The organism is Comamonas sp. Z3, assembly GCF_008121565.1.
Classification (GTDB): domain Bacteria; phylum Pseudomonadota; class Gammaproteobacteria; order Burkholderiales; family Burkholderiaceae_C; genus Comamonas; species Comamonas brasiliensis.
Map to the genome: position 1 here is coordinate 680928 of NZ_VOQU01000002.1, position 112240 is coordinate 793167.

Consider the following 112240-nt stretch of genomic DNA (forward strand, 5'->3'; position numbering starts at 1 on the left):
GGGCTTCAGCGACGTGCAGGCGGCGGCCTTGCCCGAGACCTTTTTCACGGTCTGGAGCAATGTGTTTGACCGGGGCGCTCTGCAGCCCGGCGAAACCTTGCTGGTGCAGGGCGGCAGCAGCGGCATTGGCGTGACGGCGATTCAGCTGGCCAAGGCCTGGGGCGCGACGGTCATTGTCACGGCTGGCAGTGATGCCAAGTGCGATGACTGCCTCAAGCTCGGAGCCGATCACGCCATCAACTACAAGACCCGGGACTTTGCGGCAGAGGTGCAGCGCATCACGGCAGGCGAAGGCGTTAACGTCATCCTCGACATGGTTGCCGGCAGCTATGTGGCGCGCGAAGTCCAATGCCTGGCTCCTGATGGCCGCCTGGTCATCATTGCGGTGCAGGGCGGCGTCAAGGCCGAGTTCGATGCCGGCCTGGTGCTGCGCAAGCGACTGACCGTGACCGGCTCCACGCTGCGCCCGCGTTCAGTGGCCTTCAAGGCGGCGATCGCCGAGGCGCTCAAGCGCAATGTCTGGCCCCTGCTGGAGTCCGGCAAGGTGCGCCCAGCCATTTATCGTGAATTCGATGCTGCTGACGCAGCGCAGGCTCATGCGCTGATGGAATCCAGCCAGCACACCGGAAAAATCGTTTTGACTTGGGAAACATGAAGCAAAAACTCATTGTTGGCAACTGGAAGATGAACGGCAGCCTGGCTGCCAATGCCGCTTTGCTGCAGGCCATCAAGCAGGGCTTGCCTGCTGGAAACAAGGCGGGTGTGGCCGTGGCTGCTCCTGCGCCTTATCTGGCTCAGGTCCAGGCGGAACTTGCGGGTACTTCCATCGGTGTGGGCGCGCAGGACGTGTCCCAGCACGAGCAGGGTGCATTCACGGGCGAGGTTTCGGCCATCATGCTCAAGGAGTTCGGCGTGCGCTACGCGCTGGTCGGTCACTCCGAGCGTCGTCAGTATCATGGCGAGACTGATGCCGTGGTGGCTGCCAAAGCCCAGGCCGCGCTGGCCAAGGGCATTACGCCCATCGTCTGCGTGGGCGAGACCCTGGCGGAGCGTGAAGCCGGTCAGACAGAAGTCGTGGTCAAGCGTCAGCTGGCAGCCGTGATTCACCAGGTCGGTCCATGCGTGAGCGAGCTGGTGGTGGCCTATGAGCCTGTCTGGGCCATAGGCACTGGCAAGACCGCCTCGCCCGAGCAGGCCCAGCAGGTTCATGCCGTGCTGCGTGCGCAACTGGCTGCAGCCAGCGACAAGGCCGCTCGCGTGCCTGTGCTTTACGGCGGCAGCATGAATGCGGGCAATGCGGCGCAGTTGCTGGCTCAGGCCGATATTGACGGTGGCCTGATCGGTGGCGCGGCTCTCAAGGCCCCGGATTTCCTCACCATTATTGCGGCAGCGCAATAATTCGTCTGCGCCGCACTCCGGTGCGGTGCGCAATGATTCAGACTTTTAGGTTTTGATATGAACGTCTTTTCCAGCGTCATTCTCGCGGTCCAGATGCTGGCCGCTCTGGGCATGATCGGCCTCATCCTCATGCAGCACGGCAAGGGTGCCGATATGGGGGCTTCCTTTGGCAGCGGTTCGTCGGGCAGCCTGTTTGGCGCCTCGGGCAGTGCCAACTTCCTGTCGCGCTCCACGGCGGCTCTGGCCACGGTGTTCTTTGTGGCGACATTGGCACTGGCTTATCTGGGCAATGCCCGTCCGGTGAGCTCGGGCAGCGTGCTTGAGGGCGCTGCTGTGTCCGCTCCTGCGCCTGCTGGCGCTGTGCCACCTGCAACTACCGGTGATGCTGCCGTGCCTCCTGCTGCTCCTGCAGAGGGTGCCGCCCAGATCCCAACAAAATAATTTGAGAAAATCCTGAAGAACCCCGAAGAGTGGGGTTTTTCAGGCTAGAATCTAGGGATTGTCTGGGGATCAGAATCTTTGCAATGAAGGTTCCAGAGATTGCCGGACTTTGAGACGAAGCCGTCGTGGTGGAATTGGTAGACACGCTATCTTGAGGGGGTAGTGGCGAAAGCTGTGCGAGTTCGAGTCTCGCCGACGGCACCAACACATAACTAAAAACCTGCCCTGCTGATCAGGCAGTGATCGGTGAGGCATGTTTTCATAACAAGGCCCACTCGATGAACATCGATCAGTACCTTCCCGTTCTTCTGTTCATTCTTATCGGCATGGCTGTGGGTGTTGTACCCCTGGCTCTCGGCTACGTGCTTGGTCCCAATCGCCCTGATGCTGCCAAGAACTCTCCCTACGAATGCGGTTTCGAGGCGTTTGACGACGCTCGGATGAAATTTGATGTGCGCTATTACCTGGTTGCCATCCTGTTCATTCTGTTTGACTTGGAAATCGCATTTCTGCTGCCCTGGGCTGTCGCACTCAAAGATGTTGGCGGCGTGGGTTTTGTTGCTGTCCTGATTTTCCTGGCCATTCTGGTCGTGGGCTTTGCCTACGAGTGGAAAAAAGGCGCCCTGGATTGGGAATAAGCAGCTTTTCTGAGGAAACACGATGATCGAAGGCGTGATGAAGGAAGGCTTCGTCACCACCAGTTATGACACGGTGGTGAACTGGGCCAAGACAGGGTCGATCTGGCCCATGACATTTGGCCTGGCCTGCTGTGCGGTGGAGATGATGCACGCAGCTGCTGCCCGCTATGACATCGGTCGCTTCGGCTCCGAAGTGTTCCGTGCCAGCCCCCGCCACTCTGACCTGATGATTGTTGCCGGTACGCTGTGCAACAAGATGGCTCCCGCGATGCGCAAGGTCTATGACCAGATGTCCGAGCCGCGCTGGGTCATCTCCATGGGCTCCTGTGCCAATGGTGGTGGTTACTATCACTACAGCTACTCGGTGGTGCGCGGTTGCGATCGCATCGTTCCCGTCGACGTCTATGTGCCTGGTTGCCCTCCGACAGCGGAAGCGCTGATCTACGGCATCATCCAGCTGCAGCAGAAGATTCGTCGTACCCACACCATCGCTCGCGTTTAAAGGGCTGAGATGACTGCAATTGCTATTCACCCCGAAAAACTTCGGGATGTGGTTACGGCTGCCTTGGGTGACAAGGTGCGCTCTGTCACTCTGGCCTACGGCGAAGTGACGGTGGAAGTGTCTGCTGGCCAGTATCTGGACGTGATGCAGATCCTGCGCAACGCGCCGGACTGCCAGTTCGAGATGCTGCTGGATCTGTGCGGCGTGGACTACTCCACTTATGCGGAAGTCGGCAAGGACGGTCCACGTTTTGCCGTGGTGTCTCACCTGATGTCCCTGACGCTGAACCAGCGTCTGCGTGTGCGTGTGTACTGTGCCGATGACGATTTCCCCGTGGTGGCTTCGATCAATCCGATCTGGAATTCTGCCAACTGGTTCGAGCGCGAAGCGTTCGATCTGTTCGGTATCGTGTTCGAAGGTCATGAAGACCTGCGCCGCATCCTGACCGACTATGGCTTCATCGGCCATCCGTTTCGCAAGGATTTCCCCCTGTCCGGTCACGTGGAAATGCGCTACGACGCCGAACAGCAACGTGTGGTGTACCAGCCCGTCACGATCGAGCCGCGCGAAATCACGCCGCGCATCATTCGTGAAGAAAACTATGGCGGAGGCCTGCACTAAAGGCGCGCGTCGCCTTTGACGGAAGACCATGGCTGAAATCAAGAACTATTCCCTGAACTTTGGTCCGCAGCACCCGGCAGCGCACGGTGTGCTGCGTCTGGTGTTGGAGCTCGATGGCGAAGTGGTGCAGCGCGCCGACCCGCACATCGGCCTGCTGCACCGTGCGACCGAAAAGCTGGCCGAAAGCAAGACCTATATCCAGTCGCTGCCCTATATGGACCGCCTGGATTACTGCTCGATGATGAGCAACGAGCATGCTTACTGCCTGGCCATCGAAAAGCTGATGGGCATCGAAGTGCCCATCCGCGCCCAGTACATCCGCGTGATGTTCTCGGAAATCACCCGCATCATGAATCACCTGATGTGGCTGGGTTCCTCGGGCAACGATGCCGGCAGCTCGACCATCCTGATCTACAGCTTCCGCGAGCGTGAAGCGCTGATGGACATGTACGAAGCGGTGTCGGGTGCACGCATGCACGCGGCCTACTTCCGTCCCGGTGGTGTGTACCGCGATCTGCCGGACAGCATGCCTCAGTACAAGGCCAGCAAGGTGCGCAATGTGCGCTCCATGGAGGCCATGAACGAAGACCGCAAGGGTTCGATGCTGGACTTCATCGATGCTTTCACGCAGCGCTTCCCCAAGTGCGCGGACGAGTACGAAACCTTGCTGACCGACAACCGTATCTGGAAGCAGCGTAATGTCGGCATCGGCGTGGTGTCTGCAGAGCGCGCCATCAATCTGGGTCTGACCGGTCCCATGCTGCGCGCCTCGGGCCTGCCCTGGGACATGCGCAAGACCCAGCCCTACGAGGTCTACGACAAGCTGGACTTCGATATTCCGGTGGGTGCCACGGGCGACTGCTACGACCGCTATCTGGTTCGCATGGCCGAAATGCGCGAGTCCAACAAGATCATCAAGCAATGCGTGGACTGGCTGCGTGTCAATCCCGGCCCGGTGATCACGGACAATCACAAGGTTGCGCCCGCCAGCCGTGAAGCCATGAAGTCCAACATGGAAGAGCTGATTCACCACTTCAAGCTCTTTACCGAAGGCTTCAAGGTTCCCGAAGGCGAGGCTTACGCTTCCGTCGAGCATCCCAAGGGTGAGTTCGGCATTTATTTGATCAGCGATGGCGCCAACAAGCCCTATCGACTGAAGATTCGTCCACCAGGATTTGCGCACATGGCTGCTCTCGATGAACTGAGCCGTGGCCATATGCTGGCTGACGCCGTGATGGTGCTCAGTACCCTGGACATCGTGTTTGGAGACGTTGACCGATGATTACCGAAGCGACCAGAGAACGCTTTGCGCGTGAGGTGGCAAAGTATCCGGCTGACCAGAAACAGTCTGCCGTCATGGCTTGCCTGTCTATCGTGCAGCAGGAGCAGGGCTGGGTCAGCCAGGAAAGTGAGGCAGTGATTGCCGAAGTCCTGGGAATGGCCGAGATTGCGGTGCACGAAGTCACCACCTTCTACAACATGTACAACCAGCAACCCGTTGGCAAGTACAAGCTGAATGTCTGCACCAATCTGCCATGCCAGCTGCGCGACGGCTACAAGGCTTTGCACCACCTGGAGCACAAGCTGGGCATCAAGATGGGCGAGACCACCAAGGATGGCCTGTTCACGCTGCAGCAGTCCGAGTGCCTGGGCGCCTGCGCCGATTCGCCCGTGATGCTGGTCAATGACCGTTGCATGTGCAGCTTCATGAGCAACGAAAAGCTCGACGAGCTGGTCGACGGTCTGCGTGCAGCGGAGGGTAAGGCATGAGCACGATTCTGAACAATCCTGCCGCCAATGCCGTACTGGCCAAGTTCGCATCGACCGGCAACGAAACCTGCTTCCACGACCGTCACATCAACCCCCAGATCTATGCGGATCTGAACGGCAGCAACTGGTCCATCAAGGACTATGAAGCACGCGGCGGCTATCAGGCCCTGCGCAAGCTGCTGGGCAAGGATGGCGGCGAGGGTCTGACGCAGGATCAGGTCATCGCGACGCTCAAGGAATCCGGCCTGCGCGGCCGTGGCGGTGCGGGCTTCCCCACGGGGTTGAAGTGGAGCTTCATGCCCCGCCAGTTCCCCGGTCAGAAGCATCTGGTCTGCAACTCCGATGAGGGCGAACCCGGTACCTGCAAGGACCGCGACATCCTGATGTTCAACCCGCACATCGTGATCGAAGGCATGATCATTGCCGCTTTCGCGATGGGCATCAGCATCGGCTACAACTACATCCACGGTGAAATCTTCGAAGTCTATGATCGCTTCGAGGCAGCCCTGGAAGAAGCCCGCGCAGCCGGCTACCTGGGTGACAACATCCTGGGCAGCAGCTTCAGCTTTCAGCTGCATGCCCACCATGGCTTCGGCGCCTACATCTGCGGCGAGGAAACCGCGCTGCTGGAATCGCTGGAAGGCAAGAAGGGCCAGCCCCGCTTCAAGCCGCCGTTCCCCGCCAGCTTCGGTCTGTACGGCAAGCCCACGACCATCAACAACACCGAGACTTTCGCGGCCGTTCCCTGGATCATCCGCAACGGTGGCCAGGCCTACCTGGAGTGCGGCAAGCCCAATAACGGCGGCACCAAGATCTTCTCGGTCAGCGGCGACGTGAACCTGCCCGGCAACTACGAAGTTCCCATGGGCACGCCTTTCAGCAAGCTGCTGGAACTGGCGGGTGGTGTGCGCACCGGTCGCAAGCTCAAGGCGGTGATCCCCGGCGGCTCTTCGTCGCCCGTGCTGCCTGCCGACATCATCATGGACTGCACGATGGACTATGACTCCATCTCCAAGGCGGGCTCCATGCTGGGTTCGGGCGCCGTGATCGTGATGGATGATTCGCGCGACATGGTCGAGTGCCTGCTGCGTCTGTCGTACTTCTATTCGCACGAGTCCTGCGGCCAGTGCACGCCCTGCCGTGAAGGTACGGGCTGGCTGTGGCGCGTGGTGAACCGTATTCAGCACGGCGAAGGCCGTCCGGAAGATATCGAGCTGTTGGACTCGGTATCCGTGAACATCATGGGCCGCACCATCTGTGCGCTCGGCGACGCGGCAGCCATGCCGGTTCGCGCCATGATCAAGCACTTCCGCCACGAGTTCGAAGCGAAGATCCAGAACGCTTCCAAACAGGCTGCATGAGCGCCTGATCGCGAGACAAGCATATGGTTGAAATTGAACTGGACGGAAAAAAGGTCGAGGTGACGGAAGGCAGCATGGTCATGCATGCAGCCGAGAAGGCCGGCACCTACATTCCTCACTTCTGCTACCACAAGAAGCTATCCATTGCGGCCAACTGCCGCATGTGCCTTGTGGATGTGGAAAAGGCTCCCAAGCCCATGCCCGCCTGCGCCACGCCAGTGACGCAGGGCATGATCGTGCGCACCAAGAGCGAGAAGGCCATCAAGGCACAACAGTCGGTGATGGAGTTCCTGCTCATCAATCACCCGCTGGACTGCCCCATCTGCGACCAGGGCGGCGAATGCCAGCTCCAGGATCTGGCAGTGGGTTATGGCAGCAGCTCTTCGCGCTACGAAGAAGAAAAGCGTGTGGTCTTCCACAAGAACGTGGGCCCGCTGATTTCCATGGAGGAAATGAGCCGCTGTATTCACTGCACACGTTGCGTGCGCTTTGGCCAGGAAGTGGCCGGCGTCATGGAGCTGGGCATGATTCACCGCGGCGAGCATTCCGAGATCACCACCGTGGTGGGCGATAGCGTGGATTCCGAGCTGTCGGGCAATATGATCGACATCTGCCCCGTGGGCGCCTTGACCAGCAAGCCCTTCCGCTACAGCGCCCGTACCTGGGAACTGTCGCGCCGCAAGTCGGTGGCTCCGCACGACTCCACGGGTTCCAACCTGATTGTTCAGGTCAAGAACCACAAGGTCATGCGCGTTGTGCCCTTCGAGAACGAAGAAGTCAACGAATGCTGGATTGCCGACCGCGACCGCTTCTCCTATGAAGCGCTGAACAGCGACGAACGCCTCACCAAGCCCATGCTCAAGCAGGGCGGCGAGTGGAAGGAAGTCGACTGGCAGACCGCCCTCGAATATGTGGCCAACGGCCTACAGCAGATCAAGAGCAACCATGGCGCCAGCGCCATCGGTGCTCTGGTCAGCCCGCACAGCACGCTGGAAGAGCTGTTCCTGGCCGGCAAGCTGGTGCGCGGCATCGGCAGCGACAATATCGACTACCGTCTGCGCAATGCCGAGTTCGCAGCCCCGCAAGGCGTGCAGTGGCTGGGTCTGCCCATCGCTGCACTGAGCACTCTGCAGTCGGCTCTGATCGTGGGCTCCAACCTGCGCAAGGACCATCCGCTGTTCGCACAGCGCATCCGCCAGGCAGCCAAGAAGGGCTGCAAGGTTTTCGCCATCAACGATCGCGTCTATGACTGGGCCTTGCCCGTCAACGCCTCGGTGGTCGCAGCCGGCGACTGGGCTCAGGCTCTGGCCGATGTGGCCGCTGCCGTGGCCGAGGCCAAGGGTGTCTCGGCTCCCGTGGCTGGTCAGGTCCATGACGAAGCCAAGGCGATTGCCGCCGCCCTGCTGGCCGGCGAGCAAAAGGCCGTGCTGCTTGGCAATGCCGCGGCGCACCATGCTCAGGCTTCCGCACTGCTGGCTCTGGCCAACTGGGTTGCCGAGCAGACCGGCGCCGCCGTGGGCTATCTGACCGAGGCCGCCAACACCGTGGGCGCGCAATGGGTCAAGGCCATGCCTGCTGGCAACGGTCTGAATGCAGCTCAGATGATTGATGGTGGCCTGAAGGCTGCCATCTTGCTGAACAACGAGCCCGAGTTCGACAGCGCTGCCGGCAAGGCCGCCATCGCAGGTCTGAACAAGGCCGAGATGGTGGTGACTCTGAGCCCCTTCAAGGCCAACCTGGAATTCAGCGATGTGCTGTTGCCCATTGCTCCGTTCACGGAAACCTCGGGCAGCTTCGTCAACGCCGAAGGCCGTCTGCAGAGCTTCCATGCCGTGGTCAAGCCTCTGGCGGACACACGCCCCGCATGGAAGGTGCTGCGCGTGCTGGCCAACCTGATGGGTGTTCCGGGCGTGGACTATGAAACGTCGCAAGACGTGCTGGCTGAGGCCACTGGCGGCGCTGCCCAAGTGCCCGCCAATGTGCTGAGCAACGCGGCCCAGGCCGTGAGCGCAGTGCCTGCCGGCACTGAGACTGCGCCTGCAGTCGCCAGCATTTACCAGCTCGACAGCATCGTGCGCCGCGCTACGTCGCTGCAATTGACGGCTGACGCTCGTCAGGTTCGTGAGGGAGGCGCCGCATGATCGACGCATTGAAAGCCTGGGGCGCGGGCCTGTCCGCCGCTCCCTTCTGGACCGATGTGGCCTGGCCCGTCATCTGGATTCTGCTCGGCATCGTGGCCATCGTGGCTCCCCTGATGGGTGCCGTGGCCTACCTCACGCTGTGGGAACGCAAGCTGCTGGGTTTCATGCAAATCCGTCTGGGCCCCAACCGCGTGGGTCCTTCGGGTCTGCTGCAGCCTCTGGCTGACGGCCTGAAGCTGCTGACCAAGGAACTGATTCAGCCCACGGCTGCAGCCAAGGGCCTGTTCTATGTGGGCCCCGTCATGGCCATCATGCCGGCCCTGGCGGCCTGGGTGGTGATTCCCTTCGCTCCCGATGTGGCCCTGGCCAACGTGAACGCAGGCCTGCTGCTGCTGATGGCCATCACTTCCATTGAAGTCTATGGCGTGATCATTGCGGGCTGGGCTTCCAACTCCAAGTACGCGTTCCTGGGCGCACTGCGCGCCTCGGCTCAGATGGTGAGCTACGAAATCGCGCTGGGCTTCTGTTTCCTGGTGGTCATCATGGTCACGGGCAGCATGAATCTGTCGGCCATCGTGATGAGCCAGGGTCAAGGTCAGTTCGCATCCATGGGCATGAGCATCCTGTCCTGGAACTGGCTGCCTCTGCTGCCCATCTTCATCGTCTACCTGATCTCGGTCGTTGCCGAAACCAATCGTCACCCGTTTGACGTGGTCGAAGGCGAAGCCGAAATCGTGGCCGGTCACATGGTCGAGTACTCGGGCATGGGCTTTGCGGTCTTCTTCCTGGCCGAATACGCGAGCATGTGGCTGGTCTCCATCCTGGCCGTGATCATGTTCCTGGGCGGCTGGCTGCCTCCGTTCGACTTCCTGGGCTTCATCCCCGGTTGGATCTGGCTGGCGATCAAGACCTTCCTGGTGGTGTCGTGCTTCATCTGGATTCGCGCTACCTTCCCGCGCTTCCGTTATGACCAGATCATGCGTCTGGGTTGGAAGATCTTCATTCCCGTCACCCTGGTGTGGCTGGTGGTTGTGGGTGCTTGGCTGTACTCGCCCTGGAACATCTGGAAATAAGCGGAGTACGTATGTCTGCAGTAGCTGCAACACCTTTCTCCTTCAAGGATTTCCTCAAGAGCTTCATGCTCTGGGAACTGGCCAAGGGCATGGCCCTGACTGGCCGCTACACCTTCCGTCGCAAGATCACGGTGCAGTTCCCTGAGGAAAAAACACCTCAGTCGCCACGCTTCCGTGGTCTGCACGCCCTGCGCCGTTATGAAAACGGCGAAGAGCGCTGCATTGCCTGCAAGCTTTGCGAGGCCGTGTGCCCTGCCATGGCCATCACCATCGAGTCCGATGTGCGTGACGACGGCTCGCGCCGTACCACGCGCTACGACATCGATCTGACCAAGTGCATCTTCTGTGGCTTCTGCGAAGAAAGCTGCCCGGTGGACTCCATCGTGGAGACGCACATCTTCGAATACCACGGCGAAAAGCGCGGTGATCTCTACTTCACCAAGGACATGCTCCTGGCAGTGGGTGACCGTTATGAAGCCGAGATCGCTGCCAACAAGGCGGCAGATGCCAAGTACCGCTGAAGCGGCTCCTTGATCACTTGAAAAGATTCGATCCATGGACGCCAAAACTGGTTTTTTCTATCTGTTCTCGGTCGTGCTGCTGTTTGCAGCCTTCCGGGTTGTCACGGCCCGCAATCCTGTGCATGCCGTGCTCAATCTGATTCTGGCCTTCTCGCAAGCGGCTGCCATCTGGCTGCTGCTCAAGGCTGAATTCCTCGGCATCGCTCTGGTGCTGGTCTATCTGGGCGCTGTGATGGTGCTGTTCCTGTTCGTGGTGATGATGCTCGATATCCGTATCGACGCCATGCGCCGCGGCTTCTGGAAGCATTTTCCGTTCGCCGCCCTGATCGGTGTGCTGATCGCCTTTGAAATGGGCATGGTGCTGATGGGCGGCTTCGGCGACGTCGAAGACGCCAAGGCCGTTGGCACGACCATGGTCAATGCCGCCGGTCAGACCGTTCCTTACTCGAACACACAGGCTCTGGGCAAGCTGCTTTACACGGAATACCTGTATCCCGTGGAAATCGCAGCCGTGATCCTGCTGGTGGCCATGATTGCCGCAATTGCCCTGACGCTGCGCAAGCGCAAGGACAGCAAGGCCATGAATCCTGCAGATCAAATTCGTGTGCGCGCCTCCGACCGCATCAAGCTGGTCAAGGTCGACAGCACCAAGCCTGCACAAAAACCTGACGCTGAAGCCGCGGCTGCAGCGCCTGCTGTGGAGACAAAAGCATGACGCTGACTTTGGGCCACTTCCTGACGCTGGGTGCCATGCTGTTTGCACTCTCCGTGGTTGGCATCTTTCTGAACCGCAAGAACCTGATCGTCTTGCTCATGGCCATCGAGCTGATGCTGCTGGCCGTGAACATGAACTTTGTCGCGTTTTCCAGCTATCTGGGCGACATGCACGGCCAGGTGTTCGTGTTTTTCATCCTGACAGTGGCTGCTGCTGAATCGGCCATCGGTCTGGCGATCTTGGTGCTGCTGTTCCGTAACAAGACAAGCATCGATGCGGAAGATCTCAACGCCCTCAAGGGTTGAGTCCGCCGTAACTTGCAAGGTTCTCAAGAAATGAGTCAAACCCTTTCTGCATCCATGCTGCTTGCGGTGCCTTTGGCACCGCTGGTCGGCTCCGCGCTCGCGGGTATCTGGGGCACGGCCTTTGGCGGCAACAAGATTGGTCGCACCGGCAGCAGCTCCCTGACGATTCTGGGCGTGCTCGTGGCCTTCGTTCTGTCGGCCCTCACGTTCCAGGCTGTCGTGTTCGACGGCGCAACGTTCAACGAGACCATCTACACCTGGATGGTCGTCGGCGGTCTGAAGATGGAAGTCGGTTTCCTGATCGACTCCATCACGGTGATGATGATGTGCGTGGTGACCTTTGTGTCGCTGATGGTGCACATCTACACCATGGGCTACATGGAGGAAGACGACGGCTACAACCGTTTCTTCTCCTATATCTCGCTGTTCACCTTCTCCATGTTGATGCTCGTCATGAGCAACAACCTGCTGCAGCTGTTCTTCGGCTGGGAAGCCGTGGGTCTGGTGTCCTATCTGCTGATCGGCTTCTACTACAAGAAGCCCACGGCCATCTTCGCCAACATGAAGGCCTTCCTGGTCAACCGAGTGGGTGACTTCGGCTTCATTCTGGGCATTGGTCTGATCGCTGCCTACACCGGCACGCTGAACTATTCTGAAATCTTCGCCAAGCTGCCCGAGATCCAGAACACCCAGCTGCCCGGCACGGGCTGGCTGCTGGTGACCGTGACTGCCATCTGCCTGTTCATCGGCGCGATGGGCAAGTCGGCCCAGTTCCCGCTGCACGCCTGGCTGCCGGACTCCATGGAAGGCCCCACGCCTATCTCCGCGCTGATTCACGCGGCGACCATGGTGACGGCCGGCATCTTCATGGTGTCGCGCATGTCTCCCCTGTACGAGCTGTCGGACGTTGCGCTGAACTTCATCCTGGTGATCGGCTCCATCACGGCGCTGTTCATGGGTATCTTGGGCATCATCCAGAACGACATCAAGCGCGTGATTGCGTACTCCACGCTGTCCCAGCTGGGCTACATGACCATCGCTCTGGGCGTTTCGGCCTACTCGGTGTCCGTGTTCCACCTGATGACCCACGCCTTCTTCAAGGCGCTGCTGTTCCTCGGTGCCGGCTCCGTCATCATGGGCATGCACCACAACCAGGACATCCGCTGGATGGGCGGCGTGCGCAAGTACATGCCCATCACCTGGATCACCTTCCTGCTGGGTAACCTCGCGCTGATCGGCACGCCTTTCTTCTCGGGCTTCTACTCCAAGGACGCCATCATCGAGGCGGTTCACGCTTCCAACCTGCCTGCAGCCGGCTTTGCAAACTTTGCCGTGCTGGCCGGTGTGTTCATCACGGCTTTCTATTCCTTCCGCCTGTACTTCATCGTCTTCCACGGCAAGGAACGCTACGACCAGAACCCCGATGCGCACCATGATGACCACCATGGTCATGACGACCACGGCCACGGCCATGACGCCAAGCCCCATGAGTCGCCTCTGGTGGTGACCGGTCCCCTGATGTTGCTGGCCATTCCTTCGGTGGTCATCGGTGCGATTGCGCTGATGCCCATGCTGTTTGGCGACTTCTTCAAGGGCGTGATCCACGTCGATGGCTCCAAGCACGGCGCCATGGCCGAACTGGCCGAGCAGATTCACGGCTGGGTGCCGATGGCACTGCACGGCTTCACGGCTGCGCCGTTCTGGCTGGCCCTGGCCGGTGTGGTGGTGTCCTATGTGTTCTACATGGTCAAGCCCGAGATTCCTGCCGCCATCATGGCTTTCTCCAAGAAGATTGGTCTGTACCAGGTTCTGGAAGGCAAGTACGGCGTGGACTGGGTGTACGAGAACATCTTCGCCCGCGGCGCCCGTGCCTTCGGTACCTTCTTCTGGAAGGCCGGCGATCAGGCCATCATCGATGGCGCCATCGTCAACGGCTCCTGGAAGCTCATGGCCAAGTTCGGTCAGTGGGTGCGCGGCCTGCAAACAGGCTATCTCTATCACTACGCGTTGGTCATGCTGTTGGGTATCGTTGCCCTCATGACGTACTTCGTGTGGCTCAACAAGTAGTAGGGGAAAAACAAAAATGGGTTTGTTGAGTCTTTCTATCTGGGTGCCGATTGCTTTCGGCGCCCTCCTGCTGGCCTTCAGCAAAGAAGGGCAGGCCAACGCGGTGCGCTGGCTGGCCCTGATCGGTGCGCTGATCGGCTTCGCGGTGACCATTCCTCTGATCACCGGCTTCGACACCACGACTGCCAATATGCAGTTTGTGGAAAATGCACTCTGGATTGAGCGCTTCAACATCCACTACCACCTGGGCGTGGATGGCATCTCCATGTGGTTCGTGCCGCTGACGGCTTTCATCACCGTCATCGTGGTGATCGCCTCCTGGGCCAACATCACCGAGCGCGTGAACCAGTACATGGGCGCGTTCCTGATCCTGTCGGGTCTGATGATCGGTGTGTTCGCCGCCATGGACGGCATGCTGTTCTACGTGTTCTTCGAAGCCACCCTGATCCCGATGTATCTGATCATCGGTATCTGGGGCGGCCCGAACCGTATCTACGCGGCCTTCAAGTTCTTCCTGTACACCTTGATGGGCTCGCTGCTCACGCTGGTCGCGCTGATCTATCTGTACACCCAGTCGGGCGGCAGCTTCGAGATCCTGGACTGGCACAAGCTGCCCCTGTCCGGTACTGCACAGACGCTGATCTTCTTCGCCTTCTTCGCCGCTTTTGCCGTGAAGGTGCCCATGTTCCCGGTTCACACCTGGCTGCCCGACGTTCACGTCGAAGCGCCTACCGGCGGTTCCGCCGTGCTGGCCGCGATCATGCTGAAGCTCGGTGCCTATGGCTTCCTGCGCTTCTCGCTGCCCATCGCTCCCGATGCGGCGCATGAGTGGTCGGGCCTGATGATCACGCTGTCGCTGATTGCCGTGATCTATGTGGGTGTGGTGGCTCTGGTGCAAAAGGACATGAAGAAGCTGGTGGCTTATTCGTCCGTGGCGCACATGGGTTTCGTGACCCTGGGCTTCTTCATGTTCAACAGCCTGGGCATTGCCGGCGGCCTGGTGCAGATGATCGCCCACGGCTTCGTGTCCGGCGCGATGTTCCTGTGCATCGGCGTGCTGTACGACCGCGTTCACTCGCGTGAGATCGCCGCTTACGGCGGCGTGGTCAACACCATGCCCAAGTTCGCTGCCTTTGCCCTGCTGTTTGCCATGGCCAACTGCGGTCTGCCCGCCACTGCCGGCTTCGTCGGCGAGTGGATGGTGATCCTGGGCGCCGTGCAATACAACTTCTGGATTGGTCTGGGCGCTGCAACCGCCCTGATCTTCGGCGCTGCCTACACCCTGTGGATGTACAAGCGCGTGTACCTGGGTGACGTGGCCAATGACCATGTGGCTGAACTCAAGGACATCAACTGCCGCGAATTCCTGGTGCTGGGCGTGCTGGCTGCGGCTGTGCTGGTCATGGGTCTGTATCCCAAGCCCTTCACCGATGTGATGGATGTGTCTGTGGCAGAGCTCATCAAGCATGTGGCTGTGAGCAAGCTCAACTGACCAGACTGAAACGAGAGACACGAGATGATTGACAACATCAGCTGGCTGGCGATCTACCCGGAGATCACTCTCCTGGTCATGGCCTGCGTCATTGCCTTGGTGGACCTGGGCATCAATAGTGCCCGTCGCACCGGCACCTATGTTCTGACCATGCTCACCCTGCTTGTCGTAGCGGTGATGCAGGGCATGTACGCCGCAAGCGGCAATACCTTCTACGGCTGGGGCAACATGGTTGTCTCGGACGCCATGGGCAACTGGCTCAAGTGCTTTGCCACTATCGCCATGATGATCACCATGGTCTACGGTCGCCCCTATGCGGCCGAGCGCGACATGCTGCGTGGCGGTGAGTTCTTCACGCTGTCCATGCTGGCCCTGCTGGGCATGTTCATCATGATCAGCGGCAACAACTTCCTGGTTCTGTACCTGGGCCTGGAGCTGCTGACCCTGTCGAGCTATGCGCTGGTGGCTCTGCGCCGCGACCACACCGTGGCCGTCGAAGCCGCCATGAAGTACTTCGTGCTGGGTGCCATGGCTTCCGGTTTCCTGCTGTACGGCATGTCCATGCTCTACGGTGCCACCGGTTCGCTGGATATCGGTCAGGTCTTCAAGGCCATCAATTCCGGTGAAATCAAGCACCAGGTGCTGGTCTTCGGTCTGGTCTTCGTGGTCGCCGGTCTGGCCTTCAAGCTGGGCGTCGTTCCCTTCCACATGTGGGTGCCCGACGTCTACCAGGGGGCACCTACTGCCATCACCGCCCTGATCGGCGGCGCGCCCAAGCTGGCTGCCTTTGCCATGACCATCCGCCTGCTGGTGGACGGCCTGCTGCCCCTGGCCATCGACTGGCAGCAGATGCTGATGGTTCTGGCCGTCTGCTCGCTGCTCATCGGCAATCTGGCCGGTCTGCAGCAGACCAGCCTCAAGCGCATGCTGGCTTATTCGACGATTTCCCAGATGGGCTTTGTGCTGCTGGGCCTGATGTCGGGTGTGGTGGATGGCAAGGTCGATCCTGCCACCGTCGAAAACGCCTACAGCTCGGCGATGTTCTACATCGTGACCTATGTGCTGACCGCTCTGGCGTCCTTCGGCGTGATCCTGCTGCTGGCCCGTGAAGGCTTTGAAAGCGAAGAGATTGCCGATCTGGCAGGACTGAACCAGCGCAGCCCGCTGTACGCCGGCGTGATGGCCATCTGCCTGTTCTCCATGGCCGGTATTCCTCCGCTGGTCGGCTTCTACGCCAAGCTGTCCGTGCTGCAGGCCCTGGTCGCTTCGGGCAGCAGCCTGTACATCGGCCTGGCCGTGTTTGCCGTGATCATGTCGCTGATCGGCGCCTTCTATTACCTGCGCGTGGTCAAGGTCATGTACTTTGATGCTCCAATCACTGCTACCAGCGTGTCCGCTCCTCTGGATGTGCGCGTTGTGCTGACGATCAACGGTGCGCTGGTTCTGCTGCTGGGCATTCTGCCTGGCGGGCTGATGGCCTTGTGCGCTGACGCCGTTGTGCGTGCCCTGGCTTCCTGATAAGACGAACGTGATGAGGGCTTGATGCCCTCATCGCTTTTTCTAGGAATGGCTTTGTGTCTATAACCGCCTCTATCTGGCTCATCATCTTGGCTGCCCTTGTGGCAGCCAATTTGCCTTTTATCAACCAGCGTCTGGGCATTGTCGGCCCCGTCATGGCCGGTCGCAAACCGCTGTGGGTGCGCCTGCTGGAAATGATTGCCCTGTATCTGCTGGTGGGCGGCCTGGGCTTGCTGCTGGAGCGCCGCGCCGGCCAGATATCTCCCCAAGGCTGGGAGTTCTATGCCATCACTGCTACGCTGTTTCTGACGCTGGCATTTCCCGGCTTTGTTTATCGCTATCTGGTTCACCGCAAGGGTTGAGTGGCGCCATGAAAGTGCTTGATCTTCACTGCCCGGCAGGCCATGTCTTCGAAGGCTGGTTTGCTTCGGAAGATGATTTTCAGAATCAGCTGCAGCGCAAGCTGGTGCAATGCCCTGTTTGCGGCGACAGCGATGTGACCAAGCGCTTGAGTGCTCCCCGTCTCAATCTGGGCGCACAGCCGCCCAAAGCTGCCCAGGCTTCGCAACCGGCCCCTGCCGCAGCGCCGGTACTTCCTGCGGCCAGTCCCGAAATCAGCGCCGAGGCGCGCGCGCATCTTCAGTCCATGCAGGTAGCATGGATGCAGTGGTCGCGCAAGGTCGCTCAAAGCAGCGAGGATGTCGGCAAAAAATTTGCCGAAGAGGCGCGCCGCATTCACTACGGCGAAACCGAGGAACGCGCCATTCGCGGTCAGACCAGTGCCCGGGAGGCCATGGAGCTGATCGAAGAGGGCATTGGCGTCCTGCCCCTGGCCCTGCCCGAGTCGGCCAGCGGTGAAGGCGGAAGCGGCAGCCTGCAATAGGACAACCCTGCCTCCGATCGGAGGCCTGCGGCTTCAGTTCAGTTGCTGATAGACCGCGTTGGCCAGAGCCTGCAGGCGCTCGCGCGGCAGGGAAGCACTCAAGGCATAGCCTTGCCGGCCCTCTATCCAGTAAAAGCCATGGCTTGCGCCGTCGCTGCTCCACTGAAAGGAGGCAGGGGCGGAAGCGGCTGCCGTCTCGGGATCGAGCACCGAGACATACAGGGTGACGCGCTGGCCCGCCTGATCCTCGTACATGAACTGGGCGCGGGCCTGGCCGGTCTCTCCGGGCAGCAGCCGCCCGCCCATGAGATGAAAGCCCTGGGCTTCCAGCACCGGGGGCTTGAGCGCAACGCCCAGCCGCTTGGACAGCCACTGCACCAGATGCGCCTGCTGCTGCGCTGCTACCTCGACGGGGTGTCGCTGCTCGGGCACATAGACGGCATGGGCAGCCGCCGCCTCGCGCACAAAGCCTGGCAATTGAGCGGCCGTGTCGGCCGACAGCGAGCCGGATTTTTGCTGGCCTGCACCATAGCCCAGTCCCAGGCCCACGCTGAGCATGATGCCTGCGGCCAGCGCATGTGGCCAGTGCCACTGCAGCGCCGGCTTTTGCAGCGATCGCATGAGCTGGGGCGGGACCGGCTCTTCGAGCAATTGCGCATGCAGAGCCTGAAGGCCGGCGTTCTGGGCCTGAATGGCAGCCATGCGCGCTGCTTCTTCGGGGTGTTCGGCCAGCCATTGCGCCACGGCCGCAGCGGCATCGGGCTGCAGCTCTCCATCCACCCAGGCATGCAGCGTGGTTTCATCGGGGCGCTGGGGTGTCATTGCACTTTCCTTCATTTGACAGCCCTCAACACGGTCGTCACGGGTCTTTCTCCTTCCATGAGGCGCCTGAGCTGCTCGCGGGCGCGCGAGAGGCGCGACATCACCGTTCCCACGGGAACGCCCAGCATCTGCGCGGCTTCGCCATAGCTGAACTGCTCCATGCCGATCAGCAGCAATACCTCGCGGGCCTGCGGCGTGAGATGGGACAGGGCCCGCTCCAGATCCAGCTGCAGCGCCAGCCTGGGCATGGGGTCGTGGGGCGTGTCCTGGGCCTCGTCAAGCGCCACCATGCGATGCCGCGAGGACTGCTGCCACTGATTGGCGTAGAGGTTGTGCATCAAGGTCAGCAGCCAGCTGAGCAAGGCCTTTTGCACCTGCTCGGCCGAGGCGGCGACCGGCGGCTGCCACAGGGCCCACTTCTGGCAGGCGCGCTCCAGGGTGTCCTGGACCAGATCGTCTGCCTGCGCAGCATCGCCCGCCAGCGCGCGCGCATAGCGGCGCAGGCGGGGAATATGGACCAGGGCGGCGTCGACCTTCACTCAAGGCTTGGCGACATGCCAGCTATTGTTGAGGAAGCCGTCACCCGTCATGTCGCCGGGTTTGGCATCCTTGACCCAGTGATACAGGGGGCGGCCCTTGTAGGCCCATTGCTTGCTGCCGTCGTCGCGCATCACCACGGTCCAGTCGCCGATCGGCGCTGCATTCGCCGGTGCCATCAGAGGCGGCCAGTTGGTGGCGCAGCCGCCGTTGCAGACGCTTTTTCCGGAGCCTGCAGCATCCTTGTCAAAGACGTAGAGCGTCATCTGGGTCGGTCCTACCAGCACGCCATTGAGGGTGGTGGCAGGAGACTTGGCCGGGGCGGCCGGGCCGGTCGAGCAGGCCGCCAGCAGGGCGGCAGAAGCGAGCGTCAGCGAAGCGATGCGAAACATGAGGTCTCTCCTTGTGGTTGACCAGCAGTAAACAGTTCTGCACGGGGTTTTATTCCATGCGTTTTCACGCCGGAACTCAAGAGCAGCGCAGCCGGTTTTTCAGACACGCGCTTCTGCATCGATGAAAAAATATTTTGATAGCTGCTATCGCAAGTTCGCTATGTGTTTCAAAAATAAAACGATTTGAAACTCATATAAATAAAGCGCAAGAAGCTTCTGAATCAATAGCGCGATGGCTGATCTTTGTCGTCCTGGGTTTTTGAGGGCGACAAATAGCAAGCATATTTGCGCGCATTGGGCTAGTAACCCAGTTACTCCAGTGGGCATTGAGAAACTCAGGGTTTACGGCATCAGGGGCAATCTGGGGAGCGCTGTGCTGCGGGTGCATATTCCATTTCGTCTCATTAATATTGATAGCGCAATACATATAAGGGATAAGCTTTTTGCAGCTTCCGAGGTGGATGCTGACATCCTTTGGAGTGCCGCTGTCTCCTGTGCGACCGCTTTGCTGTCGGGATTCTGAAGTTTGTAATTACTCCTGCTTTGGATGCTTGTTTTACAAGGGATTAGGGAAAGCCTAAGTCTCGCCGGGCACCACTCCTAGGAGTTTCCCGCTGCGGCACTGCAGCATGAAAGACCAAGATGCCGCTCAGGCAGAGGAAGCACGGCAAGGTGCTGCCCTCTTTGTTTTGCAGCATTCAGGACTGATGGCCAGCGCATGAGCGACCTTATTCTCGAAACCAGGCAACTCACCAAAGAGTTCAAAGGCTTTACCGCGGTCAGCAAGGTGGATCTGGCCGTGCAGCGTGGCTCCATTCATGCGCTGATCGGGCCCAATGGCGCGGGCAAGACCACTTGCTTCAATCTGCTGACCAAGTTTCTGGAGCCCACTTCCGGGAGCATTCAGTTCAACGGGGCAGACATTACCCGCGAGGCGCCGGCACAGATTGCGCGACGCGGCGTGATTCGCTCGTTTCAGATTTCCGCCGTCTTCCCGCATTGCACCCTGCTGGAGAACGTGCGCATCGGCCTGCAGCGCAAGCTGGGCACGGCCTACCAGTTCTGGACCAGCGAAAAGACGCTCAATCAGCTCAATGACCGCGCCATGGAGTTGCTGACCGAAGTCGGTCTGCAGGACCTGGCCGATGAAGTGACCGTGAACCTGCCCTATGGACGCAAGCGTGCCCTGGAAATTGCGACCACGCTGGCCATGGAGCCCGAGCTGATGCTGCTGGACGAGCCCACTCAGGGCATGGGCCATGAAGACGTGGACCGCGTGACCCAGCTCATCAAGAAGGTCTCGGCCGGTCGCACCATCCTGATGGTGGAGCACAACATGAAGGTGATCGCCACCATCGCCGATCGCATCACCGTGCTGCAGCGCGGCGCGGTTCTGGCCGAAGGTCGCTATGAAGAGGTTTCCCGCAATCCGCAGGTGATGGAGGCCTATATGGGGACCACGGACGGGCAGCTTCAGGGGGCGCATTGAAGGCTCCCCCTGTGCCGCTCACGCGGCTTTCCCCTGAGGGGGACAACACCATCGCTGCGGGGCGGCCCTTGCTTGGTGTTTCTGACTTGGGTTCGTGCCAGTTTTGAGATCAGATGAACAATGAATAAGACAAGTACTCCGGCGCTGGAAATTTCGGGACTCAATGCCTGGTATGGCGAATCCCATGTGCTGCATGGCATGGATCTGGTGGTCAATCCCGGCGAGGTGGTGACCTTGCTGGGCCGCAATGGCGCGGGGCGCACTTCCACGCTGCGCGCCATCATGGGGCTGACCGGCTCGCGCAAGGGCTCGATCAGGATCAACGGCGTGGAAACCATTCACATGCCCACGCACAAGATCGCCCACCTGGGCGTGGGCTACTGCCCGGAGGAGCGCGGCATTTTCTCCAGCCTGTCCTGCGAAGAGAACCTGATGCTGCCGCCGCCGCTCAAGACCGGCGAGCCGGGGATGAGCATCGACGAGATCTACCAGATGTTCCCCAATCTCTATGAGCGCAGGAACAGCCAGGGCACACGCCTGTCGGGCGGCGAGCAGCAGATGCTGGCCGTGGCGCGCATTCTGCGCACGGGCGCGCGCCTGTTGCTGCTCGACGAGATTTCCGAAGGTCTGGCCCCCGTCATCGTCCAGACCCTGGCTCGCATGATCACCACGCTGCGCGAGAAAGGCTACACCGTGGTGATGGTGGAGCAGAACTTCCGCTTTGCCGCCCCGCTGGCCGACCGCTTCTATGTGGTCGAGCACGGCCATGTCGCCCTGCGCTTCGGAGCCAGCGAACTGGACGAGAAGATGTCCGTGCTCAACGAGCTGCTGGGCGTCTGAGCCTTCAAGCACCTCCCATTCGTTCACAACAGAGATCCAACCCGTGGAGATAAAGATGAAAGCACAACTGAGCGTTCTCTCTTGCATGCTGGCCGTGGCCGGTCTGTCCAGCCCCCTGGCCCAGGCCCAGGAAAAGGTGAAGATCGGTTTCGTCACCGATATGTCCAGCCTGTACGCCGACGTGGAGGGCAAGAACGGTGCGGTCGCCATGCAGATGGCGATCGACGACTTCGGCGGCAAGGCCCTGGGCCAGCCCATCGAGCTGGTCAGCGCAGACCATCAGAACAAGGCAGACATCGCTGCCTCCAAGGTGCGCGAATGGATTGATACGCAGGGTATCTCCATGGTCTTCAGCGGCACCAACTCCGGCACGGCACTGGCGGTTTCCCAGATCGCCAACGAGAAAAAGCGCGTTCACTTCAACAGCGGCGCGGGCTCTTCCGCGCTGACCAACGAGCAGTGCAACCCCTATACCGTGCACTACGCCTACGACACCGTCGCCCTGGCCAAGGGCACGGGCGGTGCCGTGGTGGATCGCGGCGGCAAGGACTGGTTTTTCCTGACTGCCGACTACGCATTCGGCCAGGCTCTGGAGGCCGACACCACCAAGGTCATCAACGCCAAGGGCGGCAAGGTGCTGGGCTCGGTCAAGCATCCGCTCAATGCCTCGGACTTCTCGTCCTTCCTGCTGCAGGCGCAAAGCTCCAAGGCCCATATCCTGGGTCTGGCCAATGCGGGCGGCGACACCATCAATGCCATCAAGGCTGCCAAGGAGTTCGGCATCAACAAGACCATGAAGACCGCCGGTCTGCTGGTCTTCCTGACCGACATCCACAGCCTGGGTCTGAAGAACACCGAAGGCCTGCTGCACACCACCAGCTGGTACTGGGACATGAACGACGAATCGCGCAAGTTCGCCAACAAGTTCTTCGCCAAGACCAAGCGCATGCCTACCGATGTGCAGGCCGCCGACTACTCGGCCGTGATGAATTATCTGAAGGCTGTCGAAGCGGTTAAGACCACCAATGCCGACAAGGTGATGGCCCACCTCAAGAGCACGCCCATCAACGATTTCTACGGCAAGGGCGTGATCCGTCCCGACGGCACGTTTGCCCACGACATGTATCTGGTCGAAGCCAAGAAGCCCAGCGAATCCACCAAGCCCTGGGACTACCTCAAGGTACTGACCAAGCTGCCTGCCGAGACGGTCTGGACGACCAAGGCCGAAACCAAGTGCGCGCTCTGGAAGTAATAGCACTACCGGTTTGATGCAGACCTCACCTTCACCAGCGTATCTCTCATGGAAATCTTCGGCGTTTCATTGCCCGGCCTGATGAGCCAGCTCCTTCTGGGGCTGGTCAACGGTTCGTTCTACGCAATTCTGAGTCTGGGCCTGGCCGTGATCTTCGGCCTGCTCAATGTCATCAACTTTGCGCATGGCGCCCTGTTCATGCTGGGGGCCATGTGCACCTGGATGGCCATGAGCTATTTCGGCATCAACTACTGGGTGATGCTGATCCTGTCGCCGGTGCTGGTGGGGATTCTGGGGGTGTTGATCGAGCGCTTTTTGCTGCGCTGGATCTACAAGCTCGATCATCTCTACGGCCTGCTGCTGACGCTGGGGCTGTCGCTGCTGATCGAGGGGGTGTTCCGCTCCGTGTATGGCGTCTCGGGCCTGGGCTATGACACGCCCGAGCTACTGGAAGGCGCGACCAATCTGGGCTTCATGATCCTGCCCAATTACCGTGCCTGGGTGGTCGTGGCTTCCATCGTGGTGTGCGTGGCAACCTGGTTCGTGATCGAGAAGACGCGCATCGGCGCCTATCTGCGTGCCGGCACCGAAAACCCGCGTCTGGTCGAGGCGTTCGGCGTCAACGTGCCCGTGATGATCACGCTGACCTATGCCTTCGGTGCCGCGCTGGCTGCCTTTGCAGGCGTGCTGGCCGCTCCGGTCTATCAGGTCACTCCGCTGATGGGGCAGAACCTCATCATCGTGGTGTTTGCCGTGGTGGTGATCGGCGGCATGGGCTCCATCATGGGCTCCATCCTCACCGGTCTGGCGCTGGGCGTCATCGAAGGACTGACCAAGGTTTTCTGGCCCGAGGCCTCGTCCACCGTCGTGTTTTTCATCATGGTCATTGTTTTGCTGATTCGCCCCGCTGGCTTGTTCGGTAAAGAAAAATAAGAGGGGCACGACATGAAATCCAAGACGCTTGTTCAACGCATTGCCCCCGTGGGCTACGGCCTGCTGCTGCTGGGCCTGATCGTCGCGCCCTTCCTCGGTGCCTATCCCGTTTTCGTCATGAAGCTGATGTGCTTTGCACTGTTCGCTTCAGCCTTCAATCTCTTGCTGGGCTATACGGGGCTGCTGTCCTTTGGTCATGCGGCTTTTCTGGGTGGCGCGGCCTATGTGGCGGGCTACAGCATCAAGGCCTGGGGCTTCACCCCCGAGATCGGCATGCTGCTGGGCACGCTGGTCGGCGCTCTGCTGGGCCTGATCTTCGGCTGGCTGGCCATTCGCCGCCAGGGCATTTATTTCTCCATGATCACGCTGGCGCTGGCGCAGATGCTGTTCTTTGTCGCGCTGCAGGCCAAGTTCACCGGCGGAGAGGACGGACTACAGGGCGTGCCGCGCGGCAAGTTGTTCGGCGTGATCGATCTGAGCAGCGATATGGTCATGTACTACGTGGCGCTGGTCATCGTGGTGGCGGCCTTTCTGCTCATCGTGCGCACCATCCACTCGCCGTTCGGCCAGGTGCTCAAGGCCATCAAGGAAAACGAGCCGCGCGCCATCTCGCTGGGCTATGACGTCAACCGCTTCAAGCTGCTGGCCTTTGTCATCTCTGCGGCCCTGACGGGTCTGGCCGGTTCCCTCAAGACCCTGGTGCTGGGCTTTGCCACCCTGTCCGATGTGCACTGGACCACCTCCGGGCATGTGATTCTGATGACGCTGATGGGTGGTCTGGGCACGCTGTCGGGCCCGCTGCTGGGTTCGGCCGTCGTCGTGGCGCTGGAAAACAAGATCGGCGAGGTCGGTACCTTTCTTGCGCACACCACGGGAGTGGAATGGTTTGGCACGCTGGGCGAGTCCGTCACCATCGTCACCGGCCTGATCTTCGTGCTGTGTGTGCTGCTGTTCCGCAAGGGCATCATGGGCGAGCTGATCGCCTGGCTGCAGCGTCGCAAATAAGGCGTTTCGCCCTCTCTCCAAAGGCCGCATCTGCGGCCTTTTTTGTTGCCCGGATTCCTGCGTGGAAATGGAAATTTCAGAGATTCCTGAAATTGCTGGTACACGTTTTCAAGCGATGGACTTTATTTCTCACAACAATGGACTTTTTTTCTCATTCAAGAAATGCCTAGCCGTCACCGGAGGCCGGTGCGCGCGCGGGCTCATACAGTTCGAGGTTCGATATGACACATCAGGAGCAGGCGCAGCCCTTGGCTGCGCGCATCTGGCTCTGGGTTCTGGGGGCGGCGCTGGCGCTTGCCGGCCTGTTCTTCTTGATAGGCGGTGGCAAGCTCATCAGCCTGGGCGGCAGCTGGTACTTCTTGCTCGCTGGGCTGGGGCTGCTGCTGTCCGGCCTGCAACTGATTCGCCGCCGGGTGAGCGGAGCATGGTTCTATCTGGCCACTTTTGCCGCCACCGTGCTGTGGGCGCTTGCCGAAGTGGGCCTGGATTACTGGAGCCTGATTTCGCGTCTGCTGGCCCTGACTTTTGCTGCGGTGGCGGTGCTGGCCAGCATGCCCTTGCTGCGCAAGGCAGGCGGGTCGGGCAAGGCCTCGGCCAGCAAGGCACCGTTTGCAGGCGCAGCGGTCCTGCTTCTGGCTGGCATGGCGGCCTTTGTGTCCATGTTCCAGATCCACCCCGAGGTACAGACCCAGTCTGCCGTGACCCGCAGGCCCGTGGATGCAGCCAGTGAGCAAAAGGACTGGAGCCATTACGGCAACAGCAGCAACAATGACCGCTTTGCCGCACTGGATCAGATCAACGCGGACAACGTGAACCGGTTGCAGGTGGCCTGGACTTTCCACACCGGCGATGTGCCCCAATCCACGGGTGCCGGTGCGGAGGACCAGACCACGCCGCTGCAGGTGGGCGACAAGGTGTTTGTCTGCACGCCCAGCAACAATGTGATCGCGCTTGACGCCGATACCGGCAAGCAGCTGTGGCGTCATGACACCAACTCCCATGTGGGCGGTGTGTGGGAGCGCTGCCGTGGCCTGGCCTACTTTGATGCGGATGCCGCGCTGGCCCAGCCCAGCGTGCCGGGATCGACTCCCGTGCAGGCGGTGAGCCTGCCGGCCGGTGCAGCCTGCAAGCGCCGCATTCTCATGAACACCATCGACGCACGCCTGTTTGCCATCAATGCAGACAACGGCGAGCTCTGTGACGAGTTCGGCGATCATGGCGTGGTCGACCTCAAGCAGGGCGTCGGCACTGTTTCCAATCCCGCGTTCTACACCCTGACATCGGCCCCCACGGTGGCCGGCACCACGGTGGTGGTTGGTGGTCGCGTGGCCGACAACGTGCAGGTGGACATGCCTGGTGGCGTGATCCGTGGCTTCGATGTGGTGAGCGGTGCGCAGCGCTGGGCGTTCGACTCCGGATCGGCCACGCCCAATGAAGTGCTCAAGCCCGGCCAGACCTACACCCGCTCCTCGGCCAATGTCTGGGCAGGCACGACCTACGACCCCGGCTCCAACACCGTCTACCTGCCCATGGGATCGCCTTCGGTGGACCTGTATGGCGCCACGCGTTCTGCTGCGGACCTGAAGTACGGCGCCTCCATCCTCGCGCTGGATGCCGCCACGGGCAAGGAAAAATGGGTGTACCAGACCGTGCACAACGATCTGTGGGACTTCGACATTCCCATGGCGCCAACGCTGATCGACTTCCCTCGGCAGGACGGCACAAGCACCCCCGCGCTGGTGGTCGGCACCAAGGCCGGTCAGATCTTTGTGCTGGACCGCCACAGCGGCCAGCCGCTGACCAAGGTGGAAGACATTGCCGTCAAGCCCGGTCATATTCCCGGCGAAAAATATGCTCCGACCCAGCCTCTTTCCGTGGGCATGCCGCAGATCGGCACCAAGACCCTGACCGAAGCCGATATGTGGGGCGCGACGCCGGTGGACCAACTGATCTGCCGCATCAAGTTCAGGTCCATGCGCTATGAAGGCCTGTTCACCGCGCCAGGCACCGATGTGTCGCTGAGCTTTCCGGGCTCGCTGGGCGGCATGAACTGGGGCGGTCTGTCGGCGGACCCCGGCAACAACCTGATCTTTGTGAACGACATGCGTCTGGGCCTGTGGGTGCAGATGATGCCCCAGCAGAAAAAGGACAAGCTGTCCGACGGCGGCGAGGCGCCGAACACCGGCATGGGCCAGGTGCCGCTGGGCGGCACTCCCTATGCGGTGATCAAGGACCGCTTCATGTCGCCGCTGGGTATCCCTTGCCAGAAACCCCCGTTCGGCACGCTGACAGCCATCGACATGAAGACTCAGCAAGTGGTCTGGCAGGTGCCTGTGGGCACGGTGCAGGATCAGGGTCCCATGGGCATCAAGATGCGCATGCCCATGCCGGTGGGCTTGCCCACGCTGGGTGGTACGCTGGCGACGCAAGGCGGCCTGGTGTTCTTTGCCGGCACGCAGGATTACTATCTGCGCGCCTGGGATAGCGCCACTGGCCGGGAAATCTGGAAGAGCCGTCTGCCTGTGGGCAGCCAGGGCGGCCCCATGACCTACAAGTCGCCCAGAACCGGCAAGCAATACGTGGTGATCTCGGCCGGCGGTGCCCGCCAGTCGCCCGACCGCGGTGACTATGTGATTGCCTACGCGCTGCCGGATAGCGGCAAATAAGCGCCGCAGGCATTGATCCGACCGGCCATGGCTCGCCAGAGCCATGGCTTTTTTCATCGCCGGGCCGCCCCAAGATGAACAGCGCCCCTCTCGGAGGGGCCGCGACCACACGCAGTGGGAAGCGTGGGGGGGCTTTTTTCATGTACGCTGGCGCGCTTGAGTCAATGGAGATGTGGTCGTGAGCGAGCAGCAAGGTCCTGAAAATTCACTGAGCCAGCAGCCTTCGGCAGACGAGGCCTCGGCCGACATGCGCCAGGCCCTGCTGGACGCGGGCAAGACCGAGTTTGCCAACTACGGCTATGACGGGGCTCGGCTGGAGCGCATTGCCGCCAGAGCGGGCTGCGCCAAGCGCATGCTGTACTACTACTTCGGTAACAAGAAGGATGTGTATCTCGCGGTCATAGAGCAGAGCTATTCGGATATCCGCGAGTCCGAGGAACTGCTCAATCTCGATGCGCTGGAGCCCTTGCAGGCGCTGCATGCTCTGGCGCGCAAGAGCTTCGAGTATCACGAGCAGAACCGGGAGTTCACGCGTCTGGTGCTGCAGGAGAATTTCCAGAGCGGAGAGATGCTGGGTCAGATCTCCAAGACCGAGCTGTTGCGCAAGGCGGCGCTGGAGCCGATCGAGCGCATCCTGCAGCGCGGCGTGGCGCAGGGCCTGTTCAGGGAGCAGCCGACCGCTGTCGATGTCCACTATCTGATTTCGGCCCTGTCCGGCTTCCGCGTGGATCATGCCGCGACCTGGCAGAGCCTGCTGCAGGTCGATCTGCTGGGCGAGAACTTGCGCGAGCGCCATCTGCAGCTGTTGCTCGATCAGCTCGGTGCTCTGGTGTGCAAGTCCCAGGTCCTAAAGCCGTAGCGCGTTCGCATAGCCTGTCATCTCCAGGTAGCCCTGGCCCGCGCGACGGCTTGTTCCATCGGCGCCTATGCGGCGCAGCTCGCACAGACCTTCCCAGTAAATGGCGCCGGTGCTGGCGCGGCTGTCCAGTTCCTGGTCGTCCACCAGGGCCTGAACTTCGAAACGGCCCGCCGGTGTCCGCACGCTCCAGGCCACGGGGTAGCTGGCCTTGCTGTGCGGGCTGTTCCAGTGGCGCAGCGGCTCGAACCGTACCTGATCGGCGCCAAAGATTTGCGCGCTCTGGTTCGGTGCGCGAAATGAGCCGCCTGCCCAGAGTGCCGATCCATTGCGTCGGCGCAGATGAAAGGCAGTGAGTGCGCTGCCGTCATCGAGATTCATGCCTATCCAGTCCCAGCCTTGGGCCTCTGGGTCCATGATGGCAGCGCTGCATTCATGGTCGAGCCAGGCGTGGTTGTGTGCGCTGGCTTGCACAGGCAGCGACTGGCCGGCCACGGTGATGGAGCCGCCGACCTTGAGCTGGGGCTGGCTGTAGTAATAGCTGGCCTGTTCCTCACGTGGGCCTTTGCGTGACAGACCGTTCAGGCCCTGCAGCAGCAATGGCTGCGTGCTGTCAAATTCAAGATCCAGCGTGAAGTCCTTGGTTGTCAGCAGCGCCTGGTAACGGCTGGCCTGCACGGCGTTTTGGCCTTGCACGGGGCGACGCTGGAGATACCAGTCGTTGATACGCACATCGGTATCGCTCTCGCTGGCTCCTGCCAGACCCAGGCCCGCGCGCGCCATGCGCTGATCGTGGAGCAGCTTGCGGCCCTCGACATCGCACAAGGCCGCATGGGCAAAGATCAGTTGCTTGGCTGCGAGTGTCGATTGCAGGCTTTGGGCAGCTTCGATGCGAGAGCGAAAGAAGGTCAGCTGAAAGCCCCAGGGCTTGCCGCCGGCCTGCAGTCGGCCGGTGATGTACCACCACTCGGTCTGGAGATCCGGGTGGCTGCCGAAGTCGCGCGGAAACTGCAGGGTCTTGAGTGGCAAAGCCATGCCTGGCAGAGGCAGGCCCAGAGCCGCCCAGCCCAGACCGGCCGCAGCCAGCGTCTGCAGGGACTGCCTGCGTGACAGGGCCAGCAGTGCCGGTTGTTGAGGCTGGGAGGGCGTGGGCTGATAAGGCATCGCCCATTGTCGCCCAGCCGATCAGCACAATGCCCTGATCCCGAGGTGCTGCTTTGCGCCGCCTCAGCCTATATCGACCAGGGGAACGATCACCATCCAGCTGACCCCGAAGCGGTCGGTCACCACGCCAAAACGACGCGCAAAAAACGTGGTGTCCAGCGCCATCTGTACCTTGCCGCCCTGGCCGATGGCGGCAAAGATGCGGTCGGCCTCATTCTCGCTGGGCGCGGTGATGGACAGAGAAAATCCCTTGAAGTCGGGCTTGCCGCCGTTCATGCCGTCAGATGCCATGATCTGCGTCTCGCCAATCTGGACATTGGCGTGCATGATTTTTTCGGGATCCATCTGGCCCGGGCCACAGCCTTGCTGTGTTGATGGCTCGGGCTGCGGCGGAGCATCCTTGTAGCGCATCAGCATGGTGACCTCGGCGCCCAGAGCGGCCTGGTAGAAATCCAGAGCCTCTTCGCAGCGGCCATCGAAAAAGAGATAGGGCTGGATTTGCATAAGAACTCCTCGCAGCGGTGAAGGTTTCATTGTGCGCTGCGCAATGGCGCAATCCTGTGAAAAACGCTGACGGGGGTGCAGGTATAGCTACCAGTCCTCCTTGACGGCCAGCACGGCGTCGGCACTGGCGGCGCGGCGCCCGGCCAGCCACGCGGTGATGACGCCGGCCAGTACCACGGCAGCGCCCAGCGCCAGCAGGCGCAGCAGGGGCAGGCGCAACTCCATGGTCCAGTGAAAGCTCTGCGGATTGACCACATGCACCAGGATCACTGCCACGCCCAGGCCCAGCAGCGTGCCGGCGATGGTGCCCAGCATGGTCCAGGCCAGTCCCTCGGCGGCGACCACGCTCAGCACATTGCGGCGCGTCAGGCCCAGATGGGCCAGCAGCCCGAATTCCTTGCGTCTGGCCAGCACCTGGGCACTGAAGCTGGCGGCAATGCCGAACAGGCCTATGCCTATGGCCACGGCCTGCAGCCAGTAGGTGACGGCAAAGCTGCGATCGAAAATGCGCAGGGAGCGCTCGCGCAGCGCCTGGCTGCTGACAAACTCCAGCGCCGGGGGGGACTGCCCCGGCGTGCCGAGGGCCTGCTCTATCGCCGCTTGCAGATCGGGGCCCGGGGTCTCCGGCCAGATGGCAATTTCGCTGATCTGCGCCGCATTGCCAGCTTTGCCCACCAGCGCCAGATAGTCCTGCCAGTCCAGGGCGACAGCACCGAACTGACGCACATAGTCGCGCCACACGGATGCTATGTAAAAGGAAGCTGCTGGCGCTTGATGGTCCTGAGTTTGAAGGCTGAAAGCCTTGGAGAGCAGCGGCCAGTTGTCACCGGGCTTCAGGCCATAGAGCTGGGCAACGGCTTCGCTGATGTGCACGGCTATGCCCGGGCGGGCCTGATGGAGCGGCCCCTGCACCCAGGGAAGCTGCATGGCCTGCTCACCTTGAAGCGGGCGAATCAGCAGGCTCAGGGCCGGGCGCTCGGGGCTGAGTACCAACTGGCTGCTGCGCATGGCCTGGGCACGCGCTATGCCGGGCAACCGTTCCAGGCGCTGCGCCGCGTCGGCGGGCAGCAGGGCAGCATCGACACGGCTGGAGCCGCCTGCGGCGCGTACATACAGGGGCGCGGGCAACACGGCATCCAGCCACTCCATCATGCTGCCTCGAAAGCTGGTGACCATCACCGTCAGGGCCACCGCCAGGCTCAGGCTGGCCACCACGCCGCCCACGGCCACGGTAGTGGCGTGGCGCATGCGCCGCGCGCGCTCCAGCGCCAGCATGGCCAGCGGCTGGCGCGAAAAGGCGTTGGGTACCAGTGCCAGTACCGCACCCAGCAGCCAGGGCAGGGCCGACATGCCGCCCAGCAACAGCAGGCCCACGGCCATATAGGCGGCCAGCGGGACACCTGCGACCGGCGGCATAAAGGCCAGCACCAGGCTGGCTGCGAGCAGTGTGACAGCGGGCCACAGACGCGGAGCGCTCTCGTGCGTGCTGCCCAGCCCCTTGAGCGTGGCCGCAGGTGGCAGATCCATGGCGGCACGTGCGGGCCACCAGGCGCCGGCCAGCGTGGCTGCAAGGCCCAGCAGACCGAAGATCAGCGCTGCCGCAGGACTCCAGTGCAGGGCGGGCTGCACGCCGGCGAAGAATCCGCCGCCCAGATCGCCGCCCAGCACCTGCAGCGCCAGCCAGGCCAGCGCCGTACCCAACGCAATACCGGCCAGGCTGCCCAGAGTCCCCAGCGCCAGCGCTTCCAGCAGCACCAGTGCCATGCGCTGGCGCGGCGTGGCTCCGAGTACGGCCAGCAGCGCGAACTGCGGCGCGCGCTGAGCCACGCTGAGCGCCAGTACCGAGAACACCAGGAACGCTCCCGTGAACAAGGCCACCAGCGCCAGCACCGTGAGGTTGACGCGGTAGGCGCGCGACATCTCGCCCACGCGCTGCTGATCGTCGCTGGGCTGCTGGATCAGTATCTGGTCTTGCCAGGCCGCCAATGCGTGCAGGGCGGCGCCTACCTGGCTGCGGCTGGCGCTGTCGGTCAGCAATAGGTCCAGCCGGTCGATGCGGTCAAACAGGCCGAGCTTCTGCTGTAGTGCGGCAATGTCCATGACTGCGACCGGTACGCCGCTGGCGGCGACCGTGCCCGCAATGCGCAACTGCTGGGCCTGGCCGTTGAGCAGCCATCGTATGGGGGCGTTGACGGCCTGCTCAGGACTCAGCCGCAGGGCCTGCAAGGCAGCGGCATTGAGAAACACGGCGTCGGGAGCAAACAGATCGAGACGGTCGCCCCCTTCAAACAAACGCGGCATCAGTGCCGGGGCGACAGGGGCGAGCTTGAGGGCATCGCTGCCGAGCACGCGCAAGCTCACGCCCTGAGCTGCCCCTTGCGTGCTGCGCGTCTGCGGGTCTGCGCTGCTGCCGGGCAGCAGCACCGTGGTTTCGACCCAGGGCACGGCGCTGGCGACGCCCGGGGTCTGAGCCACCTGGGGGTAGAGCGCCAGCGGCAGGCCGCCTTGCATGGCGTGCAGCTGCAGATCAGGCTGGCCGTTGACGCTGCGCACCGCCCTGGAGAATTCGTCCAGTGCGGACTGGTTGATCACATGGACGGCAAAGCCCAACGCCACGCCCAGCATGATGGCAATCAGCGCCGTGGCCGTACGCCAGGGGTGCTGGCGCAACTCCTGCCAGGAGAAGCTGGTCAGCAGCAGAAGAAGCGGGGAGCGTGAAGTCACAGGCCCAGGGAGGTTTGCTGGGAGGCGGATAGTTCGGCCTCCATGCCGCCTGCCGTCAGCCGCAGCACGCGATCGGCGCGCCTGGCCGCTTCTGCGGAATGGGTGACCAGCACCAGCGCTGTGCCGTTGTCGCGGGTTTGCTGCAGCAGCAAATCCATGATCTGCTGAGCAGTGGACGGGTCGAGATTGCCCGTAGGCTCATCGGCCAGCAGCAGAGGCGGTGAATGAACCAGGGCACGCGCAATGGCTACGCGCTGCAGCTGGCCGCCGCTGAGCTGCTGGGGCAGGCGCTGGCCCAGACCCGCGAGTCCCACGGCTTGCAGCACCTGCTGCACGCGCTGTTGACCCTGGTCGTCCATGCGGCCCAGCAGCATCAGCGGCAGGGCAATGTTCTGCCCCACATCGAGATGGGGCAGGACATGAAAGGCCTGGAACACAAAGCCCAGATGCGCGCGCCGCCAGATGGCGCGCCGGGCTTCATCGAGCGTGGACAGATCCGTGCCGCTGTGCAGAACCCGGCCTTGCTGCCAGCTGTCCAGCCCGGCCAGGCAGTTGAGAAAGGTGGACTTGCCCACGCCGGAGTTACCGACGATGGCGACAAATTCGCCGGCGGCGATCTCGCAGCTCACCTGCGCGAAGACCGTGGTCTGGGCCTCGCCCTCGCCATAGCGTTTGGCAAGGTCGCTGACCTGCAACAGCGGATGGGCGTGGGATGAGTCGGTGGCAGTCATGCAGCGATCTTAACGATGGACGCTGCTGCGGAAGGTCCTTAGCCTGCGGCCTGCTGTGCTGCGTCAATGGCTGCCAAGGCAGCATCCAGCAATTGCTGCTGGGCGCTGGGCGCATCGCAGGCAATGGCATGGCGCTGGGGCATGGAGCGCAACCAGGTGATCTGGCGCTTGGCCAGCTGGCGTGTGGAGGCGATGCCGCGCTCGCGCAGGCCTGCCATGTCCAGCGGTTTGCCGGGATCGGCCTCCAGCGCGTCCAGCACTTCCCAGGCCTGGCGATAGCCCACGCAGCGCATCGAGGGCAGGTCCAGATGCAGATCGCCGCGCGCGCGCAGGGTGCGCACCTCGTCGAGGAAGCCTTGCTCCAGCATCAGATCAAAGCGCAGCGCAATGCGCTGGTGCAGCCAGGCTCGCTCTGCAGGCTCCAGGGAGAAAAGCGTTGCAAGTCCCATTTGTTCGGCGGGGCCCGTCTTTTCCCTGGTCGTGTGAAAGCTTGAAAGCGGTTGGCCCGAGACATGCCAGACCTCGAGTGCGCGCTGGATGCGCTGGCTGTCGCCGGGGGCCAGGCGTGCTGCCGTGACGGGGTCCACCTGGGCCAGTCTTGCATGCATGGCGGGCCAGCCCAGCTCGGCGGCCTGCGCGTCCAGCATGGCGCGCACGTCGGGGTTGGCTGCGGGCATATCGTCGAGCCCGTCCGTCAGCGCCTTGAAATACAGCATGGTGCCGCCCACCAGCAGAGGTATGGCCTGGCGGGCGCGGATTTCATCGACCAGCTTCTGCGTGTCGCGCACGAACTCGGCCGCGCTGTAGGCCTGCAACGGATCGAGGATGTCGATGAGGTGATGGGGTACTGCAGCCAACTCGTCCCTCGTGGGCTTGGCCGTGCCGATGTCCATGCCTTTGTAGACCAGGGCCGAATCCACGCTGATGATCTCGGCCTTCTGACCGCGTTGCGCCAGCCGTTCGGTCAGTGCCAGCGCTGCCGCAGTCTTGCCCGAGGCAGTGGGGCCGGCAATGGCGATACAGGGCAGGGCGTGGGCAGCAGTCATGGGGCGAAATCCGTACAGGTCAAAGCACAAGAACCAATGACCGTCGGTCATTGGTTCTTGCTGGTTGTGAAGGATAACGCAGCCTGCCGCCTTGCGGCAGCGGCGGGGCTTAGTGCGCCCTGCCTAGCCCTGGCTCAGCCGTGTCGGCACATAGCGGTCGGCCTGAATATCGGGCGAGAGGCCGTGGCTGTAGCTTTCGGCGCTGATCGGCAGCAGTTGCTCGTTCCATTCCTCCCATTGCCTGCGCAGTCCGGCAAAGATTTCTGGCTGATGCTCCTTGAGGTTGGCGCGCTCGCGGGCGTCCTCCTCCACATTGAACAAGAACTCGTTGTCGTTGATCTTGAGGTATTTCCACGGGCCCTGGCGCACGGCACGCTGGGTCTGTGATTTGTAGCGCCAGAACAGGCTGCGCTCGGTATTGGCTGCAATGCCCTGCAGGATGGGCAGAATGTTCTGGCCGTCGCTGGGGAAGTCGGGGTGAGGTCTGGCGCCTGCTGCGGCCAGCAGCGTGGGCAGCCAGTCGAAGCTGGCGGTGACCTGTTCCTGGACCTGGGGCCGGATGCGGGCGCTCCAGCGCAGCAGCGTAGGTACGCGGATGCCGCCTTCCAGCAGCTCGGTCTTCTGGCCCGTGAAGGGCCAGGTCTTGGAAAAGCGCTCGCCGCCGTTGTCGCTGGTGAAGATGACGATGGTGTTGTCGGCCTGGCCGGTGTCATCGAGCGCCTGCAGCACCTGGCCCACGGCCTTGTCCAGGGCCTCGACGATCTCGCCGTATTTCTTCAGGCTGCCGCCGTCGTAGTGGAACAGATCCTTGATGCTGCGCGCGACATGCTCGTCACCGGGGCCTTCCCAGGGCCAGTGCGGTGCAGTGAAGTGCAGCGACAGGAAAAAAGGCTTGTCCTGGTCCTTGCGCTCATGCACATAGCGCGTTGCTTCATCGCCCAGGATGTAGGTGTAGTAGCCCGTGCGCTCCACGGGCTCGTTGCCTTGCCAGAGGTCGGGGCTGAACTGCTCGCCCACGCCGGGCTTGTGCGTGAAGTAGTCGATGGCACCGCTGTGGTTGCCGAAGAAATAGTCGTAGCCGCTGCGCTGCGGGCCGTAGGCGGGCGGCTTGCCCAGATGCCATTTGCCTATCAGTGCCGTGTCGTATCCGGCCTGCTTGAGCAGCGATGGCAGCGTGGGGTGATCGGCAGGCAGGCCGAGTTGTGCACCATGGCGGGCCAGCGGTTCTTCGAGCCCGGCCTGCAGCCGGTACTGATAGCGTCCGGTGATCAGCGCAATGCGTGTGGCCGAGCAGACTGCCGAGTTGGCATAGGCCTGATTGAAGCGCACGCCCTGGGACGCGAGGTGGTCCAGATGCGGGGTCTTGAAATCGGTGGCGCCATAGACGCCCAGGTCGGCCCAGCCCAGATCGTCGGCCAGGATGAAAACGATGTTCGGTGTGGTCATGCGTCGCTCAGCTCGCTTATTCGATGGCAAAGCCGGAGTTGGTGATCACGGGACGCCACTTGGCGACTTCGGCCACGCGCAACTGCTCCAGCGCCTGTGGCGTGCGTGGGTCGGGCTGCAGGGACAGCTCGGCCCATTTGGGCTGCAGCTTGGGGTCCAGCAACGCGTGGTTGACGGCGCGGTTGACGGTGGCAATGGCTTCGGGCGAAGTGCCTTTGCGTGCCCACAGGCTGTACCAGCCGCTGCCTGTGGCCTTGGGGTAGCCGGCTTCGGCAAAGGTCGGCACATCGGGCAGTTCGCGGCCGCGCTGGCTGCCGAAAGTGCCCAGAATGCGGACCTTGCCTTCCTTGTGCAGCGGCGCCAGCTCGCTGGTGGTCTGGATGGCGGAGGCCAGTTGGCCGCTGATCAGATCGGTCATCATGGCCGGGCCACCCTTGTAGGGCACATGCACGATGTTGACGCCGGCCGCTTCGCCCAGCAGCAGACCGAAGAAATGCGGCAGGCTGCCCACGGCGGGGCTGCCGAAGTTGGCCTTTTCGGGGTTGGCCTTGAGCCAGGCCACATATTCCTGAATATTGCGCGCCGGATGCCTGGCGGGGACGGCCAGCCCGAACTGGAAATGCGCGAGCAGACCCACGGGGGAGAAGTCGCGAGCAGGATCGTAGCCGGGCTTTTTGTAGACGATCTGCGAGAGCACCGGGGTGATCAGCGGTGCGATCAGATAGGTGCTGCCGTCGCTGGGGGCGTTGAGCAGGGTCTGTGCGGCAATCTGGCCGTTGGCGCCGGGCTTGTTGTCCACCACCACATAGTGGCTCTTGCCCAGCTGTGCGGCGATGCTTTCGGCCAGCACGCGTGCCAGCAGATCGATGCCACCGCCTGCGCCAAAGCCCACCAGAATGCGGCTGGCCTGAGGAACGGCGGAGAACTCGGCGGCCTTGGCCAGAGAGTTCAGGGAAAAGCCAGCAGAGCTGGCGGCGAGCAGCGATTGCTGCAGAAAGGAGCGGCGGGAATGCATGGCTGGAGATCACAAAAAGTGCGGCGCGTTGGCCAGTCCAGGCATTCTCGAAAAAACTCTATAAAAAGAAAAATAATAAAAATTGGTTTTTAAATAACCCAAACATCTTATTTCAAATCATGATTTGCTGATGCCAAAACGCTGTACCAGCGTCCATGCCGTGATGGCCGTGCAGGCTGACCAGAACCAGATGCCGAAGGCCAGCGGCATGGTGGAATCCGCATCCAGATTCAGTCCCAGCCAATGTCCCATGGCAAACGCCATGAGCATCATCACCAGGCCGTTGATGGCCGAGGCCGTACCCGCTGCCTGGGGAAAAGGCGCGATGGCATTGCTTTGTCCGCAGGGCATGTGTATGCCGTGGGCGATCTGGTAGAGACAGAAGGGCAGGGCATAGGCCCAGATGCTGCGCAGATCGGCCAGGGCCGCCAGGCCCATGATGGAGCCGGCCGTCAGCGACAGCACCCCCGCTACGGCCACGGCGCGCCGCACGCTCATGCTGCGCAGCAGACGGCGGCAGGCAAAGGTGCCTGCGACATAGCACAGCGCGTTGCCGCCCAGCATCAGTCCGTATTGCGTACGCTCCATATGCAGCACGTTGATGTAGGTGAACGAAGAGGCCGCCAGATTGGTGAACAGGCCTGCATAGCTGAAGCAGGTCAGCAGGTTGTAGGCCTGGAACATGGGGTTGCGCACAATGCGCGACCAGGTGCGCAGCAGATTGCCCGCTTGCAGCGCCTGCGGGTTGCGCTGGGGAATCGATTCCCTGAAGCGCAGCACCACCAGCAGCCAGGCCAGACAGCCCATGAAGGCCTGGGCCAACATGGTGGAGCGCCAGCCCAGCCAACCCACGAGCAGGCTGCCGCTGATGGGCGCCAGAAAAGCCAGCACGCCCAGGCCCGTCAGTGCCTTGGACATGACTTGCGCGCCCATGTGCGGTGCGTAGAGATCGCGGACCACGGCTCTCGCGCACATCACACCGGCGCCCAGTGCTGCGCCTTGCAGGCTGCGCCAGGCAATCAAGGCCTCCATGCTCTGTGCGCTGGCGCAGCCCAGAGCGGCGATCACATAGCCGCTGATGCCCAGCAGCAAGACCGGGCGGCGGCCCAGCCGGTCCGACAGCGGGCCCCAGAGAATCTGCGAGCAGCCAAAGGCCAGCAAAAAGCCGGTCAGTGTCAGCTGGGTCTGCGAGACATGGGCGCCAAAGCCTTGCTGCAGCTGAGGCAGGGCGGGCAGATAGAGGTCGGTTGCCAGCGGCTGAAGACCGAGCAGCAGCCCCAGCGTGAGAATCACGAACACTGCAGATTCAGGAGCATTCTTCGCTTGCTCATCAAGGGATTGAGCGGAATCTGGTTCTGTGTTCAGGGCAGGCGGAGCAGACATAGCCAGACAGACTATCAGAAGCTGTCCATTGATCCGTATGCTGACGAGACAGTATGTGACGATGTCGCTCAGCGCGGATTCAGGCCGAACAGCTCATGCAGTGCCTGGCGATATTGCACCAGTGCCTTGGACTGGGTGTTGTGATGGCTGGCGCCCTCGACCAGGATCAGGCGCTTGGGCTCGCGCGCCGCATCGAACAGCTGCCGGCCCAGCCGGGCCGGAATCAGCGGGTCTGCCGTGCCGTGCACGACCAGCAGCGGCGAGCCGATGTCTGCCACCCTGTCGACCGAATTGAAGCGCTGCGTGATCAACCAGTTCACGGGCAGCCAGCCCCAGCGCATGGAGTCGAAGACATCGGGAATGCTGGTGAAGGTGGACTCGACCAGCACCCCGCTTTCGTCCTTGACGGAGCTGGCCAGATCGATGGCGACGGCGCCGCCCAGCGAGTGGCCAAAGACATAGCGCGGCCTGCCTGCGGCCTGTCGGCCCAGCCATTCCCAGGCGGCACGAGCGTCCTCCGCGGCCGAGGCCTGCGAGGGCAGGGCCGGGCTGCTCTTGCCAAAGCCGCGGTAGTCCACGGCCAGCACCGAAAAGCCCATGGCCTGCAGGCGCCGTATGCGTGGCGAGGAGCCTGTCACATTCCAGCGCGCTCCATGCAGAAAAAGCAGCAGCGGGGCACGTGCATTGCCGGATGGCATCCAGAGGGCGTGCAGCCTGGCGGCGCTGCCGTCGCGGCTGCGAAAGTCTATCCATTGTTCCTGCATGCCGGCCGTGTTGGCTCCGGGCCAGCTGCGGTCGCTGGGCTGAAAAATCCAGACCCGCTGCCGGGCATCGATCTCGCGCATGCCCCAGATCGCGAGCGCCAGCAGCAAGGCAAGACCGAGTGCTGCCGCGAGGCGGCGGGGGCTGCAGAAGCGTGAGGTCTTGGGCATGGAAGGAGTGCGACGGAAGAGGGCGGCTGTCAAGTGCTGTGCAAGTATGGCTGTCTGACCTGGCCCCAGTCATCTGCAGTGCATGAATTGGCGATATTCTTGCGGGTGTTTCAAACCGCAAATGCATAGCTGGTTGCGCAGAGTTTGCGAGCGTTTGAAGCCTGTTTGAAGGATTAGTTCACTATGTCGATCTGCCTGGGTCTTGCCGCCAACAAACTCCACCACCAAACCGAGGACGCCGCGCTGTTTGCCCTGCTGCGCGCATGCGAGGCCGGAATTCGCGAGCTCAAGCTGGGCTTTCATACCGTGGGCCGCACCTATGACGCCATCACGGCGGCCAGCATGCTCCAGGGCTACAGAGGCCTGGTGCGCTACCCCTATGGCCGCGAGGGCGGGCTCATGAGGCTGGTGGCCGAAGTGGTGGGCATGGAGGGGGACGAGCGCACTCTTGATGGCGCCATCTATCTGATGGACCCCGTGGACCCCTCGTCCATTTTCCCCGAAGCCCTGGCCTTGAAGCGCCAGTGCGTGATTCACGGCAAGCCTTTTCTTTCCACGGTCGCCTCCACGCGCGACTGGATCGAGATGGAGCGCATTCACGCCGGTCTGGCGCGTGACCGCAATGCCGACCGCTTTCACGACTATGAGAACCAGACGCTGGCGCTGATCGCCCACGATGCCATGAAGCCCACCATGCTGGACTTTGCTGCGCGCAACTTCGAGCTGCTCAGTCGCTACCGCCGCCGCGTGGGCACGGGCACCACGGGTCAGAAGCTCAACGAGATGGCCTGGAGCAAGGGCTGGCCTGCCGACAAGCCCTGGGTGGATCGTTACAACAGCGGCCCGCTGGGCGGCGATGCGCAGATTGCCGATCTGGTGCTGGAAAAGCGCTGCCACCGCGCCATCTTCTTCGAAGACCCGCATGTGGCACGCCAGCACGAAGCCGATATCCAGCTGCTGGAGCGCGCCGTGACCACGGTCACGCACGATGCCGTCTGCAGCACCTCACCCCAGGTGGCGCAGCGCTGGTGCGATGCGGCCGTCAAGCGCGCTGGCTGAAGCCAGCTGCTGAGCGCTACTGGCGGCTGCGGTAGCGCTTGAGTTCGGCCTGCAGCCAGCTGGCGCTGGTTTCCGCTTCCTTGCCGCTGCAGCGGACCAGATAGGGCTTTTGGCTGATGCTGCTTTGCGTGCCTGCGCGGGCAATGAAGTCCTCGGCCGTCTCCACCCAGCCCTTTTTGAGCAGATAGTCGTATTTGCTGCGCAGATGCTCGGCGGCCTTGTTGCTGTCATGCCAGCTGCCGTTGCGCTGGAACTCGCAGCCCGAGCTTTTGAGATGGCCGATCAGGTGCTCGATCTCCTGGGTCGCCGCAGGTACGGGCGATGCGGCAAGGCTCAAGGCGCTGGCTGCAGACAGCAGCAAGGCGGTAATGGTGTGCTTCATGGAGCAGATCGTACAAAAGTCCGGAAAGCACCAGGCTTGCAATAGCGTGCGGCGGCCTTTGGCATCACTTCACTTTCGCTGGTGCATCGCCGGACTTTCGTTTTTCTGGCCGCCAGGCTCAGGAGGCATCAGTGCCTCAGTCCGGCTGGGAAAGGGGTGAGCTCCATCCGGTCCCGCCCCTTGCGCTTCGATGCGTAGAGCGCGTCATCGGCCCGCTTGAGCCAGTGCGACAACTCCATGTCGGGCTGATCGAACAAGGAAGCGCCTATGCTCAGGGATACCGGCTCCGGGGTCGCGAACATCGTGCGCGCCTGCTGCGCGAACGCCTCGCGCAAGTCCTGGCCCAGTGCCTGCGCGGCGGCGCCCGAGATGCCGCGCAGCAGAATCACGAACTCGTCCCCGCCCAGTCGCGCGGCCAGCGAGCCGTGGGGCAGCGCGCCACGGATGAGGTCGGCGAGGCTCACCAGCAGCCGGTCGCCGGCGTCGTGCCCGTGCAGGTCGTTGACCTGCTTGAAGTGGTCTATGTCTATCAGCAGCAGGGCGCCAGGACTGGCCGGTGAGGCCTGCTTTAGCAACTGCGGTGCGCGCAGATAGAGGGCGCGACGGTTGTCCAGCGCGGTCAGCGGGTCGCGGGCGGCGATCTGTGCAATGCGTTCCTCGCGGCGATGGCGCTCGGTGCCGATCATGGACATTGCGAGCAGCATGATCGCCATCGCGCCTTCCACCAGTGACACCAGAATGACCGTGCCGCGGAAACCGGCCAGGTTGACAAAAGTGTCCAGCACCACGGGCGAGGCGGCCTTGGCGAGGTAGAACAGTCCGTGTGCCAGCAGCACGAAGCGCAGCTGCGCTGCCCCCACGCTCAGCGCGCCGCCCTGCGGGCGCAGCAGCAGGCCGGCGCGCAAGGTGATGATGGCAATGAGCAGCGACTGGATGCCCAGCATCGCCCTGGACCACCAGGGCCCCTCGGGCAGAAACAGCATCGCCAGCCAGATGACGGCCAGCAGCCACCAGGCGCGCGGCAGCCGGACGCGCGTGAATCCAGCGACGCCTGCCAGGAACAGCCAGTGGGCGGCGATCAGCATGCCGTTGGGAAACCAGATGCCGAACAGCACATAGCCACGGGAACGCAGCAGTGCCAGCACACAGCCCACGGCGATGATGGCAAACCCTGCGCTCCAGAGCAGCAGCGAGCGTTCGCGTACGCTGCTCCATTCGGCGGCCAGGTACAACGCCGAGGCGGCAGCCATGGCCGAGGTGAGGACGAGCAGGGTGAAGGGGTCGAGAGCCATGGACGATGAATGTATCGACACAGGCGGCTGCGTGTGAGAGCCGACTGGCCAGGAGCAATGCACGGCAGCGGATCCGCCGCTCGGCGATGGTCGGGGCCGTGGCACTGCAATAGAGCGGCGCCGCAGGCGCGGCGAATTGTCGCAGGATGCGGATTTTCTGGCATCCACTGTGGGCCGGGCCGGCAGGGTAAATCGGATCGAGGCGGAGTGTCTGACGCCGCAGCTGCGGCTATCAGCAGGGCTTTCTCGCTGACCAGCCGCATCAGGCCCTGCCGCCTGAGCTAGCCATGGCGGCAGCATATTCAGCGCGCCTGCGACCGATTCGGCGGAGGCAGTCCAATAATGCAGGTCTGACCCCGTTCATGCAGCCAAGGCCTCGGCCATGCCGGAGGCCGGAAGTGCGGCGCTGTTCCGCCGCCGGGCACCTTCGTTTGGCGCTCAGGGGGCCGGTGTGGCCAGCGGCTTGCCCTTCTCCACCACATACACGCCAATCAGCTTGACCGTGCCATTGCTGGCATTGTGTGCGTCATGAATCACGCCAGCCGGCACGACAAAACTCTCGCCGGCCTTGAGCGTGCGCGGCGGCTGGCCGTCGATCAGCAGGTCGACCTCGCCCTCGCTGATATAGCTGATCTCGTCGCCGGGGTGGGTATGGCGGCCCGCGCGCGAGCCTGGGGCGACCTCCACCTTGGCCACCACGGCTTCGCGGCCCGGTACCGAAACATCGGCCTTGCCGACCATGGTCCGGGACAGGCCTCCGGTTTGGGCCGCACCCGGCTGGGCCGCACCCGGCTGGGGCATACCCGCCTGGGGCATACCCGCCTGGGCCAGGGCGCTCTGGCTGAACAGCATGAAGGCGCTGCTGCAAAGCAGGCTGTAAAAGCTGGCGCGGCGAATCAAGGACATGAAATTACCCTCCAAGGTTTGTGACGGAGACGAGTGGTGAAACCTGTCACTTGTACCGGGAAGGAGTGCGGCCATGCCATGGGGGCAGCCCTAGTCGCAGGGCCGCCGAAAAACAGCCCGGGCTCCACTGCACAAGAGCATTCGGGCAGGAAAGCGCCTGACGTCGCAGGCCGCCGCTTCAGTTGTCTGCGCTGATCCTCGCGAACTTCACCAGCTCGGCGTATTTGTCCATGTCGGTGCGCATCACCTGGGCAAGGCTTTCATGGCCCTTGGCGGGCGGGGTTCCGGCTGCTTCGAGCTTCTGGCGGATGGCCGGGTCGGCAAGACCTGCCTGTATCGCTTTTTGCAGCTTGGCCAGCACTTCCGGAGGCAGACCCTTGGGGGCGGCCAGGGCAAACCAGCCGCTCAGGGCATAGCCCTTGAGCGCGGGATGTTCCGCCAGCGCCGGAATCTCCTTGAGCGTGGCGATGCGGGTGGCCGTGGTGGCCCCCAGAATCCGGATCTTTCCGGTCTGCGCCAGCGGCGCTGCGGCCATGGGCGAGAGGATGGCGAAGTCCAGGTTGCCGCCGCCCAGATCGCTGGTCATGGCCGGAGAACCCTTGTAGGGGATGTGCACGAGGTAGACACCCGCAGTCTTCTTGATCAGCTCTCCCGAAAAATGCGGTGTCGAGCCAATGCCGGGGCTGCCGTAGCTGTATTTGCCAGGGTTGGCCTTGGCCAGTTTGACGAAGTCATCCACGGTTTTGACAGGGACATGCGCTCCGGCCACCCACAGATTGGGGGCCTGCGCGGTCAGGCTCACCGGAGTCAGGTCCGTTGCCGGATCGTACTTTTGCGCCGCATTCACAAATTTGGTGCCCGCCATTTCGTTGCTGGAGCCGGCCAGCAAGGTGTAGCCATCGGGCTTGGCCGATACCACGCGCTGTGCTCCCACCACGCCTGCGGCGCCCGGCACGTTCTCGACCACGACGGTGGCGTTCAACTGCCTGGCCAGTATGTCCCCGACCACGCGGCCGACCATGTCGACGGAGCCGCCCGGGGCATAGCCAATCACGATGCGGATGGGCTTGCTGGGATAGGCATCCTGTGCCTGCACCGCGACGGTGAACAGGCTGGTCATGGCACAGCCGATGCAAAGGCGGCGGGAAAGAAAGGCGCGATCTGGATTCATGGGGCTCCACAGAGGTGTGGCTAAGGTTGATTCGGTGATTGATGTTGGATTGCTCAACAAAATTAAATGAATTGTCATGAAATCTTTGCTAAGAAAGAATCCATGAAAACCAGCAGTTCGCATGATTTCCAGCTCGTGTGCGGTGCCGCATAGCCTGATCCGGGAGGCTTGCAAATTCAGAATTTGCGGCCGCTACCTTGGGCGGTGAAGCTCTGGCCAGCAGTCGACCCGCCCTTCAGAACCGCCAGAAAAACAGCCCTTGCAACCGTGCTGGAAGGCGGTACGAGACAGTCCCTGGCAGCCATCGAGCTATCGAAAATCCTGCACATAGTCGGTTGCAAAGCGTTTCAAGCGCATACCATGCAAGCGTCAAGCCAACCGGGCGCAGATCCGGCTCACAAGCGTTTCAGTTGAATCGTCAGGGAGTCTCAGATGCAGGAACAGACCCGCGTTGCCGCCTGGCACGCGTTGCCGACCGATGCCGTACTCACTCAATTGCAATCGACTGCCGCCGGACTGAGCTCCGACCAGGCCCGCGAGCGTTTGCAGCAGCAGGGCCCCCATGCCTTGCCTGCCGCCGCTTCACGCGGCATGCTGGCCCGCTTTCTGTCGCAATTCAACAATCTGCTGATCTATGTCCTGCTGGGCTCGGCCGTCGTTACCGCACTGCTGCAGCATTGGGTCGATACGGGGGTGATCCTCGCAGTGGTGCTGATCAATGCGGTCTTCGGATTCGTGCAGGAAGGCCGCGCCGAAAAGGCGCTGGATGCCGTGAAGGCCATGGTTTCCAGCCGCGCCAATGTGCTGCGCGACGGTTTGCGCATGGCGGTGCCTGCAGAGGAGCTGGTCGCCGGCGACTGCGTGCTGCTCGAAGCCGGCGACCGCGTCCCGGCCGATGTGCGGCTGCTGCGCGCCAGCAGCCTGAAGCTGGACGAAGCCATGCTGACCGGTGAATCGGTCGCGGTCGACAAGTCGGTTGATCCGGTGGCCGCCGATGCTGCTCTCGGTGACCGCTTCTCCATGGCCTATTCCGGCACCCTGGTGGCTGCCGGGCAGGGCCTGGGTGTGGTGGTGGCCACCGGCCCGCGCACCGAGCTGGGCCTGATCAGCACCATGCTGGGTTCGGTGCAGACACTGGCCACCCCGCTGACGCGGCTCATGGACCGTTTCGCGCGCCAGCTCACCATCACCATACTGAGCCTGTCCGCGCTGATGTTCTGCTTCGCACTATGGGGGCGCGGCTACGACACGGCCGACGCCTTCATCGCCGTGGTGGGTATTGCCGTATCTGCCATCCCCGAAGGCCTGCCCGTGGTCATGACGATTGCGCTGGCCATTGGCGTGCAGCGCATGGCCGCACGCTATGCCATCGTGCGCAATCTGCCGGCGGTGGAGACACTGGGCGCTGTCTCCGTCATCTGCTCCGACAAGACCGGCACTCTGACGCGCAATGAAATGAGCGTGCGTGCCGTGGTGCTGCCCGGGGCCAGCTTCGACATAGATGGCGAGGGCTATGCCCCCCAGGGGCGTTTCAGCCTGAAGGGCGAGGAGACCGAGCCTGCGCTGCATCCACAACTGCTGCACTTCGCCACAGGTGCGGCGCTTTGCAACGACGCCCATGTCAGACATGCCGAAGGCAAGGTCTGGGCGGTCGAAGGCGACCCCATGGAGGGTGCTTTGGTGACGCTGGCAGCACGGGCCGGCCTGGATGTCGATCAGCTGCGCCAGGACTGGCATCGGCTGGATGAGGTGCCGTTTGATGCCGTTCACCGCTTTATGGCCACGCTGCACCGGCCGCTGGCTGCTGCTCCCGTGGTGTTTGTCAAAGGGGCTCCAGAGCAGGTGATGGCCATGTGCCGAGATCAGCAGGGAGCCGAGGGCGTGCAGGGGCTGGATGTTGCCTACTGGCTGGAGCAGATCGATGCCCTGGCTGCCAAAGGCTATCGCGTGCTGGGTCTGGCCAGCGGTGTCCCGGCAGATGGCAAGGACAGCGTGGACATGGCCGACGTCAAGGACCTCAGCCTTCTTGGCGTGCTGGGCATGATAGATCCGCCGCGCGACTCGGCGAAGACGGCCGTGCGCGAATGCCGTAGCGCCGGCATTGCCGTGAAGATGATTACCGGCGACCACGCCGCCACGGCCGCCGCCATTGCCCGGGAACTCGCGCTGGCCGACACCATCCGCGTCACCTCGGGCCATGAGCTGGACGGGCTCAACGATGCCCAGCTGATCGATGTGGCCCGTGCCTCCACGGTATTCGCGCGCACCAGCCCCGAACACAAGCTGCGCCTGGTGCAGGCCCTGCAGGCCGATCGCAGCGTCATCGCCATGACCGGGGATGGCGTCAACGACGCACCGGCGCTCAAGCGGGCCGATATCGGCGTGGCCATGGGCATTACCGGCACGGCCGCGGCCAAGGAGGCCGCAGGCATGGTGCTGGCCGACGACAACTTCGCCACCATCGTCGCCGCCGTCAAGGAAGGGCGCACCGTCTACGAAAACCTGCGCAAGGTCATTGCCTGGACCCTGCCGACCAACGGCGGCCAGGCGATCGTCATCGTCGTGGCGATTCTGCTGGGCCTGTCACTGCCCGTCACTCCGGTGCAGATTCTCTGGGTCAACCTGGTCACTGCCGTGGCTCTGGGACTGACGCTGGCCTTCGAACCACCCGAGGCCACGCTGATGCAGCGCAAGCCGCGTTCGCCGGACGAGCAACTGCTGCAGCCCTATCTGCTGTGGCGCGTCGCCCTGGTCTCGGTGCTGTTTGCCTTGGGCTGCTTCGGCATGTTCGAGTGGTCGCTGCGCCGCGGCGACTCGGTCGAACTGGCTCGCACCATCGTGGTCAATGCGCTGGTGATCATGGAGATCTTCTATCTGTTCAGCGTGCGCTACACGCAAGGAACCTCGCTCAGCCTGCGCGGCGTCCTGGGAACCCCGGCAGTGCTGCTGGGCGTGGCCGGCGTCACCCTGGTGCAACTGCTGTTCACCTATACCGCGCCCATGCAGGCACTGTTCGACAGCCGTCCTGTCGACCTGGAGTCCGGACTGCTGGCGATAGGGCTGGGTGTTGCCCTGCTGCTGTTGCTGGAGGTCGAGAAGTTCTTGGTACGCTGGATGAGATTGGGCGTGAGGGCCTAGGGCACTGTGCACGCAAGGCATTCAAGCCGTCGTTTCACTGCCAGGCCGAGGGCATGAAAAAAGGCCCCGAAGGGCCTTTCTTGCGAGTGCTGAGCGCTTGGCACTTAGATCACGCCTTGTGCCAGCATGGCGTCGGCCACCTTCACAAAGCCGGCGATGTTGGCGCCGTCGATGTAGCTGATAGTGCCGTCTTCGCGCTTGCCGTGCTTTACGCAAGCAGCGTGGATGCTTTGCATGATTTGCAGCAGACGTGCATCCACTTCTTCGGCAGGCCAGGACAGGCGGGCCGAGTTTTGCGACATTTCCAGACCCGAAGTGGCCACGCCACCGGCGTTGGATGCCTTGCCGGGTGCGTACAGCACGCCGGCAGCTTCGAAGGCGCGGGCGGCTTCGTTGGTGGAGGGCATATTCGCGCCTTCAGCCACGCACAGCACGCCATTGGCGATCAGGGTCTTGGCATCGGCTTCGGTCAGCTCGTTCTGAGTGGCGCAAGGCAGGGCCACGTCCACCTTGATGGACCAGGGGCTCTTGCCTGCCAGGAATTCCACCCCGGAAACCAGCTTGGCGTAGTCGCTGACGCGGCCGTACTTGTGGTTCTTCACATCCATCAGGATGGCCAGCTTTTCGGTGGTGAAACCGGCGGCGTCATACACGGTGCCCGAGGAGTCGGACACGGTCACGACCTTGGCGCCCAGCTCCATGGCCTTTTCCACGGCGTACTGAGCCACATTGCCCGAGCCGGACACGGACACGGTCTTGCCTTCAAAGGACTGGCCGCGAGTGGCCAGCATTTCACGGGCGAAGTACACGGTGCCGTAGCCAGTGGCTTCGGGACGAATCAGCGATCCGCCGAAGGACAGGCCCTTGCCCGTGAACACGGAAGCTGCAGTGTTCGACAGCTTCTTGTACATACCGGCCATATAGCCCACTTCACGGCCACCCACGCCGATGTCACCTGCGGGCACATCGGTGTCGGGACCCACGTGGCGGAACAGCTCGGACACGAAAGCCTGGCAGAAGCGCATGACTTCGGCAGGGCTCTTGCCCTTGGGGTCGAAGTCCGAGCCGCCCTTGCCGCCGCCCATGGGCAGAGTGGTCAGTGCGTTCTTGAAGGTCTGCTCGAAAGCCAGGAACTTCAGCACGGACTGGTTGACCGATGGGTGGAAGCGCAGACCGCCCTTGAAGGGGCCGATGGCCATGCTGTGCTGGATGCGGAAGCCGCGGTTCACCTGCACCTGACCCTTGTCGTCAGTCCAGCTCACGCGGAACTGGATGATGCGCTCGGGCTCGACCAGGCGCTCCAGCAGGGCGTGCTCGGCGTACTTGGGATTCTTCTCGATGAAGGGCCACAGGCTTTCCATCACTTCGGTGACGGCTTGCAGGAATTCGGGCTGACCGGGGTTGCGTTGTGCCACTTCTTCCAGGAATTGGCCTACGGACTCGTACTTCATAGAGAACTTTCTGACAGGGACAGGGAATGCGCTGAAACTCGCGAAACCAAAATTATGCCAAAAAGTTATGCCGTCATGCATGGATTCGGTGCATGAGAGCGCAATTCTGGTGCGTCCATGCCCGAATTTGGAACACTTCTTCTGTATTTGTTCTTAGTTTTCAGGCACTTGGATGGTGCATTTGAAGTAAAGGATTTTTCATCCTGGTGTCGTAAAAACATTTTTGTGGCTTGTCACACCAGCGTTTTTGTCTCGTGATGTCCGGCTTCATCCGCCCGCAATGTCTTATCTGTGCTAGCACCATCGTGGTGCATGTGAATTCAGGCACGAAATCTGCAATTGTGAAAACTGATTTTCATGAGCCCGGCCGCACGACTCAGCGGGTGGACTGCGCAGCCAGCTGCAGGGCCTGGGTAAATCTGGATTTGAAATTTAAATTTCATATTCTTTAATAAGAAAACTTAATTTCAATTGGCTTGCCGGCCCAGCGCCAGGCCAGCCCTCACCAAGAGGAGGTGGATATGGCAGCTGAGATTCCCGTGACGTCCTCGGCGTCAGGCAAGGCCAGTGCGGCGCAGATGCAGCAGCTCGAAAACGCGCTCAACCAGATCGGCGTGACGCGCTCGCACAAAAGCATCATCTTTCTGGTGGTCTGCGGCGTGCTCTTCGATGTGTTCGAACAGAACGCGGTCGGCCTGGTCGGGCCTCTGCTGCGACAGCAATGGGGGCTGGACGCGACGGACATTGCCTTTCTCAACACCATCACTTTCTTTGCCGCCGCCATGGGGCGCCTGCTTTCGGGCTACCTGGCCGATCGCATGGGACGGCGCTTCATGCTCAATGTGAACCTGGCGCTGTTCACGCTGGGTGCCGTCGGCTGCGCACTGGCACCCGATTACGCTTTCCTCGCCGTGGCACGTGCCATCGTGGGCTTTGGTCTGGGCGGTGAAATCACCACGGCCGTGACCATGCTGGCCGAGTTCTGCTCGGCCCGCTTTCGCGGCACGGCAGTCGGTCTTATCAACGTCGGTGGTGGCGGTCTGGGCAATATGCTGGCGCCAGCGTTCGCGCTGGGCGTGTTCACGCTGTTCCCGGGCGATGATTCCTGGCGCTGGCTGTTCGGCTGTCTGGTCATGCCGGCCATCTTCATCGTGTTCTACCGCCGCTTCGTGCCGGAGACGCCGCGCTTTCTGCTCTCCAAGGGGCGGGTCGACGAAGCCAATCAGGTGCTGAGCATGCTGGCGGCGGGCAAGCTGGCCAATGCGCAGTATGAGCTGCGCGAGTTCATCAGCCCAGGCAGTGCGCAGGCGCAGACGGCTGCCGCGCAGACGGTGCAGCGCAGTTCCTTCACCGACATCTTCAGGGGCGGCTATGCGCGGCGCACGATTGCCGTGGGTGTGGCTTCGTGGATGACGTTTGGCGCGCAGCTCTCGGTGCTCACGCTGATGCCGACGATTCTGGTCGCACAGGGCTACTCCATCACCAAGAGCTTCAGCTTCACCATCGTCATGCAGATGGGCAGCCTCGCCGGCGCGATCGCGGCATCGACCATGGGCTATTACTTCCCGCGCAAACGGGTGCTGACGGTAGGGGCGATTGCTGCCTGTCTGGCGGGCCTGGCGTTCGGCAACTTCACCGATAGCGTGGCCATGATTCTGGTCTGCGGTGCGCTGTTCCAGTTCTGCGTACTGACGCTCAACACCTCCATCTGGATCTTTGCGCCCGAGCTGTATCCCACGCGCATTCGTGCGCTGGGCACCTCCTTCCTGCTGGCCCTGGGCACGATCGGCGGAGCCATGTCCCAGGTGCTGGCAGGCAAGATGTTCGATCTGCACGGCGTCTCCGGAATGTTCGGCATGATCGCCGCCATGTATTTCATCTTTGCGATTGCCGTGCAGTTTGCCCCCGAGACCTTTGGCCGTTCCATCGAGGAAGGTGCGGGCGGCGAATCCCCCGCCGGGCAGGAGTCTGCAGTCGCTGCAGGCGTGCATGCCGGCAGTCAGGAGCGCACGGCATGAAGGCTGGTATGCATGTTCTGCTGATCAACCCCAATACCTCGCAGCAGACCACGGCGCTGATGCTGAGACAGGCGCGGGCCTGTCTGTCGCCCGGCGTGCTGCTGCACGGCGCGACGGCCGAAAGGGGCGCGGCCATGATTACCGACGAGGCGGGGCTGAAGATCGCCGAGCAGGAGGTGCTGCGTCTGGGCCTGGCCTTTGCCCAGGGCGATGACAGCCAGGCCGGCCGGGCCATCATCGTGGCCGCCTTCGGCAATCCCGGGCTGGAGTTGCTGCGTGCGGCGCTGCCGCAGCGGGTTGCCGCCTTTGGCATCGGTGAAGCCGCCATGCTGCAGGCCGCACGGGATGAGCAGGGCCTGCCGCGTCGCTTCGGCATTGCGACGACCACGCCGGGGCTGGAAGCTTCGATTGCCGCCTCGGTCGCGGCACTGGGCCTGACGCCCTGGTTCTGCGGCACGCGCATTGCTGCGGGCGAGCCGCTGGCCTTGGCTGCAGACCCGGCCCTGCAATGCGAGCGCCTGGGCGATGCCGTGGCCCAATGCGTGCAAAGCGATGGCGCGCAGGCCGTGGTGATCGGCGGCGGCCCGCTGTCCGAAGCCGCGCTGTGGCTGGCGCCGCGCTTTCAGGTGCCGGTGCTGTCGCCGGTGGTGGCTGCAGTGCAGGCGGCGCTGGCGGGCCTGGCGCTCGCCGTCACCCACTGAATGCTATTGGATGCGGATGCGGTTGGATGCTATTGATTAGAGAGCTTTAATCGCCAGTAAATCATAGATTTCAGATTGAAAAGTATCTGAGATCTATGAATGACAAGCGCAATAAGCTTTTGATTTCATAGCATCTCGTCCAGCGCATCGTGGCTGGTCTCGATGGCCGCCATATGTCTGCGCCCCGGCTGCCCGCTTTGCTGCAAGGTGGCCGTGGCAATCAGGTGGCAGAGCATGAAAAGCGCCGTGTGATTGTCCAGCGGTCCCGGGGCCGAGGTCTGCACGCGCAGCAGCCAGTCCGCCTCGGGGGCCGGGCTGGCATGGTCGGTGATGCAGATCAGGCGTGCGCCCAGCAGCCTGGCCTGGCGCGCGAACTCGCTGACCACGCGCACGCTGCGGCGCAGGGCAAAGATCACCACCACATCCTGGGCGCCGATCTGGGCCGCATATTCGCCCAGGGTCTCGCCGGCGCCGGGAATGACCTGGCTGGGCATCTCGAGTGCCTGCAGCAGCTGCCAGCGCAGATAGGCCGCAAAGTTGCGGTTCTGGCGATAGCCCACGAAGAACAGCTGGCGTGCGCCGATCAGCGCCAGGGCGATGTCCTCCAGCTGCTGTGCCGAGATCTGTCCGATGGTGACGGCCAGATTCTCCGAGGCCTGGCGCAGATGCGTGGCAATCACATCCGCCGTGGGCTTGCCCTGGACCGATGCGGCAGCCAGAAACAGCGGCGAGCCGTTGTCGCCCTGAGCGCGGGCATGGCGGCGCGCATCCTCGTAGCCTTCGTAGCCCAGCCGCTGTATGAAGCGCGTGACCGTGGCATTCGATACCCCCGTGAGCTTGGCCATCTCGGCGGCCGCGTAGCTCGACAGATTGCCGGGGAAGTCCAGCAGGAATTCCGCCAGCCGTCGTTCCGAGGGCGGCAGCTGCGGCAGGGCCGCACGCACGCGGGCGATGAAGGAATGGTCCGGGGTGGAGGAGCTGGGGTTCATGACGGCGGATGGCAGGCGGGCCCGCTGATCTGCCGGCCCGCTGTTTTTTGTCGATATCGGCAATGTAGCGGCTATTTGGCGGCCATTGCCGAGCTGCCGTCAGCGTCCGCGCAGAAACAGCGCATCCAGCTCCTTCATGCTGAGCTGGCGCCAGGTGGGGCGGCCGTGATTGCACTGGTCGGAGCGCTCGGTCACCTCCATCTGACGCAGCAGCGCATTCATCTCGTCCAGCGTGAGCTTGCGGTTGGCGCGCACTGCGCCGTGGCAGGCCATGGTGGCCAGAATCTCGTTGCGCGCGCGCTGCACCACGGTGCTGGCGTCATGCTGGGCCAGTTCGGCCAGCACGCTGCGCGCCAGCTCCACGGCATCCCCCTGGGCCAGCGTGGCCGGCACGGCGCGCACGGCCAGGGTCTTGGGCGAGAAGGGCGAGACCTCCATGCCCAGGGTCAGCAAGGTCTCGGCATGGGCCTCGGCCGTGGCGACTTCCTCGGGCGTTGCGGCAAAGGTGGCGGGAATCAGCAGCGGCTGGCTCGGAATCTGATGGTCGCCATTTTCCGTATTCACGGCATTCTTGAGCTGCTCGTAGACGATGCGCTCATGGGCGGCATGCATGTCCACGATGACCATGCCCTGGCTGTTTTCGGCCAGGATATAGACGCCGTGCAGCTGGGCCACGGCACGGCCCAGCGGCCAGACCGGGGCCGAGTCAGCCGCTGCGGTTGCGGGCTGCTGTGGTGCAACAGCGGCGGGCATGGCGGCTTCTGCCGTCTGCCTGGCTGTCGCTGATGGTGGCGTCGCTGCAACGATCACTGTGGCGGCTGGCGCTTCCTGCATCTGGGGGGCAGGCGCTTTGCGCTGAAAGTAGCTGGACTGGCCCGAAGGGCGCAGTCTGATGCCTTCGTCCTCGGGTTGAGGCACGGGGCTTGGCATGGCCGTGGTGTTGGTGATCGTGGTCGCGCCGGTGGCCGATTCAGGTACCTCAGCTGCAGCACTCGCGGGGGCCGGGGCCGCAGTCGCCACCTGGGGCGCGGGTGCGGGCGTGGTTTGCGCGGTGGCCTCGCGCATGGGTTCCCAGAGCTTGGCCAGATCGCGCACGGGATTGCCGATGGCGGGCTCGCCAAAGCTCATGCGGGTTTGCGGCCAGGCCGGGGCTGCGGCGGGCTTGGTGGCGGCCTTGGCCGGGACAGGCGTGGCAGTGCTCTCGTCGATCAGGCCGGGCTGGCGTGCGGCTTCCTGAGCCGCTGCCTCGACCACGGCTGCGGCGCGCGGCGTGGCCAGCGCGTTCTCGATCGCGTGGCGCACCGCCTGGTGGACTTCTCGGCTGTCGCGAAAGCGCACCTCGATCTTGGTGGGGTGCACGTTCACATCCACGCGCGCGGGGTCGATTTCGATGTAGAGCGCGTAGACCGGCTGCTTGTTGCCATGCAGCACGTCCTCGTAAGCAGAGCGGGCCGCATGCGTCAATACCTTGTCGCGCACAAAGCGACCGTTGACATAGCAGAACTGCTGGTCTGGGCGCGAGCGCGCCGCGTCGGGAATGCCGGCGCGGCCCGTGACGTGGACGGGGCCGGCCCAGTGATCGACGGCCACCGAGTTGTCGACAAACTTGTCGTTCAGCACATCGGCCAGGCGGCGCGACAAGGCTTCGTCGGGCGTGCTGCCGGCGGCGCGCCATTGCTCGACCAGCTTGCCTTCATGCCAGATGGCAAAGCCCACATCGGGGCGTGCCAGCGCATGGCGACGCACGGACTCTATGCAATGCGCGAGTTCGGTGGCATCGGTCTTGAGGAATTTGCGGCGCGCAGGCGTGGAGAAGAACAGCTCCTTGACCTCCACGGTCGTGCCCTGGTTGCGAGCGGCGGGGCGCAGCTCGCCGCTGCGCGCGTCCAGCAGATAGGCCGAGTCCTGACCTGCGGGACGCGAGAAGATGGACGTTTCCGATACGGACGCAATGGCGGCCAGTGCCTCGCCGCGAAAGCCCATGGTGGCCACGGTTTCCAGATCGTGCAGATCGCTGATCTTGCTGGTGGCATGGCGGCGCAGGGCCACGGGCAGTTCGTCGCGCGGGATGCCGCAGCCGTCGTCTTCCACCGCGATCAGGCGCACACCGCCGGCCAACAGGCGCACGGTGATCTGGCCGGCGCCCGAGTCCAGAGCGTTGTCCACCAGTTCGCGCACCACGGAGGCGGGGCGCTCGACCACTTCGCCGGCAGCGATCTGGCTGATCAGCTCGTCGGGCAGATCGCGAATCGGCCGGCGCACGGGAGCAGCCTGGTCGGTGGTTTCGGTAGGGGAGGGGGAGAGTTCGGGGCTGGATGCGTTCACGACAACCATTCTAGGCCGGTGCACAAACCGGCCAGGAAGTGAGTTTTTTGAACGCTGAAAACACAAAGAGCTGCCGGCATCGCTCAGGCAGCTCTTTGTTCAGCCCGCGGCGGGCGCCGGGCTTAGCGGCGGCGATAGCCGCCCTTGGTCAGTTCGTTACCGATCAGAGCACCGGCGGCTGCACCGCCGATGGTGCCGACAGGGCCGCCAAACAGCACATTGCCCACTGCACCGCCGGCCACGGCGCCAGCACCGATACCGACTTGCTGACGGCTGGGGCCGTGCGCGCAGCCACCCAGGGCCAGGGCGCCGGTCAGTGCGGCAGCCAGAGTCAGGGCCTTGCCATAGCGCATGGTGAATGTCTTCATGTTCGTATTCCTCTCGTCGTGCTAGTTATGGAAAGCGGTCTGGTCTCTGCGCCGAGGGAGGCTGGAGACGGCGGACTTTGTTGGCCAGGGGGCCGATGTCGTGATTTGCAATGCACGGCTTGCGGCGACACAGCTCTACTGTGCCAGCAGAATTGGCAAGCTGACGTATTGTTGACGTTTAGTTTTATCAAAACTTGTAACAAACCACCTTGAACCGGCTGCTCTTGTTGCAGTCTGCAAGCAGCTGTGAGTTTGCTCTCAAAAACATGGCACTCCAGCAAGGGGGGGAGCGTCTGCGGGCTTTGGGGGCGCAGTACATTACTGGCCGGCATACGCCGGTATGCCAATCCATTTTCAAGGACCGTGTTTTGGAAATCATTCAGTTTCTGATCGACTTCATACTGCATATCGACAAGCATCTGGAAGCCTTTGTCGTGGCCTATGGGCCCTGGGTATATGCCCTGCTGTTCATCATCGTGTTTGTCGAAACCGGTGTGGTGGTCATGCCTTTTCTGCCCGGCGACTCGCTGATGTTCATCGTCGGTGCGCTGTGCGGTGCCGGCTATATGAGCTATCCGCTGGCGGTGGTGGTGTTGCTGGCAGCGGCCATCCTGGGCGACCAGAGCAATTACACGATAGGCCGCTACCTGGGGCCCAAGGTGTTCCAGTGGGAGGATTCGCGCTGGTTCAACCGCAAGGCCTTCGACCAGGCCCACAACTTCTATGAGCGCTATGGCGGCGTGACCATCATTCTGGCGCGCTTCATGCCGTTTATCCGCACCTTTGCACCCTTTGTGGCCGGAGTCGCCCATATGAGCCGTGCCAAGTTCAGCCTGTTCAACGTCGTGGGTGCCGTGCTGTGGGTGGTAGGCATCAGCGCTGCAGGCTACTTCTTCGGCAATATGGAGTGGGTGAAGAACAATCTTGAAAAAATCATCTGGGGTCTGATCCTGGTGCCGGGCCTGATCGCCATCTTCGGAGCCTGGCGCGCCGGTAAGGCCGAAAAGGCCAGGGCTGCCTGATTTGCGCGCTTGACGACATCTGGCACCGATCGCCAAAGCGCTGCCCCATGAAAAAGCCCCGGCATGCCGGGGCTTTTTCGTTGGACATTCAGATCGGATCGGGGCGCTTATTTGCGCTTACCTACCTCGTTACCGATCAGCGCGCCTGCTGCAGCGCCGCCTACGGTGCCCAAAGTGGAACCAAACAGTGCATCACCGACCACGCCGCCGGCAACGGCGCCGACACCGGTGCCGATCTGGGCATTGGTGGGCGAGGTGGAGCAGCCCGCCATGGCAAGCGTGAAGGCTGCAGATACGGTGACGGCAAGAGTTCGCAGTTTCATGAGGTCTCTCCTGTACAGCTGCCAAACAGGCCAGCTTTCATAAGAACACGCCTTGATCTTGAACCTTTTGCCCCGGCTTTCAGGTAGGAGAGAGGGCCAAGCCCGTGTCATTCAGGCTTGGCGACTGTCATCAAGCCGGCTTGCCGGCTGACAGCCGGTGCGGCGGTTTTGTGTAAGTGCGTACTTAAACCGATCGGCTGCGTGCCAGGGGCGGGTTGTGGGCGAAATACTTGCGGATGCCCGTCATCAGCGCATCGGCCAGTTGTTCGCGGTAGGCGGCAGAGGCCAGCTTGGCTTCCTCTTCGGGGTTGCTGATGAAAGCGGTTTCCACCAGCACGCTGGGAATATCGGGCGCTTTCAGCACGGCAAAGCCGGCCTGCTCCACGCGGGCCTTGTGCAGCTTGGCCATGCCGCCGATTTCGCCCAGCAGCGAAGTGCCCAGCTTGAGGCTGTCCTTGATCTGGGCGGTGGTGCTCATGTCCAGCAGCATGCGCTGCACATGCTGATCCTGCAGTCCGCCCACGTTCAGGCCGCCCACCAGGTCGGCCTGATTTTCCTTGTTGGCCAGCCAGCGTGCGGCCGTGCTCGAGGCGCCTCTCTCGCTGAGCGCAAACACGCTGGCACCGCGCGCTGCAGGGGTGGTGAAGGCATCGGCATGGATGCTGATGAACAGATCGGCCTGGACGCGGCGGGCTTTTTCCACACGCGTGGCCAGGGGCACGAAGAAGTCGGCATCGCGTGTCATGAAGGCGCGCATGGGACTGCCGCCGATGCGCGAGTTGTTGATGCGCTCGCGCAGCAGATGGGCGACCTTGAGCACCACATCCTTCTCGCGCAGACCGCTGGGGCCGGTGGCACCAGGGTCTTCGCCGCCATGGCCGGGGTCCAGCGCCACGATGATGATGCGGTCCGTGCTTTGCGAGGTGGCGATATTGGGTGCAGGCCTTGGGGCCGGTGCCGGGCGTGGCGCGGGAGCCGGTGGCGGCGGCACGGGCGCTGGTGCCTGAGCAATCACCGCAGGAGCCGGTGCCGGAGCGCTGGGGCGCTGGTTGCGCTGGGCAATCAGGTCACCGAGAGGGTCGGCCTGGGGGGCTGTTGCAATCGCCACCGGCGGCGGTGTCGTGATGGCGGGATTGTTCGCAGCTGGCGCAGTGGCCGAGCTGCCGGCGTCGCGCAGGCGCTCGCTGATCAGGGCTTCCAGCGGATCCACGGCCTTGGCGGGATAGAGATCCAGTACCAGCCGGTGCTTGTAGGGCGCAATCGGGGCCAGCGTGAAGACCTGGGGCCTGGCTTCCTGCTTGAGGTCGATCACCAGGCGCACCACGCCGGGTGCAAATTGGCCGACACGGATGCTGGCGATATTGGGATCGTCGGAGCGGACCTTGGCCACGAGCTCCTTGAGTGCCGGGTTCAGATCCAGGCCCCCGATATCGACGGCCAGCCGTGGCGGGCTGGGCACGAAGACCGGCTTGGCCGTCAACGGAATATCGGATTCCAGCGTGACGCGCGAGTAGTCGGGTGCAGGCCAGACGCGCACGGCCACGATGCTCGCGCCCTGCGCAATATGCTGGCGGCCCAGCAGCAGAACCACGCCGCCTGCCTGCAGCAGATTGCGGCGGGAAAGACCCGGTCGGGAAAGACCCGGTCGGGAAAGACCCGGTCGGGGCAGGTCCGGAAAAGCCGTGGAGGAAGTTGTTTTGCTCATGCCGTCAATGCTTCAAGCACGGTGCAGCCTGCGGGGGTGCCAGCCTTGAGTGTCACCTGCCGTTGCACATCGTCAATTGCTTCGATATGGATAGCTATATCTGCAACAGGTGTAACCGCTGCAGCCTTTTCGGGCCATTCTGCCAGCTTGAGCCCGGGACTGGCAAAAATGTCACGAAAACCGGCATCTTCCCATTCACGCGGATCATCGAAGCGGTAGAAGTCGAAGTGCCAGATCGAGAGGTCGCAGGCCTCGTGCGGCTCCACCACCGCATAGGTAGGGCTCTTGATGCGGCCCTGCACGCCCAGGGCGCGCAACCAGTGGCGCACCAGCGTGGTCTTGCCCGCACCCAGGTCGCCATGCAGGGTCACATAGGCGTTGCGCAGCTCGGGCAGGGCGGCCAGTTGCTGGGCGAAGCGCTCGGTATCCTGTTCGCTCTGCCAGAGTATCTGGCGCTGCGCCAGCGCCGGTGTGGGCTCGCTTCCTACAATTCGGGGTGTATGTTGAGCAGCAGTCAATTGGTTCCTTTGATGCAAGCCTGGGCTCGCGAGCTGGGATTCTCCCAAATCGGCGTGGCTGGCGTGGATTTGTCCTCGGCAGAGCCCGGTTTGCTGCAATGGTTGGCGCAGGGCTTCCATGGCGAGATGCATTACATGCAGGCCCATGGTTTGAAACGAGCCCGGCCTGCAGAATTAGTTCCCGGCACGGTGAGCGTGATCACCGCGCGCATGGATTATCTGCCGCGCGACACCGGGGACGGCTGGCAGACCGTGGAATGGGACAGGCTCCGACGTCCCGAGGAAGGCATTGTCTCCCTCTACGCCAGAGGCCGCGACTATCACAAGGTGCTGCGCAATCGCCTGCAGAAACTGGCCGAGCGCATCGCGCAGGAAATGGGTCCGTTCGGCCACCGCGCCTTTACCGACTCCGCGCCAGTGCTGGAGGCCGAACTGGCCAGCCGCAGCGGGCAGGGCTGGCGCGGCAAGCACACGCTGGTGCTGAGCCGCGAAGCCGGATCGATGTTCTTTCTGGGCGAAATCTATGTGGACTTTGCGCTTGAACCCACGGCCCCGGTCACGGCGCACTGCGGCAGTTGCTCCTCATGCATGGATGCCTGCCCCACGGGCGCCATCATCGCGCCGCACAAGGTCGATGCGCGGCGCTGCATCTCCTATCTGACCATCGAGCATGCGGGCAGCATTCCCGAGGAGCTGCGTCCCTTGATGGCCAACCGCATCTATGGCTGCGATGACTGTCAGCTGGCATGCCCCTGGAACAAGTTTGCCCATCCCAGCGTCTTGCCCGACTTTGATGCCCGCGCCGGACTGGCGGGTACGCAGCTGGTGCATTTCTTTGCCTGGGATGAAGCCACGTTTTTGCGGGTGACCGAGGGCAGCCCGATTCGCCGCATCGGACATGCGCGCTGGCTGCGCAATGTGGCCGTTGCTCTGGGCAATGCCTGGCGCGAAACCGGCAACCCTGCACTCAGTGCCGCGCTGCAAAGCCGGGCCGCCGATTCCGATCCCGTGGTGGCCGAACATGTGGCCTGGGCGCTGGCCCAGCGTGCCTGAATTTCATTGAAATTGGTCTGAAGCGCTTACCCCATAAGTGTAGGCAGCTATCAAATTCAGATTCCGATCAGCCAGAGCCCGAAGGGCAGGCTGAGCACGCCCAGCATGGTGGACAGTGAAATCAGGCTGGCCACAAACGAGCCCTCATAGCCCATGCGCACGGCCAGCACATAGCACGATGAGGCCGTGGGCAGGCTGGAGAATGCCATCAGCGCAATCGCCTGCGGCTGGTTCAGCTGGAACAGCCGCACCATGGCAAAGGCGATCAGCGGCTGGATGGCATGGCGTATCAGCAGCAGCTCGCCTGCCAGCAGCTTGTTGCTGGTCAGGGCGCTGAGCTTGAGGCCGGCGCCGGCGGCCATCAGGCCCAGGGCAATCGAGGCTGCGCCGATACGGGCCACGGGTGCTTCCAGCAGTGCTGGAATCTTCAGTCCGGCGGCATTGAACAGCAAGGCGCTGATGGTGGCGATGATCAGCGGGTTGCGCAGCAGATGCCCGACAAAATGCTGGCCGCTGCCGCGCACCATGGGCCAGACCGCGGCCACATTGAACAGTGGCACGGACACGCCGATCAGCACCGAGACATAGAGCAGCCCGTCGGGCCCTGCCAGGCGTGAAACCAGCGCCAGTGCGATGAACGAGTTGAAGCGAAACGCCACCTGCGCTGCACCCGCATAGCTGCGGGCATCGATGCGTCGGCCCAGAAGCGGCAGGCGCGGCAGGCTGTAGGTCAGCGCAATACCCAGCAGGCCTCCCAGCACGCCAGCGGCCAGCAACTGGCTGGCCTCGCCCCATTGGATGGGGTTGCGCGTGATGGAGTGAAACAGCAGCACCGGAAACAGCAGGTAGTAGACGAGCTGTTCCACGGGTTGCCAGACGCTGCGATTGATGGGCGTGAAGCGGCACAGCACATAGCCCAGCACGATGAGCGCGAAATCGGGGAAAAGCAGTTCTAGATAGTTCACGGCCCGCAAGCATAGAGCCGGTTGCGAATTTGCTGGGAGAAACCTGTCACCAAGTTTCTATCTGGTAGTACTTGCTGTCGCCGCTTGGCCGCTTTGTATCCAGGCTTGATGCAGTTCAAGGAAACGGCATGAATCTAGGGTAATTACTGATAAATCAGGGCTAACAAGAATATGTCGGGTTTTTTGCGGCACGTACTATCAACCGTTAATTTCAGAACTCATAGGGAGACCCCTTCATGAATCGTCGTATGTGCATGGGCCTGACAATGGCTCTGGCAACCGTAGGTTTTTCCACCGGCGTGATGGCCGAGGCCAATTACCCCACCAAGCCCATCAAGCTGCTGGTGCCCTTCGCCGCAGGCGGCACGACCGACATCATTGCGCGAGTGATTGCCGAGCCACTGAGCAGGGAGCTGGGCCAGTCCGTGGTGGTGGACAACAAGGGCGGTGGCGGCGGCGTCATCGGTGCACAGGAAACCGCGCGTCAGAAGCCCGATGGCTACAACCTGGGCATTTCCACCCTGTCGACCATGGCCACCAATCCGGCCATCAACCCCAAGACTCCCTACAACCCGCTGACCGACTTCACGCCCATCATCAATATTGCGGCCACGCCCAATGTGATCGCCGTGAATCCCAAGTTCCCCGGTGCGGCCAGCTACAAGGCTTTCGAGGCCGAACTCAAGGCCAATCCCGGCAAGTACTCCTATGGCTCGTCTGGCACGGGCGGCATCCAGCACATGCTGATGGAGCTGTACAAATCGCTGACCGGCATCCAGATGACCCACGTGCCCTACCGCGGCGCGGGCCCGGCCCTGAACGACGCGGTTGCCGGCCAGATCCCCATGATTCTGGACAACCTGCCGTCGGCACTGCCTTTCATCAAGGACAACCGCCTCAAGGCCATTGCCGTGGCCGCTCCCCAGCGTCTGGCTGTGCTGCCTGATGTGCCCACCTTCAAGGAAGTGGGTCTGCCCCAGGTCAATCGCATGGCTTCCTACGGCATCCTGGGTCCCAAGGGCATGGACAAGGCCATCGTCGACAAGATCAACGCCGCCGTGAAGAAGGTGCTGCAGGACCCCGCAGTCAAGAAGCGCATCGAAGACACCGGTTCGCTGGTGGTGGGCAACTCGCCTCAGGAATTCGCCAAGGAACTGAAGGAAGAGTACGAAACCTACAAGCAGGTCGTGGCCAAGCAGAAGCTGACCCTGGACTAAGCTGCTGATCCGCTGCTGATGCAGTAGCGGACGCCGCAAGCCCGAATTGCCGTCGAGGCCATTCGGGCTTTGTTTTTTATTATTCGCCGCTCCCGGGCAGCAACAGAATCTTGCCGATGCTGACCCCGGACTCCATATGCCTGTGCGCCCGGGCAGCGTCTGCCAAAGCGAAGGAGCTATCGATCACGGGCCGTATCGCTCCACTCTCCAATGCGCCAAGCCATCGCTGGGCAAAGCGCTGGACCATCGCCTGCTTGACTTCGGGCGAGCGTGACTTCATCACGGTTCCGAAGATCCGCAGATGGCGGTACAGCACCAGGTCCATGGGCAATGCAGCGCCCTGGGAGCCGCCCAGCAGGCCTACCATCACCATGCGCCCGCCGACGGCCAGCGATCGCACATTGGGCTCCAGGTAGGGGGCACCGACGAAATCGATCACGATGTCCACGCCTTTGCCGCTGGTGGCCTGGGCCACCACGGTCTGGAAGTCCTCGCTGCGATAGTCGATGAAGACATCGGCTCCGAAACCCAGCACCGCTTCGCGCTTGTCGCCGCTGGCCGTCGCAAAAACCCGGGCGCCCGCAGCATGTGCAAGCTGAACGGCAGCCGATCCGACACCACCCGCTGCTGCATGGATCAGCACCGACTCGCCCGCGCGCAAGCCAGCCAGATGAAACAGGGCCTCGTGTGCGGTCACGAACACCTCGGGTATCGCACCGGCATCCACCAGGTCCAGATTCCCAGGGACATGTATCGCCATGCGGTGGTCTATGCGCGAAAGCTCGGCATAAGCGCCGCCGCCCACGATACCCATGACCCGGTCGCCCACGGAGAAGCCCTGCACCAAGGGACCGGCCTCGATCACGGTTCCGGCGATCTCCAGGCCCATGGTGTCTGCGTCACCAAAGTAAGCTCGTCCGTAGGCGCCCTTGCGGTGATAGAGGTCGGCACGATTGACGCCGATGGAGGCGTTGCGTACCAGCAAGTCGTGGGGGCGAAGCTCAGGAGCCGGCAGCTCGCGGGCCACCAGCACCTCGGGCCCGCCAAAGTCGTCAAAAACAATGGCCTGCATGGTGGCGGGCTGTGCTGCGGGGATGGAGTCTGTCAAAAAGGTGGGCATATGCGTCGTTCTCGAAATATCTTTGAGCGCTGAAGATTACGACGCAAAGCTTTGTTTGCAATGCAGCGATTTCGCTCTACATTGATGCAAATTTGCATCAACTGATGAGCCATGAACTGGGACGATACCCGCATCTTTCTCGCCCTGAGCCGCACGCACTCATTGCGCGCCGCAGCGCGCAGCCTGGGCATTGATCAGGCAACGGTAGGGCGACGCCTGAATGCGCTGGAGTTCGAGCTCGGAGCCAAGCTGTTTCTGCGCGCCAAGGATGGATACCTGCTCACGGCCGCTGGCGAGGTGGCACTGGCTGCGGCAAAGCGTATGGAGAGTGCAGCTCTGGACTTGCGCACCAAGATCGAGGGTCAGGATGAAAATCCCGGCGGGCTGGTGCGCGTGACAAGCACCGATTCCATCGCGATTGACCTGTTGCTGCCCGCTGTCGAGCGTTTGCAGCGGCACTGGCCGAATATCCGCGTGGATCTGGAAGTCTCCACCCAGTTGCTCAGCCTCGGTCGCCGGCAGGCGGATATTGCTTTTCGCAACGTCAGGCCTGATACCCCGGAGCTGGTGGTTCGCCGTGTGGCTTCGTGGCCTGTGGGGCTGTTCGCAAGCACGAGCTATCTGGCTCGCTTTGGCGAGCCCGCCCCTGAAGACGAGTTGCGCGGTCACCATCTGGTCGCATACGGGCCTTATCTGGAGCAGAGTCCGTTTCTGAGCATGGCCGGAGTGCCGGCACGTCAGGCCAAGATTGCCATGTCGGTCCGCTCCAGTCTCCTGGTGCGCAAGGCGGTTGCTGCAGGCATCGGGATTGGGGAAATGCCGTTGTGGATGGGGGAACGAGAAGGGCTGGTGCGTATCTGGCCGCAACGCCGACGCCCGAACGACTACGAAGTCTGGCAGGTCATGCATCCCGATCTCCAGCGCACGGCCAGGGTGAGAGCGGTTGCGCAGTTCCTGGCCGAGGCTTTCGATGGCCCATCGGCCGGCATCAGCTGAAGCAGGCACAGCGCTTGCCATGGCCGGTGTCTGACCCTGATCTCCATGGTCCGCCGAGCTGATTTCAGCTCGGCTGGGCCCCTCTCCAGCGTGTACGCTAGCCGCATGTCAGAAGCCCTTAAAAAAGCACGCAAGTCCCAGATTCCCGAAGACTGGCCGCAGCCCCTGCCGCAGAGTCAGGATGCGCTCGATGAGTTCATTGATGCCCTGCTGCTGGAGGACGGGCTTTCGCGCAATACCTTGTCCGCCTACCGCCGTGATCTGACGGCGGCTGCGCGCTGGCTGGCGCAGTTGCAGCCGCCCAAGGTGCTGGATGCAGCGCTGGAAGCGGATTTGCAGGGCTACTTCACGGCCCGATTGGAGGGCACCAAGGCCACTTCCTCGAACCGGCGGCTGACGGTCCTGCGCCGCTACTTTCACTGGGCGCTGCGCGAAAAGCGCATCGCTGCCGACCCCACGGTGCGCATGCTGGCTGCCAAGCAACCGCCGCGCACGCCCAAGACCCTGACCCAGGAGCAGGTCGAGGCCCTGCTTGATGCACCCGATGTGGAGACTGCGCTGGGTTTGCGCGATCGCGCCATGCTGGAGCTGATGTATGCCAGCGGACTGCGCGTCAGCGAGCTGGTGGGTGTGCGCATGCATGAGCTGGACTTGCGCTCAGGCGTGTTGCGCGTGACGGGCAAGGGGCGCAAGGAGCGGCTGGTGCCGTTCGGTCAGGAGGCGCAGCACTGGCTGGAGCGCTATCTGCAGCAGGCGCGAGCGGCGATTCTGGGAGGGCAGCAGACCGAGGAGGTGTTTGTGACCCAGCGCGGCGCGGGCATGAGCCGCGTGATGTTCTGGGTCATCGTCAAGAAATGTGCGCAGATCGCGGGGATCAACTCGCCCCTCTCACCGCATACGCTGCGCCATGCATTTGCCACGCATTTGCTCAACCATGGCGCCGATCTGCGTGTGGTGCAGATGCTGCTGGGACATGCCGATATCTCCACCACCACCATCTACACCCATGTGGCGCGCGAGCGGCTCAAGGCCCTGCACGCCGAGCATCACCCGCGAGGCTGAGCAGGCCTAGGCAGCCGCGCTGCCCAGCTGCAGGTGGTACAACCCCCAGACGGCGGCAGGAAAGCGTTGCTTGACGGGCAACTGGCCGAGCTCCGGAATCTGATGGGCAGCAAAAATGGCCCAGAGCGGGCCCACGCCGCCCATGGCCAAAGGCACGCCGTCCAGCTGAGTGGCGATCAGCATGCGCCAGCGCACGGCCTGGGCGAGCGGTATCTGGCTGCGATAGCCGTCTATGCCCTGCAAGGTCAGCTGCAGGCCTTGAGCCATGGCCTGGCCCACATCCACGCCGGCGGCCTGCAGCACCTGCTCCAGCAGCGGGCCCTGCAGGCTGTGCTCGGCTTCGTCGTATTCAAGCGTGGTCCTGAGCGTCTGCTGCTCCAGGCTGTTGAGCGCGTCCATGCCGCAGGACCAGGCTGCATCGAACAGATAGCCATGCATGATTAGCATGCGGTCCGCCACGGCCTGAGGCTTGCCACGATTGGCTTGCACGCCGGGGCCGCTGATGGTGAGCACCGCGGGTTGCAGACCATCGAGCACGCAGGTGCGCGAGGCCTTGCGCGTGGTCGTGGCCGAGGCGGGCAGGGCCATGGCGCCCAGTGCAGCGCCCGCAGCACCGCCTTGCAGCAGCAGGGAGCGACGTGATAGTGGGTTTTGTTCTGCCATGGGTGCTTTCTCTGTGGTGATGGCTGCAGTCTAGCGGCAAGGCCTGCGGCCGTCATTGCGGCATGCCGACCAAGATGCTGGCCAGCTGCAGTGTTGGTCTATTTGAATGTTTGAAGTTTTATTTTGATGTTTTCTGCCCAATGAATTGACGAATCGTCGTTCAAATCAACCTGGGAATTCACTTTGGTCAAAAATGCGGGTCTTGATTTTTGGATTTCGAGTGATGACTAACTTTCTGCGTCGCAGCATGCTGACCTGTGCCCTGGCAGCCATGCTGCCTGCCACCTTGTCCCTGAATGTCCAGGCGGCCGACAAAGCCGACGCGGCTGGCTGGCCCAGCCGTCCCATTCGTCTGGTGGTGTCCTACCCTGCCGGGGGTGTGAGCGATGTGGTGGCCCGTGCTCTGGGTGAAAAGCTGTCGCAGTCGCTGGGCCAGTCGGTGGTGATCGACAACAAGGCCGGTGCGGGTGGCGCGATTGGCCTGGATCAGGTCGCCAAGTCCAACCCCGATGGCTACACGCTGGGCTTTTCGTCCATCAGCCCGCTGACGCTGAGTCCCCATCTGGGCAAGCCGCTGTTCGACCCGCACAAGGATATCGTTCCGGTGGTCAGCGTGATGTACTCGCCCGTGCTGTTGCTGGGCACGACCCGCCTGACTGCCAAGAGCTTTCCCGAGCTGATGACCCAGGCCAAGGCCCATCCTGGCGATGTGCGCTGGGCCACGGCCGGTCTGGCGTCGCTGGGTCACATCATGCTCGAGCAGATTGCCGATCAGGGCAAGGTGCAGATCACCCATGTGCCTTACAAGGGCGGCGGCCAGCAGCTCAATGACGGCCTGAGCGCACAGTTCGAGGTGTTGTCAACGAATGCCGGCCCGGCCGTGATGCAGCATATCAAGGCCGGCAAGTTCAAGGCCCTGGCCGTGGGTGCTCCGGCGCGTCTGGACTCGCTGCCCCAGGTGCCCACGCTGGCCGAGCTGGGCTACAAGAACGCCAACACCACGTCTGTCTTCGGTATCTTCGCTCCTGCGGGTGTGCCCGCTGCCGTGCTGGCTCGCCTGAATGCCGAGGTGAACAAGGCGCTGGCGCTGCCCGAGATCCGTCAGCGTCTGGAGGCCACGGACAATGTGCCTACCGGCGGCAAGGCTGCGGACTTTGCCAAGCAGATCGAGGCCGAGTCCAGGTCCAATGCACAGATCATCAAGGCTGCAGGCATTCAGACCAACTGATCGGGACACTCTGCAATGACAAAGGGCTTGCGGTCACATCGGCCGCAAGCCCTTTGTCCTTGTGCGCAGCAAGCGCACTGAAGTGTCGCCAGGCGGACTGGCTCAGAGTACTTCGCTGGCCAGGTTGTCGGCCCAGCTCAGCGCCTGCAGATGAGCCCAGTTGACCTGATGGTTGGACAGCTGCAGTGCATTGGCCGCGCGGGCAAAGGCCGCTTCGTCGCCCGACTCGCAAGCGCGTGTCAGATCCAGGAAGGGCGCAAAAACGCCCCGGTTGTGTACCAGTGCATCGACCACGGACTGGGGCAGCGCAACGGATTCAAGGGCCTTGGCCATGGGCTGGCTCAGCATCACATCGAGCAGCGAGAAAACGCCCACGACGAAAGCGTGGTCGCATTCTTCGGGTGGCAGCAGCTCGGCGGTCAGCAGCTCCATGAGCCGGCCGCGCACCACGGCGGTCTGGCCCACGGCTGGCGGTGTGCCGCCGGCGCGTGAGGTGGTCAGCAGCAGGGCCGCCCAGCGGAACAGTTTCTTGAGCCCCAGAATCATCACCGCATGGCGGAAGGAGGTGATCTCGCAGGACAGGCCGAAGCCCGAGCTGTTGATGAAGCGCAGCAGGTTGAAGGACAGCGTGGGGTCCTTCTTGAGCAGCTCTTCGATTTCTTCCGTGCTGGCCTGCTGGCGCACCAGGTTGATGAGCTGGATGATGGTGGTCTGCGTGGGGCGGATGGTGCGCGCCTGCACGAGCTGGGGCTGGGCGAACCAGTAGCCCTGGAACAGCTTCACGCCCAGGCCCAGCATATGCTCGAACTGCTCGGCCGTCTCGACCTTCTCGGCCACGATCTGGGCACGCGTGTAGGTCTGGGCAAACTTCACCAGCTTTTCGGCATGCTCGATCGCGAAGCTCTGCATGTCCAGCTTGACGAAGGAGGCCATGGGCAGCCAGGACGCATAGTTGCGGCGCAGCAGGTTCTGGTCGAAAGCCAGGCGAAAGCCGCGCTGGCGCAGGGCCGCGAACGTGGGCAGGCAGGCTTCGATGTTTTCCTGTGTGGCCTCGGCGGGCAGGGCCGGCACCTCCAGTACCACGCGGTCGGGGTGAATCAGCTCCAGGTGGCCGCCGCTCAGGCTGTCATGGGTGCAGTTGATGAAAACCGTCTTCTTGCCCACCAGGGCCTCGGCGCCGGCATAGGACAGGGCGTTGAACAGCAGCGCCGCATCGGATGCCGCGGTGTGCGCGTTATGTGCCACCGAGCGGTCAAACAGCTCGTAGCCATACACATCCCGTTTTTCATCGACGATGGCCTGGCGCGCAATGCTGGCCATATTGGCCTCGTCCCTGTCTGTAACGGGGCTGGCAGCCGGTGAAGAGGCGTTTGTGTCAGAGGTATCCATGTCGGTTATCGCTTGGGTGTGGGGTGGGGGAGCGCCGTCACTCGGACAGACACTCCGTCCAGCTCAGCGCCTGCAGATGTGCTTGATTGATGTCCCGGTGCTCCAGCTCCAGGCTGCAGGCGCTGCGGTCGAACTGCTCCTGGTCATGACTCTCGCAGGCCTTGGTGAGCATCAGCAACTCGCCCAGAATGCCTTCGTGATGCAGCAGGGCGGCGGACACCGATTCGGATACCGGAATCAGTGCCAGTGCCGCAGGCAAGGGCATGCCCAGCATGCGGTCCAGCATGGAGAACATGCCGCAGATGAAGGCCAGATCGGCATCGGTTTCGGTCAGCGAGTGCTTGGCCAGCAGCTCCATCAGGCGGCCGCGAATCACGGCGGTCTGGCCTACGGCCGGTGGCGGGCCGCCATCGCGGGCGGCTGTCAGCAGCATGGCGGCCCAGCGGAACAGCTTGTTCAGGCCGAGCATCATCACGGCCTGCTTGAACGAGGTGATCTGGCGATGAGCCCCAAAGCTGGCCGAGTTGATGAGGCGCAGCAGGTTGAAGGCCAGGGCTGCGTCCTTCTTGAGAACTTCCTCGATCGCATCGGTGCTGGCCTGCTCGCGCACCAGTGTCAGCAACTGGATGATGCTTTGCTGCGTGGGGGTCAGCAGGCGGGTCTGCATCACTGTTGGGCGGGCAAACCAGAAACCCTGGAAAAGCTCGATGCCCAGGCGCTGGCCCAGCTCATGCTGGTGGGCACTTTCAACCTTCTCGGCAATCAGTTCGGCGCGGGTGTGGCGGTTGGCAAACTTGACCAGCACCGTGAGCTGGTCCGGCGCCAGCGTGGAAAGATCGAGCTTGATGTAGTCGGCCAGCGGCAGCCAGGCCGCATACACCGACTCCAGCACCGTGTGGTTGAAGGCCAGATGAAAGCCCTGCTCCTTGAGTGCCAAGAGCGTGGGCAGGCGGGCCGCAACCTCATGCACGGCGGCATGGCCCAGAGGAGGGATCTCCAGCACCACCTTGTCGGCCGGCAGCAGCTCCAGATGCTCGCCGGTCAGACCTTCGTGGGTGCAGTTCACGAACATGAGCTTGGTGCCGACCAGATCTTCCTCGCCCGCATGCGTGAGGGCCGCAAAGATCAGCGTCGCGTCTGAGGCCATGGTGTGACCATAGGGCGAGCGCGAGCGGTTGAACAGCTCGTAGCCAATGATTTGCTGCAGCCCGTTGACGATGGGCTGACGTGCAATCATGCCTTTGGACAGGTTGCGCGGCGAGGCGAATGCCTGGTCCTCTATGGTTTGTTCACTCATTGCTGCATGACATCGGTGTGAGAAATGGTTGGCGGTGCCGGTTATTGTAAGAATGAGCCGATCATAGTGTCAGCTTCATTCGTTCAGGCAGTTTGCGCAAACAACTTCGGCAGGCGGCCCCGAACTCACTGTCGATTTTTGATTCGAGTCAAGAAAAGAGCCTAGATCTGTTGCAGCCAGGCGATTTCGGTCGCAGTGAAGCCTGCGGCGCGGCGCGCCTTCTCGTTGAAGGGCGGTCGCAGGCGCGGCGCTTCATAGCGGGCCGTCAGCTCCAGATACCAGGGCTCGGGGTCGAGGCCGTTTTTCTCGCACAGCCAGCGATACCAGTGATTGCCTATGGCGACATGGCCGACTTCCTCGCGCAGGATGATGTCCAGGATGTCGCAGGCCGCCAGCGCATCGGGCGCATGGGTGTTGCGCAGCTTGTTCTGGATTTGCGGCGTGGCGTCCAGGCCGCGCGCTTCCAGGGTTCTGGGAACCAGGGCCATGCGGGCCACGATGTCGCCCGAGGTTTTCTCGCACATGGTCCACAGGCCCTGGTGGGCCGGGTGGTCGCCATAGTCCTGTCCGTGGTGCTGGCGCAGGTGGTCGCGCAGCAGGCGGAAATGCTTGGCTTCCTCGGCGGCCACCTGCAGCCAGTCGTGGTAGTACTGCCCGGGCATGCCGTCGAAGCGCCAGACGGCATCCAGTGCGAGGTTGATGGCATTGAACTCGATGTGCGCTATGGCGTGGATGAGCACGGCCCGGCCTTCGAGGGTGGCCGGCGAGCGGCGCGCCACGGCCGTGTGGTGCCTGAGCTCGGGCCGGGCCGGACGGCCGGGCAGCTCGGACTCGGCAACCACCGGTACCGGGGCGGTTTCTGCTATTGAATAGAGAGCTTTTTGCGTATGCAGTTCAATGGCTGCGGCGGCTTTCTGCTCTGGGTCTGCAAGACACAAGACCTCTAGCGCGCGATGACGTAACTCCATCCCTACAATTCTAGGTTCTATAAAGAAGCAGCCCACTGGGAGACAAGCACATGGCAATTTACGAACTCGACGGCGTTGCGCCGCAGATCGACGAGACCGCCTGGGTGGCCGACAGCGCCGAGGTCATGGGCCGCGTCAAGCTGGACCGGGACGCCAGCGTCTGGTTCGGAGTCGTCATTCGTGGGGACACCGAAAACATCAGCATCGGTGCGGGCTCCAACATCCAGGATGCCAGCGTGCTGCATGCCGATTTCGGCAAACCGCTGACGGTGGGTTGCAATGTGACGGTTGGCCACCAAGTAATGCTGCATGGCTGCACGATTGGCGATGGCTCGCTCATCGGCATCGGTGCAGTGGTGCTAAACGGCGCCAGGATCGGCAGGAACTGCCTGGTGGGCGCTGGCTCGCTGGTGACCGAGGGCAAGGAGTTCCCCGACGGCTCCATGATCCTCGGCAGTCCTGCCAAGGTCGTGCGCGAGCTCTCGCCGCAGCAGATCGAAGGTCTGGGCCAGAGCGCCAGAAACTATGTTGAAAATGCTCGCCGCTTCAAGCGCGGCTTGCGCAAGCTGGGCTGAGGGCCCGGCTTTTTACCGGAATCGATTAGCGTGTCTGAACTGCATAAATTCATTTTTGACGGCCTGCCCGTGCGTGGTGCCATCGTCCGCCTGACTGACTCCTGGCAGGAGATCCTGCGGCGCCGTGCCGGCAACAAGGACACCGGTGCCTACCCCGAGGCCGTCAGCACCTTGCTTGGCGAGATGACGGCAGCCGGTGTGCTCATGCAGTCCAACATCAAGTTCAATGGCGCGCTGGTGTTTCAGGTCATGGGTGACGGTCCGGTCAAACTGGCCGTGGCCGAAGTGCAGTCGGATCTGAGCATGCGCGCCACGGCATCGCTGGTGGGCGAGGCCAATCTGCCCCTGCGCGGCCAGCTGGCTCCGCTGGCAGAGCTGGTCAATGCCCATGGCGCGGGCCGCTGTGCCGTCACGCTGGACCCCAAGGACCGTCAGCCCGGTCAGAACCCCTATCAGGGCGTGGTGCCGCTCAACGATGCTGCCGGTGGCCGCTTCGAGCGCCTGTCGGATGCGCTGCAGTTCTACATGATGCAGTCCGAGCAGCTCGACACCGTGATGGTGCTGGCCGCCAATGACCAGATTGCCGCCGGCCTGATGCTGCAGCGCATGCCTGTGAAGGGCGAGGCGAATCTGGCCGCAGCTACCGAAAGCGGTGATGCCGAGCACGATGCCCAGGGCCTGAACGAGGAATACAACCGCATTGCCACGCTGGCCTCCAGCCTGACGCAGCAAGAGCTGTTGACGCTGGATGTGGAAACCATTTTGCGGCGCCTGTTCTGGGAGGAGAAGCTGCTGCGCTTCGCTCCTCAGGCCGACGAGCAGGCACCGCGTTTCGCCTGCACCTGCAGCCGTGACCGGGTGGCTGCCATGCTGACATCGCTGGGCGAGGAAGAGGTGGATTCCATCGTGGCCGAGCGCGGCAAGATCGAAGTGGGTTGCGACTTCTGCGGCCAGCAATACCAGTTCGATGCCATCGACGCGGCGCGTCTGTTCACCGACGTGCAAAAACAGCCTCCCAGCTCCAGCTCGGTGCAGTAAGGCTCGCTGCCTGGTGCCTGCTGTCGCAGCAGGCCTTTGAGCTGGGACAGCATACGGGCATGGCGCAAGACCCGCCAGTCTCTGCGCCGGGATGCGCCTCAGCAGGCGTTTTTCAGGGCTTCGAACAGCGCCAGTTCGCACTCGGGATCGCCGCATTGCTCACAGGCCCTGCGGCGTATTTTCTGGCTGGAATTCCAGGGGTTCTGGCTTGAGATCCAGTCCCAGCCTGCGGTTGGGGCCGTGAACTTGAGAGATGCGGCCAGTTGCTGCCATTGGGCAGACGGCCTGCCGTAGAGCATCACATAGCTTTGTGCACGTGCGTGCAGCAGTTCACGCCACCGGCTGATCTGCTGCGCGATGGCCGGATCCGGGTCGGCATCGCGCCAATCCTGTCCCAGCACATAGACCAGGGCATCGGTCGGCCATTCGTCGCCGGCCGCAGGGGCCATGCATTGCCAGGGGCTGGCCAGGCCCGCATCCAGACGGGCCTGCAGCAAGCCATGCGCCATGCTGCGCGCCAGGGCATGGGGAGCGCCCAGCAGCACCACCGTGGGCGCAGGAACAGCAAAGCCAGCGCGGGGCTGGCTTCGGGACGGAGCGGGCGCTGGATCAGCGCCTGGAAACCTGAATGTAGATTTCATTGGGTTTGACCATGCCCAGCTCGTAGCGGGCCTTTTCTTCCACGGTGGACAGGCCGTCCTTGAGGTCGTTGACCTCGGACTGCAATCTGTCGTTTTCCGTTTTTTCGAGGGCGTTGGCCGCGTACTGGTCATTGATCTGCTGCTGCAGCTCGTGCACATAGGCCATGCTGCCATTGCCCAGCCAGAGCTGGGCATGAATGGCGGTCAGCAAGACCAGCAAGGTGACACAGACGACGCGGTTGACCATACAAAAACCTGGTGGAATCAAGGGTAAGCGCCCTGGCCGCAAAGCGGCTGCCGGGCACTTACTTCAGCTGCGCACTTTAGCGCAGGTTGTAGAAGGCAGCGCGGCCGGGGTACTCGGCGACATCGCCCAGGTCTTCCTCGATGCGCAGCAGCTGGTTGTACTTGGCGATACGGTCGGAGCGGCTCATGGAGCCGGTCTTGATTTGACCAGCATTCAGGCCCACGGCGATGTCGGCAATGGTGCTGTCTTCGGTCTCGCCCGAACGGTGCGAGATCACGGCGGTGTAGCCGGCGCGCTTGGCCATTTCGATGGCGGCGAAGGTCTCGGTCAGGGTGCCGATCTGGTTGATCTTGATCAGGATCGAGTTGGCGATGCGCTTTTCGATGCCTTCCTTGAGGATCTTGGTGTTGGTCACGAACAGGTCGTCACCCACCAGCTGAACCTTGGCGCCCAGGCGCTCGGTCAGGATCTTCCAGCCATCCCAGTCGCCTTCGTGCATGCCGTCTTCGATGGAGATGATGGGGTATTTGTCGCACCAGCCGGCCAGCATGTCGGTCCACTGGGTCGAAGTCAGTGTCATATTGCCTTCGCCGGCCAGCACGTACATGCCGTCCTTGTAGAACTCGGATGCTGCGCAGTCCAGGCCCAGGGCGATCTGCTCGCCGGGCTTGTAGCCGGCCTTTTCGATGGCTTCGATGATCAGCTGGATCGCGGCTTCGTGGTTTTCCACGGAAGGTGCGAAACCGCCTTCGTCGCCCACGGCGGTGGACATGCCATTGTGGTGGATGATGGCCTTCAGCGCGTGGAAGACTTCGGCGCCCCAGCGCACGGCTTCACGGAAGGTGGGGGCACCCACGGGGATGATCATGAACTCTTGCAGGTCCAGCGAGTTGTTCGCGTGGGCGCCGCCGTTGATCACGTTCATCATGGGCACGGGCAGCTGCACACCGCCCATGCCGCCGAAGTAGCGGTACAGGGGCAGACCGGCTTCTTCGGCTGCGGCGCGTGCCACGGCCATGGAGACGGCCAGCATGGCGTTGGCGCCCAGGCGGCTCTTGTTGTCGGTGCCGTCCAGATCGATCAGCGTCTTGTCCAGGAAAGCCTGCTCCGAAGCATCCAGGCCCAGCACGGCTTCGGAGATTTCGGTGTTGATGTGCTCAACAGCCTTCAGGACACCCTTGCCCAGGTAACGGCTCTTGTCGCCATCACGCAGTTCAATGGCTTCGCGCGAGCCGGTGGATGCGCCCGAGGGCACGGCGGCACGGCCCATCACGCCGGATTCCAGCAGCACGTCGCACTCAACGGTGGGGTTGCCGCGGCTGTCCAGCACTTCGCGGCCTACGATGTCAACAATGGCACTCATTGCATTTCCTTTGGGTTTCTGAAATCGGTACGTGCAGGCTGACTTCTTTCATGAAATCACGCCCAAGCGCTTGTGCATGAAGCCCAAGCTGCTATCAAAATTGTGAAGCCGACTCTTCTCCACATGCTGCGCGCGCGCCATGCACGCGACGAGTATGGAAGAGGCTGCGGCGGCTATTGTGCACAAATTTGGTGGGCCGCTTTTGCCTTGACGTGTTGCAGCCGTCGAATTTCTTGTGCAAGACGTTTCTGTGCAAGCATTCAGACACAAAAGCGGATACAAAAAAGGCATGACGCCACGCTTCATCGTGTCGTCATGCCGGGGTGCATCATCTGCTCAGACGCCGGGGGCCGCCTTGGGGCGGCCCGGGCGTATGGACATGCAGGCCTGCGGTGAGGCCTTCATGCCGGTGCTGATGCGCTGTGGTTGCATGCTCAGGCCTGGAAGTGGTCTTCCAGGAAGCCGTTGCGCTTGGTCACATCGTCCAGCGCCACCAGGGTTTCGAGCAGGGCCTTCATGTGCTTGAGCGGTACGGCATTGGGGCCGTCCGACAGGGCGTTGCAGGGGTCGGGATGGGTTTCCATGAACAGGCCTGCCACGCCCACGGCCACGGCCGCACGCGAGAGCACGGGCACCATCTCGCGCATGCCGCCGCTGGAGGTGCCGTTGCCGCCGGGCAACTGCACGCTGTGGGTGGCGTCGAACACGACAGGGGCGCCGGTTTCGCGCATGATGGCCAGCGAGCGCATGTCGCTGACCAGATTGTTGTAGCCAAAGCTGGCGCCGCGTTCGCAGGCCGTGAAGCTGTCTGCGGGCAGGCCCGCTTCCACAGCCGCAGCACGGGCCTTGTCGATGACATTCTTCATGTCATGCGGGGCCAGGAACTGGCCCTTCTTGATGTTCACGGGCTTGCCCGACTGGGCCACGGCGCGGATGAAGTCCGTCTGGCGGCACAGGAAGGCGGGGGTCTGCAGCATGTCGACGACAGAAGCCACATAAGGCACTTCGGCTTCGGTGTGCACATCGGTGAGGATGGGCACGTTCAATTCCTTCTTCACCTTGGCGAGGATTTCCAGGCCTTTTTCCATGCCGGGGCCGCGAAAGCTGGTGCCCGAGGAACGGTTGGCCTTGTCGAAGCTGCTCTTGAAGATGAAGTGGATTCCCAGCGAGGAGGTGATTTCCTTGAGTTGCCCGGCCACATCCATCTGCAGCTGTTCGGATTCGACCACGCAAGGGCCGGCGATCAGAAAGAAGCGCTTGTCCAGACCAATATCAAAGCCGCAGAGTTTCATGGGGGTTCCTTTTTGCACGCCGTGCATGCTTCAAAAACTGAAGCTGCCAGCGCTCTATGTTGAATGAATTCAACATCATTTGATGCTGAAGTCATTGATTTTCAAGCGCTGGCAGCTCCTATTTCAGGATTGATTCCGGAGGAAGGGAATCAGGCCTTCTTGCCCGACTGGGCCTTGTTGTCCATGGCCGCCTTGATGAAGGCGTTGAACAGCGGGTGACCATCCCAGGGAGTGGACTTGAACTCGGGGTGGAACTGCACGCCGATGTACCAGGGGTGGACCTTGGCGGGCAGCTCGACGATTTCGGTCAGCTGTTCGCGCTGGGTCAGGGCCGAGATCACCAGACCCGCGTCGCGCAGCTGGTCCAGGTACTGGGTGTTGGCTTCATAGCGGTGGCGGTGACGCTCGGTCACCACGTCGCCGTAGATGCTGTGCGCCAGCGTGCCCTTTTGCACGTCGGAAGACTGTGCGCCCAGACGCATGGTGCCGCCCAGGTCGGAGTTCTCGTCACGGGTCTTGATCGTGCCGTCCGCATCCTTCCACTCGGTGATCAGTGCGATCACGGGGTTGGGGGTGGCGGAATCGAACTCGGTGGAGTTGGCGCCAGCGAGGCCGGCCACATGACGGGCGTACTCGATGGTGGCGACCTGCATGCCCAGGCAGATGCCCAGGTAGGGCACCTTGTTTTCGCGGGCGAACTTGGCCGTAGAGATCTTGCCTTCCACGCCGCGCGAGCCGAAGCCGCCGGGCACCAGAATGCCGTCGTAGTCCTTGAGCAGCTTGGAGGCATCCGCGTCATGGATGGTCTCCGAGTCCACATGCGTGATCTTCACGCGCACATGGTTGCGCATGCCGGCGTGCTTGAGCGCTTCGTTGACCGACTTGTAGGCGTCGGACAGTTCCACGTACTTGCCCACCATGGCAATCTTGACTTCGCCCTGGGGATGCTCGGTCTCATAGACCAGATCGTCCCAGCGCTTGAGATTGGTGGGAGGCGTGTTCAGGCGCAGCTTGTCGCAGATCAGGCCGTCCAGACCCTGCTCGTGCAGCATGCGCGGCACCTTGTAGATGGTGTCCACGTCCCACATGGAGATCACGCCCCACTCGGGCACGTTGGTGAAGAGGGAGATTTTTTCCTTCTCTTCATCAGGCACCTGGTGCTTGGCGCGGCACAGCAGCGCATCGGGCTGGATACCGATTTCGCGCAGCTTCTGCACGGTGTGCTGGGTGGGCTTGGTCTTGAGCTCGCCGGCCGTTTCGATGAAAGGCAGGTAGGTCAGGTGCACAAAGGCGGAGTTGTTGGGGCCGAGCTTGAGCGCCAGCTGGCGCGCGGCTTCCAGGAAGGGCAGGGACTCGATGTCGCCCACGGTGCCGCCGACTTCGCAGATGGCCACATCCACTTCGTGGTCGGTGCCAAGGCCCGCGCCGCGCTTGATGTATTCCTGAATCTCGTTGGTGACATGGGGGATGACCTGCACGGTCTTGCCCAGATAGTCGCCACGGCGTTCTTTTTCCAGCACGGACTGATAGATGCGGCCCGTGGTGAAGTTGTTGCTCTGACGCATGCGCGTTTCGATGAAACGCTCATAGTGGCCCAGGTCCAGATCGGTCTCGGCTCCGTCATCGGTCACGAACACTTCGCCGTGCTGGAAGGGCGACATGGTGCCCGGGTCCACATTGATGTAGGGATCGAGCTTGATGAGGGTGACTTTGAGACCGCGCGATTCCAAAATCGCTGCAAGGGAGGCTGAGGCGATTCCCTTACCGAGGGAAGACACCACACCGCCGGTGACGAAGACGAACTTGGTCATGTCTTTTTTTGGTGGTGGTAAAACAGGATTATAGGTTCGCCACGAATTTCGGCGTGGCGTACAGGGATGCTTGTGCGGCGGCAAAGCCGCTCAGGTCTGATAAATTGCGCAGCATGAATGACGTGTTCGCAGGCAAACATCTGGTGCTGGGTCTCTCCGGAGGCGTGGCTTGTTACAAATCGGCCATGCTGTGCCGCTTGCTGGTCCAGGCCGGTGCCACGGTGCAAGTGGTCATGACGGAGGCAGCCGAGCAGTTCATGACGGCCGTCACCATGCAGGCGCTTTCTGGGCGCGCAGTCTACACCTCCCAATGGGATGTGCGCGAACCCAACAACATGCCCCACATCAATCTGAGTCGTGAAGCCGATGCCATTCTCATCGCGCCTTGCAGTGCGGACTTCATCGCGCGCCTGGTGCAGGGCCGCTCGGACGAGCTGCTCAGCCTGATGTGTCTGGCCCGCCCCATGGAGAGCGTGCCTCTGCTGCTGGCCCCGGCCATGAACCGCGAGATGTGGGCCCACCCCGCGACCCAGCGCAATCTGGCTCAGGTACAAGCCGACGGTGCCCAGGTGCTGGGCGTGGGCAACGGCAGCCAGGCCTGCGGCGAGACCGGCGACGGGCGCATGCTGGAGCCCGAGGAAATCATGGAAGAGCTGGCGGCGCACTTCACGGCCAAGAGCCTGCAGGGCCAGCATCTGCTGGTGACGGCAGGCCCGACCTTCGAGGCGATCGATCCGGTGCGCGGCATCACCAATCTTTCGAGCGGCAAGATGGGCTTTGCGATTGCCCGAGCGGCGCGCGAGGCCGGTGCCCAGGTCACGCTGGTGGCCGGCCCGGTACATCTGCCCACGCCGCGCGGAGTGACGCGCATCGACGTGCAGTCGGCGCGCCAGATGCAGTCCGCCGTGCAGTCGCTGGTGGCAGGGGCCTCGATCTTCATTGCCACGGCCGCTGTTGCCGACTGGCGCCCGGCCGAGTTTTCCGATCAGAAGATCAAGAAGGACGGATCGGGCGATGTGCCGGCCATGGACTTTGTCGAGAACCCCGACATTCTTGCCGGCGTGGCCCAGTCCGACCAGGCCCGCTCGGGCAGGCTGTACTGCGTGGGCTTTGCGGCCGAAAGCCATGATCTGCTCAGGCACGCCAGCGCCAAGCGCCTGCGCAAGAGCGTGCCGCTGCTGGTGGGCAATATCGGCCCCGCCACCTTTGGCAAGGACGACAATGCCCTGCTGCTGATCGACGATCAGGGCTCCAAGGAGCTGCCCCATGCCAGCAAGGACGTGCTGGCACGCCAGCTGGTCGATGAAATTGCGCAGCGCCTGAGCGCCAAGCGTCCCTGACCCGTGACCCCAGGAGTCCGAACATGAATCTCTCCAGCTATGAAGGCCCGCGCAATGGCGACTATGTGGCTTATGTGGATCAGCTGATGCGATCCAGTCCCGAGTACCGCCGCACGCTGCGCAGCATCGACGGAGCGATTCAGACCGCGGTCGTCACGCCCGGCTCCCAGGCTGCCTCGCCCATGTCCCAGCTACGCAGCACCTTGCAGAAGGCGCGCGACATGGCGGAGCAGGCACAGCAGGTGCCGGGAGCGCGAACCACGGCGGCCGGCCATGCGGCCCAGCGCACGGCTGCTGCTCGGCGCCCCAATACGGCCGTGACCAAGCAGGAGGCGCAGCAGCGCTTCAAGGCCATGGAGCGCCAGATCGAGGCCCAGAAGGCCCAGACCGGCCGCAAGCCCTGGGTGTCTCCGGGCTCGCTGGCGCTGATCGTGGGCGGGGTAATCCTCTCCCAGTTCATCCAGGGCTTTGGCGTGCTGCTCGCCATCATGGGCCTGATGTCGGCGGTGGGCGGCGTGCTCAGGCGCCTGCAAGGCCGCTGACAGGCACCAGGCGCCGGCTCTTGCCCGGCAGAGGGCACAATGGCGCCCTTCAGGAAAACCGCTGGCGGCTGCATGGCAGCTGCCGCAATGGATGCAAGGCCCGGTTCACGGGCCTTGTTTCAAGACAGACAAGACTAGCCAGATCCTTATGAATGTTGATGTAAAGATTCTCGATGCGCGCCTGCGCGACAACCTGCCCGCCTACGCGACTCCCGGCAGCGCCGGCCTGGACCTGCGTGCCTGCATCGATGCGCCGGTGACGCTGGAGCCCGGCCAGTGGCAGCTGATTCCCACCGGCATGGCCATGCATCTCAAGGATCCCCATTACGCAGCGCTGATCCTGCCGCGCTCGGGCATGGGCCACAAGCACGGCATCGTGCTGGGCAATCTGGTCGGTCTGATCGACTCCGACTACCAGGGCCAGCTCATGGTCAGCGCCTGGAACCGTTCGCAGACCGCCTTCACGCTGCAGCCCATGGACCGTCTGGCCCAGCTGGTCATCGTGCCCGTGGTGCAGGCACAGTTCAATCTGGTGGATGACTTTGCCGACGCCAGCGAGCGTGGCGAAGGCGGCTACGGCTCCACCGGCAAGCAGTAAGCCTGCCAAAAGGCCCGCACCTCGCGTGACATGAGCCGCCAGACCCGCCGTCGCTCTGCCTCCTGGACCAGGGTGCAACTGGGCCGTGACCAGCCCATGCGGCGTCGCCTGCAAAAACGCCACTGGCTGCGTCTGCATGCCGCTCTGACCGGCGGCCTGAGTCTGGCTGCCATGTCCTTGATCAGTCTGTGCCTGCTGCATGCCGGCGTGCACAGCATGGGGCTGCGCTATGGGCTGGCGCTGGCCTGCGGCTATCTGCTTTATCTGATGCTGGTGCGCCTGTGGGCGGGCTGCATGCTGCGCCGCGACTGGGATGCGGGCGATGTAGGAGTCGATGTTTCCGGCTCCGGCGGTAAATCAGGCAGTGCCGACGCTGCGGGCTTTGAAAGCGGGCAGGGAGGCTCCTACGGCGGCGGCGGTGCCGGCGGCCACTGGGACGATGGCACCGCCGTGCCTGATATTGCGCCTGCGTCTGCGGGCCTGGAGCTGCCCGATGTCGATGTGTCGGGGCTGGACGCGCTCGATGAAGGCGCCGTGGTGCTCGTGCCGGTGCTGCTGGTCTTTGCCGCCCTGCTGTTGGCGGTCACGGGCATGGGCTCGCTGGTGTGGCTGGTGTTCGGTGCCGATCTGTTTCTGACCGTGGCGGTAGAGGTGGCGTTTGCGCTGCTGATGACGCGAACCCTCTATGTGGTGGAGCGCGAAGGCTGGCTGCTGGCCGCGCTGCGCATCAGCTGGAAGCCCGTGCTGGGCGCCCTGGTCGCGGCCGTGGCGCTGGGGCTGCTCGCCGACTGGCTGTTTCCCCAGGCCGATACCCTGGCACAGGTGCTGCGCAGTCTTTGATCGGCCTCAGTCCTGGTGCCTGGCGCCAGGCAGTTGCAGCTTCATGCGCAGCCCGCCCAGCGGCGATGGCAGCGCCTGGATGCTGCCGCCATAGGTCTGAACCAGATCGCGCACGATGTCCAGGCCCAGACCGGCGCCGGGTCGCTGTTCGTCAAGCCGTTCTCCGCGGGCAAAGATGCGCTCGCGCAACTCGGGGGCAATGCCCGGGCCGTCGTCGTCTATGCACAGTGTCAGTTGCTGGCTGTCCTCGCTGGCCGCCTCAATCTTCAACACCACCTGCCAGCGCGCCCATTTGCCGGCGTTGTCCAGCAGATTGCCCAGCATCTCCATCAGGTCCTGGGAGTCGCCCTTGAAGTCCCATTGGGTGGCATCCCCCTGCAGCTCGAAGCGTATGCCGCGCGCCGCATGCAGCTTGTCCATGGTGTGCACCAGGGAGTGCAGCGGGCCGGCCAGCGCGGTGCGCAGGCCATGGCCCTGCTGCGCCGCTGCGGCGGCGGCGCGGGCACGGGCCAGGTGATATTCGACCTGGCGGCTGGCACTGGCGACCTGCTCGCGCACCAGGGTCGCCAGCGGGCTGTCCTGCTGCGCCGCCGCGTTGCCCATGATGCTCAGCGGGGTGTTGACCGCATGGGCCAGATTGCCCGCCTGGGTACGGGCCCGCTCCACCATCTCGGCATTCATGCGCAGCACATGGTTGAACTCCTGAACCAGAGGCATGATCTCGGCAGGGTGCTCGCCCCTGATTTCCGGAGCTTCCCCCTGGCTCACGGCGGCCAGCTGACGGCGCAGAGCGGCCAGCGGAGCCAGCGCCAGCTGCAGCTGCACGACCACGGCGGCGATCAGTCCCGCTGCCAGCATGCACAGCGCGGCCACCAGCATCTTGGTGAAGCGCTGCAGCGGCGTGGCCAGCATGGCCGCGTCGGCGGCAATCATCAGTCGCAGTGGCGGGGCATCGGCCTCGGGCAGCTGTACGGTACGCGTCACGATCACCAGGGTGTTGCCATTGCCGTCCGACATATGGCCATAGCTTGCCGGTGCATGCAGGGGCAGGGTGGGCTCCCAGACCTTGTCGGCCTGGAAGAAGGGCCAGTCCAGGGTCTGGTCCCAGAGCGATCGCGAACGCTGGATGCCGGCCTGAACCGTCTGTTTGCCGGCTGCATCGAGCTGGTCCACCTGCCAGTACATGCCCGACAGTGGCTGCTGCAGCAAGGGGTCGCCGGAGAAGGGCGAGACCGTGACCGGGACGGCCTGATCGGGCTGATAGTTGACGGCGCCGCTGAGCCGGTCGAGCTTGGCCACCAGCTGGCTGCGCAGCTGCTGGGTCAGATGCTCGGCAAACAGCGTGCGCAGACCCCAGCCCGTGAGCAGCAGTGCTGCCAGCACCCAGATCAGGGCACCCGCCAGCAGTCGCAGGCGCAGCGAGTTCTTCCAGGAGCCCGCGCTCAGCGGTGGCGGCTGCTGGGTCATGGGGGAGTTCAGGGTGTGCTCGGACATAGGCTTTATTCTTGGTTGGATGGCGCGACCAGGCGATAGCCCAGGCCGCGCACGGTTTCGATCGAGCCAGCGGGCAGCTTTTTTCTCAGGCGCCCGACAAAGACCTCGATGGTGTTGGAGTCGCGGTCGCTGTCCTGCGGGTAGATATGCTCGGACAGCTCGGTGCGCGAGACCACAGCGCCCATGCGCTGCATCAGCAGGGCCAGCACTTTGAATTCATGGCTGGTCAGCGTCAGAGCCTGACCTTCGACGGTGACACGGGCCTGGCGCGAATCCAGGGTGATGGCCCCGCATTGCCACAGCGCGCTGGCATGCGGGCTCAGGCGTCGCAGCAGCGCCCTCAGACGCGCCAGCAGCTCTTCCATGTGGAAGGGTTTGGCCAGATAGTCGTCGGCTCCGGCATCCATGCCTGCGACTTTTTCATGCCAGGCGGCTCTGGCGGTGAGGATCAGCACCGGCATGGAGCGGCCCTGAGCGCGCCAGGCGCGCAGCACGCTCAGCCCGTCGCGCACCGGCAGGCCCAGGTCCAGCACCGCAGCGTCGAAGCTCTCCACCTCGCCCAGGTATTGCGCCGTCTCGCCATCGGCGGCCGTCTCCACGGTGTGGCCGGCCTGCAGCAGGGCCTGATGCAGCTGCTCGCGCAGCGTGGGTTCGTCTTCAATCAGCAGGATTCGCATGCTCTACAACCTTCCTGAGTGCCGGGGTTCACTTCTTGCGCTTCATGCTGATGAGGCTGCCGTTGCTGGCATCGATCTCCAGCTTGACCACCTTGCCATCGCTTTGCAGCAGCCGGATCTCGTAGACAAAGCGGCCGTCCTCACGGTCGAACTCCACCTTGATGACCTGGCCCTGGTACTGCTGCTCGACCTGGTCCAGAACGGTGCGCAGCGGCAGCACCTGACCCTGGCGCAGGGCCTGACGGGCAAGCTCGTGGTCGTTGTCACCGGCATCCGAGGTGGCGGGCCACAGGCTCAGCGCGGCAAAGCCTGCCGTTGCCAGCAGCATGGCCAGCATGGCATGGAGGGTGCGCCGGCGTGGGCGGTGCGCAGATTGCGGGTCATTCGAGGCATTGGATAAAGACATGGCGAGCGGGCGGCAGTGGGTGGTGATGAGGTCTGGTTGCGTTCTGCAGCCAAGGTTATAGGCCTGCATCGATGAACGAAAGCTGAATGGCGGCTTCAGAAACGGTTCAGGAGGGAATGCGAACAATCGGCCACAACCCGCCACAGCGCAGCTTTCGCCCGGCGGGCCGTCTTTTTTGTCCCCATCGTTACCAACCTGCTGCAGGAGTTTCCATGTCTCGTCTTCAAGCCCCCGTCTTTCCGGTGTCCGATCGCGTCTTGTCGCTATACCGGTCCATGCAGCGCCGCAGCGGCATCGCCTTGCTGGGGGGCGCTGCGCTGCTGTCCGCAGGCACCTGCCTGGCCGCGGAAAACTCCCTGGCGGATCGTGCCTCGGCCTCGGTGGCCGGCGTGCGCGGCATGGCGCTCGGGCCAACCCTGTCCATCAGCGATGTCTGCGACCGGCTGGAGAAGGCCGGCTATCGCGAATTCCAGGAGGTGGAATGGGACGACGGCCTCTACAAGGTCAAGGCCACGGCCAGCGATGGGCGCTTTGTGAAGCTCTATGTGGATGGGCGCAGCGGTGAAGTGCTGCGCGTACGCAGCAAAAGCTAATTTTGCTATCTGCTTGATAGCTTCTGGCGCTTTGTGATGGCGGTTTCAAATCATACTTATATCGAAAATGAGTGCTGCAAAGGGCAAGGCGCTAGGGTTTGAAGACTTGTAAACGGCTGCGCTTTACTCGAAGTATTGTGAGCAAATGTGAAACCTGTCGTCCTGGCGAGCCGGTGCTGCGTTGCAATGGAAAGGCAGACCGTGCAAGGTTTGCAGAGCAACTCATAACAGGGACTGCGGCGCATGGAATGTGCATGCGCCAATCAGGAGATTTCCATGCAAATCAATCAACGCTGGGGCCGGTTGGCCATGGTGAGCGCAATCGTTGCAGCTCTGTCGGCCTGCGCGGCCTATCCACAGGGTGGCTACCAGACCGGCGGCTATCAGAACAGTGGCTACCAGGGAGGCTACTCCCAAGGTGCTTATTCTGGCTCGGGCTACCCCGGCAGCACCCAGGCCTATCCCGTGGGCAACAACCAGGCCCAGACCTATCCCGCCAATAACTGCGGCTACAACAATCCCAACTGCTACTCGCAACAGCCTCAGCAATACGCCCAGCAGGGCCGTGTGATGAATATCGAGACCGTGCGCGTGCAGGACGGCAGCGGTGTGGGCGCGGGCGGCGCGATTGCCGGCGGCGTGATCGGCGGCGTGCTGGGCAACCAGGTGGGCAAGGGCTCCGGCCGTACGCTGGCCACGATTGCCGGTGTGGTGGGGGGCGCATTGGCCGGCAACGCCGTGCAGAACAGTGTGGGTGGCGGCAGCGTGCGCGATATCTACCGCGTCACCGTGCAGCTGCAGGACGGCAGCGTGCGCGCTCTGGACTACCCGCAGCCTCCGCAGCTGAGCATCGGCGAATACGTGCGCGTGGAAGGCAACCAGATCTTCCGCCGCTGAGCACTCAGGCGCGCATGACAAAAGGGACTCCTCGGAGTCCCTTTTTATTTCTTTGCCTCAAGCGATGAGCGATGCTTGAGTCTGTGGCGCAGCATCACTCAGTGACAGCAAGCAAGAGCCTAGGCGGCCCCGCCGCCTCGCAGCGAAGCTGTCGTCCCCCATTGGGGAGGGCGCAAAGCGCCTCAGGGGTCAGTGAAGTGTTTCATTGCCCGGGGCCATGGGCTCGATACGGAAAAAGCCCGTACCGGCCGTGCCGCGGCCGATTTCTTCCTCGGTGGCCTCGCGCACGGCTTCGATCTTGAGGTGCAGGCGGATGGCGATTCCGGCCAGCGGGTGGTTGCCGTCCAGCACCACATGCTCGGGATAGATTTCGGTGACCGTGTAGAGCCGGTCGGCCGGCACGGGGTTGGTGCCCTTGGGCATGGCCGTGCTCTCGAAACTCATGCCTTCCTCGATCTCTTCGGGGAACAGCTCGCGCTTTTCCAGGAAGATCAGGCTCTCGTCATAGTCGCCGAATGCTTCTTCGGGCTCCAGGTGCAGATCCAGCTGGTCGCCGACCACATGGCCTTGCAGAGCCTCTTCGATGCGCTTGAAGAGGTCATCGCCGCCGACGAGAAATTCCACGGGCTCGTCCAGCACGTCCAGCTCCTCGCCCAGGGTGTCTTTCAGTGTCCAGGTCAGGGCGACCACGCATTGTTGGGTAACTTCCATGGTGTGTGTATGCAGTTGGTGGGCCGCGGGCCAGTCCCGCCGCCGAAATTGAAACGCCGCCACGGCCGTGGCGCAATGGCAGGCATTGTCCCATGCGCTGCCCGCAACTGCAGCACAGGCCTTTTGTTACACCCTGCAAAAAGCACTTGCACGGCCTTCACATTGGCACTCTTGCAGGCCTGCATACTGGCCCCATCTCTGCTGCAAGTAATTTGCGGGCTTAAAGGAAGGCACCATGACCCCTCAGGAACAACAACTGCTGCAAGACCTGTGCGCCAGGCTGACGCTGACCCAGGGCCAGCCCAAGGACGCGCAGGCCGATGCCGAGCTGCGCCGCGGATTGGGCACCGCGCCCGATGCGGTCTACTGGCTGGCCCAGCGCACCTTGATGCTGGAGCAAGCCATTCAGCAGGCCCAGCAGCAGATCGGCGAACTGGAGCAGCAGGTGAAGCAGGCACAGCAAAGCCAGAGCCAGGGCGCAGGCAGCTTTCTCTCGGGTGGCCTGGGCACGCACTTCGGCCGCGCTCCCGAGCGTTATGCCGAGGACGGCGGCTACGCTGCCAGTGCCCAGCCTCCCTATCAGCCCCAGTATCAGCCCCAGTATCAGCCTCAGTACCAGCCGCAAGCAGCGCCTCAGCCCTCCAGCTGGCGCGACCGTTTCTTTGGTGGCGGCTCGGCGCCGCGTGCTGCAGCGCCGCAGGCCTACGGCCAGCCAGCTGCCGCGGCCGGCAGCAGCTTCCTGGGCAATGCCGCAGCGGCCGCAGCCGGTGTGGCGGGCGGCATGTTTCTGTTCAACGGGCTGGAGAATCTGATGGGTGGACATCACGCCGGCTCGGGCAGCCAGAGCGGCGGCAGCGAAAGCAAGTCGCTGGCGCAGGACAGCAGCAGTCAGGGCCTGCATGGCGACAGCGGCACTCCCTCCAGTCTGGCCAACGATGCAGGCCTGGGCAGCATCGATAGCGCAGACAACGACAGCTGGGGCGATGGCGGCGACTTCTTCAACGATGACTTTGCCTGATTACATGCTTTGAGATTTTTGAGGCTCAAGCCCTTTTCCATCAAACGCTAGCAGCTATGGATTAGATAGTGAGAAGGAAAAAAGAAAGCCACCTGGCGTTTTCAAATCAGGTGGCTTTTTTAATTTCAGTAGCGATGGGCGCGAGCTTCAACTAGGGCGCGACCTAAGTGTGGGACAGCAAGCAAGCGCCGCCGCGCAGCAAAGCTGTCGTCCCCCTCCGCGAAGCAGAGAGGGGGAAGCGGCGGGGCCGCCCAGGCAAAGCCGCTCAGGGGGTCTTTAGAACGGATAGTGGCGTTCTGCGGTCTGCATGGTCACCCAGCGGGTTTCGGTAAAGGCATTGATGCCCTGCTGGCCGCCGAAATGGCCATAGCCCGAGGCCTTGACGCCGCCAAACGGCATCTGGGCTTCGTCATGCACCGTGGGGCCGTTGATATGGCAGATGCCGGCCTCGATGCGCGCAGCCACACGCCAGCCGCGGGCCGTGTCCCGGGTGAAGACTGCGGAGGACAGACCGAACTCGTTGTCATTGGCCGTGGCAATGGCTTCTTCCTCGCCGTTCACGCGCACGATGCCCTTGACCGGGCCGAAGGTCTCCTCGTGGAAGATGCGCATCGCGGGCGTCACATGGTCGATCAGCGTGGCAGGCATCAGCGTGCTCTCGGCCTTGCCGCCGCAGACCAGTTTTCCGCCCTTGGCCAGCGCGTCATCGATCATGGCATTGCAGCGCTCCACCGTTGCCAGATCGACCACCGAGCCCAGCACCACGGGGCCCTTGCGCGGGTCACCCAGTGGCAGGCTGCTGGCCTTGGCGGCAAACTTGGCGATGAACTCGTCGGCCACCTTGTTATCCACCACGAAGCGCTCGGTGGACATGCAGATCTGGCCCGAGTTGGCAAACGCGCCAAAGGTGGCGGCGTTCACGGCCGCATCGATATCGGCATCGTCCAGCACCAGGAAGGGGGCCTTGCCGCCAAGCTCCAGCAGCGCGGGCTTGAGATGTCTGGCGCAGGTCTGGCCGATGATGCGGCCCACACGTGTGGAGCCGGTAAAGCTCACGCGGCGCACGGCGGGATGGGCCACGATGGCTTCGACCACGCTGCCTGCATCGGCGGGCGCATTGGTCACAAAGTTCACCACGCCGGCGGGCAGGCCTGCGTCCTGCAGCGCCTCGATGATCAGGCCATGGGTGGCGGGGCAGAGTTCCGATCCCTTGAGAATCACGGTATTGCCGCAGGCCAGGGCCGTGGAGATGCTGCGTACGGCCAGAATCACGGGGGCATTCCAGGGTGCGATACCGAGCACCACGCCGGCGGGCTGGCGCACGGCCATGGCCACGCTGCCGGGCACGTCGGAGGGAATGATCTCGCCATTGATCTGCGTGGTCAGCGAAGCCGCTTCCAGCAGCATGCTGGCGGCCAGATGCACGTTGAAGCCGGCCCAGATGCCCGAGGCGCCGGTCTCGGCAGCCATGGCCGCGGCAATCGCTTCGCCCTTGGCTTCCAGCGCCTGCGAGGCCTTCATCAGCATGGCGCGGCGGGCGTTCGGCCCTAGTTGCGACCAGGCGGGGAAGGCTGCTGCCGCTGCATCGCAGGCGCGGATCGCATCCTCGGTCGTGGCTGCCGGCGCGCGTGTGGCCACGCTGCCATCCAGCGGGTTTTTGCGTTCAAAAGTCGCGCCATTGCCGGCTGCGCATTCCTGGCCGGCTATCAGCATTTTTTGTTCGATCATGTGTGTCTCCTTTGAAGTGTTGAGCCAGTCAATATGACTGGTGAATGTTCAGGGCTTTCAATGAAGTGCGGCCTGGTAAAGGGCCGCCGAGCAAGGGCCTAGGCGGCCCCACCGCCCCGCCGTGAGGGTGCCGTCCCCCTCAGGGGGATTCATCTCAGTGTTCACCGCCCAAGTAAGCGCGGCGCACGGCGGGGCTGTTGCTGAGTTCCGTGGCCGAGCCTTCGCCCACGATGCGCCCGGTTTCCAGCAAGTAGCCACGGTCGGCAATCGCCAGGCTCTGGCGCGCGTTCTGCTCCACCAGCAGCACGCCCATGCCCAGTGTCTTGATGCGCGCAAGGGCGGCGAACAGCTCTTTGCACATCAGCGGCGACAGGCCCAGCGAAGGCTCGTCCAGCAGCAGGATATCGGGTTGGCTCATCAGCGCGCGGCCCACGGCCACCATCTGCTGCTCGCCGCCGCTCATGGTGCGCACGGCCTGGGCCAGACGATCACGCAGCTTGGGAAAGAGGGCGAAGACCTGCTCCAGATTCCGGGCTTCATTGGTGCGTGCGCGCCGGGGCTGGGCACCCAGCAGCAGGTTTTCCTTGACGCTGAGATCGCCGAACACGCCGCGCCCCTCGGGCACCAGGGCCAGGCCCGATTGCACGATGGCATGCGGCGGCAGCTGCATCAGCTCCTGACCGGCCAGTTGCGCGCTGGCACCGGCCTGCGGCGTGACCATGCCGCCCAGCGCCTTGAGCAGGCTGGACTTGCCCGCTCCGTTGGCGCCCAGCATGACGACCAGCTCGCCGGGCCGAACCTGGAGGCTGACCTGGTGCAGCGCCTCATGCTTGCCGTAGCTCACCGAGATATTGCGCACTTCAAGCATGGCTGGCCTCCGCTGACCGGTCTTCATCTGCACTCGCTTCTTCCCCCAGATAGGCACGCACCACCTCGGGCTCTTTGAGCACCTGGGCCGTGGGACCGTCGGCTATTTTTGTGCCCGCGTTCATCACCACGCAGCGGCTGCACAGCGCGTGCACGGCGTCCATCACATGTTCGACCATGAGAATCGTCAGCCCCGTGGCCTGCAACTGCCGGATCAGTGCAATGCCCTGCTGCAGCTCCGTGGGGTTGAGTCCGGCCAGCCATTCGTCGAGCAGCAGGATCTGCGGCTCCAGCGCCAGTGCGCGGGCCAGCTCCAGGCGCTTCTGGTTGATATAGGTGAGGTCGCCTGCGGGAGTATTCGCAACTTCGGCCAGACCCACCTGATTCAGCAGTTGCAGGGCACGCGCAGCGGCAGGTTTGCCGAACAATGGTCGGAGCTTGAAGGCCATGCCGGCAATGACGTTGTCGATGCAGCTCATGGAGCCCAGCACCTTGACCAGCTGGAAGGTGCGCGCCACGCCCAGGCGGGCGATCTGGTGGCTTCTGAGCGGGTGGATGGGCTTGCCGTTGAATACGATCTCGCCGCCGTTGGTGGGCAGCGCGCCCGAGATCAGATTCATGGCCGTGGTCTTGCCCGAGCCATTGGGGCCGAGCAGGCCCACGACCTCGCCCGGGTAGACGTCAAAGCTCAGTTCGTTGACGGCCACCAGGCCGCCGAAGCGTCGGGTGGCGCCGCGCACGGAAAGCAGGGTGGCGGTCTTCATGGCTGGTCTCCCTTGCTGGCAGCATTCCTGCCCAGCAGCCTGGCCAGCACACCAGACAGGCCCTGGGGAATGAAGTACACGATCACGATGAACACCAGTCCCAGCAGAATCGAGAAATGGTTGGGGAAGTTGGCAGCCAGGTACTCGAAGAGCAGCACCAGCGGCACGGCCCCCAGAATCGGGCCGAACAGCGCGCCGGCGCCGCCGAGCAAGGCCATGATCAGGGTCTGGAACGAGACGGCAGGAGCAAAGGCAATGCTGGGGTCGATATAGGTCCAGCGCGGAGCCATGATGGCGCCCGTGACGGTGATGAACACGGCGCTGACGGCGAACAGCAGCAGCTTGGCCGTGGTGGTGTTGATGCCCACATGGGTGGCCACGGTCTCGTCCTCGCCGATCACGCGCAGGGCCAGACCCAGGCGCGAGCGGTTGATGAGGGCGCGCAGCGCCAGCACCAGGGCCAGCATGGCCAGCAGCTGCCAGTAGATATCGAGCTGGGTGATCTCAACGAACACATAGCGGCCCAGGTCCTTGGTGATGTTGACCTCCCACCAGGTGACGAGCTGCTTGACCAGCTCGGCCAGGCCGAAGCTGAAGATCACAAAGTACACGCCCGACAGCCGCAGCGTGGACAGCCCCACGATCAAGGCCATGACCAGGCCCACGCCGGCCGCGATGCCCAGCACGGCGACCCAGGGCAGGGACTCGCCGAACACGGCGGTGACATAGGCACCCATGCCGAAGAAGGCGACGGTGGCCAGCGAGATATAGCGCGTCGGTCCCGAGAACAGCGCCCAGGCCGTGGCCAGCACGCAGTACATCAGGATGCTGATCATGAGCGAGAGGTAGTACTCGTCCGTCAGCCAGCGTGGCAGCAGGGCCAGGCCCAGCAGGGCGGCGGCGCTGACGGCCCAGATCAGGATTTCCTTGCGATGCTGATTCATCGTGCGGCCCTCCCGAACAAGCCTGTGGGCTTGAACAGCAGCACCAGCAGGAACACCGCGTAATTGACGGCCAGCGTCAGGCCGGGGTCGACAAAGGAGGCCACCAGCGTTTCGGCAAAGCCCAGCAGCATGCCGGCGACCAGGCAACCCATGAGATTGCCCACGCCGCCCATGATGACGACGATCAGCGCCTTCATGGCAAACATGGTGCCCATGCCGGCCGAGAAGGGCAGAAACATGCTGACCAGCACGCCGCAGATCGCCACCAGTGCGCCGCCCAGACCATAGGCCAGGGCCGCCGTGCTGCGCACATTGATGCCGACCAGATGGGCGAACTGCGGTGCCACGGACACGGCGCGTACCACGGCGCCGGCGCGGGTGCGCGTCAGAAGCAGGTACAGGCCGCCGCCCAGCACGATCGCAAAGCCCAGCACCAGCAGACGGTTGGCCGCAACCTTGCTGCCCAGAATCTCCACGGGTTCGGACAGATAGCTGTAGCTGTGATAGTCGCCGCCGAACATCACCAGCATGACGCCCTGCACGACGAACAGCATGCCGAAGGTGGCCAGAATCGAATCCACCTCCAGCGCCGGTCCGCCCCTGGCGCGACGCACCAGCGGGGTCAGCAGCAGCTGATAGATCAGCCACTGGATGGCAAAGCCCAGCGGCACCACCAGCAGCACCAGAAGCAGCGGTGAAATACCCCAGCTGCTCACCGCAAAAAAGGCCAGAAAGGCCGGCGCAATCAGAAACTCCCCATACGAGAGATTCATGATGCGCGCCACGCCATACTGCAGCGTCAGCCCCATGGCCACCAGGCCGTAGAGCCCGCCCAGCATGGCGCCAGCGAGAAGGATGTCTATTAAATTCATAGCGTATACCGCTGGTGATTCATTGTTCTTGTTATGAAATCAATGCAAAGTGAAAGCGAGACATGCGCAACCAGCTCTTGTTTTGATAGTTCTTGCGGAGCTGGACACACATGGCGGCCATGGGGTATCAGAGATGCCGAGCAAGAGCCGCCTCGCGGCGATGGCATCGTCCCCCTCCCATAGCGCGAAGCGCGTAGAGAGAGGGGGAAGGCGCGCAGCGCCTCAGGGGGAGCTACGGGGGATCACCGCAGGTTTCACCCCCGCCCGTGTAGTTGGCGCAATCGCATTGAATTCGCCGTTCTGCCACTGGCCCACATGCCAGAGCTTGGTCAGCATCTGGCCTTCAAGCTTGACGGGGCCGAGCACGGTCTCGAAGCTGCCGCTCTTGAGCTCCTGGGTCACGGCGGCGCGATCGATCTTGCCCACGCGCTCGATGGCCTGCTGCAGCATCTGCAGCGAGGTGTAGACGATGGGGCTGGCAAAGCGGTCCGATTCCTGGCCGGTCACCTCCTTGAAGCGCTTCAGATAGGCCTGCATCTGCGGGTTGCCGGCATCGATGCCGCCCGGCGCCATCACGCCTTCGGCCGCTGCGCCGAACTTGCCCTTGAACATGGGGAACTGCGTGCCCACGCCGGTGAACAGCACCTTGGGAGCCAGGCCCAGCGTCCTGGCCTGTTCGTTGATCAGCATGGTGTCGGGCGGGTAGGAGTAGGCCACGAAGGTGTCGGCACCCTTGCCCTTGGCTTCGTTGATGATGGGCGTCATGTCCTGCGTGCCGATCGGATAGCTCTTGTCGTAGACCAGCTCGAAGCCATGCTGCTTGGCAGCCTTGCGCGTGGCGTTGGCCAACTCGACGCCAAAGCCGTCGGCGATGTTGATCATGGCGATCTTGTGGTTGATCTTGCCGTCCTTCTTGGCCTTTTCCAGCATGGCGACCAGGCCCTCGGCATATTCGCCGCCCGTGCCCAGGAAGAAGAAGGCATGTTTCCAGCGCTTGGCCAGATCGGGGGCCTTGTCGGTCACCGAGGTGGCGGCCAGCAGCGGGTATTTGTGCTTTTCGTAGGTCGGCCCCACAGCCAGATTGGAGCCCGTGCCCCAGGGCGGCAGCACGAAGTCGACCTTGTCCTGGGTGATCAGGCGCTCGGTGGCGCGCACGGCCTCCTCGGTGCTGGAGCGGTCGTCGTATTCGATGACCTCGATGGGCACGCGCTTGTTGTAGGCCTTGAGCATGATGCCGCCGGCGTCGTTGATCTCCTTGACCCAGAGCTTGTAGTTGGGCGCCGTGGTCACGGAGGTGCCGCCCGCGTTGACGCCCGTCTTGGCAATGGCCCAGCCGATGCGGATGGATTGGGGCGCTTCCTGGGCCAGGGCCTGGCCGCACAGGCCCGCCAGGGCTGCGGCTGCGACCAGGCTCTTGAGAACAAAACGCTTGTCGGCGAATGTCATGCTTGTCTCCTTTTTGATGGACGGGTGTCCGGGTTCTTCGGCCATCGTAGGAAAGTGCGTCGGCAGGTGTTTGTCTGGGCGTGCATTGCGTCTTGTCTGAACATGCAAGTGTCTGTGGGTAAACACTGATTTCCCTGCGAGGCGCCGGTTTTGCCCGTACCCGGGTGCGGGGTGCTATGGATAATGAAGCATCCTGTTACTTCTTCAGGAGCCGAGATGCGGCCAGACATTCCTGCCAACCAAGTGATCGAGAAGATGACCGAGATGCAAGGCGCTCAAGCCGTGGGTGCATGGCAGCACTGGATGTCCACGCTCTATGGCCTGGAGAGCGATGTCTATGGCGACCAGCATTTCTCGGCGCGACTGGGCACCTTCGAGCTGGGGCCGGTGGGCATGACCCGAATCGAGGCCAGCCGCCATCGCGTGCGGCGCACTTCGGCCAGCATGGCACGCCACAGCACCGACTTTCTCAAGATCGTGGCCCCCTGGCATGGCGAGGCCCGCGTCTGCCAGAACGGGCGCGAAGCCGTGGCGCGCAGCGGCCAGTGGCTGATCTATGACACCACGCAGGAGTACGAGGTGCTCAACCCGGAGTGGTGCGAGCATCTGATCATCACCCTGCCCAAAAGCCGCTTCGAAGACCATGGCCGCGCCGTCGATGCCCTCATGGGGCGCTATGTGGGCGGCAGCGAAGGCGTGTCCCGCATTGCACTTGACATGATGCGCGGCACTTTTGCCGAATGCCGGGCCATGGGCCAGGGCCTGGCCCAGCATGTGACGGATTCGCTGCTGCAGCTGATCCAGCTGTCCCTGCTCGATGCATGCGGCCGTGCGGCCTCGCTGAGCGCCAGCGAGCTGTTGCTGGGCCGCATCAAGGCCTATGTGCGCCAGCACCTGCGCGATCCGGCCCTGAGCGTCGATGCCGTGGCCGCAGCGCTCAACTGCAGCAAGCGACATCTCTACAACGCCTTTGCCGATGAGCGGCTGTCCATCAGCCAGCATATCTGGGTCGAGCGCGTGGCCCTGTTCCAGCGCGAACTGCTCAGTCCTGCCAATCGCCATTGCACCTTGACGGAGCTGGCGCTGGCCAGCGGCTTTGCCAGCGGAGCGCATCTGAGCCGCCTGTTCAAGCAGCACACGGGGCAGACGCCTGCGCAGTTCAGGGCCGGCGTGAAGGCATCGAGTCTGTTGAATTGAGCACCGAGCTGGCCTCGGGCTCAATCCGCCAAGGCGCTGACTGCGATTGGTGAAACCGCAAGCCGGAAACAGCAAAGCCGACAGGCGCTTTCCTGCCAGGCGGTGTTCATGGCCGACGCAAGGTGCAAGGTCGGCCATCGAGGTTTCGGGCGCGAGATACAGGCACGGCTGCCGGGCTGTGCCTGCCGCACCATCGCGCTTCAGAAGGGGTAGTGACGTGGGCTGGTCTGCATGGTGATCCAGCGGGTATCGGTGAAGGCATCGATGCCGGCCTGGCCGCCGAAGTGACCGTAGCCCGAGTTCTTCACGCCGCCGAAAGGCATTTGTGCTTCATCGTGCACCGTGGGACCGTTGACATGGCAGATGCCCGCCTCGATGCGACCGGCCACGCGCCAGCCGCGGGCCGTGTCCCTGGTGTAGACGGCGGAGGACAGGCCGAACTCGTTGTCGTTGGCCATGGCGATGGCCTGCTCTTCGCCATGCACGCGCACGATGGCCTTCACCGGGGCAAAGGTCTCTTCGCGGAAGATGCGCATCTCGGGGGTCACGCCGTCGATCAGCGTGGCCGCCATCAGGGTGTCGTTGGCCTTGCCTCCGCACAGAATCCTGGCGCCCCTGCTCACGGCATCGTCGATGAGTTCGTTGACGCGGTGCACGGTGTTCATGTCCACGACGGAGCCCAGCACCACCGGTCCCTGGCGCGGGTCGCCCAGAGGCAGGGTCTTGGCGCGGCCCACCAGCTTGGCGATGAATTCCTCGGCCACGGCCTCATCCACGATGATGCGTTCGGTGGACATGCAGATCTGGCCCGAGTTGGCAAAGGCGCCGAAGGTGCAGCCGGCCACGGCGGCGTCGATGTCGGCATCGTCCAGCACCAGGAACGGAGCCTTGCCGCCCAGTTCCAGGATGACGGGCTTGAGGTATTTAGCGCAGGTCTGGCCGATGATGCGGCCTACGCGCGTGGAGCCGGTGAAATTCACACGGCGCACGGCAGGGTGGGCCACCATGGCCTCGACCACGGCCCCGGCGTCTTCGGGCGCATTCGTCACGAAGTTCACCACACCAGGAGGCAGGCCGCCTTCCTGCAGGGCTTCGATGATCAGACCATGGGTGGCGGGGCACAGTTCCGAGCCCTTGAGAACCACGGTATTGCCGCAGGCCAGGGGCGTGGCGATGGCACGCACGGCCAGGATGATGGGGGCATTCCAGGGGGCGATGCCCAGCACCACGCCGGCAGGCTGGCGCACGGCCATGGCCAGGCTGCCGGGAATGTCGGAAGGAATCAGCTGGCCGTTGATCTGGGTGGTCAGCGATGCGGCTTCGAGAAACATATTGGCGGCCAGATGCACATTGAAGCCGGCCCAGATGCCGGAGGCACCGGTTTCGGCCGCCATGGCTGCGGCAAAGGCCTCGGCCTTGGCTTCCAGGGCCTGAGAGGCCTTCATCAGCATCAGTCGGCGCTCGGTGGGGCCCAGGGCCGCCCAGGCGGGAAAGGCTGCCTCGGCGGCTTGCACGGCACGCACGGCATCGGCTGTGGTGGCGGCCGGAGCGCGCGTGGCGACCGAGCCGTCCAGAGGGTTTTTGCGCTCGAAAGTGGCGCCGTTGCTGGCCTGGGCGGTCTGGCCGCCGATGAGCATGCTTTGTTCAATCATCTTCGCTTCCTTCACCACCAGGGGCGCGTGAGCACAGTCACTGCTGGTGGATGCCGTTTGAAAAGCGGGGGCATCGCGCAAGGCTTGCGTCGCCGGGCTGGCCCCCTCTGTCCTGATGTGCCGCCGGTCAATGGCGTGGAAGTGATCGTAGAAAAAGCCCGGGCGGGATGCTGTGCGCAATGTGCACAAACCGTTTGACGAATCGTGCACCTGGCCTAGGGTTTGCACTAGATCGAGGTGCTGGCGGGAGATTCTCCGCGCTGCGAGCGCCAGGGCGCGCACTTGCCGATAATTGCCATACTTTGCCGGTACAGGCAGGGATCGATGCAACGAGGAGTCAAGGCCCATGACCGCGCCCATGGTACTGAGTACCGATGGTCTTCCCGAGAAGGAAACTGCAGCTGCCTGGCAAGGATGGATGGCGCAGCTGTTTTCGGGGCTGGACACGGATCTCTATGGCGACACCTGTTTTGACGGGCATCTGAGCGTGGCGTACGCAGGCGATGTCATGCTCACCAAGCTGGAGGCCGGACGTCATCGCGTCATACGCGGCAGCCACCGCCAGCGCGACAGCGAAGCCGCCTATCTCAAGATCGTCGCACCCTGGAGCGGTCACGCCGAGGTGGAGCAATGCGGCAGCCGGACCCGGGTGGGCAACGGCAGCTGGGCCATCTATGACACCTCGCAGCCCTATGTGGTGGACAACCCTCAGCGCACCGAGCACCTGATCATGATGGTGCCCAAGCAGAGCATTGCCGAGCGAGGTCTGCGCCTGGAAAACCTCATGGGGCTATCCGTGGGAGGCAGCACCGGCATGGCGCGCATTGCGCTGCAGACCATGCGCAGCACCTATCAGGAGCTCGACAATATGACGGCGCCGCTGGCGCGCCGCGCCGGGGAGCTGCTGGTGGACATGGTGCACCTGTCCTTGCAGGCACTTGGCGGGCAGGCCACGGCGGTGACGCAGAAGCAGGCCTTGTACGAGCGCATCTGCGACCATGTGGCCAGCCATGTGCGCGATCCAGGGCTGTCGGTCGACCAGGTGGCCCAGGCGCTCAACTGCAGCCGCCGTCATCTGCACAATGCCTTTGCGGGGCGTGAACAGTCGCTGGGCGCTTTCATCCAGCAAAGCCGGCTGGAGCTTTGCATGCGGGAGCTGCATTCCGCAGCGCTTGCGCATCGCACCATCACCGAGATCGCCATGGGCTGCGGTTTTGGCAACAGCGCTCACTTCAGCCGGGCCTTCAAGTCCTACGCCGGCATGTCGCCTTCCGAGTTCAGAGCGCTCGGTCATTGATCTGTGCCGACCAGCGATATCGAGGCCTATAGGACAATGCAGTCCGTTGCTTAGAAAGCAGGACTGGATTCATGGACATCAATACGCCGCTCACCCTGCTGGGTGGACTTACCGCTTCTCAATTCATGCGCAAGCACTGGCATAAAAAGCCTTTGCTGGTGCGCCAGGCCATTCCCGGCTTCAAGGCCCCGATTCCGCGTGCTCGCCTGCTGGCCATGGCGGGCGAAGAGGGCGTGGAGTCGCGCCTGATCCAGCAGCTGGAAGGCGACAACTGGAAGCTCAGTCACGGCCCGCTGTCCCGGCGCAGCCTGCCCGCATTGACCAAGCCGGGCTGGACGGTGCTGGTGCAGGGCGTGGACATGCATGACGCCAAGGCGCACGAGCTGCTGCAGCAATTCCGCTTTGTGCCCGAGGCGCGTCTCGATGATCTGATGATCAGCTTTGCCACCGATCAAGGCGGTGTGGGGCCCCACTTCGACAGCTATGACGTGTTCCTGCTACAGGCCCATGGCAAGCGGCGCTGGCGCATCGGCCGTCAGAAAGACCTGTCCCTGCAGCCGGGCAAGCCATTGAAAGTTCTCTCCCATTTCGAGCCCGAAGAGGAGTTCGTGCTGGAGCCGGGCGACATGCTTTATCTGCCGCCCAAATGGGCGCATGACGGTGTGGCCGAAGGCGAGTGCATGACCTATTCGATCGGGTTTCGCTCGCCCGATCGCAGTGAGCTGGGGCGCGAGCTGCTGCTGCGCATGTCGGATGAGCCCGACGAGCCCGAAACTCCGGTCATCTATCGCGACCCCAAGCAGGAGGCTGTGAGCAACCCGGCGCTGATTCCTGAAGCCATGTATGACTTTGCCCGCGAGGCACTGAAGAAGGCCATGGCCGAGCCGCTGGCGCTGGAACGCGCGCTGGGCGAGTATCTGAGCGACCCCAAGCCCAATGTCTGGTTCGAGCATGGCGATGAAAACGGCATGTTCGAAAGCGTGGTGCTGGATCGTCGCACGCGCATGATGTATGACGCCAAGCACATCTTCATCAATGGCGAAAGCTATCTGGCGGGCGGCCGTGACGCCACGCTGATGCGCAAGCTGGCTGACACCCGGGCGCTGTCGCGCAAGGATCTGGCAACAGCCAGCGATGATGCGCTGGAGTTGCTGTCATCGTGGTTCGATGCGGGCTGGGTTCGCTCAGGCGACTGAAACAGGGTGGACTTGTAACAGCGATCGTGCTAACTTACGGGTTTGTCCTCTGTGGCTGCTGTCGATTTGGAGAGCTTTGTATAGATTATGTAAATCTTCGTCAAAGCTCTGTCAGGGATTTGACAGGAAGAAATTTATGCTCCACAGTGTGACTCAAGGCAAGCGTGGGCTTGCCCGGTAAATGAGAACGCACCGATTTGTGCAGAATTGTTTAGTTGCTGTCAGTATCAGTCAGCAATGGGCAAAACTACCTATAATGCGGTCTGAGTCGAATTTATCGTTTGACCTGATCTGCCATAGCGATCAATAGCTGCAAAAGGCTGACCGTAATGGCAATCTGCATACCGTCTGCTGAACCTACCATTTAGGAAATCGTCATGAAGAACTCTCTGATTCTGGCTACCGTGATCGCTGCTGCTGCTCTGGCTGCTTGCGGCAAGAAGGAAGAAGCTCCTGCTGCTCCCGCTCCTGCTGTGGAAGCTCCTGCTGCTCCCGCTCCTGCTGCTGAAGCTCCTGCTGCTCCCGCCGCTGACGCTGCTGCTCCTGCCGCTGACGCTCCTGCTGCCCCCGCCGCTGACGCTCCTGCTGCTCCTGCCGCTGACGCTCCTGCTGCTCCCGCCGCTGAAGCTCCTGCTGCCAAGTAATTCGCTGCACCAGCCAGCTTGAGGCCCAGGCCTCGGGCATGAAAAAACCGCACTCAGGTGCGGTTTTTTTGCGTCTGGATTTTGCAGCGGATTCTTGAGCTGTGTATGCGTGTCGCCACACAAGGTCTGCACTTGCACTTGTCTTGCACTCGCATCTCAACGGATTCCGGCGTCATGAGCATGAGGGCCTCAAGCCGGAGTTGCTCGATTCGCTCGGACATGAAAAAAGCCACCAGGGCCGAGCCTGGTGGCTTTTGCATGGGAGCAGAGCTCTTTACTTCAGATCATCGGTGATGATGCGCACGATGCGCTGGCCGTTGGCGCTGCTGTCGGGCTGGCCCTGCTCATTGAGCACGCTGACCTGGGACTTGTTGCCATCGCCCTTGACCTGGATCTGGTACTTCTGAGGCGCAGCGGCTTCCTTGCCCTGGCTGAAGATCTTGCTGAAGAAGCCCTTGGACTCCTGCTTGGCATTGGGGTCCACGTAGCGCACATAGTAGAGGCCACGGCTGCGGTCGCGGTCTTCCACGGTGAAGCCGGTGCGGTCCAGTGCCACGCCAACGCGGCGCCATGCGCGCTCAAAGCCTTCTTCCAGCTGCAGTGTGGGCACACCGTTGACGGTGTCCATGCGTGCGCTGGTCGAGGTGGTGGCCGCAGACCTGTCGGCCTTGGCGACGGCAGAGGCCTGCTCTTCGCTCACGCCCAGCTTGACCATGATGCGGCGCAGGAACTCGGTCTCCAGTTCGGGGTCGCGAGGACGCGGTTGCCAGATGGTGTTGTCCTTGCGCTCGCTGGTATAGACCTCCTGCATGCCACGGTGGGTGACATAGATGCGGGTCTTGCCATCGGGTTCGCGCTCCAGGCGGGTGCGGAACTTGTCGCGCTCGCTGGTGGAGTAGAGCGAGTCGAACACCTTGCCCAGGCTTCTGCGGATGATGTCCTGAGGCAGCTTGGCGCGGTTTTCGGCCCAGTCAGTCTCGAGAATGCCCAGCTGGCGGTCTTCCATCGCATAGATGAAGCCGTTTTCCAGCCAGAAATCGCGAGTCGGCTCCCAGAGCTTGTCGGCTCCGCGATCCACCACCAGCCAGTGCTCGGCGCCGTCACGCTCGATGCGGACGTCGCCAATCTTGTTGGCCGCGGTGTTGTTGTCGGTCGGCTTGGCTGCCTGGGCATTGGCCTGCATGGCAGCAGCGGATACCACGCCACCAGGGACGGTATAGCGCGAGTCTTGCGACAGCTGCGTCAGATCCGGAGGAACTTCGAGAGAGGGAGCTTGATTCTTGCCCGCGCTCTTGTAGTCGATCTTGGTCTCTTGGAACGTGGTCGTGCAGGCAGACAGGCCCAGCGCGATGCTGAGCAGGCTCAAACGTGCTGTTTGTTGTTTCACGCGGATTGTCCTTGGGTAGCGTTCAAGCTATGTGCGAAAAACCGCTAGCTTAGCGCAACTCGATCAGAGTACGCCAACTTTACGCAGAGCATCCTCAACAACTGCTTCGCATTGCTCGCTCAGCTGCGTCATGGGCAGGCGCATGGCGGGTCCGCACAAACCCATGCGGGCGGCTGCCCATTTCACGGGAATGGGATTGGCTTCCACAAACAGGCTCTTGTGCAGGGGCATGAGCTTGAACTGGATTTCCATGGCGCGCTTGGTATCGCCGGCCATGGCGGCCTTGCACAGCTCGCTCATCAGACGGGGGGCGACGTTGGCCGTCACGCTGATATTGCCGTGGCCGCCGCACAGCATCAGTGCCACGGCGGTGGGGTCGTCACCGGAGTAGACGCCGAAGCCGGCGGGCACATCGCGGATCAGCCACTGTGCACGCTCGATGTTGCCGGTGGCTTCCTTGATGCCGATGATGCCGGGGATCCGGGCCAGACGCAGCACGGTGTCATGCTGCATGTCGGCGACCGAGCGACCGGGCACGTTGTACAGAACCACGGGCAGGTCGCCAGTGGCTTCGGCGATGGCCTTGAAGTGCTGGTACTGGCCTTCCTGCGTGGGCTTGTTGTAGTAGGGAACGACCTGCAGCTGGCTGTCTGCACCCACCTTCTTGGCGTACCTGGCCAGCTCGATGGCTTCGTGCGTGCTGTTGGCGCCGCAGCCAGCCATGATGGAGACACGGCCGGCGGCCTGTTCCACGGCGACGCGGATGATTTCGCAGTGCTCCTCGACATTCACGGTGGGCGATTCACCGGTGGTGCCGACCACACCGATGCAGTTGGTGCCTTCGGCCACATGCCAGTCGATGAGTTTGCGCAGCGACGGGTAGTCGACGCTACCGTCTTCGAGCATGGGCGTAATGAGGGCAACAATGCTGCCAGTGAGAGCAACGGAGGGTGATGTCATATCCGCAATCAGAAAACGGTAAAAATGAATTCTACAAACAGGGACAGGGTGCAGGCAGTGGTTTGCTGTCAACAGTGTCTAGCAAAACTCTGTTTTTGTCGAAGTGTTGTTGATAAATGACGAAATGACGAAATATTTAAAATTTGTGCGTCATATTGTTTGTTGAAGTCGGGTCTGTTTTAGACGGCATGCAGGCTATTGCACGGGTTTGCCGCTGCTGACTGTGCTGCAGCCGGCCGCCCCCAGGCAAGGCCGGAGAGCGCGGCTGGGAGCCGTTGCCGTTATCAGTGCGTGCCGTAGTTCGAGGCGCTGATATGGGCCTGCGCCAGCCGCTGCATGAAGTCCTCTGCATCTGCCGCGCGCACCACGGTCACGCGCAGGCTGTCGTCATCGGTGGCCAGCTTGATCAAGGCCAGCTGGCGGTCCGCCAGATGTTCGGCCATGTTCTCCAGACCTGATTCCACGCCATCGGCTGGTGAGTCCCACTGCCAGTCATCGGTGCCGGGCAGCCAGTGGGTGCCGGCAATGCTGTCGGCGTCCTTCCAGTCAAAGCGGGCAAACTGGCTGCCGATGGCCAGCAGATGCACCCAGTACAGGGTCAACGCGTTCTCGCCTGCGGGCAGGTGCATGACATCGGGATCGATCTCCTCATCTTCGTCCCAGCCCATGTCGTCAGGATCAGGCGCCGCCACACAGTCGCGCCACTGCTGCAGCAGCTGTGCGGCCTGGCTCTCGTCGTTCAGACAGAGAATGCGCGATAGATCCTGCATCCAGGCTTCGTCTTCGGCCTCTATCAGCTGCGCGCGGGTCATGGTCGTGACCTCGCCCGCCTGGCCCTTGAACATGCCGCGCAGTGCATTGCGGTAGTCCTCCCAGGTTTCCCCGGTGCGGGTGATGCTGAAATCCTGGATGGAGAACAGGACCAGTTCGGCCTGCGGACCCTCGCCCATAAAGCTCAGCAGTTCATTTTTCTTCGGGCTGTAGTTCAGCGGCGGGCACCAGATATCAGGGGCAGCCACCAGCTTGCCCTGGGTGCTGAAGATGCGCGGCTCGCCTTTTTCGGTGATGGCCAGCAGCTTGCGGCCGGGAAACACCTTGGGGGGCGAGTGGCTGAAGCCGCGCTCTATGGTCTTGAACTGGCAGGGAATGATTTCCTGGCCGCGGATGTCGATCACGCCTTCGAGCACGCGGAACTCCTGCTCGCCCTGGTCGCTGACAGAGGGCGCACGAATGCAGGCAACGGCCAGGCCGCTCTTGGCGTTGAAATCGTTGACATGCCAGTAGCGGCTGGCATCGAACAGCGGCAGGCCATCGGCCTTGAGCAGCAGCTGGCGCGAGTGGCCGTACGGGCCTTTTTCGGCACGGATGAATTCGTCCTGTTCCTCGTTGTAGTCGATGCTGCTGAGCCCTTGGTGCAGTAGCGCGAGGCCGGGCAGGCTGCGCAGGTCCTGCATGTTTTCCTGCCCGGGTGATCGGCAGGCCATGACCTGGGGCGTGACGGCATAGGCGTCGCGATAGCCCAGGGAGGGCGCTACCTGCCAGATGCCGTTCAAATCCTTGATGCCGGATCTCGCGCCTTCGCCCGGCGTGGTCTCGGGATAGTGCACGCTCAGATGGCCGCCAGAGACAAAAGCCATGCTCGCGCCTTCCACGGGGCGCTGCAGCCAGCGACCATATGGCGTGACCATGCCCACGGGCCAGTGGTCGCGCTCGGCGTCGTTTTGCGGCTCCAGGCCGCTGCGCGGGTGCAGCCTGGGCATGACGTAATAGCTTTCGGTGGCTTCGTCCCAGGCGCCGTGGTGGCGCAGCTCGTAGTGATCGGCCAGCCAGGCGGGCCAGTCTTCTTCGCTTTCCTGCTCGATGACCTCGGTGCGGGCGATGACCGCGTCGCTCCACCACCCCAGATGGGACTGCGGTGCCTGCTTCAAGGCCAGCAGTGAGTCCGCCAGCTCGTCGCCGCTGCAGTTCCATTGGCGGCATCGCTCGCGCTGGGTCTGCAAAAAGGCCGTGAACTCGGCTTCGTCAAAGTCATGTGGGCATAGCGTGGCGCAGTCCAGCAACAGCCATTGGCGCGTGCTGGTGCTGATGGCGTGATCGATTTGCTGCCATTGCTTTTGCATGGAACCGGGCCAATGCGCGGGCAGTGGCTCCATCACGCTCCTGAGCCATTGCCAGCGCGCCCTGACCTGGACCATGGGCGCGGCCAGGGCCGAGAGGCTTTGCTTGTCCTGATAGGCGCTGCAGGGCACCAGCTCGGGCAGATGCCGTGCATCGCCGAGCAGCACGCTGAACAGCAGCGGCGTGCTGCTGAACCATTCGGCCCAGCCGTCGCAGCTGCCGCCGGGCTCTGCGGGCCAGTCGGTCTCCGGGCCGGGGCGTTCGTCGTGGGCAAGCAGCAGGGCGTAGGCGGGCATGGCAGTCGGGCAGATCGGGGGGCGGAAGAAGGGCGTCAGGCTTGCAGCAGTGCGGCTGGTACGGCCGCTCCATCGGGTCGGAAGGCGGCGATGCGCTGCACCACGCGCGCGGGCTGGCCAAGCAGACCATGCTCGTAGGCGACGATGTTCCAGCCGGCGCAGACCTGCAGCAGCTCGCAGGGAGCCAGCAGGAAGTCCGGGCGCGAGGGCTTGCCATAGGCCTCGTTGCCCTGGGCAAAGGTTTCGTAGATCAGGACGCCGCCGGGCTTGACGCTGTCCAGAATCAGCGTCCACAGCGGACGCCACAGATAGTTGGTGACGACCACGCCATCAAAGCTGCGGCCCGTCAGAGGCCAGGCGTTGTTCTCGATGTCGGCGGTAATCGTCTCGGCGATATCCGCCACGCACCGGGTCGCCTCCGGCGCCTTGTCCACGCTGGTCAGCGTGTGATCCAGGGCCGAGAAGAAACGGGTATGGCGGCCCATGCCGCAGGCCAGATCCAGCACCGAGCCCTGCGGGCGTACCAGATGGGCAAAGCGGACAATCCAGGCGGAGGGCGCCGGCGCGCAGTGGCTGGCGGAAATCGCAGGAATGGCGTCGGCTGAGGGAGGCGGGGTGTGGCTGGTCATCTTGCGAAAACTATAGCAGTGCCCGCAGCCCTGTTTCTGCATGGCCTGCCTCCACCTCAGCAGCCTCGCGTCGGCTCAGTGCGGCTTTACATCGTCCTTGAGCGCGGCCAGGGCCATGTCTTCCACCATGCCCGGGGCGATCAGCTTGATGAAGCGGCCCAGCTTGCCCTTGCCTGTCATCACCACCTCGCGCTGACGGCGCTTCAGGCCGTCGAGGATGAGGCGCGCGCATTCGGCCACCGTCATCGCGCCGTCTTCCTTGAGGCCGCTGACGCCTGCGGCTTCGCCTCTGGCGTTGTAGCCGTGGTAGCGGATGCGCGTATCCACCACGCCGGGGTAGGCGGTGGTCACGCTCACGCCGGCGGGTTTGAGCTCGATGCGCAGGGCTTCGAAGAAGCCGGCCATGGCGAACTTGCTGGCGCTGTAGGCCGTGCGGCCCGGCACGCCTATCAGACCGGCCAGCGAAGACACGGCGACGATGGAGCCGTGGCTGGCCTTGAGGTGCGGCAGCGCCGCATGGCTGCACCAGACGCTGCCCCAGAGGTTGATGCGCATCAACCTCTCATACCAGCCCAGGTCTTGCGCGCTGACCTGTTCGAACAGCGCATGGGCCGAGACCCCGGCGTTGTTGATCAGGACGTCCAGCCCGCCGAACTGGTGCACGGCGGCGTTGATCAGCGCGCGGCACTGGGCCTCTTCGCTCACATCGGTGGGCACTTCCAGCACCTGTGCCCCCAGAGCCCGGCATTGTTCTGCCACGGCCTGCAGATTGCCGGCATTGCGCGCGGCCAGCGTCAGCTGCAGCCGGCTCTGATGGGTTTGTGCCAGCTGGCGGGCCATTTCGGCGCCTATGCCGTCCGAGGCACCGGTGATGATGATGCGAGCCATGCTCTCTCCCGGCCATGCCGCCCGGGCGGCTTGCCCAAGAGCTCAGAAGCAGGCCCAGACCTGGTCTGCCAGTGTGAGCATGAATTCCGGTTGCAGATACAGGGCAAACACCGCCAGCAGCAGCACGAGCACGGCACACCAGATGGAGATGCGTTGCCAGAGTTTGAGCTGCATGGGCCTGTCTCCGGTATCAGGCGGCACTGGGTGTGCGGCGCACAATGGCAGCCTCGCGCACGGGCAGGTTGACGACGGCGGCAAAAATGCCAAGGGCAATCGAGATGTACCAAACCATGTCGTAGTTGCCGTTGATATCGTAGAGATAGCCGCCCAGCCATACGCCCAGGAAACTCCCGATCTGGTGGCTGAAGAAGACAAAGCCGCCCAGCATGGACAGATGCTGCACGCCGAAGATCTGGGCGATGGTGGCATTGGTCAGCGGCACGGTGGACAGCCACAGAAAGCCCATGGCGGCGCAGAAGGCATAGACCGACCAGGGCGATAGCGGCGCCAGCAAAAAGGCCACGGTGGCCACCGAGCGCAGACCGTAGATGCCCGATAGCAGATAGCGCTTGGGCAGCTTCTGGCCCAGATTGCCGGCCAGATAGGTGCCGAAGATATTGAACAGGCCTACCAGGGCCAGCGAATAGCTGGCCACATGGGGCGCCATGCCGAAGTCCTTCAGATAGCTGGGCATGTGCACGCCGATGAACATGACCTGGAAGCCGCAGACAAAGTAGCCCGCCATCAGCAGCAGAAAGCTGGGGTAGGTCCAGGCCTCCCTGAGTGCCTGGCCCACGGTCTGCTCGCGCTTGATGGGCGTGCTGCCGCCAAAGCCCGGCTCGCGCAGGCCGAAGGCCAGGGCGGCAATCAGCAGCGCGAACAGCGCCAGTATCAGCAAGGCATTGGACCAGCCGAACTGAGCGATCAGCTTGCCTTCCACCGGCACCATGAAGAACTGGCCGAACGAGCCTGCCGCCGCGGCCACGCCCATGGCCCAGCTGCGCCGCGCCACGGGAATCTGCCGGCCCAGCACGCCGTAGATCACGGCATAGGTGGTGCCGGCCTGGGCCGCGCCGATCAGCACGCCGGCGGTCAGCAGGAACACCGTGGAGCTGGGGGACAGCGCCATGCCGACCAGACCCAGGGCATAGAGGATGGAGCCGCCGATCAGCACCTTGAAGGCACCGATGCGGTCGGCCAGCATGCCGACGAAGATGCCCAGGATGCCCCAGGACAGGTTCTGCACGGCAATGGCCAGGGAAAAGTTTTCGCGCGTCCAGCCCATGTCCTGGGTGATGGGCTGCAGCCAGAGGCCGAAGCCGTGGCGTATGCCCATGGAGAGCGTGACGATGGCGCCACCGCACAGAAGAATCTGCGCCATGGACATGGGGGCTGGAGTTGTCTTTGTTGTCATGCCGTGCGTGCGAAAAAAGGCCTGGGGTGCGGTCAGCACACCACTGTAACCAAACCTGCTGTTTTGCGCCTGCACAGCTCGTCACATGCGTGGCAGTGCGGCCTGCCAGAATGCGGGAGCGGCGCCGGGCCCTGCGGGCGTGCAGCAAGTCGCGACCAATAAAAAGTGAGCGCCTTGCGCAAGGATTGCAATAAAAACTGATTGATATCTATCTGAAACTATTGAATGGCATGCGGTGAAAGCTATCTTTTTGAGCGTTGTCGCAGCGGGCAAGATGCGTCGAAAACACGTTGCCAAGACAGATGTTCGGGCTTTGTGCAAGAGTATTGGGAGTAAACAACTGTGAATTTATCCAGCTCTCATCCGCAGAGGCCACTACAATCCGCCCCCATGGCAGTCAAACCGTCCAACGAATATTCCGAAGGCTCGATCCGCGTTCTCAAGGGTCTTGAGCCTGTCAAACAGCGTCCCGGCATGTATACGCGCACCGACAACCCCCTGCACATCCTGCAGGAGGTGATCGACAACGCGGCCGACGAGGCGCTTGCCGGCTATGGCAAGAAAATCAAGTTCACCATACACGCCGACGGCTCCTACAGCGTGGAGGACGACGGCCGCGGCATTCCCTTCGGTCTGCATCCCGAGGAGAAGGCGCCCGTGGTGGAGCTGGTCTTCACGCGCTTGCATGCGGGCGGCAAGTTCGACAAGGGCAATGGCGGCGCCTACAGCTTCTCGGGCGGTCTGCACGGCGTGGGCGTATCGGTGACGAATGCGCTGGCCACGCGTCTGGAGGTGCAGGTGCACCGCGACGGCCAGGTGGCCACGCTGGTGTTCTCGGGCGGCGATGTGATCGAGCCGCTCAAGGTGCGCCCTCTGCAGGCCGGGGAGCGCAAGCAGGGCACGACGGTACGTGCCTGGCCCGATGCCAAATACTTCGAATCCTCGGCACTGCCCATGGGCGAGCTGGTGCATCTGCTGCGCAGCAAGGCCGTGCTCATGCCCGGCGTGGCCGTTTCGCTGATCAACGAAAAATCGCGTGACACCCAGAGCTGGCAGTTCAAGGGCGGTTTGCGCGACTATCTGGCGCAGAGCCTGCATGGCGAGCCCGTCATCCCCCTGTTCGAAGGCGAGGGCTTTGCCGACAAGAACAACGACAGCTTTGCCGAAGGCGAGGGCGCTGCCTGGTGCGTGGCCTTCACCGAAGACGGCGCGCCGCTGCGCGAAAGCTATGTCAACCTGATTCCCACCACGGCGGGCGGCACGCATGACAGCGGCCTGCGCGACGGCCTGTTCCAGGCCGTCAAGGCCTTCATCGACATGCACTCGCTGCTGCCCAAGGGCGTCAAGCTCATGCCTGACGACGTTTTTGCGCGCGCCAGCTATGTGCTCAATGCCAAGGTGCTGGACCCGCAGTTCCAGGGCCAGATCAAGGAGCGCCTGAACTCGCGCGATGCCGTGCGTCTGGTCTCGGGCTTTGTGCGCCCGGCGCTGGAGCTATGGCTCAACGAGCATGTGGACTGGGGCAAGAAGCTGGCCGAGATCGCCATCAAGGCTGCCCAGACCCGCCAGAAGGCCGGCCAGAAGGTGGAAAAGCGCAAGGGCAGCGGCGTGGCCGTGCTGCCCGGCAAGCTGACCGATTGCGAGAGCAAGGACATAGCCGTCAACGAGGTGTTTCTGGTCGAGGGCGACTCTGCCGGCGGCAGCGCCAAGATGGGCCGCGACAAGGAGACCCAGGCCATCCTGCCGCTGCGTGGCAAGGTGCTCAACACCTGGGAGGTGGACCGCGACCGGCTGTTCGCCAACAACGAAATCCACGATATCTCGGTGGCGATCGGCGTGGACCCGCATGGCCCCAATGACGAGCCCGACCTGTCCGGCCTGCGCTACGGCAAGATCTGCATTCTCTCGGATGCGGACGTGGACGGCTCGCACATCCAGGTGCTGCTGCTGACGCTGTTCTTCAAGCATTTCCCCAAGCTCATCGAGGCCGGTCACATCCATGTGGCACTGCCGCCGCTGTTCCGTGTGGACGTGCCGGCGCGCGGCAAGAAGCCCGCCATCAAGGTCTATGCGCTCGATGCGGGCGAGCTGGATGCCATCATTGAAAAATGCGCCAAGGACGGCGTGCCGCGCGAGAAATGCCAGGTCAGCCGTTTCAAGGGCCTGGGCGAGATGAATGCCGAACAGCTGTGGGAAACCACGCTGAACCCCGATACGCGTCGTCTGCTGCCGGTGCAGTTCATGAACATGGACTTTGCACAGTCGGAAGCCGTGGTCACCAAGCTCATGGGCAAGGGCGAAGCCGCCGCCCGCCGCGAGCTGATGGAGCTGCATGGCGATGCCGTGGAGGTCGATATCTAGGAGGGCGTTGCAACGCCTGCACTAGCGGTCACTAGCGGTCGATGGAGCCAGCCATGCACAAGCCCATGTTCGATGCCTCACCCAGCCAGCTGCCTGCGCGCGGCGGGTTCGCGTCTGTGCGTTTGCGACGTGCGGTGGCAGCTGCCCTGCTGGCGGGCTCGGGCTGGCTGGCCCTGGCGCCGGCGGCGCATGCCGATCTCTGGGCCTATGTCGACGAATTCGGCGTCACGCACTTTGCGGCCGAGGCGCTGGACGAACGCTACAAGCTGTTCTTCAGGGGCGAGCTCTACGACAGCAGCCAGCCGGGTCTGCAGCTGAAGCCGGATTCAGCGGCCGAGGGGCTCAACGCCCGCACGCGCATGCAGAGCTTTTTCGAGGTCTCGCCGCGCTACAAGAGCGTGAGGCCGCATCTGCAGAAGGCGGCCCAGAGAACCGGCGTGGACTATGACCTGATCAAGGCCGTGATCGCCGTGGAGTCCGGCTTTGATGCCCAGGCAGTCTCACCCAAGGGCGCTGTCGGTCTGATGCAGCTGATGCCAGCCACGGCCGAGCGCTTTGGCGTGGCGGCCAGCAAAAAGCGCAGCCTGCAGCAGCAGCTGGTCGACCCGGCCGTGAACGTGCCTGCCGGCGCGCGCTATCTGAGCTATCTGATGGACTTGTTCCCGGGCCGGCTCGATCTGGTGCTGGCCGCCTATAACGCGGGCGAAGGTGCGGTGCAGAAGTTTGGCAAGGCGATTCCGCCCTACAAAGAAACAATGAATTACGTCAAGGCCGTCACGGGCATTTACGAGCAGCTGCAGGCAGCCAGGCCCCTGAGCGGCCGGCTGGCTGCGGCCGGCTCGGCTGGCCGCGGCGGCTCCCGCATACGCATGACTCTGCCGGGCGCGGCCCCTGCGGCCGCGGACGCGCAAATACCTTGAGTCGCCGGATCGGCGCAATTTGGAAAATCACAAAGAATTCATGAGCGATCAAACCACACTGGATTTGTCTCAACAAGCCGCTGGCGATGCACTGGACCTGGGTCAATACGCACAGCGCGCCTATCTCGAATACGCTTTATCGGTGGTCAAGGGACGTGCCCTGCCGGATGTCAGCGATGGCCTCAAGCCCGTGCAGCGCCGCATTCTCTATGCCATGGAGCGCATGGGCCTGAGCTATAGCGGCCCGAACGGCAATACGGCGGCCAAGCCGGTCAAGAGCGCCCGAGTCGTCGGCGACGTGCTGGGCCGCTTTCACCCGCACGGCGACCAGTCGGCCTATGACGCACTGGTGCGCATGGCGCAGGACTTCAACCAGCGCTACCCGCTGGTCGACGGCCAGGGCAACTTCGGCAGCCGCGACGGCGACGGCGCTGCGGCCATGCGTTACACCGAGGCGCGCCTGTCCAAGATCACCGGCCTGCTGCTTGACGAAATCGATATGGGCACGGTGGACTTTGTGCCCAACTACGACGGCAGCACCCAGGAGCCCAAGCAGCTCCCGGCCCGCCTGCCGTTCTCGCTGCTCAATGGCGCCAGCGGCATTGCCGTGGGTCTGGCAACGGAAATCCCCAGCCACAATCTGCCCGAAGTGGCGGCGGCCTGCGTGGCCTTGATCAAGAAGCCGCAGCTGCCCGAGGAAGAGCTGCTGGCGCTGATTCCTGGCCCCGACTATCCGGGCGGCGGCCAGATCATTTCGTCCAGCAGCGATATCGCCGATGCCTACCGCACGGGCCGCGGCAGTCTCAAGGTGCGCGCGCGCTGGAAGATCGAAGAGCTGGCACGTGGCCAGTGGCAGCTGGTGGTGACCGAGCTGCCGCCCGGCGTGTCGGCCCAGAAGGTGCTCGAAGAGATCGAGGACATCACCAATCCCAAGGTCAAGACCGGCAAGAAGGCGCTGAGCCAGGAGCAGACCCAGCTCAAGGCCAGCATGCTGGCCGTGCTGGACTGCGTGCGCGACGAATCGAGCAAGGATGCGCCGGTGCGCATCGTGTTCGAACCCAAGACCGGCAAGATTCCGCAGTCTGAGCTGATCACGGCGCTGCTGGCCCACACCAGCCTGGAGTCTTCGAGCTCGATCAACCTGACCAGCATCGGCCTCGATGGCCGCCCGGTGCAGAAATCGCTGCGCCAGATGCTGGAGGAATGGATTGCCTTCCGCTTCCAGACCGTGACGCGACGCAGCCAGCATCGGCTGGAAAAGGTGCTCGATCGCATCCACATCCTCGAAGGCCGTCAGGCCGTGCTGCTCAATATCGACAAGGTCATTGCCATCATCCGCGCCAGCGATGAACCCAAGCAGGCCCTGATCGAAGCCTTCAATCTCTCCGAGCGTCAGGCCGAGGACATTCTTGAAATCCGCCTGCGCCAATTGGCGCGCCTGGAGGCCATCAAGATCGAGCAGGAGCTCAAGGAGCTGCGCAGCGAGCAGGGCAAGCTCGAGGACATCCTGGGCAGCGAAGCGACCATGCGCCGCCTGATCTGCAAGGAAATCGAAGCCGATGCCAAGACCTTCGGCGATGCCCGACGCACGCTGATCCACGAGGAGAAAAAGGTGGTGGCCGAGGTCAAGGTGGTGGATGAACCCACGACCGTGATCATTTCCGAAAAAGGCTGGGTGCGCACGCGCCAAGGCCATGGTGTGGACGCTGCCACGCTGAGCTTCAAGGCCGGCGACAGTCTGTATGGCACGTTCGAGTGCCGCACGGTCGATCAGCTGCTGGCCTTTGGCAGCAACGGCCGGGTCTACTCGGTGCCGGTATCGGCCCTGCCGGGCGGACGCGGCGACGGCCAGCCCGTGACGACGATGATCGAACTCGAAGCCGGTACACAGCTGCTGTACTACTTTGCCGGCAGCGAAGGCACACAGCTGCTGCTGTCGGGCTCGGGCGCCTATGGCTTCACGGCGAATGTGGGCGATATGGTCTCGCGCCAGAAGGCCGGCAAGGCGTTTGTCACGCTGGGCGAGGGCGAGACCCTGTGTGCGCCTTCGGTGGTGCATGGCGTGCCC

104 protein-coding genes and 1 tRNA gene (2 of these 105 only partly in view) are annotated in these 112240 nt (G+C 63.0%); 53 read left to right on the forward strand and 52 right to left on the reverse strand.

Annotation, left to right across the window (positions count from 1 at the left end; genetic code table 11):
* The 20 genes from FSY59_RS07770 to FSY59_RS07865 form a co-directional block, all read left to right on the forward strand.
* Positions 1–655: the 3' portion of an NAD(P)H-quinone oxidoreductase gene (locus FSY59_RS07770; RefSeq protein WP_034400029.1), read on the forward strand. It extends 353 nt beyond the left edge of the window; the window shows 655 of its 1008 coding nt (coding positions 354–1008); the start codon falls outside the window, past its left edge; its stop codon occupies positions 653–655.
* Positions 652–1398 carry a triose-phosphate isomerase gene (gene tpiA, locus FSY59_RS07775; RefSeq protein ID WP_003057838.1) on the forward strand — a complete coding sequence of 249 codons (747 nt, stop codon included), beginning with the start codon at positions 652–654 and terminating at the stop codon, positions 1396–1398. The genes FSY59_RS07770 and tpiA overlap by 4 nt, the downstream gene beginning before the upstream one ends.
* 57 nt (positions 1399–1455) lie before the next feature.
* A complete protein-coding gene (gene secG, locus FSY59_RS07780; RefSeq protein ID WP_003057836.1) occupies positions 1456–1839 on the forward strand; it encodes a preprotein translocase subunit SecG in 384 nt (127 codons plus the stop codon).
* 119 nt (positions 1840–1958) lie between these two features.
* Positions 1959–2043, forward strand: a tRNA-Leu gene (locus FSY59_RS07785).
* Positions 2044–2117: 74 nt separating this feature from the next.
* Entirely contained in the window at positions 2118–2477 is a 360-nt protein-coding gene (locus tag FSY59_RS07790) for an NADH-quinone oxidoreductase subunit A (RefSeq protein ID WP_003057834.1), read from the forward strand.
* A 22-nt stretch (positions 2478–2499) separates the two neighbouring features.
* A complete protein-coding gene (locus tag FSY59_RS07795; RefSeq protein WP_003057832.1) occupies positions 2500–2979 on the forward strand; it encodes an NADH-quinone oxidoreductase subunit B family protein in 480 nt (159 codons plus the stop codon).
* A 9-nt stretch (positions 2980–2988) separates the two neighbouring features.
* Positions 2989–3600 (forward strand): NADH-quinone oxidoreductase subunit C, encoded by a 612-nt coding sequence (locus tag FSY59_RS07800; RefSeq protein WP_003057831.1) that lies wholly within the window; start codon positions 2989–2991, stop codon positions 3598–3600.
* A 28-nt stretch (positions 3601–3628) separates the two neighbouring features.
* A complete protein-coding gene (locus tag FSY59_RS07805; protein ID WP_003057830.1) occupies positions 3629–4882 on the forward strand; it encodes an NADH-quinone oxidoreductase subunit D in 1254 nt (417 codons plus the stop codon).
* On the forward strand, positions 4879–5370 hold the full coding sequence (gene nuoE / locus FSY59_RS07810) for an NADH-quinone oxidoreductase subunit NuoE (protein WP_003057829.1): 492 nt from the start codon (positions 4879–4881) through the stop codon (positions 5368–5370). The genes FSY59_RS07805 and nuoE overlap by 4 nt, the downstream gene beginning before the upstream one ends.
* Entirely contained in the window at positions 5367–6731 is a 1365-nt protein-coding gene (nuoF, locus tag FSY59_RS07815; RefSeq protein WP_003057828.1) for an NADH-quinone oxidoreductase subunit NuoF, read from the forward strand. The genes nuoE and nuoF overlap by 4 nt, the downstream gene beginning before the upstream one ends.
* A gap of 23 nt (positions 6732–6754) precedes the next feature.
* Positions 6755–8872 carry an NADH-quinone oxidoreductase subunit NuoG gene (nuoG, locus tag FSY59_RS07820; protein WP_148728751.1) on the forward strand — a complete coding sequence of 706 codons (2118 nt, stop codon included), beginning with the start codon at positions 6755–6757 and terminating at the stop codon, positions 8870–8872.
* Positions 8869–9945 carry an NADH-quinone oxidoreductase subunit NuoH gene (gene nuoH, locus FSY59_RS07825; protein WP_003057825.1) on the forward strand — a complete coding sequence of 359 codons (1077 nt, stop codon included), beginning with the start codon at positions 8869–8871 and terminating at the stop codon, positions 9943–9945. Before nuoG ends, nuoH begins: the two co-directional genes overlap by 4 nt.
* Before the next feature lie 11 nt (positions 9946–9956).
* Positions 9957–10466 carry an NADH-quinone oxidoreductase subunit NuoI gene (gene nuoI / locus FSY59_RS07830; RefSeq protein WP_003057824.1) on the forward strand — a complete coding sequence of 170 codons (510 nt, stop codon included), beginning with the start codon at positions 9957–9959 and terminating at the stop codon, positions 10464–10466.
* A gap of 34 nt (positions 10467–10500) precedes the next feature.
* Positions 10501–11181, forward strand: a complete 681-nt coding sequence (locus FSY59_RS07835; protein WP_003057823.1) for an NADH-quinone oxidoreductase subunit J — start codon at positions 10501–10503, stop codon at positions 11179–11181.
* Positions 11178–11486 (forward strand): NADH-quinone oxidoreductase subunit NuoK, encoded by a 309-nt coding sequence (gene nuoK, locus FSY59_RS07840; RefSeq protein WP_003057821.1) that lies wholly within the window; start codon positions 11178–11180, stop codon positions 11484–11486. The genes FSY59_RS07835 and nuoK overlap by 4 nt, the downstream gene beginning before the upstream one ends.
* Positions 11487–11516: 30 nt before the next feature.
* Complete coding sequence (gene nuoL / locus FSY59_RS07845; RefSeq protein WP_003057818.1) at positions 11517–13553, forward strand: NADH-quinone oxidoreductase subunit L; 2037 nt, start codon at positions 11517–11519, stop codon at positions 13551–13553.
* Between the two features lie 16 nt (positions 13554–13569).
* Complete coding sequence (locus FSY59_RS07850; protein ID WP_019043772.1) at positions 13570–15045, forward strand: NADH-quinone oxidoreductase subunit M; 1476 nt, start codon at positions 13570–13572, stop codon at positions 15043–15045.
* A 24-nt stretch (positions 15046–15069) separates the two neighbouring features.
* A complete protein-coding gene (gene nuoN / locus FSY59_RS07855) occupies positions 15070–16563 on the forward strand; it encodes an NADH-quinone oxidoreductase subunit NuoN (RefSeq protein ID WP_003057815.1) in 1494 nt (497 codons plus the stop codon).
* A 56-nt stretch (positions 16564–16619) separates the two neighbouring features.
* The gene (locus tag FSY59_RS07860; protein WP_003057814.1) at positions 16620–16925 is read left to right on the forward strand and encodes a DUF2818 family protein; all 306 of its coding nucleotides are present in this window, start codon (positions 16620–16622) and stop codon (positions 16923–16925) included.
* An 8-nt stretch (positions 16926–16933) separates the two neighbouring features.
* The gene (locus FSY59_RS07865; protein ID WP_148728752.1) at positions 16934–17446 is read left to right on the forward strand and encodes a DUF1178 family protein; all 513 of its coding nucleotides are present in this window, start codon (positions 16934–16936) and stop codon (positions 17444–17446) included.
* Between the two features lie 33 nt (positions 17447–17479).
* On the opposite strand, the gene FSY59_RS07870 is transcribed toward FSY59_RS07865, so the two are convergent.
* Genes FSY59_RS07870 through FSY59_RS07880 form a run of 3 tightly spaced genes read right to left on the reverse strand, consistent with a single transcriptional unit; the run spans position 17480 to position 19197 of the window.
* Positions 17480–18268 (reverse strand): anti-sigma factor, encoded by a 789-nt coding sequence (locus FSY59_RS07870; protein WP_148728753.1) that lies wholly within the window; start codon positions 18266–18268, stop codon positions 17480–17482.
* Positions 18269–18279: 11 nt separating this feature from the next.
* Complete coding sequence (locus tag FSY59_RS07875; RefSeq protein WP_003057811.1) at positions 18280–18807, reverse strand: RNA polymerase sigma factor; 528 nt, start codon at positions 18805–18807, stop codon at positions 18280–18282.
* Complete coding sequence (locus FSY59_RS07880) at positions 18808–19197, reverse strand: hypothetical protein (protein WP_050872264.1); 390 nt, start codon at positions 19195–19197, stop codon at positions 18808–18810.
* A 718-nt stretch (positions 19198–19915) separates the two neighbouring features.
* Between FSY59_RS07880 and FSY59_RS07885 the strand changes: the two genes are divergently transcribed.
* The 7 genes from FSY59_RS07885 (at position 19916) to FSY59_RS07915 (ending at position 28241) form a co-directional block, all read left to right on the forward strand.
* Entirely contained in the window at positions 19916–20686 is a 771-nt protein-coding gene (locus FSY59_RS07885) for an ABC transporter ATP-binding protein (protein WP_003057809.1), read from the forward strand.
* Between the two features lie 120 nt (positions 20687–20806).
* Positions 20807–21526 (forward strand): ABC transporter ATP-binding protein, encoded by a 720-nt coding sequence (locus tag FSY59_RS07890; protein WP_003064410.1) that lies wholly within the window; start codon positions 20807–20809, stop codon positions 21524–21526.
* 55 nt (positions 21527–21581) lie between these two features.
* Positions 21582–22778: an ABC transporter substrate-binding protein gene (locus FSY59_RS07895; RefSeq protein WP_003057804.1), complete on the forward strand. Its 1197-nt coding sequence runs from the start codon at positions 21582–21584 to the stop codon at positions 22776–22778.
* A 48-nt stretch (positions 22779–22826) separates the two neighbouring features.
* On the forward strand, positions 22827–23711 hold the full coding sequence (locus FSY59_RS07900; protein WP_003057801.1) for a branched-chain amino acid ABC transporter permease: 885 nt from the start codon (positions 22827–22829) through the stop codon (positions 23709–23711).
* Positions 23712–23723: 12 nt separating this feature from the next.
* Positions 23724–24716 (forward strand): branched-chain amino acid ABC transporter permease, encoded by a 993-nt coding sequence (locus FSY59_RS07905; RefSeq protein WP_003057798.1) that lies wholly within the window; start codon positions 23724–23726, stop codon positions 24714–24716.
* Positions 24717–24937: 221 nt separating this feature from the next.
* Positions 24938–27382, forward strand: coding sequence for a membrane-bound PQQ-dependent dehydrogenase, glucose/quinate/shikimate family (locus FSY59_RS07910; protein ID WP_003057794.1), 2445 nt, complete (start codon positions 24938–24940; stop codon positions 27380–27382).
* A 178-nt stretch (positions 27383–27560) separates the two neighbouring features.
* Positions 27561–28241, forward strand: coding sequence for a TetR/AcrR family transcriptional regulator (locus tag FSY59_RS07915; RefSeq protein WP_050872276.1), 681 nt, complete (start codon positions 27561–27563; stop codon positions 28239–28241).
* On the opposite strand, the gene FSY59_RS07920 is transcribed toward FSY59_RS07915, so the two are convergent.
* From FSY59_RS07920 to FSY59_RS07960, 9 genes are all read right to left on the reverse strand, one after another.
* On the reverse strand, positions 28230–29402 hold the full coding sequence (locus FSY59_RS07920) for a lipocalin-like domain-containing protein (RefSeq protein WP_148728754.1): 1173 nt from the start codon (positions 29400–29402) through the stop codon (positions 28230–28232). The genes FSY59_RS07915 and FSY59_RS07920 overlap by 12 nt on opposite strands.
* Before the next feature lie 63 nt (positions 29403–29465).
* Positions 29466–29906 carry a VOC family protein gene (locus FSY59_RS07925; protein ID WP_003057786.1) on the reverse strand — a complete coding sequence of 147 codons (441 nt, stop codon included), beginning with the start codon at positions 29904–29906 and terminating at the stop codon, positions 29466–29468.
* Between the two features lie 87 nt (positions 29907–29993).
* The gene (locus FSY59_RS07930; RefSeq protein ID WP_148728755.1) at positions 29994–32630 is read right to left on the reverse strand and encodes an ABC transporter permease; all 2637 of its coding nucleotides are present in this window, start codon (positions 32628–32630) and stop codon (positions 29994–29996) included.
* Positions 32627–33361 carry an ABC transporter ATP-binding protein gene (locus FSY59_RS07935; protein ID WP_003057784.1) on the reverse strand — a complete coding sequence of 245 codons (735 nt, stop codon included), beginning with the start codon at positions 33359–33361 and terminating at the stop codon, positions 32627–32629. The genes FSY59_RS07930 and FSY59_RS07935 overlap by 4 nt, the downstream gene beginning before the upstream one ends.
* Before the next feature lie 38 nt (positions 33362–33399).
* Complete coding sequence (miaA, locus tag FSY59_RS07940) at positions 33400–34407, reverse strand: tRNA (adenosine(37)-N6)-dimethylallyltransferase MiaA (RefSeq protein WP_148728756.1); 1008 nt, start codon at positions 34405–34407, stop codon at positions 33400–33402.
* A gap of 123 nt (positions 34408–34530) precedes the next feature.
* The gene (locus FSY59_RS07945; RefSeq protein WP_148728757.1) at positions 34531–35853 is read right to left on the reverse strand and encodes a sulfatase; all 1323 of its coding nucleotides are present in this window, start codon (positions 35851–35853) and stop codon (positions 34531–34533) included.
* Positions 35854–35869: 16 nt separating this feature from the next.
* The gene (locus FSY59_RS07950; RefSeq protein WP_003057781.1) at positions 35870–36868 is read right to left on the reverse strand and encodes a tripartite tricarboxylate transporter substrate-binding protein; all 999 of its coding nucleotides are present in this window, start codon (positions 36866–36868) and stop codon (positions 35870–35872) included.
* A gap of 117 nt (positions 36869–36985) precedes the next feature.
* Positions 36986–38161, reverse strand: a complete 1176-nt coding sequence (locus FSY59_RS07955; RefSeq protein ID WP_029158718.1) for a multidrug effflux MFS transporter — start codon at positions 38159–38161, stop codon at positions 36986–36988.
* Positions 38162–38319: 158 nt separating this feature from the next.
* Positions 38320–39183, reverse strand: coding sequence for an alpha/beta hydrolase (locus tag FSY59_RS07960; RefSeq protein ID WP_003057779.1), 864 nt, complete (start codon positions 39181–39183; stop codon positions 38320–38322).
* Positions 39184–39366: 183 nt separating this feature from the next.
* Between FSY59_RS07960 and FSY59_RS07965 the strand changes: the two genes are divergently transcribed.
* On the forward strand, positions 39367–40242 hold the full coding sequence (locus FSY59_RS07965) for a methylglyoxal synthase (protein ID WP_019043766.1): 876 nt from the start codon (positions 39367–39369) through the stop codon (positions 40240–40242).
* A 16-nt stretch (positions 40243–40258) separates the two neighbouring features.
* Here the strand turns inward: FSY59_RS07965 and FSY59_RS07970 are convergent, their stop codons facing one another.
* The 4 genes from FSY59_RS07970 to FSY59_RS07985 form a co-directional block, all read right to left on the reverse strand.
* On the reverse strand, positions 40259–40624 hold the full coding sequence (locus FSY59_RS07970) for a DUF5329 domain-containing protein (RefSeq protein ID WP_148728758.1): 366 nt from the start codon (positions 40622–40624) through the stop codon (positions 40259–40261).
* 128 nt (positions 40625–40752) lie between these two features.
* Positions 40753–41916 carry a GGDEF domain-containing protein gene (locus FSY59_RS07975; RefSeq protein ID WP_148728811.1) on the reverse strand — a complete coding sequence of 388 codons (1164 nt, stop codon included), beginning with the start codon at positions 41914–41916 and terminating at the stop codon, positions 40753–40755.
* Positions 41917–42354: 438 nt separating this feature from the next.
* Complete coding sequence (locus tag FSY59_RS07980) at positions 42355–42822, reverse strand: cupin domain-containing protein (RefSeq protein ID WP_148728759.1); 468 nt, start codon at positions 42820–42822, stop codon at positions 42355–42357.
* Between the two features lie 178 nt (positions 42823–43000).
* Entirely contained in the window at positions 43001–43993 is a 993-nt protein-coding gene (locus FSY59_RS07985) for a tripartite tricarboxylate transporter substrate binding protein (RefSeq protein WP_255439249.1), read from the reverse strand.
* Between the two features lie 432 nt (positions 43994–44425).
* On the opposite strand from FSY59_RS07985, the gene FSY59_RS07990 reads away from it, so the two are divergent.
* The gene (locus tag FSY59_RS07990) at positions 44426–47131 is read left to right on the forward strand and encodes an HAD-IC family P-type ATPase (RefSeq protein WP_148728760.1); all 2706 of its coding nucleotides are present in this window, start codon (positions 44426–44428) and stop codon (positions 47129–47131) included.
* Between the two features lie 104 nt (positions 47132–47235).
* Here the strand turns inward: FSY59_RS07990 and gdhA are convergent, their stop codons facing one another.
* Positions 47236–48582 carry an NADP-specific glutamate dehydrogenase gene (gene gdhA / locus FSY59_RS07995; RefSeq protein ID WP_003057763.1) on the reverse strand — a complete coding sequence of 449 codons (1347 nt, stop codon included), beginning with the start codon at positions 48580–48582 and terminating at the stop codon, positions 47236–47238.
* Between the two features lie 521 nt (positions 48583–49103).
* Here gdhA and FSY59_RS08000 point away from each other — a divergent pair.
* Complete coding sequence (locus FSY59_RS08000) at positions 49104–50600, forward strand: MFS transporter (RefSeq protein ID WP_148728761.1); 1497 nt, start codon at positions 49104–49106, stop codon at positions 50598–50600.
* Complete coding sequence (locus tag FSY59_RS08005) at positions 50597–51301, forward strand: aspartate/glutamate racemase family protein (RefSeq protein ID WP_003057759.1); 705 nt, start codon at positions 50597–50599, stop codon at positions 51299–51301. The genes FSY59_RS08000 and FSY59_RS08005 overlap by 4 nt, the downstream gene beginning before the upstream one ends.
* Before the next feature lie 125 nt (positions 51302–51426).
* Here FSY59_RS08005 and FSY59_RS08010 read toward each other — a convergent pair whose 3' ends face one another.
* From FSY59_RS08010 to FSY59_RS08020, 3 genes are all read right to left on the reverse strand, one after another.
* A complete protein-coding gene (locus tag FSY59_RS08010) occupies positions 51427–52290 on the reverse strand; it encodes a MurR/RpiR family transcriptional regulator (RefSeq protein ID WP_148728762.1) in 864 nt (287 codons plus the stop codon).
* Between the two features lie 99 nt (positions 52291–52389).
* Positions 52390–54624 (reverse strand): DNA mismatch repair endonuclease MutL, encoded by a 2235-nt coding sequence (gene mutL, locus FSY59_RS08015; protein ID WP_148728763.1) that lies wholly within the window; start codon positions 54622–54624, stop codon positions 52390–52392.
* A 113-nt stretch (positions 54625–54737) separates the two neighbouring features.
* Entirely contained in the window at positions 54738–54983 is a 246-nt protein-coding gene (locus FSY59_RS08020) for a hypothetical protein (RefSeq protein WP_003057754.1), read from the reverse strand.
* Between the two features lie 368 nt (positions 54984–55351).
* Here FSY59_RS08020 and FSY59_RS08025 point away from each other — a divergent pair, with 368 nt between their 5' ends.
* On the forward strand, positions 55352–56005 hold the full coding sequence (locus FSY59_RS08025) for a DedA family protein (protein ID WP_019043757.1): 654 nt from the start codon (positions 55352–55354) through the stop codon (positions 56003–56005).
* A gap of 107 nt (positions 56006–56112) precedes the next feature.
* On the opposite strand, the gene FSY59_RS08030 is transcribed toward FSY59_RS08025, so the two are convergent.
* The 3 genes from FSY59_RS08030 to tsaE all read right to left on the reverse strand — a co-directional run bounded on the left by FSY59_RS08030 (position 56113) and on the right by tsaE (position 58551).
* A complete protein-coding gene (locus FSY59_RS08030) occupies positions 56113–56328 on the reverse strand; it encodes a glycine zipper 2TM domain-containing protein (RefSeq protein ID WP_003057750.1) in 216 nt (71 codons plus the stop codon).
* 184 nt (positions 56329–56512) lie between these two features.
* On the reverse strand, positions 56513–58033 hold the full coding sequence (locus tag FSY59_RS08035; RefSeq protein ID WP_043371130.1) for an N-acetylmuramoyl-L-alanine amidase: 1521 nt from the start codon (positions 58031–58033) through the stop codon (positions 56513–56515).
* The gene (gene tsaE / locus FSY59_RS08040) at positions 58030–58551 is read right to left on the reverse strand and encodes a tRNA (adenosine(37)-N6)-threonylcarbamoyltransferase complex ATPase subunit type 1 TsaE (RefSeq protein WP_148728764.1); all 522 of its coding nucleotides are present in this window, start codon (positions 58549–58551) and stop codon (positions 58030–58032) included. The genes FSY59_RS08035 and tsaE overlap by 4 nt, the downstream gene beginning before the upstream one ends.
* A 12-nt stretch (positions 58552–58563) precedes the next feature.
* Here tsaE and queG point away from each other — a divergent pair, with 12 nt between their 5' ends.
* Entirely contained in the window at positions 58564–59604 is a 1041-nt protein-coding gene (gene queG / locus FSY59_RS08045; RefSeq protein WP_029158715.1) for a tRNA epoxyqueuosine(34) reductase QueG, read from the forward strand.
* A gap of 56 nt (positions 59605–59660) precedes the next feature.
* Here queG and FSY59_RS08050 read toward each other — a convergent pair whose 3' ends face one another.
* Positions 59661–60569 carry an AEC family transporter gene (locus FSY59_RS08050; RefSeq protein WP_003057742.1) on the reverse strand — a complete coding sequence of 303 codons (909 nt, stop codon included), beginning with the start codon at positions 60567–60569 and terminating at the stop codon, positions 59661–59663.
* Between the two features lie 236 nt (positions 60570–60805).
* Between FSY59_RS08050 and FSY59_RS08055 the strand changes: the two genes are divergently transcribed.
* Positions 60806–61786 carry a tripartite tricarboxylate transporter substrate binding protein BugE gene (locus FSY59_RS08055; RefSeq protein WP_003057739.1) on the forward strand — a complete coding sequence of 327 codons (981 nt, stop codon included), beginning with the start codon at positions 60806–60808 and terminating at the stop codon, positions 61784–61786.
* Positions 61787–61865: 79 nt separating this feature from the next.
* On the opposite strand, the gene FSY59_RS08060 is transcribed toward FSY59_RS08055, so the two are convergent.
* Positions 61866–62906 carry an NAD(P)H-quinone oxidoreductase gene (locus FSY59_RS08060; protein WP_148728765.1) on the reverse strand — a complete coding sequence of 347 codons (1041 nt, stop codon included), beginning with the start codon at positions 62904–62906 and terminating at the stop codon, positions 61866–61868.
* A gap of 111 nt (positions 62907–63017) precedes the next feature.
* On the opposite strand from FSY59_RS08060, the gene FSY59_RS08065 reads away from it, so the two are divergent.
* Positions 63018–63902, forward strand: coding sequence for a LysR family transcriptional regulator (locus FSY59_RS08065; RefSeq protein ID WP_148728766.1), 885 nt, complete (start codon positions 63018–63020; stop codon positions 63900–63902).
* Positions 63903–64007: 105 nt separating this feature from the next.
* Positions 64008–64964 (forward strand): site-specific tyrosine recombinase XerD, encoded by a 957-nt coding sequence (xerD, locus tag FSY59_RS08070; RefSeq protein WP_148728767.1) that lies wholly within the window; start codon positions 64008–64010, stop codon positions 64962–64964.
* A gap of 6 nt (positions 64965–64970) precedes the next feature.
* On the opposite strand, the gene FSY59_RS08075 is transcribed toward xerD, so the two are convergent.
* On the reverse strand, positions 64971–65627 hold the full coding sequence (locus FSY59_RS08075; RefSeq protein WP_003057731.1) for a molybdopterin-dependent oxidoreductase: 657 nt from the start codon (positions 65625–65627) through the stop codon (positions 64971–64973).
* Positions 65628–65850: 223 nt separating this feature from the next.
* On the opposite strand from FSY59_RS08075, the gene FSY59_RS08080 reads away from it, so the two are divergent.
* Entirely contained in the window at positions 65851–66855 is a 1005-nt protein-coding gene (locus tag FSY59_RS08080) for a tripartite tricarboxylate transporter substrate binding protein (RefSeq protein WP_003057729.1), read from the forward strand.
* Between the two features lie 102 nt (positions 66856–66957).
* Here the strand turns inward: FSY59_RS08080 and FSY59_RS08085 are convergent, their stop codons facing one another.
* The 3 genes from FSY59_RS08085 to FSY59_RS08095 all read right to left on the reverse strand — a co-directional run bounded on the left by FSY59_RS08085 (position 66958) and on the right by FSY59_RS08095 (position 70509).
* The gene (locus tag FSY59_RS08085) at positions 66958–68244 is read right to left on the reverse strand and encodes an EAL and HDOD domain-containing protein (protein ID WP_043371133.1); all 1287 of its coding nucleotides are present in this window, start codon (positions 68242–68244) and stop codon (positions 66958–66960) included.
* A gap of 37 nt (positions 68245–68281) precedes the next feature.
* Positions 68282–69541: an EAL and HDOD domain-containing protein gene (locus FSY59_RS08090; protein WP_003057726.1), complete on the reverse strand. Its 1260-nt coding sequence runs from the start codon at positions 69539–69541 to the stop codon at positions 68282–68284.
* Positions 69542–69702: 161 nt separating this feature from the next.
* Complete coding sequence (locus FSY59_RS08095; RefSeq protein ID WP_148728768.1) at positions 69703–70509, reverse strand: ferritin-like domain-containing protein; 807 nt, start codon at positions 70507–70509, stop codon at positions 69703–69705.
* A gap of 50 nt (positions 70510–70559) precedes the next feature.
* On the opposite strand from FSY59_RS08095, the gene FSY59_RS08100 reads away from it, so the two are divergent.
* Together FSY59_RS08100 and FSY59_RS08105 are read left to right on the forward strand one after the other, a co-directional pair.
* On the forward strand, positions 70560–71084 hold the full coding sequence (locus tag FSY59_RS08100) for a gamma carbonic anhydrase family protein (protein ID WP_003057724.1): 525 nt from the start codon (positions 70560–70562) through the stop codon (positions 71082–71084).
* Positions 71085–71114: 30 nt separating this feature from the next.
* A complete protein-coding gene (locus tag FSY59_RS08105; protein WP_003057723.1) occupies positions 71115–72122 on the forward strand; it encodes an Hsp33 family molecular chaperone HslO in 1008 nt (335 codons plus the stop codon).
* 98 nt (positions 72123–72220) lie between these two features.
* Here the strand turns inward: FSY59_RS08105 and FSY59_RS08110 are convergent, their stop codons facing one another.
* The 5 genes from FSY59_RS08110 to FSY59_RS08130 form a co-directional block, all read right to left on the reverse strand.
* A complete protein-coding gene (locus tag FSY59_RS08110) occupies positions 72221–72763 on the reverse strand; it encodes a hypothetical protein (protein ID WP_253279241.1) in 543 nt (180 codons plus the stop codon).
* Positions 72732–73010 carry a septum formation initiator family protein gene (locus FSY59_RS08115; protein WP_003057721.1) on the reverse strand — a complete coding sequence of 93 codons (279 nt, stop codon included), beginning with the start codon at positions 73008–73010 and terminating at the stop codon, positions 72732–72734. The genes FSY59_RS08110 and FSY59_RS08115 overlap by 32 nt, the downstream gene beginning before the upstream one ends.
* Positions 73011–73086: 76 nt before the next feature.
* Positions 73087–74373 carry a phosphopyruvate hydratase gene (gene eno, locus FSY59_RS08120; RefSeq protein WP_003057720.1) on the reverse strand — a complete coding sequence of 429 codons (1287 nt, stop codon included), beginning with the start codon at positions 74371–74373 and terminating at the stop codon, positions 73087–73089.
* A gap of 434 nt (positions 74374–74807) precedes the next feature.
* Positions 74808–75665 (reverse strand): 3-deoxy-8-phosphooctulonate synthase, encoded by an 858-nt coding sequence (gene kdsA, locus FSY59_RS08125; protein WP_003057718.1) that lies wholly within the window; start codon positions 75663–75665, stop codon positions 74808–74810.
* A 149-nt stretch (positions 75666–75814) separates the two neighbouring features.
* Positions 75815–77476 carry a CTP synthase gene (locus FSY59_RS08130; protein ID WP_019043749.1) on the reverse strand — a complete coding sequence of 554 codons (1662 nt, stop codon included), beginning with the start codon at positions 77474–77476 and terminating at the stop codon, positions 75815–75817.
* Between the two features lie 113 nt (positions 77477–77589).
* Here FSY59_RS08130 and coaBC point away from each other — a divergent pair, with 113 nt between their 5' ends.
* The 4 genes from coaBC (at position 77590) to FSY59_RS08150 (ending at position 80796) form a co-directional block, all read left to right on the forward strand.
* Positions 77590–78816 carry a bifunctional phosphopantothenoylcysteine decarboxylase/phosphopantothenate--cysteine ligase CoaBC gene (coaBC, locus tag FSY59_RS08135; protein ID WP_003057714.1) on the forward strand — a complete coding sequence of 409 codons (1227 nt, stop codon included), beginning with the start codon at positions 77590–77592 and terminating at the stop codon, positions 78814–78816.
* A gap of 23 nt (positions 78817–78839) precedes the next feature.
* A complete protein-coding gene (locus FSY59_RS08140; RefSeq protein WP_148728769.1) occupies positions 78840–79358 on the forward strand; it encodes a hypothetical protein in 519 nt (172 codons plus the stop codon).
* Positions 79359–79506: 148 nt separating this feature from the next.
* The gene (gene dut, locus FSY59_RS08145; protein ID WP_003057711.1) at positions 79507–79956 is read left to right on the forward strand and encodes a dUTP diphosphatase; all 450 of its coding nucleotides are present in this window, start codon (positions 79507–79509) and stop codon (positions 79954–79956) included.
* 30 nt (positions 79957–79986) lie between these two features.
* Positions 79987–80796 carry a hypothetical protein gene (locus FSY59_RS08150; protein ID WP_003057708.1) on the forward strand — a complete coding sequence of 270 codons (810 nt, stop codon included), beginning with the start codon at positions 79987–79989 and terminating at the stop codon, positions 80794–80796.
* 6 nt (positions 80797–80802) lie between these two features.
* Here the strand turns inward: FSY59_RS08150 and FSY59_RS08155 are convergent, their stop codons facing one another.
* From FSY59_RS08155 to FSY59_RS08165, 3 genes are read right to left on the reverse strand one after another with little or no spacing between them, the layout of a single operon-like run.
* On the reverse strand, positions 80803–82290 hold the full coding sequence (locus FSY59_RS08155; protein WP_003057706.1) for a sensor histidine kinase: 1488 nt from the start codon (positions 82288–82290) through the stop codon (positions 80803–80805).
* Positions 82291–82295: 5 nt separating this feature from the next.
* The gene (locus FSY59_RS08160; protein ID WP_003057704.1) at positions 82296–82967 is read right to left on the reverse strand and encodes a response regulator transcription factor; all 672 of its coding nucleotides are present in this window, start codon (positions 82965–82967) and stop codon (positions 82296–82298) included.
* Positions 82968–82995: 28 nt separating this feature from the next.
* The gene (locus FSY59_RS08165; protein WP_003057703.1) at positions 82996–83304 is read right to left on the reverse strand and encodes a PepSY domain-containing protein; all 309 of its coding nucleotides are present in this window, start codon (positions 83302–83304) and stop codon (positions 82996–82998) included.
* A 281-nt stretch (positions 83305–83585) separates the two neighbouring features.
* Here FSY59_RS08165 and FSY59_RS08170 point away from each other — a divergent pair, with 281 nt between their 5' ends.
* Complete coding sequence (locus FSY59_RS08170) at positions 83586–83966, forward strand: PepSY domain-containing protein (RefSeq protein ID WP_148728770.1); 381 nt, start codon at positions 83586–83588, stop codon at positions 83964–83966.
* 276 nt (positions 83967–84242) lie between these two features.
* Positions 84243–84863 (forward strand): glycine zipper 2TM domain-containing protein, encoded by a 621-nt coding sequence (locus FSY59_RS08175; protein ID WP_148728771.1) that lies wholly within the window; start codon positions 84243–84245, stop codon positions 84861–84863.
* A 189-nt stretch (positions 84864–85052) separates the two neighbouring features.
* Here FSY59_RS08175 and FSY59_RS08180 read toward each other — a convergent pair whose 3' ends face one another.
* Complete coding sequence (locus tag FSY59_RS08180; RefSeq protein ID WP_003057696.1) at positions 85053–85574, reverse strand: peptidylprolyl isomerase; 522 nt, start codon at positions 85572–85574, stop codon at positions 85053–85055.
* A 235-nt stretch (positions 85575–85809) separates the two neighbouring features.
* Between FSY59_RS08180 and FSY59_RS08185 the strand changes: the two genes are divergently transcribed.
* Positions 85810–86592, forward strand: a complete 783-nt coding sequence (locus FSY59_RS08185; RefSeq protein WP_148728772.1) for a DUF2076 domain-containing protein — start codon at positions 85810–85812, stop codon at positions 86590–86592.
* Positions 86593–86868: 276 nt separating this feature from the next.
* Here the strand turns inward: FSY59_RS08185 and FSY59_RS08190 are convergent, their stop codons facing one another.
* From FSY59_RS08190 to FSY59_RS08215, 6 genes are all read right to left on the reverse strand, one after another.
* Positions 86869–88320: an aldehyde dehydrogenase gene (locus FSY59_RS08190; protein ID WP_003057693.1), complete on the reverse strand. Its 1452-nt coding sequence runs from the start codon at positions 88318–88320 to the stop codon at positions 86869–86871.
* Between the two features lie 154 nt (positions 88321–88474).
* Positions 88475–89188 carry an ABC transporter ATP-binding protein gene (locus FSY59_RS08195; protein WP_043371146.1) on the reverse strand — a complete coding sequence of 238 codons (714 nt, stop codon included), beginning with the start codon at positions 89186–89188 and terminating at the stop codon, positions 88475–88477.
* On the reverse strand, positions 89181–89951 hold the full coding sequence (locus FSY59_RS08200) for an ABC transporter ATP-binding protein (RefSeq protein ID WP_148728773.1): 771 nt from the start codon (positions 89949–89951) through the stop codon (positions 89181–89183). Before FSY59_RS08200 ends, FSY59_RS08195 begins: the two co-directional genes overlap by 8 nt.
* On the reverse strand, positions 89948–90895 hold the full coding sequence (locus FSY59_RS08205; protein ID WP_148728774.1) for a branched-chain amino acid ABC transporter permease: 948 nt from the start codon (positions 90893–90895) through the stop codon (positions 89948–89950). Before FSY59_RS08205 ends, FSY59_RS08200 begins: the two co-directional genes overlap by 4 nt.
* On the reverse strand, positions 90892–91767 hold the full coding sequence (locus FSY59_RS08210; RefSeq protein ID WP_003057689.1) for a branched-chain amino acid ABC transporter permease: 876 nt from the start codon (positions 91765–91767) through the stop codon (positions 90892–90894). Before FSY59_RS08210 ends, FSY59_RS08205 begins: the two co-directional genes overlap by 4 nt.
* Before the next feature lie 222 nt (positions 91768–91989).
* The gene (locus FSY59_RS08215; protein ID WP_003057687.1) at positions 91990–93213 is read right to left on the reverse strand and encodes an amino acid ABC transporter substrate-binding protein; all 1224 of its coding nucleotides are present in this window, start codon (positions 93211–93213) and stop codon (positions 91990–91992) included.
* Positions 93214–93429: 216 nt separating this feature from the next.
* On the opposite strand from FSY59_RS08215, the gene FSY59_RS08220 reads away from it, so the two are divergent.
* Complete coding sequence (locus tag FSY59_RS08220) at positions 93430–94410, forward strand: AraC family transcriptional regulator (RefSeq protein ID WP_148728775.1); 981 nt, start codon at positions 93430–93432, stop codon at positions 94408–94410.
* Positions 94411–94610: 200 nt separating this feature from the next.
* On the opposite strand, the gene FSY59_RS08225 is transcribed toward FSY59_RS08220, so the two are convergent.
* On the reverse strand, positions 94611–96062 hold the full coding sequence (locus tag FSY59_RS08225) for an aldehyde dehydrogenase (protein ID WP_003057683.1): 1452 nt from the start codon (positions 96060–96062) through the stop codon (positions 94611–94613).
* 346 nt (positions 96063–96408) lie between these two features.
* On the opposite strand from FSY59_RS08225, the gene FSY59_RS08230 reads away from it, so the two are divergent.
* From FSY59_RS08230 to FSY59_RS08240, 3 genes are all read left to right on the forward strand, one after another.
* A complete protein-coding gene (locus tag FSY59_RS08230; protein WP_050872234.1) occupies positions 96409–97359 on the forward strand; it encodes a helix-turn-helix domain-containing protein in 951 nt (316 codons plus the stop codon).
* Positions 97360–97430: 71 nt separating this feature from the next.
* Positions 97431–98555, forward strand: coding sequence for a JmjC domain-containing protein (locus FSY59_RS08235; protein WP_003057679.1), 1125 nt, complete (start codon positions 97431–97433; stop codon positions 98553–98555).
* 377 nt (positions 98556–98932) lie between these two features.
* Positions 98933–99199, forward strand: a complete 267-nt coding sequence (locus tag FSY59_RS08240) for a hypothetical protein (RefSeq protein ID WP_034359978.1) — start codon at positions 98933–98935, stop codon at positions 99197–99199.
* Between the two features lie 274 nt (positions 99200–99473).
* Here FSY59_RS08240 and bamC read toward each other — a convergent pair whose 3' ends face one another.
* The 7 genes from bamC to FSY59_RS08270 form a co-directional block, all read right to left on the reverse strand.
* Entirely contained in the window at positions 99474–100586 is a 1113-nt protein-coding gene (bamC, locus tag FSY59_RS08245) for an outer membrane protein assembly factor BamC (protein ID WP_003057678.1), read from the reverse strand.
* A gap of 63 nt (positions 100587–100649) precedes the next feature.
* On the reverse strand, positions 100650–101546 hold the full coding sequence (gene dapA / locus FSY59_RS08250) for a 4-hydroxy-tetrahydrodipicolinate synthase (RefSeq protein WP_003057677.1): 897 nt from the start codon (positions 101544–101546) through the stop codon (positions 100650–100652).
* Positions 101547–101830: 284 nt separating this feature from the next.
* Complete coding sequence (locus tag FSY59_RS08255; protein ID WP_148728776.1) at positions 101831–103960, reverse strand: hypothetical protein; 2130 nt, start codon at positions 103958–103960, stop codon at positions 101831–101833.
* 35 nt (positions 103961–103995) lie between these two features.
* Positions 103996–104631: a bifunctional 2-polyprenyl-6-hydroxyphenol methylase/3-demethylubiquinol 3-O-methyltransferase UbiG gene (locus FSY59_RS08260; protein WP_148728777.1), complete on the reverse strand. Its 636-nt coding sequence runs from the start codon at positions 104629–104631 to the stop codon at positions 103996–103998.
* Between the two features lie 33 nt (positions 104632–104664).
* On the reverse strand, positions 104665–105477 hold the full coding sequence (locus FSY59_RS08265; protein ID WP_019043740.1) for an SDR family oxidoreductase: 813 nt from the start codon (positions 105475–105477) through the stop codon (positions 104665–104667).
* 42 nt (positions 105478–105519) lie between these two features.
* Positions 105520–105651: a hypothetical protein gene (locus FSY59_RS27660; protein ID WP_003057673.1), complete on the reverse strand. Its 132-nt coding sequence runs from the start codon at positions 105649–105651 to the stop codon at positions 105520–105522.
* 16 nt (positions 105652–105667) lie between these two features.
* Complete coding sequence (locus FSY59_RS08270) at positions 105668–106864, reverse strand: MFS transporter (protein WP_003057671.1); 1197 nt, start codon at positions 106862–106864, stop codon at positions 105668–105670.
* Positions 106865–107281: 417 nt separating this feature from the next.
* On the opposite strand from FSY59_RS08270, the gene FSY59_RS08275 reads away from it, so the two are divergent.
* The 3 genes in view from FSY59_RS08275 to parC are tightly spaced (at most 53 nt apart) and all read left to right on the forward strand, a layout consistent with a single transcriptional unit that may run on beyond the window.
* Complete coding sequence (locus FSY59_RS08275; protein WP_019043739.1) at positions 107282–109252, forward strand: DNA topoisomerase IV subunit B; 1971 nt, start codon at positions 107282–107284, stop codon at positions 109250–109252.
* A 53-nt stretch (positions 109253–109305) separates the two neighbouring features.
* Positions 109306–110172 (forward strand): lytic transglycosylase domain-containing protein, encoded by an 867-nt coding sequence (locus tag FSY59_RS08280; RefSeq protein ID WP_148728778.1) that lies wholly within the window; start codon positions 109306–109308, stop codon positions 110170–110172.
* Between the two features lie 40 nt (positions 110173–110212).
* On the forward strand, positions 110213–112240 hold the 5' portion of the coding sequence (gene parC / locus FSY59_RS08285; RefSeq protein ID WP_003057665.1) for a DNA topoisomerase IV subunit A. It continues 363 nt past the right edge of the window; only the first 2028 of its 2391 coding nucleotides appear in the window; it begins with the start codon at positions 110213–110215; the stop codon falls past the right edge of the window.

Excerpts from the sequence above, each read along its gene's own strand:
- tpiA (WP_003057838.1), top strand. The coding sequence starts at position 652 with ATGAAGCAAAAACTCATTGTTGGCAACTGGAAGATGAACGGCAGCCTG.
- secG (WP_003057836.1), top strand. The coding sequence starts at position 1,456 with ATGAACGTCTTTTCCAGCGTCATTCTCGCGGTCCAGATGCTGGCCGCT.
- FSY59_RS07790 (WP_003057834.1), top strand. The coding sequence starts at position 2,118 with ATGAACATCGATCAGTACCTTCCCGTTCTTCTGTTCATTCTTATCGGC.
- FSY59_RS07795 (WP_003057832.1), top strand. The coding sequence starts at position 2,500 with ATGATCGAAGGCGTGATGAAGGAAGGCTTCGTCACCACCAGTTATGAC.
- FSY59_RS07800 (WP_003057831.1), top strand. The coding sequence starts at position 2,989 with ATGACTGCAATTGCTATTCACCCCGAAAAACTTCGGGATGTGGTTACG.
- FSY59_RS07805 (WP_003057830.1), top strand. The coding sequence starts at position 3,629 with ATGGCTGAAATCAAGAACTATTCCCTGAACTTTGGTCCGCAGCACCCG.
- nuoE (WP_003057829.1), top strand. The coding sequence starts at position 4,879 with ATGATTACCGAAGCGACCAGAGAACGCTTTGCGCGTGAGGTGGCAAAG.
- nuoF (WP_003057828.1), top strand. The coding sequence starts at position 5,367 with ATGAGCACGATTCTGAACAATCCTGCCGCCAATGCCGTACTGGCCAAG.
- nuoG (WP_148728751.1), top strand. The coding sequence starts at position 6,755 with ATGGTTGAAATTGAACTGGACGGAAAAAAGGTCGAGGTGACGGAAGGC.
- nuoH (WP_003057825.1), top strand. The coding sequence starts at position 8,869 with ATGATCGACGCATTGAAAGCCTGGGGCGCGGGCCTGTCCGCCGCTCCC.
- nuoI (WP_003057824.1), top strand. The coding sequence starts at position 9,957 with ATGTCTGCAGTAGCTGCAACACCTTTCTCCTTCAAGGATTTCCTCAAG.
- FSY59_RS07835 (WP_003057823.1), top strand. The coding sequence starts at position 10,501 with ATGGACGCCAAAACTGGTTTTTTCTATCTGTTCTCGGTCGTGCTGCTG.
- nuoK (WP_003057821.1), top strand. The coding sequence starts at position 11,178 with ATGACGCTGACTTTGGGCCACTTCCTGACGCTGGGTGCCATGCTGTTT.
- nuoL (WP_003057818.1), top strand. The coding sequence starts at position 11,517 with ATGAGTCAAACCCTTTCTGCATCCATGCTGCTTGCGGTGCCTTTGGCA.
- FSY59_RS07850 (WP_019043772.1), top strand. The coding sequence starts at position 13,570 with ATGGGTTTGTTGAGTCTTTCTATCTGGGTGCCGATTGCTTTCGGCGCC.
- nuoN (WP_003057815.1), top strand. The coding sequence starts at position 15,070 with ATGATTGACAACATCAGCTGGCTGGCGATCTACCCGGAGATCACTCTC.
- FSY59_RS07865 (WP_148728752.1), top strand. The coding sequence starts at position 16,934 with ATGAAAGTGCTTGATCTTCACTGCCCGGCAGGCCATGTCTTCGAAGGC.
- FSY59_RS07870 (WP_148728753.1), bottom strand. The coding sequence starts at position 18,268 with ATGACACCCCAGCGCCCCGATGAAACCACGCTGCATGCCTGGGTGGAT.
- FSY59_RS07880 (WP_050872264.1), bottom strand. The coding sequence starts at position 19,197 with ATGTTTCGCATCGCTTCGCTGACGCTCGCTTCTGCCGCCCTGCTGGCG.
- FSY59_RS07885 (WP_003057809.1), top strand. The coding sequence starts at position 19,916 with ATGAGCGACCTTATTCTCGAAACCAGGCAACTCACCAAAGAGTTCAAA.
- FSY59_RS07890 (WP_003064410.1), top strand. The coding sequence starts at position 20,807 with ATGAATAAGACAAGTACTCCGGCGCTGGAAATTTCGGGACTCAATGCC.
- FSY59_RS07895 (WP_003057804.1), top strand. The coding sequence starts at position 21,582 with ATGAAAGCACAACTGAGCGTTCTCTCTTGCATGCTGGCCGTGGCCGGT.
- FSY59_RS07900 (WP_003057801.1), top strand. The coding sequence starts at position 22,827 with ATGGAAATCTTCGGCGTTTCATTGCCCGGCCTGATGAGCCAGCTCCTT.
- FSY59_RS07905 (WP_003057798.1), top strand. The coding sequence starts at position 23,724 with ATGAAATCCAAGACGCTTGTTCAACGCATTGCCCCCGTGGGCTACGGC.
- FSY59_RS07910 (WP_003057794.1), top strand. The coding sequence starts at position 24,938 with ATGACACATCAGGAGCAGGCGCAGCCCTTGGCTGCGCGCATCTGGCTC.
- FSY59_RS07920 (WP_148728754.1), bottom strand. The coding sequence starts at position 29,402 with ATGCCTTATCAGCCCACGCCCTCCCAGCCTCAACAACCGGCACTGCTG.
- FSY59_RS07925 (WP_003057786.1), bottom strand. The coding sequence starts at position 29,906 with ATGCAAATCCAGCCCTATCTCTTTTTCGATGGCCGCTGCGAAGAGGCT.
- FSY59_RS07935 (WP_003057784.1), bottom strand. The coding sequence starts at position 33,361 with ATGACTGCCACCGACTCATCCCACGCCCATCCGCTGTTGCAGGTCAGC.
- miaA (WP_148728756.1), bottom strand. The coding sequence starts at position 34,407 with ATGACTGCTGCCCACGCCCTGCCCTGTATCGCCATTGCCGGCCCCACT.
- FSY59_RS07945 (WP_148728757.1), bottom strand. The coding sequence starts at position 35,853 with ATGACCACACCGAACATCGTTTTCATCCTGGCCGACGATCTGGGCTGG.
- FSY59_RS07950 (WP_003057781.1), bottom strand. The coding sequence starts at position 36,868 with ATGCATTCCCGCCGCTCCTTTCTGCAGCAATCGCTGCTCGCCGCCAGC.
- FSY59_RS07960 (WP_003057779.1), bottom strand. The coding sequence starts at position 39,183 with ATGCCCAAGACCTCACGCTTCTGCAGCCCCCGCCGCCTCGCGGCAGCA.
- FSY59_RS07965 (WP_019043766.1), top strand. The coding sequence starts at position 39,367 with ATGTCGATCTGCCTGGGTCTTGCCGCCAACAAACTCCACCACCAAACC.
- FSY59_RS07970 (WP_148728758.1), bottom strand. The coding sequence starts at position 40,624 with ATGAAGCACACCATTACCGCCTTGCTGCTGTCTGCAGCCAGCGCCTTG.
- FSY59_RS07975 (WP_148728811.1), bottom strand. The coding sequence starts at position 41,916 with ATGGCTCTCGACCCCTTCACCCTGCTCGTCCTCACCTCGGCCATGGCT.
- FSY59_RS07980 (WP_148728759.1), bottom strand. The coding sequence starts at position 42,822 with ATGTCCTTGATTCGCCGCGCCAGCTTTTACAGCCTGCTTTGCAGCAGC.
- FSY59_RS07985 (WP_255439249.1), bottom strand. The coding sequence starts at position 43,993 with ATGAATCCAGATCGCGCCTTTCTTTCCCGCCGCCTTTGCATCGGCTGT.
- FSY59_RS07990 (WP_148728760.1), top strand. The coding sequence starts at position 44,426 with ATGCAGGAACAGACCCGCGTTGCCGCCTGGCACGCGTTGCCGACCGAT.
- gdhA (WP_003057763.1), bottom strand. The coding sequence starts at position 48,582 with ATGAAGTACGAGTCCGTAGGCCAATTCCTGGAAGAAGTGGCACAACGC.
- FSY59_RS08000 (WP_148728761.1), top strand. The coding sequence starts at position 49,104 with ATGGCAGCTGAGATTCCCGTGACGTCCTCGGCGTCAGGCAAGGCCAGT.
- FSY59_RS08005 (WP_003057759.1), top strand. The coding sequence starts at position 50,597 with ATGAAGGCTGGTATGCATGTTCTGCTGATCAACCCCAATACCTCGCAG.
- FSY59_RS08010 (WP_148728762.1), bottom strand. The coding sequence starts at position 52,290 with ATGAACCCCAGCTCCTCCACCCCGGACCATTCCTTCATCGCCCGCGTG.
- mutL (WP_148728763.1), bottom strand. The coding sequence starts at position 54,624 with ATGGTTGTCGTGAACGCATCCAGCCCCGAACTCTCCCCCTCCCCTACC.
- FSY59_RS08020 (WP_003057754.1), bottom strand. The coding sequence starts at position 54,983 with ATGAAGACATTCACCATGCGCTATGGCAAGGCCCTGACTCTGGCTGCC.
- FSY59_RS08030 (WP_003057750.1), bottom strand. The coding sequence starts at position 56,328 with ATGAAACTGCGAACTCTTGCCGTCACCGTATCTGCAGCCTTCACGCTT.
- FSY59_RS08035 (WP_043371130.1), bottom strand. The coding sequence starts at position 58,033 with ATGAGCAAAACAACTTCCTCCACGGCTTTTCCGGACCTGCCCCGACCG.
- queG (WP_029158715.1), top strand. The coding sequence starts at position 58,564 with ATGCAAGCCTGGGCTCGCGAGCTGGGATTCTCCCAAATCGGCGTGGCT.
- FSY59_RS08055 (WP_003057739.1), top strand. The coding sequence starts at position 60,806 with ATGAATCGTCGTATGTGCATGGGCCTGACAATGGCTCTGGCAACCGTA.
- FSY59_RS08060 (WP_148728765.1), bottom strand. The coding sequence starts at position 62,906 with ATGCCCACCTTTTTGACAGACTCCATCCCCGCAGCACAGCCCGCCACC.
- FSY59_RS08065 (WP_148728766.1), top strand. The coding sequence starts at position 63,018 with ATGAACTGGGACGATACCCGCATCTTTCTCGCCCTGAGCCGCACGCAC.
- xerD (WP_148728767.1), top strand. The coding sequence starts at position 64,008 with ATGTCAGAAGCCCTTAAAAAAGCACGCAAGTCCCAGATTCCCGAAGAC.
- FSY59_RS08075 (WP_003057731.1), bottom strand. The coding sequence starts at position 65,627 with ATGGCAGAACAAAACCCACTATCACGTCGCTCCCTGCTGCTGCAAGGC.
- FSY59_RS08080 (WP_003057729.1), top strand. The coding sequence starts at position 65,851 with ATGACTAACTTTCTGCGTCGCAGCATGCTGACCTGTGCCCTGGCAGCC.
- FSY59_RS08085 (WP_043371133.1), bottom strand. The coding sequence starts at position 68,244 with ATGGATACCTCTGACACAAACGCCTCTTCACCGGCTGCCAGCCCCGTT.
- FSY59_RS08090 (WP_003057726.1), bottom strand. The coding sequence starts at position 69,541 with ATGAGTGAACAAACCATAGAGGACCAGGCATTCGCCTCGCCGCGCAAC.
- FSY59_RS08095 (WP_148728768.1), bottom strand. The coding sequence starts at position 70,509 with ATGGAGTTACGTCATCGCGCGCTAGAGGTCTTGTGTCTTGCAGACCCA.
- FSY59_RS08100 (WP_003057724.1), top strand. The coding sequence starts at position 70,560 with ATGGCAATTTACGAACTCGACGGCGTTGCGCCGCAGATCGACGAGACC.
- FSY59_RS08110 (WP_253279241.1), bottom strand. The coding sequence starts at position 72,763 with ATGAAATCTACATTCAGGTTTCCAGGCGCTGATCCAGCGCCCGCTCCG.
- FSY59_RS08115 (WP_003057721.1), bottom strand. The coding sequence starts at position 73,010 with ATGGTCAACCGCGTCGTCTGTGTCACCTTGCTGGTCTTGCTGACCGCC.
- eno (WP_003057720.1), bottom strand. The coding sequence starts at position 74,373 with ATGAGTGCCATTGTTGACATCGTAGGCCGCGAAGTGCTGGACAGCCGC.
- kdsA (WP_003057718.1), bottom strand. The coding sequence starts at position 75,665 with ATGAAACTCTGCGGCTTTGATATTGGTCTGGACAAGCGCTTCTTTCTG.
- FSY59_RS08130 (WP_019043749.1), bottom strand. The coding sequence starts at position 77,476 with ATGACCAAGTTCGTCTTCGTCACCGGCGGTGTGGTGTCTTCCCTCGGT.
- coaBC (WP_003057714.1), top strand. The coding sequence starts at position 77,590 with ATGAATGACGTGTTCGCAGGCAAACATCTGGTGCTGGGTCTCTCCGGA.
- FSY59_RS08140 (WP_148728769.1), top strand. The coding sequence starts at position 78,840 with ATGAATCTCTCCAGCTATGAAGGCCCGCGCAATGGCGACTATGTGGCT.
- dut (WP_003057711.1), top strand. The coding sequence starts at position 79,507 with ATGAATGTTGATGTAAAGATTCTCGATGCGCGCCTGCGCGACAACCTG.
- FSY59_RS08150 (WP_003057708.1), top strand. The coding sequence starts at position 79,987 with ATGAGCCGCCAGACCCGCCGTCGCTCTGCCTCCTGGACCAGGGTGCAA.
- FSY59_RS08155 (WP_003057706.1), bottom strand. The coding sequence starts at position 82,290 with ATGTCCGAGCACACCCTGAACTCCCCCATGACCCAGCAGCCGCCACCG.
- FSY59_RS08160 (WP_003057704.1), bottom strand. The coding sequence starts at position 82,967 with ATGCGAATCCTGCTGATTGAAGACGAACCCACGCTGCGCGAGCAGCTG.
- FSY59_RS08165 (WP_003057703.1), bottom strand. The coding sequence starts at position 83,304 with ATGCTGGCCATGCTGCTGGCAACGGCAGGCTTTGCCGCGCTGAGCCTG.
- FSY59_RS08170 (WP_148728770.1), top strand. The coding sequence starts at position 83,586 with ATGTCTCGTCTTCAAGCCCCCGTCTTTCCGGTGTCCGATCGCGTCTTG.
- FSY59_RS08175 (WP_148728771.1), top strand. The coding sequence starts at position 84,243 with ATGCAAATCAATCAACGCTGGGGCCGGTTGGCCATGGTGAGCGCAATC.
- FSY59_RS08180 (WP_003057696.1), bottom strand. The coding sequence starts at position 85,574 with ATGGAAGTTACCCAACAATGCGTGGTCGCCCTGACCTGGACACTGAAA.
- FSY59_RS08185 (WP_148728772.1), top strand. The coding sequence starts at position 85,810 with ATGACCCCTCAGGAACAACAACTGCTGCAAGACCTGTGCGCCAGGCTG.
- FSY59_RS08190 (WP_003057693.1), bottom strand. The coding sequence starts at position 88,320 with ATGATCGAACAAAAAATGCTGATAGCCGGCCAGGAATGCGCAGCCGGC.
- FSY59_RS08195 (WP_043371146.1), bottom strand. The coding sequence starts at position 89,188 with ATGCTTGAAGTGCGCAATATCTCGGTGAGCTACGGCAAGCATGAGGCG.
- FSY59_RS08200 (WP_148728773.1), bottom strand. The coding sequence starts at position 89,951 with ATGAAGACCGCCACCCTGCTTTCCGTGCGCGGCGCCACCCGACGCTTC.
- FSY59_RS08205 (WP_148728774.1), bottom strand. The coding sequence starts at position 90,895 with ATGAATCAGCATCGCAAGGAAATCCTGATCTGGGCCGTCAGCGCCGCC.
- FSY59_RS08210 (WP_003057689.1), bottom strand. The coding sequence starts at position 91,767 with ATGAATTTAATAGACATCCTTCTCGCTGGCGCCATGCTGGGCGGGCTC.
- FSY59_RS08215 (WP_003057687.1), bottom strand. The coding sequence starts at position 93,213 with ATGACATTCGCCGACAAGCGTTTTGTTCTCAAGAGCCTGGTCGCAGCC.
- FSY59_RS08220 (WP_148728775.1), top strand. The coding sequence starts at position 93,430 with ATGCGGCCAGACATTCCTGCCAACCAAGTGATCGAGAAGATGACCGAG.
- FSY59_RS08225 (WP_003057683.1), bottom strand. The coding sequence starts at position 96,062 with ATGATTGAACAAAGCATGCTCATCGGCGGCCAGACCGCCCAGGCCAGC.
- FSY59_RS08230 (WP_050872234.1), top strand. The coding sequence starts at position 96,409 with ATGACCGCGCCCATGGTACTGAGTACCGATGGTCTTCCCGAGAAGGAA.
- FSY59_RS08235 (WP_003057679.1), top strand. The coding sequence starts at position 97,431 with ATGGACATCAATACGCCGCTCACCCTGCTGGGTGGACTTACCGCTTCT.
- FSY59_RS08240 (WP_034359978.1), top strand. The coding sequence starts at position 98,933 with ATGAAGAACTCTCTGATTCTGGCTACCGTGATCGCTGCTGCTGCTCTG.
- dapA (WP_003057677.1), bottom strand. The coding sequence starts at position 101,546 with ATGACATCACCCTCCGTTGCTCTCACTGGCAGCATTGTTGCCCTCATT.
- FSY59_RS08255 (WP_148728776.1), bottom strand. The coding sequence starts at position 103,960 with ATGCCCGCCTACGCCCTGCTGCTTGCCCACGACGAACGCCCCGGCCCG.
- FSY59_RS08260 (WP_148728777.1), bottom strand. The coding sequence starts at position 104,631 with ATGCAGAAACAGGGCTGCGGGCACTGCTATAGTTTTCGCAAGATGACC.
- FSY59_RS08265 (WP_019043740.1), bottom strand. The coding sequence starts at position 105,477 with ATGGCTCGCATCATCATCACCGGTGCCTCGGACGGCATAGGCGCCGAA.
- FSY59_RS27660 (WP_003057673.1), bottom strand. The coding sequence starts at position 105,651 with ATGCAGCTCAAACTCTGGCAACGCATCTCCATCTGGTGTGCCGTGCTC.
- FSY59_RS08270 (WP_003057671.1), bottom strand. The coding sequence starts at position 106,864 with ATGTCCATGGCGCAGATTCTTCTGTGCGGTGGCGCCATCGTCACGCTC.
- FSY59_RS08275 (WP_019043739.1), top strand. The coding sequence starts at position 107,282 with ATGGCAGTCAAACCGTCCAACGAATATTCCGAAGGCTCGATCCGCGTT.
- FSY59_RS08280 (WP_148728778.1), top strand. The coding sequence starts at position 109,306 with ATGCACAAGCCCATGTTCGATGCCTCACCCAGCCAGCTGCCTGCGCGC.